This is a genomic window from Paraburkholderia sp. XV (assembly GCF_020177535.1).
GTDB lineage: Bacteria > Pseudomonadota > Gammaproteobacteria > Burkholderiales > Burkholderiaceae > Paraburkholderia > Paraburkholderia caribensis.
In genome coordinates, this window is the sequence record NZ_JAGUUD010000010.1 from 1 (window position 1) to 115,102 (window position 115,102).

General features: G+C 61.4%; 101 protein-coding genes, 1 tRNA gene and 7 pseudogenes (1 of these 109 cut by a window edge). 66 read left to right on the forward strand and 43 right to left on the reverse strand.

Translation table 11 applies throughout. The features are described 5' to 3' along the window. The first annotated feature begins 496 nt into the window (after positions 1-496). The 4 genes from KFO72_RS07920 (at position 497) to KFO72_RS07935 (ending at position 4,889) form a co-directional block, all read left to right on the forward strand. On the forward strand, positions 497-1,906 hold the full coding sequence (locus KFO72_RS07920; protein ID WP_054932819.1) for a circularly permuted type 2 ATP-grasp protein: 1,410 nt from the start codon (positions 497-499) through the stop codon (positions 1,904-1,906). 131 nt (positions 1,907-2,037) lie between these two features. Beyond that, on the forward strand, positions 2,038-2,988 hold the full coding sequence (locus KFO72_RS07925) for an alpha-E domain-containing protein (RefSeq protein WP_036000265.1): 951 nt from the start codon (positions 2,038-2,040) through the stop codon (positions 2,986-2,988). A gap of 13 nt (positions 2,989-3,001) precedes the next feature. After that, positions 3,002-3,808 carry a transglutaminase family protein gene (locus KFO72_RS07930; RefSeq protein WP_054932817.1) on the forward strand — a complete coding sequence of 269 codons (807 nt, stop codon included), beginning with the start codon at positions 3,002-3,004 and terminating at the stop codon, positions 3,806-3,808. 160 nt (positions 3,809-3,968) lie between these two features. Further along, positions 3,969-4,889 carry a proteasome-type protease gene (locus KFO72_RS07935; protein WP_054932816.1) on the forward strand — a complete coding sequence of 307 codons (921 nt, stop codon included), beginning with the start codon at positions 3,969-3,971 and terminating at the stop codon, positions 4,887-4,889. 138 nt (positions 4,890-5,027) lie between these two features. On the opposite strand, the gene KFO72_RS07940 is transcribed toward KFO72_RS07935, so the two are convergent. Further along, positions 5,028-6,215, reverse strand: coding sequence for a porin (locus tag KFO72_RS07940; RefSeq protein WP_054932815.1), 1,188 nt, complete (start codon positions 6,213-6,215; stop codon positions 5,028-5,030). Positions 6,216-6,610: 395 nt separating this feature from the next. Continuing rightward, positions 6,611-7,936, reverse strand: a complete 1,326-nt coding sequence (locus KFO72_RS07945; protein ID WP_107200521.1) for a YihY/virulence factor BrkB family protein — start codon at positions 7,934-7,936, stop codon at positions 6,611-6,613. A 296-nt stretch (positions 7,937-8,232) separates the two neighbouring features. Between KFO72_RS07945 and fdnG the strand changes: the two genes are divergently transcribed. From fdnG to KFO72_RS07980, 7 genes are all read left to right on the forward strand, one after another. Next, a complete protein-coding gene (gene fdnG, locus KFO72_RS07950; RefSeq protein WP_146174342.1) occupies positions 8,233-11,304 on the forward strand; it encodes a formate dehydrogenase-N subunit alpha in 3,072 nt (1,023 codons plus the stop codon). A 10-nt stretch (positions 11,305-11,314) separates the two neighbouring features. Beyond that, entirely contained in the window at positions 11,315-12,253 is a 939-nt protein-coding gene (gene fdxH / locus KFO72_RS07955; protein WP_054932811.1) for a formate dehydrogenase subunit beta, read from the forward strand. After that, positions 12,250-12,885, forward strand: a complete 636-nt coding sequence (locus KFO72_RS07960; protein WP_054932810.1) for a formate dehydrogenase subunit gamma — start codon at positions 12,250-12,252, stop codon at positions 12,883-12,885. The genes fdxH and KFO72_RS07960 overlap by 4 nt, the downstream gene beginning before the upstream one ends. Positions 12,886-12,981: 96 nt before the next feature. Continuing rightward, positions 12,982-13,914 (forward strand): formate dehydrogenase accessory protein FdhE, encoded by a 933-nt coding sequence (gene fdhE / locus KFO72_RS07965; RefSeq protein WP_054932809.1) that lies wholly within the window; start codon positions 12,982-12,984, stop codon positions 13,912-13,914. Positions 13,915-13,950: 36 nt separating this feature from the next. Further along, positions 13,951-15,396, forward strand: coding sequence for an L-seryl-tRNA(Sec) selenium transferase (selA, locus tag KFO72_RS07970; RefSeq protein ID WP_225031834.1), 1,446 nt, complete (start codon positions 13,951-13,953; stop codon positions 15,394-15,396). Further along, positions 15,393-17,333: a selenocysteine-specific translation elongation factor gene (gene selB, locus KFO72_RS07975; RefSeq protein WP_225031835.1), complete on the forward strand. Its 1,941-nt coding sequence runs from the start codon at positions 15,393-15,395 to the stop codon at positions 17,331-17,333. The genes selA and selB overlap by 4 nt, the downstream gene beginning before the upstream one ends. Before the next feature lie 97 nt (positions 17,334-17,430). Then, positions 17,431-17,523: transfer RNA gene (locus tag KFO72_RS07980), tRNA-Sec, on the forward strand. 196 nt (positions 17,524-17,719) lie between these two features. Here KFO72_RS07980 and KFO72_RS07985 read toward each other — a convergent pair. After that, positions 17,720-18,625 carry a LysR substrate-binding domain-containing protein gene (locus KFO72_RS07985; protein WP_225031836.1) on the reverse strand — a complete coding sequence of 302 codons (906 nt, stop codon included), beginning with the start codon at positions 18,623-18,625 and terminating at the stop codon, positions 17,720-17,722. A 97-nt stretch (positions 18,626-18,722) separates the two neighbouring features. Here KFO72_RS07985 and phnA point away from each other — a divergent pair, with 97 nt between their 5' ends. From phnA to KFO72_RS08005, 4 genes are all read left to right on the forward strand, one after another. After that, on the forward strand, positions 18,723-19,955 hold the full coding sequence (phnA, locus tag KFO72_RS07990; RefSeq protein ID WP_225031837.1) for a phosphonoacetate hydrolase: 1,233 nt from the start codon (positions 18,723-18,725) through the stop codon (positions 19,953-19,955). 48 nt (positions 19,956-20,003) lie between these two features. Then, positions 20,004-21,293 (forward strand): MFS transporter, encoded by a 1,290-nt coding sequence (locus KFO72_RS07995; RefSeq protein WP_225031838.1) that lies wholly within the window; start codon positions 20,004-20,006, stop codon positions 21,291-21,293. Between the two features lie 303 nt (positions 21,294-21,596). Next, positions 21,597-21,869: a hypothetical protein gene (locus KFO72_RS08000; protein ID WP_225031839.1), complete on the forward strand. Its 273-nt coding sequence runs from the start codon at positions 21,597-21,599 to the stop codon at positions 21,867-21,869. Between the two features lie 88 nt (positions 21,870-21,957). Then, positions 21,958-22,233: a DUF6881 domain-containing protein gene (locus tag KFO72_RS08005; RefSeq protein WP_225031840.1), complete on the forward strand. Its 276-nt coding sequence runs from the start codon at positions 21,958-21,960 to the stop codon at positions 22,231-22,233. Between the two features lie 721 nt (positions 22,234-22,954). Here the strand turns inward: KFO72_RS08005 and KFO72_RS08010 are convergent. The 4 genes and pseudogenes from KFO72_RS08010 to KFO72_RS08025 all read right to left on the reverse strand — a co-directional run bounded on the left by KFO72_RS08010 (position 22,955) and on the right by KFO72_RS08025 (position 29,193). Next, positions 22,955-23,314: a hypothetical protein gene (locus tag KFO72_RS08010; RefSeq protein WP_060603961.1), complete on the reverse strand. Its 360-nt coding sequence runs from the start codon at positions 23,312-23,314 to the stop codon at positions 22,955-22,957. A 320-nt stretch (positions 23,315-23,634) separates the two neighbouring features. Next, positions 23,635-24,249 carry a hypothetical protein gene (locus KFO72_RS08015; protein WP_148654594.1) on the reverse strand — a complete coding sequence of 205 codons (615 nt, stop codon included), beginning with the start codon at positions 24,247-24,249 and terminating at the stop codon, positions 23,635-23,637. A gap of 20 nt (positions 24,250-24,269) precedes the next feature. Beyond that, a complete protein-coding gene (locus KFO72_RS08020) occupies positions 24,270-26,621 on the reverse strand; it encodes a peptidoglycan DD-metalloendopeptidase family protein (RefSeq protein WP_225031841.1) in 2,352 nt (783 codons plus the stop codon). Positions 26,622-26,661: 40 nt separating this feature from the next. After that, positions 26,662-29,193, reverse strand: a pseudogene (locus tag KFO72_RS08025) (type VI secretion system Vgr family protein). An 879-nt stretch (positions 29,194-30,072) separates the two neighbouring features. On the opposite strand from KFO72_RS08025, the gene KFO72_RS08030 reads away from it, so the two are divergent. Continuing rightward, positions 30,073-30,585 carry an alpha/beta family hydrolase gene (locus tag KFO72_RS08030; RefSeq protein WP_318248432.1) on the forward strand — a complete coding sequence of 171 codons (513 nt, stop codon included), beginning with the start codon at positions 30,073-30,075 and terminating at the stop codon, positions 30,583-30,585. Between the two features lie 625 nt (positions 30,586-31,210). On the opposite strand, the gene KFO72_RS08035 is transcribed toward KFO72_RS08030, so the two are convergent. Continuing rightward, a complete protein-coding gene (locus tag KFO72_RS08035; protein WP_060606953.1) occupies positions 31,211-31,954 on the reverse strand; it encodes an SDR family oxidoreductase in 744 nt (247 codons plus the stop codon). A gap of 147 nt (positions 31,955-32,101) precedes the next feature. Here KFO72_RS08035 and KFO72_RS08040 point away from each other — a divergent pair, with 147 nt between their 5' ends. The 3 genes from KFO72_RS08040 (at position 32,102) to KFO72_RS08050 (ending at position 35,155) form a co-directional block, all read left to right on the forward strand. Beyond that, on the forward strand, positions 32,102-32,986 hold the full coding sequence (locus KFO72_RS08040; RefSeq protein WP_225031842.1) for a LysR family transcriptional regulator: 885 nt from the start codon (positions 32,102-32,104) through the stop codon (positions 32,984-32,986). A gap of 177 nt (positions 32,987-33,163) precedes the next feature. Continuing rightward, the gene (locus KFO72_RS08045; RefSeq protein WP_225031843.1) at positions 33,164-33,943 is read left to right on the forward strand and encodes an MBL fold metallo-hydrolase; all 780 of its coding nucleotides are present in this window, start codon (positions 33,164-33,166) and stop codon (positions 33,941-33,943) included. Between the two features lie 735 nt (positions 33,944-34,678). Next, on the forward strand, positions 34,679-35,155 hold the full coding sequence (locus tag KFO72_RS08050; protein ID WP_082845421.1) for a GNAT family N-acetyltransferase: 477 nt from the start codon (positions 34,679-34,681) through the stop codon (positions 35,153-35,155). A 65-nt stretch (positions 35,156-35,220) separates the two neighbouring features. On the opposite strand, the gene KFO72_RS08055 is transcribed toward KFO72_RS08050, so the two are convergent. Continuing rightward, positions 35,221-35,487: a hypothetical protein gene (locus tag KFO72_RS08055; RefSeq protein ID WP_225031844.1), complete on the reverse strand. Its 267-nt coding sequence runs from the start codon at positions 35,485-35,487 to the stop codon at positions 35,221-35,223. 328 nt (positions 35,488-35,815) lie between these two features. Between KFO72_RS08055 and KFO72_RS08060 the strand changes: the two genes are divergently transcribed. Further along, positions 35,816-36,076, forward strand: a complete 261-nt coding sequence (locus tag KFO72_RS08060; protein WP_062916153.1) for a hypothetical protein — start codon at positions 35,816-35,818, stop codon at positions 36,074-36,076. A gap of 23 nt (positions 36,077-36,099) precedes the next feature. Here KFO72_RS08060 and KFO72_RS08065 read toward each other — a convergent pair whose 3' ends face one another. Continuing rightward, positions 36,100-36,699, reverse strand: a complete 600-nt coding sequence (locus KFO72_RS08065; protein ID WP_062916154.1) for a TetR/AcrR family transcriptional regulator — start codon at positions 36,697-36,699, stop codon at positions 36,100-36,102. A gap of 155 nt (positions 36,700-36,854) precedes the next feature. Here KFO72_RS08065 and KFO72_RS08070 point away from each other — a divergent pair, with 155 nt between their 5' ends. The 6 genes and pseudogenes from KFO72_RS08070 (at position 36,855) to KFO72_RS08095 (ending at position 41,931) form a co-directional block, all read left to right on the forward strand. Then, positions 36,855-37,508, forward strand: coding sequence for a peroxiredoxin-like family protein (locus KFO72_RS08070; protein WP_062916155.1), 654 nt, complete (start codon positions 36,855-36,857; stop codon positions 37,506-37,508). A gap of 3 nt (positions 37,509-37,511) precedes the next feature. Continuing rightward, positions 37,512-38,492, forward strand: coding sequence for a DMT family transporter (locus KFO72_RS08075; RefSeq protein ID WP_225031845.1), 981 nt, complete (start codon positions 37,512-37,514; stop codon positions 38,490-38,492). Between the two features lie 10 nt (positions 38,493-38,502). Next, positions 38,503-39,207, forward strand: coding sequence for a glutathione S-transferase family protein (locus tag KFO72_RS08080; protein ID WP_060603934.1), 705 nt, complete (start codon positions 38,503-38,505; stop codon positions 39,205-39,207). 29 nt (positions 39,208-39,236) lie between these two features. Next, a pseudogene (locus KFO72_RS08085) lies at positions 39,237-39,574 on the forward strand (glutathione-dependent disulfide-bond oxidoreductase); the annotation flags it as partial. Positions 39,575-39,896: 322 nt separating this feature from the next. Beyond that, a complete protein-coding gene (locus KFO72_RS08090; RefSeq protein ID WP_225031846.1) occupies positions 39,897-41,081 on the forward strand; it encodes an FUSC family protein in 1,185 nt (394 codons plus the stop codon). Between the two features lie 292 nt (positions 41,082-41,373). Further along, the gene (locus KFO72_RS08095; RefSeq protein ID WP_054932775.1) at positions 41,374-41,931 is read left to right on the forward strand and encodes a hypothetical protein; all 558 of its coding nucleotides are present in this window, start codon (positions 41,374-41,376) and stop codon (positions 41,929-41,931) included. 54 nt (positions 41,932-41,985) lie between these two features. Here the strand turns inward: KFO72_RS08095 and KFO72_RS08100 are convergent, their stop codons facing one another. Then, the gene (locus KFO72_RS08100) at positions 41,986-42,927 is read right to left on the reverse strand and encodes a LysR family transcriptional regulator (RefSeq protein WP_054932768.1); all 942 of its coding nucleotides are present in this window, start codon (positions 42,925-42,927) and stop codon (positions 41,986-41,988) included. Between the two features lie 388 nt (positions 42,928-43,315). Between KFO72_RS08100 and KFO72_RS08105 the strand changes: the two genes are divergently transcribed. Genes KFO72_RS08105 through KFO72_RS08115 form a run of 3 tightly spaced genes read left to right on the forward strand, consistent with a single transcriptional unit; the run spans position 43,316 to position 46,135 of the window. Next, positions 43,316-44,752 carry an NAD-dependent succinate-semialdehyde dehydrogenase gene (locus KFO72_RS08105; protein ID WP_225031847.1) on the forward strand — a complete coding sequence of 479 codons (1,437 nt, stop codon included), beginning with the start codon at positions 43,316-43,318 and terminating at the stop codon, positions 44,750-44,752. A gap of 13 nt (positions 44,753-44,765) precedes the next feature. Next, positions 44,766-45,143, forward strand: coding sequence for a carboxymuconolactone decarboxylase family protein (locus tag KFO72_RS08110; RefSeq protein ID WP_225031848.1), 378 nt, complete (start codon positions 44,766-44,768; stop codon positions 45,141-45,143). Continuing rightward, entirely contained in the window at positions 45,140-46,135 is a 996-nt protein-coding gene (locus KFO72_RS08115; protein ID WP_060603881.1) for an NAD(P)H-quinone oxidoreductase, read from the forward strand. The genes KFO72_RS08110 and KFO72_RS08115 overlap by 4 nt, the downstream gene beginning before the upstream one ends. A 70-nt stretch (positions 46,136-46,205) precedes the next feature. Here the strand turns inward: KFO72_RS08115 and KFO72_RS08120 are convergent. Further along, positions 46,206-46,415, reverse strand: a pseudogene (locus KFO72_RS08120) (RpiR family transcriptional regulator); the annotation flags it as partial. 168 nt (positions 46,416-46,583) lie between these two features. Between KFO72_RS08120 and KFO72_RS42450 the strand changes: the two are divergent. Then, positions 46,584-46,757, forward strand: a pseudogene (locus tag KFO72_RS42450) (hypothetical protein); the annotation flags it as partial. 47 nt (positions 46,758-46,804) lie between these two features. Here KFO72_RS42450 and KFO72_RS08130 read toward each other — a convergent pair. Continuing rightward, positions 46,805-47,341 (reverse strand): hypothetical protein, encoded by a 537-nt coding sequence (locus tag KFO72_RS08130; protein WP_225031878.1) that lies wholly within the window; start codon positions 47,339-47,341, stop codon positions 46,805-46,807. On the opposite strand from KFO72_RS08130, the gene KFO72_RS42025 reads away from it, so the two are divergent. The 3 genes from KFO72_RS42025 (at position 47,319) to KFO72_RS08140 (ending at position 49,251) form a co-directional block, all read left to right on the forward strand. Next, positions 47,319-47,453, forward strand: coding sequence for a hypothetical protein (locus tag KFO72_RS42025; RefSeq protein WP_263627333.1), 135 nt, complete (start codon positions 47,319-47,321; stop codon positions 47,451-47,453). The two genes, KFO72_RS08130 and KFO72_RS42025, sit on opposite strands and share 23 nt — an antisense overlap. Positions 47,454-47,788: 335 nt before the next feature. Then, positions 47,789-48,544, forward strand: a complete 756-nt coding sequence (locus tag KFO72_RS08135; protein ID WP_054932763.1) for a hypothetical protein — start codon at positions 47,789-47,791, stop codon at positions 48,542-48,544. Positions 48,545-48,780: 236 nt separating this feature from the next. After that, a complete protein-coding gene (locus tag KFO72_RS08140; RefSeq protein ID WP_225031849.1) occupies positions 48,781-49,251 on the forward strand; it encodes a ribonuclease in 471 nt (156 codons plus the stop codon). A 264-nt stretch (positions 49,252-49,515) separates the two neighbouring features. On the opposite strand, the gene KFO72_RS08145 is transcribed toward KFO72_RS08140, so the two are convergent. Further along, positions 49,516-50,085, reverse strand: a complete 570-nt coding sequence (locus KFO72_RS08145) for a hypothetical protein (RefSeq protein WP_225031850.1) — start codon at positions 50,083-50,085, stop codon at positions 49,516-49,518. Between the two features lie 32 nt (positions 50,086-50,117). Here KFO72_RS08145 and KFO72_RS08150 point away from each other — a divergent pair, with 32 nt between their 5' ends. From KFO72_RS08150 to KFO72_RS08165, 4 genes and pseudogenes are all read left to right on the forward strand, one after another. Further along, a complete protein-coding gene (locus KFO72_RS08150; RefSeq protein ID WP_054932761.1) occupies positions 50,118-50,519 on the forward strand; it encodes a hypothetical protein in 402 nt (133 codons plus the stop codon). Between the two features lie 428 nt (positions 50,520-50,947). Further along, the gene (locus KFO72_RS08155; RefSeq protein ID WP_036000361.1) at positions 50,948-51,151 is read left to right on the forward strand and encodes a cold-shock protein; all 204 of its coding nucleotides are present in this window, start codon (positions 50,948-50,950) and stop codon (positions 51,149-51,151) included. 393 nt (positions 51,152-51,544) lie between these two features. After that, a pseudogene (locus KFO72_RS08160) lies at positions 51,545-51,697 on the forward strand (four-carbon acid sugar kinase family protein); the annotation flags it as partial. A gap of 96 nt (positions 51,698-51,793) precedes the next feature. Then, positions 51,794-52,498 carry a transcriptional regulator NanR gene (locus KFO72_RS08165; protein ID WP_225031851.1) on the forward strand — a complete coding sequence of 235 codons (705 nt, stop codon included), beginning with the start codon at positions 51,794-51,796 and terminating at the stop codon, positions 52,496-52,498. A gap of 181 nt (positions 52,499-52,679) precedes the next feature. Here KFO72_RS08165 and KFO72_RS08170 read toward each other — a convergent pair whose 3' ends face one another. The 3 genes from KFO72_RS08170 to KFO72_RS08180 all read right to left on the reverse strand — a co-directional run bounded on the left by KFO72_RS08170 (position 52,680) and on the right by KFO72_RS08180 (position 54,074). Next, positions 52,680-52,817 carry a hypothetical protein gene (locus tag KFO72_RS08170; RefSeq protein WP_156516666.1) on the reverse strand — a complete coding sequence of 46 codons (138 nt, stop codon included), beginning with the start codon at positions 52,815-52,817 and terminating at the stop codon, positions 52,680-52,682. Positions 52,818-52,931: 114 nt separating this feature from the next. Beyond that, positions 52,932-53,216 carry a hypothetical protein gene (locus KFO72_RS08175; RefSeq protein ID WP_176053063.1) on the reverse strand — a complete coding sequence of 95 codons (285 nt, stop codon included), beginning with the start codon at positions 53,214-53,216 and terminating at the stop codon, positions 52,932-52,934. Between the two features lie 300 nt (positions 53,217-53,516). Then, positions 53,517-54,074 carry an RDD family protein gene (locus KFO72_RS08180; RefSeq protein WP_225031852.1) on the reverse strand — a complete coding sequence of 186 codons (558 nt, stop codon included), beginning with the start codon at positions 54,072-54,074 and terminating at the stop codon, positions 53,517-53,519. A gap of 185 nt (positions 54,075-54,259) precedes the next feature. On the opposite strand from KFO72_RS08180, the gene KFO72_RS08185 reads away from it, so the two are divergent. Together KFO72_RS08185 and KFO72_RS08190 are read left to right on the forward strand one after the other, a co-directional pair. Then, entirely contained in the window at positions 54,260-55,195 is a 936-nt protein-coding gene (locus KFO72_RS08185) for a Ku protein (protein ID WP_054932757.1), read from the forward strand. After that, on the forward strand, positions 55,192-56,034 hold the full coding sequence (locus KFO72_RS08190; RefSeq protein WP_060603864.1) for a tetratricopeptide repeat protein: 843 nt from the start codon (positions 55,192-55,194) through the stop codon (positions 56,032-56,034). Before KFO72_RS08185 ends, KFO72_RS08190 begins: the two co-directional genes overlap by 4 nt. 125 nt (positions 56,035-56,159) lie before the next feature. On the opposite strand, the gene KFO72_RS08195 is transcribed toward KFO72_RS08190, so the two are convergent. Continuing rightward, positions 56,160-56,471 carry a hypothetical protein gene (locus KFO72_RS08195; RefSeq protein WP_036000452.1) on the reverse strand — a complete coding sequence of 104 codons (312 nt, stop codon included), beginning with the start codon at positions 56,469-56,471 and terminating at the stop codon, positions 56,160-56,162. A gap of 516 nt (positions 56,472-56,987) precedes the next feature. Between KFO72_RS08195 and KFO72_RS08200 the strand changes: the two are divergent. The 7 genes and pseudogenes from KFO72_RS08200 to KFO72_RS08230 all read left to right on the forward strand — a co-directional run. Beyond that, positions 56,988-57,725, forward strand: a pseudogene (locus KFO72_RS08200) (MetQ/NlpA family ABC transporter substrate-binding protein); the annotation flags it as partial. A gap of 71 nt (positions 57,726-57,796) precedes the next feature. Beyond that, complete coding sequence (locus KFO72_RS08205) at positions 57,797-58,954, forward strand: methionine ABC transporter ATP-binding protein (protein ID WP_107200605.1); 1,158 nt, start codon at positions 57,797-57,799, stop codon at positions 58,952-58,954. Further along, complete coding sequence (locus KFO72_RS08210) at positions 58,947-59,603, forward strand: methionine ABC transporter permease (RefSeq protein WP_054932753.1); 657 nt, start codon at positions 58,947-58,949, stop codon at positions 59,601-59,603. The genes KFO72_RS08205 and KFO72_RS08210 overlap by 8 nt, the downstream gene beginning before the upstream one ends. 338 nt (positions 59,604-59,941) lie before the next feature. Continuing rightward, positions 59,942-61,639, forward strand: a complete 1,698-nt coding sequence (locus KFO72_RS08215) for an ABC transporter substrate-binding protein (RefSeq protein WP_225031853.1) — start codon at positions 59,942-59,944, stop codon at positions 61,637-61,639. Between the two features lies 1 nt (position 61,640). After that, positions 61,641-62,570 (forward strand): ABC transporter permease, encoded by a 930-nt coding sequence (locus KFO72_RS08220; protein ID WP_054932751.1) that lies wholly within the window; start codon positions 61,641-61,643, stop codon positions 62,568-62,570. Beyond that, positions 62,567-63,427: an ABC transporter permease gene (locus KFO72_RS08225; RefSeq protein ID WP_225031854.1), complete on the forward strand. Its 861-nt coding sequence runs from the start codon at positions 62,567-62,569 to the stop codon at positions 63,425-63,427. The genes KFO72_RS08220 and KFO72_RS08225 overlap by 4 nt, the downstream gene beginning before the upstream one ends. Further along, positions 63,424-65,217 carry a dipeptide ABC transporter ATP-binding protein gene (locus KFO72_RS08230; protein WP_225031855.1) on the forward strand — a complete coding sequence of 598 codons (1,794 nt, stop codon included), beginning with the start codon at positions 63,424-63,426 and terminating at the stop codon, positions 65,215-65,217. Before KFO72_RS08225 ends, KFO72_RS08230 begins: the two co-directional genes overlap by 4 nt. Before the next feature lie 520 nt (positions 65,218-65,737). Here the strand turns inward: KFO72_RS08230 and KFO72_RS08235 are convergent. Then, positions 65,738-66,757, reverse strand: coding sequence for a LysR family transcriptional regulator (locus KFO72_RS08235; protein ID WP_062916182.1), 1,020 nt, complete (start codon positions 66,755-66,757; stop codon positions 65,738-65,740). Positions 66,758-66,938: 181 nt separating this feature from the next. Next, entirely contained in the window at positions 66,939-67,139 is a 201-nt protein-coding gene (locus tag KFO72_RS08240) for a hypothetical protein (protein ID WP_225031879.1), read from the reverse strand. Between KFO72_RS08240 and KFO72_RS08245 the strand changes: the two genes are divergently transcribed. From KFO72_RS08245 to KFO72_RS08260, 4 genes are read left to right on the forward strand one after another with little or no spacing between them, the layout of a single operon-like run. Continuing rightward, positions 67,044-67,751 (forward strand): alpha/beta hydrolase, encoded by a 708-nt coding sequence (locus KFO72_RS08245; protein WP_225031876.1) that lies wholly within the window; start codon positions 67,044-67,046, stop codon positions 67,749-67,751. The two genes, KFO72_RS08240 and KFO72_RS08245, sit on opposite strands and share 96 nt — an antisense overlap. A 30-nt stretch (positions 67,752-67,781) precedes the next feature. Then, a complete protein-coding gene (locus tag KFO72_RS08250) occupies positions 67,782-68,957 on the forward strand; it encodes an efflux RND transporter periplasmic adaptor subunit (protein WP_054932743.1) in 1,176 nt (391 codons plus the stop codon). Positions 68,958-69,002: 45 nt separating this feature from the next. Then, a complete protein-coding gene (locus KFO72_RS08255; protein WP_054932742.1) occupies positions 69,003-72,197 on the forward strand; it encodes an efflux RND transporter permease subunit in 3,195 nt (1,064 codons plus the stop codon). Between the two features lie 8 nt (positions 72,198-72,205). Then, entirely contained in the window at positions 72,206-73,741 is a 1,536-nt protein-coding gene (locus KFO72_RS08260) for an efflux transporter outer membrane subunit (protein ID WP_156516667.1), read from the forward strand. 73 nt (positions 73,742-73,814) lie between these two features. On the opposite strand, the gene KFO72_RS08265 is transcribed toward KFO72_RS08260, so the two are convergent. The 5 genes from KFO72_RS08265 to KFO72_RS08285 all read right to left on the reverse strand — a co-directional run bounded on the left by KFO72_RS08265 (position 73,815) and on the right by KFO72_RS08285 (position 78,273). Further along, complete coding sequence (locus KFO72_RS08265) at positions 73,815-74,393, reverse strand: TetR/AcrR family transcriptional regulator (protein ID WP_054932740.1); 579 nt, start codon at positions 74,391-74,393, stop codon at positions 73,815-73,817. A gap of 108 nt (positions 74,394-74,501) precedes the next feature. Next, positions 74,502-75,206, reverse strand: a complete 705-nt coding sequence (locus KFO72_RS08270) for a substrate-binding domain-containing protein (protein WP_225031856.1) — start codon at positions 75,204-75,206, stop codon at positions 74,502-74,504. Between the two features lie 11 nt (positions 75,207-75,217). Next, positions 75,218-75,901, reverse strand: coding sequence for a 4-carboxy-4-hydroxy-2-oxoadipate aldolase/oxaloacetate decarboxylase (ligK, locus tag KFO72_RS08275; protein ID WP_225031857.1), 684 nt, complete (start codon positions 75,899-75,901; stop codon positions 75,218-75,220). Positions 75,902-75,903: 2 nt separating this feature from the next. Further along, positions 75,904-76,929 (reverse strand): amidohydrolase family protein, encoded by a 1,026-nt coding sequence (locus KFO72_RS08280; protein ID WP_225031858.1) that lies wholly within the window; start codon positions 76,927-76,929, stop codon positions 75,904-75,906. A 42-nt stretch (positions 76,930-76,971) separates the two neighbouring features. Further along, positions 76,972-78,273 (reverse strand): gallate dioxygenase, encoded by a 1,302-nt coding sequence (locus tag KFO72_RS08285; protein ID WP_176053052.1) that lies wholly within the window; start codon positions 78,271-78,273, stop codon positions 76,972-76,974. Between the two features lie 767 nt (positions 78,274-79,040). On the opposite strand from KFO72_RS08285, the gene rpsU reads away from it, so the two are divergent. The 3 genes from rpsU (at position 79,041) to KFO72_RS08300 (ending at position 80,176) form a co-directional block, all read left to right on the forward strand. Further along, positions 79,041-79,253, forward strand: a complete 213-nt coding sequence (gene rpsU / locus KFO72_RS08290) for a 30S ribosomal protein S21 (protein ID WP_054932747.1) — start codon at positions 79,041-79,043, stop codon at positions 79,251-79,253. A gap of 305 nt (positions 79,254-79,558) precedes the next feature. Next, positions 79,559-79,762, forward strand: coding sequence for a cold-shock protein (locus tag KFO72_RS08295; protein WP_036000558.1), 204 nt, complete (start codon positions 79,559-79,561; stop codon positions 79,760-79,762). Positions 79,763-79,951: 189 nt separating this feature from the next. Then, positions 79,952-80,176, forward strand: a complete 225-nt coding sequence (locus KFO72_RS08300) for a hypothetical protein (RefSeq protein WP_036000560.1) — start codon at positions 79,952-79,954, stop codon at positions 80,174-80,176. 109 nt (positions 80,177-80,285) lie between these two features. Here KFO72_RS08300 and KFO72_RS08305 read toward each other — a convergent pair whose 3' ends face one another. The 3 genes from KFO72_RS08305 to KFO72_RS42455 form a co-directional block, all read right to left on the reverse strand. Next, positions 80,286-82,529 (reverse strand): SulP family inorganic anion transporter, encoded by a 2,244-nt coding sequence (locus KFO72_RS08305; RefSeq protein ID WP_412101766.1) that lies wholly within the window; start codon positions 82,527-82,529, stop codon positions 80,286-80,288. A gap of 179 nt (positions 82,530-82,708) precedes the next feature. Continuing rightward, on the reverse strand, positions 82,709-84,331 hold the full coding sequence (locus tag KFO72_RS08310; protein ID WP_225031860.1) for an NAD(P)/FAD-dependent oxidoreductase: 1,623 nt from the start codon (positions 84,329-84,331) through the stop codon (positions 82,709-82,711). A 16-nt stretch (positions 84,332-84,347) separates the two neighbouring features. Next, positions 84,348-84,569 (reverse strand): hypothetical protein, encoded by a 222-nt coding sequence (locus tag KFO72_RS42455; RefSeq protein ID WP_412101767.1) that lies wholly within the window; start codon positions 84,567-84,569, stop codon positions 84,348-84,350. Positions 84,570-84,942: 373 nt separating this feature from the next. Between KFO72_RS42455 and KFO72_RS08320 the strand changes: the two genes are divergently transcribed. Beyond that, positions 84,943-85,695: a tetratricopeptide repeat protein gene (locus tag KFO72_RS08320; protein ID WP_176053049.1), complete on the forward strand. Its 753-nt coding sequence runs from the start codon at positions 84,943-84,945 to the stop codon at positions 85,693-85,695. Between the two features lie 115 nt (positions 85,696-85,810). Here the strand turns inward: KFO72_RS08320 and KFO72_RS08325 are convergent, their stop codons facing one another. Further along, positions 85,811-86,962, reverse strand: a complete 1,152-nt coding sequence (locus KFO72_RS08325) for an MFS transporter (protein ID WP_176053048.1) — start codon at positions 86,960-86,962, stop codon at positions 85,811-85,813. Positions 86,963-86,996: 34 nt separating this feature from the next. Beyond that, a complete protein-coding gene (locus KFO72_RS08330) occupies positions 86,997-87,779 on the reverse strand; it encodes a DeoR/GlpR family DNA-binding transcription regulator (RefSeq protein WP_054932730.1) in 783 nt (260 codons plus the stop codon). An 18-nt stretch (positions 87,780-87,797) separates the two neighbouring features. Here KFO72_RS08330 and KFO72_RS08335 point away from each other — a divergent pair, with 18 nt between their 5' ends. Beyond that, the gene (locus KFO72_RS08335) at positions 87,798-88,754 is read left to right on the forward strand and encodes a PhzF family phenazine biosynthesis protein (protein ID WP_225031861.1); all 957 of its coding nucleotides are present in this window, start codon (positions 87,798-87,800) and stop codon (positions 88,752-88,754) included. 60 nt (positions 88,755-88,814) lie between these two features. Here the strand turns inward: KFO72_RS08335 and KFO72_RS08340 are convergent, their stop codons facing one another. The 6 genes from KFO72_RS08340 to KFO72_RS08365 form a co-directional block, all read right to left on the reverse strand. Continuing rightward, positions 88,815-89,114: a hypothetical protein gene (locus KFO72_RS08340; RefSeq protein ID WP_107200622.1), complete on the reverse strand. Its 300-nt coding sequence runs from the start codon at positions 89,112-89,114 to the stop codon at positions 88,815-88,817. Next, positions 89,111-89,485: a phage holin family protein gene (locus KFO72_RS08345; protein ID WP_054932727.1), complete on the reverse strand. Its 375-nt coding sequence runs from the start codon at positions 89,483-89,485 to the stop codon at positions 89,111-89,113. The genes KFO72_RS08340 and KFO72_RS08345 overlap by 4 nt, the downstream gene beginning before the upstream one ends. A gap of 65 nt (positions 89,486-89,550) precedes the next feature. After that, a complete protein-coding gene (locus tag KFO72_RS08350; protein WP_054932726.1) occupies positions 89,551-89,817 on the reverse strand; it encodes a CsbD family protein in 267 nt (88 codons plus the stop codon). Between the two features lie 289 nt (positions 89,818-90,106). After that, a complete protein-coding gene (locus tag KFO72_RS08355; RefSeq protein ID WP_156516668.1) occupies positions 90,107-90,280 on the reverse strand; it encodes a hypothetical protein in 174 nt (57 codons plus the stop codon). A gap of 223 nt (positions 90,281-90,503) precedes the next feature. Then, entirely contained in the window at positions 90,504-90,755 is a 252-nt protein-coding gene (locus KFO72_RS08360; RefSeq protein ID WP_060603825.1) for a hypothetical protein, read from the reverse strand. Positions 90,756-90,839: 84 nt separating this feature from the next. Next, entirely contained in the window at positions 90,840-92,261 is a 1,422-nt protein-coding gene (locus KFO72_RS08365; RefSeq protein WP_054932723.1) for a DHA2 family efflux MFS transporter permease subunit, read from the reverse strand. 178 nt (positions 92,262-92,439) lie between these two features. On the opposite strand from KFO72_RS08365, the pseudogene KFO72_RS08370 reads away from it, so the two are divergent. Then, positions 92,440-92,688 (forward strand): annotated as a pseudogene (locus KFO72_RS08370) (cupin domain-containing protein); the annotation flags it as partial. Between the two features lie 57 nt (positions 92,689-92,745). On the opposite strand, the gene KFO72_RS08375 reads toward KFO72_RS08370, so the two are convergent. The 3 genes from KFO72_RS08375 to KFO72_RS08385 all read right to left on the reverse strand — a co-directional run bounded on the left by KFO72_RS08375 (position 92,746) and on the right by KFO72_RS08385 (position 95,567). After that, on the reverse strand, positions 92,746-93,021 hold the full coding sequence (locus KFO72_RS08375) for a hypothetical protein (protein ID WP_054932722.1): 276 nt from the start codon (positions 93,019-93,021) through the stop codon (positions 92,746-92,748). 143 nt (positions 93,022-93,164) lie between these two features. Beyond that, positions 93,165-94,430, reverse strand: a complete 1,266-nt coding sequence (locus KFO72_RS08380; RefSeq protein WP_225031862.1) for a leucine-rich repeat domain-containing protein — start codon at positions 94,428-94,430, stop codon at positions 93,165-93,167. Between the two features lie 81 nt (positions 94,431-94,511). Further along, entirely contained in the window at positions 94,512-95,567 is a 1,056-nt protein-coding gene (locus KFO72_RS08385; RefSeq protein ID WP_225031863.1) for an NAD(P)/FAD-dependent oxidoreductase, read from the reverse strand. A gap of 542 nt (positions 95,568-96,109) precedes the next feature. On the opposite strand from KFO72_RS08385, the gene KFO72_RS08390 reads away from it, so the two are divergent. From KFO72_RS08390 to KFO72_RS08405, 4 genes are all read left to right on the forward strand, one after another. After that, the gene (locus tag KFO72_RS08390; protein ID WP_225031864.1) at positions 96,110-97,780 is read left to right on the forward strand and encodes a hypothetical protein; all 1,671 of its coding nucleotides are present in this window, start codon (positions 96,110-96,112) and stop codon (positions 97,778-97,780) included. Between the two features lie 286 nt (positions 97,781-98,066). After that, the gene (locus tag KFO72_RS08395) at positions 98,067-99,101 is read left to right on the forward strand and encodes a response regulator receiver protein (protein WP_225031865.1); all 1,035 of its coding nucleotides are present in this window, start codon (positions 98,067-98,069) and stop codon (positions 99,099-99,101) included. Between the two features lie 284 nt (positions 99,102-99,385). After that, positions 99,386-100,216 carry a helix-turn-helix domain-containing protein gene (locus KFO72_RS08400; protein WP_225031866.1) on the forward strand — a complete coding sequence of 277 codons (831 nt, stop codon included), beginning with the start codon at positions 99,386-99,388 and terminating at the stop codon, positions 100,214-100,216. 789 nt (positions 100,217-101,005) lie between these two features. Beyond that, on the forward strand, positions 101,006-102,556 hold the full coding sequence (locus KFO72_RS08405; RefSeq protein ID WP_224101912.1) for a hypothetical protein: 1,551 nt from the start codon (positions 101,006-101,008) through the stop codon (positions 102,554-102,556). A 60-nt stretch (positions 102,557-102,616) separates the two neighbouring features. Here KFO72_RS08405 and KFO72_RS08410 read toward each other — a convergent pair whose 3' ends face one another. Together KFO72_RS08410 and KFO72_RS08415 are read right to left on the reverse strand one after the other, a co-directional pair. Then, a complete protein-coding gene (locus tag KFO72_RS08410) occupies positions 102,617-103,633 on the reverse strand; it encodes an ATP-grasp fold amidoligase family protein (RefSeq protein WP_412101768.1) in 1,017 nt (338 codons plus the stop codon). Between the two features lie 21 nt (positions 103,634-103,654). Continuing rightward, entirely contained in the window at positions 103,655-104,581 is a 927-nt protein-coding gene (locus KFO72_RS08415) for a helix-turn-helix domain-containing protein (protein ID WP_082670459.1), read from the reverse strand. A gap of 978 nt (positions 104,582-105,559) precedes the next feature. On the opposite strand from KFO72_RS08415, the gene KFO72_RS08420 reads away from it, so the two are divergent. The 6 genes from KFO72_RS08420 (at position 105,560) to KFO72_RS08445 (ending at position 114,284) form a co-directional block, all read left to right on the forward strand. Further along, positions 105,560-107,902: a polysaccharide biosynthesis tyrosine autokinase gene (locus KFO72_RS08420; RefSeq protein WP_225031867.1), complete on the forward strand. Its 2,343-nt coding sequence runs from the start codon at positions 105,560-105,562 to the stop codon at positions 107,900-107,902. Positions 107,903-107,961: 59 nt separating this feature from the next. Then, entirely contained in the window at positions 107,962-109,077 is a 1,116-nt protein-coding gene (locus tag KFO72_RS08425; RefSeq protein ID WP_054932713.1) for a glycosyltransferase family 4 protein, read from the forward strand. Positions 109,078-109,096: 19 nt separating this feature from the next. Beyond that, positions 109,097-110,539, forward strand: a complete 1,443-nt coding sequence (locus KFO72_RS08430; RefSeq protein WP_060603800.1) for a hypothetical protein — start codon at positions 109,097-109,099, stop codon at positions 110,537-110,539. 97 nt (positions 110,540-110,636) lie between these two features. Then, on the forward strand, positions 110,637-111,647 hold the full coding sequence (locus KFO72_RS08435) for a glycosyltransferase family 2 protein (protein WP_054932711.1): 1,011 nt from the start codon (positions 110,637-110,639) through the stop codon (positions 111,645-111,647). Positions 111,648-111,679: 32 nt separating this feature from the next. Then, positions 111,680-112,996, forward strand: a complete 1,317-nt coding sequence (locus KFO72_RS08440; RefSeq protein ID WP_225031868.1) for a lipopolysaccharide biosynthesis protein — start codon at positions 111,680-111,682, stop codon at positions 112,994-112,996. 94 nt (positions 112,997-113,090) lie between these two features. Next, positions 113,091-114,284 (forward strand): glycosyltransferase family 4 protein, encoded by a 1,194-nt coding sequence (locus KFO72_RS08445; protein ID WP_054932745.1) that lies wholly within the window; start codon positions 113,091-113,093, stop codon positions 114,282-114,284. A 22-nt stretch (positions 114,285-114,306) separates the two neighbouring features. Here KFO72_RS08445 and KFO72_RS08450 read toward each other — a convergent pair whose 3' ends face one another. Together KFO72_RS08450 and KFO72_RS08455 are read right to left on the reverse strand one after the other, a co-directional pair. After that, entirely contained in the window at positions 114,307-114,930 is a 624-nt protein-coding gene (locus KFO72_RS08450) for a phosphatase PAP2 family protein (RefSeq protein ID WP_225031869.1), read from the reverse strand. Positions 114,931-114,958: 28 nt separating this feature from the next. Then, a protein-coding gene (locus KFO72_RS08455) for an O-antigen ligase family protein (RefSeq protein WP_054932708.1) crosses the window boundary here: on the reverse strand, positions 114,959-115,102 show its 3' portion. 1,161 nt of this gene lie beyond the right edge of the window; only the last 144 of its 1,305 coding nucleotides appear in the window; its start codon lies beyond the right edge, outside the window; its stop codon occupies positions 114,959-114,961.

The following is a 115,102-nucleotide window of genomic DNA, read 5'->3' on the forward strand; positions in this document are numbered from 1 at the left end:
TTCTTTGCGGCGGCAAAGAAAAGTAGGTGCCGCCCCGCACAGGGGCGACGCGTGGGGCACACTAACGAATCGCGGATGCCAGCACACGCACAAGCAAACCAAAACGAACGGCTGCGCCGCGAAGGCGCCAACAGGGCTGCCATAGCAAAGACCAAAACACCAAACGGGCAACGCACAAAGCGGGGGGAGGAGAAAAGCGCGGCAACCAGCGAACGGACAATCCCCCTCGCGCCGCGAGCCGAAACCAGAACCAAACCCAGAACCAAACCAAAACCCCACGCACCGTGTACGCAACAACACGCACCGTAGTAGCGCATCGTCCCCCTCCGCGCTACGATGACATCGACAACCGAGCGCCATCGCAGTGCGCGTTCCCAGTGCATCCACCGCGCGCAGCGCACAAATCCCGAATGGCATAACGCTTGCTTGATCGAGATTGAAAAACCGAATGCGCAGCGCATTCGCCTTCTATCCGACAAAAAGAGTGGGGCGTAACATGCGATGCTATGACGAGATGCGTCAGTTCGATGACGCCGTGCGGCCGCATTATCAGCGGTTCGAACGCTGGCTCGTGCAGCAGGGCAGCGAGGCAATCGAGAGAAAGCGGGCCGAAGCCGATCTGCTGTTTCGCCGCGTCGGTATCACGTTCGCCGTCAATGGCGATCTGTCAGGCACCGAGCGGCTCATCCCGTTCGATCTGATCCCGCGCATCATCCCGCGCGGCGAGTGGCAAACGCTCGAAGCCGGCCTCCGGCAGCGCGTCCAGGCACTCAACCTCTTTATCCACGACGTCTATCACGACCGTAACATCGTCCGCGCCGGCATCGTGCCCGCCGATCAGGTCTACACCAACGCGCAATACCGGCCGGAAATGCAGGGCGTAGACGTGCCGCTCGCCGTCTATGCGCACATCGCAGGCGTCGACGTCGTGCGGGCCGGCGAGAACGGCGAGTTCTACGTGCTCGAAGACAATCTGCGCGTGCCGTCGGGCGTGTCGTACATGCTCGAGAACCGCAAGATGATGATGCGGCTCTTCCCCGAACTGTTCGTGCAGAACCGCATCGCGCCCGTTGCGCACTATCCCGATCTGCTGCTCGACACGTTGCGCTCGGTGGCGCCCGAAGGCGTCGACGATCCCGTCGTCGTCGTGCTGACGCCCGGCATGTACAACTCCGCCTACTTCGAGCACACCTTCCTCGCCCAGCAGATGGGCGTCGAACTAGTGGAAGGCAAGGATCTCTTCGTCGACGACAACTACGTGTTCATGCGCACCACGCAAGGGCCGCGGCGCGTGGACGTCATATATCGGCGGGTCGACGACGACTTTCTCGATCCGCTCGCGTTCCGCCCGGATTCGGCGCTCGGCGTGCCGGGGCTGCTGACGGCTTATCGCGCGGGGCGCGTGGCGCTTGCGAACGCGATGGGCACAGGTATCGCCGACGACAAGTCGATCTATCCGTACGTGCCCGACATGATCGAGTTCTATCTGGGCGAAAAGCCGATCCTCAACAACGTGCCGACCTACCAGTGCCGCAAGCCGGACGACCTCGCCTACACGCTCGCGCATCTGCCCGAACTTGTCGTCAAGGAAGTACATGGCGCAGGCGGTTACGGGATGCTCGTCGGGCCGGCGTCGACGTCCGCGGAAATCGAGGCGTTCCGCCAGCGGCTGATCGAAAAGCCCGCCGGCTACATCGCGCAGCCGACGCTCGCGCTGTCCGCCTGCCCGACCTTCGTCGAAGCGGGTATCGCGCCGCGCCATATCGACCTGCGTCCGTTCGTCCTGTCGGGCAAGACGGTGACGATGTGCGCGGGCGGCCTCACGCGCGTCGCGTTGCAGGAGGGCTCGCTGGTCGTCAACTCGTCGCAGGGAGGCGGTACCAAAGACACCTGGATGGTCGACTGACCACGTCCGACCGATTTTCCGAAGCGCCCGCATCCCGCGATGCGGGCGCACAGCCGACAAACCACGGGCAACCCGGCGCGCTTCGCGTCACACGGCGACGAGAGCGCGTCCAATCAACACGGAAAGCCGACATGCTGAGCCGCACCGCCGATCATCTGTTCTGGATGGCCCGTTATATGGAGCGCGCCGAGAATACCGCGCGCATGCTCGACATCAACCTGAAGGCGCAACTGCTGCCGCAGACGCCCGAGCAGGAGGAGCGCACGCAGCGCTCGGTGTTGCGCATCTCCGAGCTTGAGCACGCGTTCGCGCAGCGCTACGACGAGCCGACCCGCGAGAACGTGCTCGATTTCATGGTGGCCGATCCGACCAACCCGTCGAGCATTCATTCGTGTCTGCAGGCAGCCCGCGAAAACGCGCGTGCGGTGCGCGGCACGTTGACGACGGAATGGTGGGAAACGATCAACGATACCTGGCTCGAATTCAACGAGCGCACCGCGCACGGCGAGGTGGCGAACAACCTGTCGGCGCTGTTCGAATGGGTGAAGTTCCGCTCGCATCTGTCGCGCGGCGTGACGATCGGCACCGCGTTGCAGGACGACGCGTTCTTCTTCACGCAGCTCGGCACCTTTCTCGAACGTGCCGACAACACGGCGCGCATTCTCGACGTGCGCTTCGCCGACGCCGAACCGAACTCGCGCGAGGCTGCCCGGCAACTCGAAGACTTCTATTACTGGACGTCCATTCTGAGTTCGGTGTCGGCGCTGGAGATCTATCGCAAGGTGTATCGCGATGTCGTGACGCCCGCGCGCGTCGTCGAACTGATGATCCTGAATTCGCAGATGCCGCGCTCGCTGCTGGCGTCTCTCGATGGCGTCTGCGAAAACCTCGCGATGCTGCGCACGCAGGGCTCGAATCAATGCGAGCGTTTTGCGGGCAAGCTGCGCGCCGAACTGCTTTACTCGGATATCCGGCAGATTTTCGAAACCGGTCTGCATGCGTGGCTCACGCAGTTTCTCGCCCGCGTGTTCGAACTCGGCAACATGGTCGCGCGCACGTACCTGATGCTGCCCGTTGCCTGATGGAGTGCCCTCAATGTTTCTCACGATCCGCCACGACACCTTCTACCGCTACGAATCGACGGTCCATTACTCGATCCAGCAATTGCGCCTCACGCCGTCGAGCGGCGCTTCACAGATCGTGCGGCGCTGGACGCTCGATGCGCCCGGCAAACTCGATTCGACCTTCGACGCCTATGGCAACGTGCTGCACACGCTCGTGCTCAACAAGCAGCACGACGAGATACGCGTGCACGTGTCGGGCGAAGTCGACACGTTTGCGTTGATCGACGGCCGGCTCGGCGACGATGCGGGCGCGATTCCGCTCGAGCATTTCACCTGCGCGACACGCTTGACCGACTGCGACCCTGCGATTCGCGAACTGGCGGCGTCCGTGCCGTCGCTCGACAAGCCGGCTGCGCTGATTGCGCTGGCGGAGAAGATCATCGACCGGGTGCAGTTCGAGACGGGCGCGACAGGCGTGACGAGCACGGCGTCGCAAGCGCTCGCGCTCGGCAAGGGCGTTTGCCAGGACCACGCGCATCTGATGCTCGCGTGCTGCCGCGCGCGCGGCATTCCGGCGCGCTATGTGAGCGGCTATATCGAACCGGGCGACGTCGAGCATGCGGCGAGTCACGCGTGGGTCGATGTGTGGCTCGCGGGGACCGGCTGGATTTCCGTCGACGTCACGCACGCCGCGTTCGCCAGCGAGATGTATTGCCGGCTCGCGGCGGCGCGCGACTATGAAGCGGCGTCGCCCGTGCGCGGACGGCGCATCGGCGGACTGGAAGAAACGCTCGATGTGTCCGTTGCCGTGAAGGCGCAGGAACAGTCGCCGCAGTAAGAAGCAAGCCGCGAAACCTGGGGTCTGTTTGGGCACATATCGGCTGCAGCGTGCGAGGCGCGCGCATTACAATGGCAGCGTCCCGCGGCGCTGCCCGCGGCCTGTGCCATTTTCCGGCTCGCCCAACCGTTCGTACGGGGCAGCCGTCTGGATTCCTGTCATGACTTACTGTGTGGCGATGTGCGTCGATGAAGGGCTCGTGTTCCTGTCGGATACGCGGACCAATGCGGGCGTCGATCACATCAGCACCGCGCGCAAGATGTCGGTGTTCGAAGAGCCCGGCGAACGCATGCTGGTGCTGCTCGGCGCGGGCAACCTGTCGCTCACGCAGGCCGTGCTGCACGAGTTGTCCGAACCGTCCGGGCCTTCCGGCTCGTCAAAGCCCACGCTCTGGACCGTGCCGACCATGGCCGACGCCGCGCGCGTGGTCGGTCAGGCCGTGCGCGACGTGCACCTGCGCGAGGCGAACGCGCTGCAGGAATTCGGCGTCGACTTCAATTGCAGTTTCATTCTCGGCGGACAGATCCGTGAGAACGCGGAGAACGGCAACGGCGCCGGACAACCGCGGCCGCGTCTGTTCATGATCTACGCGGCGGGCAACTTCATCGAATCGTCGCGCGTGAACCCGTATTTTCAGATCGGCGAGTCGAAGTACGGCAAGCCGATCATCGACCGTGTTCTCGTGCCGTCCACGCCGCTCGACGAGGCCGCCAAGTGCGCGCTGATCTCGATGGACTCGACGCTGCGCTCGAACCTCTCGGTCGGGCTGCCGCTCGATCTGCTCGTCTATGAGAAAGATGCGCTGAAGGTGACGCGCTTCGTGTCGATCGATCAGGACAACGCCTACTATCAGATGATCCATCGCACGTGGGGCGAACGGCTTCGGCAGGTGTTCGGCGAGATTCCCGATCCCGACTGGCAAGTCACGGGCGACGTGCCGCAGAACGGGCATGTCGGCGAGATGGTGCTGTACCGGCCGCCTGGCGAGTTGCATGCGGACGCACAGCGCGGCACGCCGGGTGTCGACGAGCGGCCCGCCCAGACGCTCGCGCAAGCCGACAAGCCTAAAACACGCGGCTGATCACGCCGGCACGGCGCGCCCGCTTCGGGACGCAGCCACTTTTTCCACTGCAGCAATGAAAAAAGCCAGCGTTGGCTTGCGCCGCTGCTGGCTTCAGAGTACGGCTCGACGTCTCGAGCCGTGCGTCATATTGTTCTATTAGAACTTGTGACGGATACCCAGGCTGATGATTTCCTGGTTGCTCGAACCGGCCTGGTAGCCGTACGAACCAACCGATGCGCCTGCGTCGATGATTGCGCCACCGTTGCTCGCATCGCGCTGATGGCCGCTTGCGTGCTGGTATGCGCCAACCAGGTACAGGTCGGTGCGCTTCGACAGGTTGTAGTCGCCGCCCAGCGAAACCTGGTGGTAGTTCGCCGACGTGTCGCCAGCGGCGTGCGTGTAGATGTAGCCGAGGCCGATCAACATGGCCGGCGTGACCTGGTAGCCAGCGTACGCGCCTGCAACGTGGAACTTCTCTTGTTCGGCGAAGCCAGCACCCGAGAACGCATCCGGCTTGTATTGCGCGAAGCTGTAACGGATGTTGAACGTGAACGGACCCGTCACGTATTGCGCGGCTGCCGACGTGATGTCGATTGCCTTAGCCGTCGAGTAGAACTGGTTGACGTTCGAGCCGTCGAACGTGCCGTCCGACGTCACGCCCGTGCCCCACGTACCAGCGCGGCCAGCGATCGTGTTGGCGTTCGACATGTGGAAGTAGCCAGCTGCAACGCTGAACGGACCGCCCGCCCACGTTGCTGCGCCTGCCCACGACTGACCAGCGCCCGTTGCGCCAGCGACGCCGCCCAGAGCGTACATGCCTTCGAACTGGAAGCCGCTCCACACCGGCGAAACGTACTTGATGGCGTTGTTCGTACGCGAGCTGTTGTCGTTGTTGTCAACGTCGCCCGGCGTCGTGAACGTGCTGCCGAAGTAGTTGTCAGCCGTCAGCGGCTGAACCAGGTCGACCAGCGGGTCGTACTGGCGGCCAACCGTGAACGTACCGTATGCGTCGTGCGTCACACCGACATATGCCTGGCGGCCGAACAGCTTCGTGCCCGTGCCGTACGAACCCATCTTGCCGTTGTTCGGGTTGAAGCCGCTTTCCAGTTGGAAGATTGCCTTCAGGCCACCGCCGAGGTCTTCCGTACCCTTCACGCCCCAGCGGCTACCTTGCAGGTTGCCCGCTGCGAGCTGCCACAGGTTGTCGTTCGCCGGATTGGCGTTGTGAACATACTGGATCGAGTCATCGATCAAGCCATAGAGCGTCACGCTGCTTTGTGCATGTGCTGCGCCTGCAGCGCCGAGCAGTGCCAGCGAGAGCGTCGACAGTGCGATTCGTTTCATCCATTTCTCCACGCAGATGATTGGTTATCGTTGTTGCGAAACGGAGAATAGCGCAGTGTCTCGAAGTGTAAGAACTGAAAAAAATTAAGGTGTATCGAAAAACCGACAGCCCGGTAGAAGCCTTGTATCGCAAGCATGTCAACGATTGTTTCTGTTTCAGCAATATTGAATCTTTGATCGAGGATTATTGTTCTTTTTATGACAGTGATCGACGGCATCGGTACGATTTACGCCATCGGGCGCGTGTTTCGTGTAAGAAAGTTGTCTAGTCGGGTGCGGAAATTTCCGCTTCCACATTAAGCGGTCGCAAACGCCGCGAGCGCTCAGCTTGACGGTTCGGGTAGACAGTTTCGGGCGGATGTGATCGCCGCGGGCCGGTGCTTTGAAGCGGACGCTTAACGGCTGGCGTTGCCGGAAGGCGGCGTTTCGGCATCGTTCGAGGCGTTGCGGCGCCGGGCGAATGCGGCCAGGGCCATCGCGGTGCTGGCCGCGATCAGCATCGACTCCCATGGATGCCGCCGGACGTAGCGGTCCGCCGCGACGGCCCTGCGTCTTGCTTCGACGATCGTCACGGCGGCGGCGTGGGTCGCCTGCGTTTCGGCCTTGACGACCGACTTGCCGATCGACACGGCCTTGCCGATGCCCGCGTCATGCTTCGCCAGCAGTGTCGTTGCAAGGGAGGGACGCGGTGCCGGCGGGGTGGCAGAGGCAGACGGCGGCGGGCCGCCTGTTGCGCCGCTTATCGGGCCGCGTCTTGCATCAGTTGCCACCGTCGATGCGGCCAGCACGGACGCCAGCATCGCGCGGCTGCCCGGTGGCGTGGCGGGCGCCAGGCCCCAGGCGCCGCGCGGATCGTGCATGCGGCCGCGCGCGGCGGAGAACTCCGCGCCGAGCAGCAGCACCACCGCCGAGAAGTACAGCCACATCAGCAGCACGGCGAGCGAGCCGGCCGCGCCGAACGAGTTGGCCATGCCGGCATGCGCGAGGTAGAGCGCGAAGAGCTTCTTGCCCGCCGAGAACAGCGCGGCCGCCACCGTCCCGCCGACCAGCGCGTCGCGCCAGCGCACGGGCGCATCGGGAAGAAACTTGAGCAGCGCGGCGAACGCGACCGCGAGCACCATCCAGCCGACGGCCAGTTGCAGCAGATTGCCGATCACCACGTACGGCGAGTCGCCCCAGATCCAGTTGCCGATAAACGTGATCGCCGTGTCGAGCACCAGCGACACGATCAGCAGGAACGCCACGCCGAGCACGAGGCCGAACGAGATCAGCCGCACGCGCACCAGCGCGAACACGCTCGACGCGCGCGGCGTCACCGACGGCCAGACAATATTGAGCGCGCTATTCAACGACGAGAAGGTCGCGGACGCGCCCACCGCCAGCAGCACGAACGAGATGATGGCCGCCACGCCGCCCGCGCCGCCGCTGCGATGCGCGTTCTGTACGATCGTCGTGACGGCGGCAGCGGCGTCGTTGCCGAGCACGCTATGCACCTGTCGGAACAATTCGCCGCGTGCGGCTTCCGCGCCGAAGAACCAGCCGGAGACGGCGATCACCATCACGAGCGTGGGCGCGAGCGAGAACGCCGCGTAGAACGCGATGCTCGCGGCCATGGCCGCGCAGCGGTTTTCGGAGAACTGCCGCAACGCGCCGACAGCCCACGACGCCTGCTTCTTCGCGACCGTTTGCAGCTTGTCGGCTGACAGTGAGTCGAGTTCCATGGCGGTCCTTCATGACGAGGGTTGATACGTCGCACGCACAATGCGCATACACAACGCATGGCATCGCGGATTCATCGCGCGTCGTGACGCGCGCCAGGGGCATGCCGCTGACAATGGTATTACGCAAGCGTCATGCCCATCTCCCTATGCGAGTACAACAGAAGCGGGCAACAAGATTGTGCTACGTCGAGTCATCGAGCATGGATCGTGCTGCGCATCGTGTTTCCTCTGCTTACGAACGTCCGGAAACGACTTATACTTTTTTCACCTCCCCACAAATAGAACCAGAGGCGATCATGTTGCAAATGTCCCGCCGTCAGTTCCTGAAAGTGACGGCAAGCACGCTGGCCGGATCGAGTTTGGCCCTGATGGGCTTCTCACCGGAACCCGCGCTCGCCGAAGTCCGACAGTACAAACTGGCTCGTACCACCGAAACGCGCAACACGTGTCCTTATTGCTCCGTCGGCTGCGGCATCCTGATGTACGGCCTCGGCGACGGCGCGAAGAACGCGACCGCCAGCATCATCCACATTGAAGGCGACCCGGACCACCCGGTCAATCGCGGCACGCTGTGCCCGAAAGGGGCGAGCCTGATCGACTTCATCCATAGCCCGAGCCGTCTGAAGTATCCCGAGTATCGGGCTGCCGGTTCCGATCAGTGGCAACGCATCTCGTGGAACGACGCGCTCGACCGCATCGCGAAGCTGATGAAGGAAGACCGCGACGCGAATTTCGTCGAAAACACGCCCGACGGCAAGAAGGTCAACCGCTGGCTGACCACGGGCATGCTGGCGGCCTCGGCGGGCAGCAACGAGGTCGGCTATCTGACGCACAAGACTGTGCGCAGCATGGGGATGCTCGCGTTCGACAACCAGGCGCGTGTCTGACATGGCCCGACGGTGGCAGGTCTTGCCCCGACGTTTGGCCGTGGAGCGATGACGAACCATTGGGTCGACATCAAGAACGCGGACGTGATTCTGGTGATGGGCGGCAATGCAGCCGAGGCGCACCCGTGCGGTTTCAAATGGGTGACCGAGGCGAAGGCGCACAACAAGGCGAAGCTGATGGTCGTCGATCCGCGCTTTACGCGCACGGCTTCCATCGCGGACTTCTATGCGCCGATCCGCACGGGCACGGACATCGCGTTCCTGGGCGGTGTGATCAACTATCTGCTGACCAATGACAAGATCCAGCACGAGTACGTGAAGAACTACACGGACATGCCGTTTATCGTCCGTGAAGACTTTGCGTTCAACGACGGTATCTTCTCTGGCTACGACGCGAACGCGCACAAGTACGCAGACAAATCGACGTGGGATTACGAGCGCGGCGACGACGGGTTCGTCAAGGTCGACATGACGCTGCAGAATCCGCGCTGCGTGTACAACCTGCTCAAGCAGCACTATTCGCGCTATACGCCCGAGATGGTCGAAAAGACCTGCGGCACGCCGAAAGACAAATTCCTGCACGTCTGCGAGACGCTCGCCACCACGGCGACGCCCGGCCGCGCGGGCACGATTCTCTATGCGCTCGGCTGGACGCATCATTCGATCGGCGCGCAGATGATCCGCACGGGCGCGATGGTGCAACTGCTGCTGGGCAATATCGGCATCGCGGGCGGCGGGATGAACGCATTGCGCGGCCACTCGAACATTCAGGGGTTGACGGACCTGGGCCTGATGTCGAATTTGCTGCCCGGCTACATGACGCTGCCGAACGAGCCGGAACAGGATTTCGACGCCTATATCAAGAAGCGCGCAGCGCAGCCGCTGCGGCCCAACCAGTTGAGCTACTGGAAGAATTACCGCGCCTTCCACGTGAGCATGATGAAGTCCTGGTGGGGCGACGCCGCGACGGCCGACAACAACTGGGGCTTCGACTATTTGCCGAAGCTCGACAAGCCGTACGATCTGCTGCAGACCATCGAGCTGATGTACCAGGGCAAGATGAACGGCTACATCTGCCAGGGCTTCAATCCGCTCGCGGCCGCGCCGAACAAGGCAAAGACGTCGGCGGCCCTGGCGAAGCTGAAGTGGCTCGTCATCATGGACCCGCTGGCAACGGAAACGTCCGAATTCTGGAAGAACCACGGCGAATACAACGACGTCGATGCATCGAAGATCCAGACGGAAGTGTTCCGGCTGCCGACCACCTGCTTCGCCGAAGAACGGGGTTCGCTCGTGAGTTCGAGCCGCGTGCTGCAATGGCACTGGCAGGGCGTGGAAGGCCCGGGCGAGGCGCGCAGCGATCTGGAAATCATGTCGGGCCTCTTCCTGCGCATGCGCCGCGCGTACAAGGAGCAGGGCGGCAAGTATCCCGATCCCATCGTCAACCTGAACTGGACGTATGCGCATCCTGACAGTCCCACGCCCGAAGAGATCGCGATGGAGTTCAGCGGCAAGGCGCTCGCGGACCTGCCCGATCCCAAAGATCCCGCCAAGGTGCTCGTCAAGAAGGGCGACCAGTTGGCCGGTTTCGCGCAACTGAAGGACGACGGCACGACGGCGAGCGGCTGCTGGATCTTCTGTGGCGCGTGGACCCAGAACGGCAACCAGATGGGCCGGCGCGACAACAGCGACCCGACGGGCATTGGCCAGACGCTCGGCTGGGCGTGGGCGTGGCCGGCGAACCGGCGGGTGCTGTACAACCGCGCGTCGTGCGACCTGAACGGCAAGCCGTTCGACCCGAAACGCAAGCTGATCGCGTGGAACGGCACGAGCTGGAGCGGGCCCGACATTCCCGACTACAAAATCGATGAGGCGCCTGAAAACGGCATGGGACCGTTCATCATGAATCCCGAAGGCGTCGCGCGTTTCTTCGCACGCGACGGGATGAACGAAGGGCCTTTCCCCGAGCACTACGAACCGTTCGAAACACCGCTCGGCTACAACACGTTCCATCCGGACAATCCGCTGGCGACGAACAATCCGGCTGCGCGCGTGTTCCCGGACGACCGCAAGGCGTTCGGCAAGGCGGCCAGTTTTCCGCATACGGCGACCACCTATCGTCTGACGGAACACTTCCACTTCTGGACCAAGCATGCGCGCCTGAACGCGATCATCCAGCCGCAGCAGTTCGTCGAAATCGGCGAGGACCTCGCCAGGCAGGTCGGCGTGGTGGCGGGCGACCGCGTGAAGGTGTCGAGCAATCGCGGGTACATCATCGCCGTGGCCGTCGTGACGAAACGGATCAAGCCGCTGATGATCGACGGCAAGAAGGTGCAGACGGTCGGCATTCCGTTGCATTGGGGTTTCAAGGGGCTCACCAAGCCGGGCTACATCACTAACACGTTGACGCCTGTCGTGGCCGACGCGAATTCGCAGACACCGGAATTCAAGTCGTTCCTCGTGAAGGTCGAGAAGGCATAGGGGAGGCGTCATGGCATTTCAATCGCTTGATATCAGACGCATCTCCGCCACGACCGTGCAGCCGACGTCGGTGCGCGAGCCCGTCACCGGGGAAGTCGCGAAGCTGATCGATGTGACCAAGTGCATCGGCTGCAAGGCGTGCCAGACGGCGTGCATGGAGTGGAACGACCTGCGCGACGAGGTCGGCATCACGACGGGCGTCTACGACAATCCGCGCGACCTCACCGAGCATTCATGGACGGTGATGCGCTTCACCGAGTACGAGAACCCGAAAGGCGATCTGGAGTGGCTGATCCGCAAGGACGGCTGCATGCACTGCGAAGATCCCGGTTGCCTGAAGGCGTGTCCGTCACCGGGCGCGATCGTGCAGTACACGAACGGCATCGTGGATTTCCACGAGGAGAACTGCATTGGCTGCGGCTACTGCATTGCCGGCTGCCCGTTCAATATTCCGCGCTTATCGAAGGCCGATCATCGCGTCTACAAGTGCACGCTCTGCTCGGATCGCGTCGGCGTGGGCCAGGAGCCGGCGTGCGTGAAGACGTGCCCGACGGGCGCGATCGTGTTCGGCACCAAGGTCGACATGATCCAGCACGCGGAGGAGCGCATCGTCGACCTGAAGGAGCGCGGCTTCGAGCACGCCGGACTGTATAACCCGGCGGGCGTGGGCGGCACGCACGTGATGTACGTGCTGCATCACGCGGATCAGCCGTCGCTCTATCACGGCCTGCCCGACGATCCGCACATCAGTCCCTTCGTGAAGCTGTGGAAGGGCGTCGCCAAGCCGCTCGCCGTCGCGGTGATGGCGCTGACGGCGCTGGCGGGCTTCTTCCACTACACGCGCGTCGGTCCGAACGAAGTCAGCGACGAAGACGAAGACGCCGCCCGCAACGCCGCGCGCGATATCCGCGAACGGCGCGAGCACAAGCCCGAGGAGCCCGTCAAATGAAACATCATCGGCATGAGAACCCGGACCTGATCGTGCGCTATACGCCTAACGAGCGCACGAATCACTGGATCACGGCAATCACGTTCGTGCTGCTTGCGCTGTCGGGCCTCGCGATGTTTCATCCGTCGATGTTCTGGTTGTCCGCGCTGTTCGGCGGCGGACAATGGACGCGCATCCTGCATCCGTTCATCGGCCTCGTGATGTTCGTGTCGTTCATGATCCTTGCGCTGCGCTTCTGGCATCACAACTACCTCGATGCCGACGACCGGCAGTGGCTGCGCCAGATCGACGACGTGCTCACCAACCGCGAAGACAGGCTGCCCGAAGTCGGCAGATACAACGCTGGTCAGAAGCTGCTGTTCTTTGTGCTGGTGCTGTGCCTGGTGTTGTTGCTGCTAAGCGGCATCGTCATCTGGCGCGCGTATTTCGCGTTCTATTTCCCGATCGACGTGGTGCGCGTCGCGGCCGTGATTCACGCGCTGAGCGCGTTCGTGCTGATCTGCAGCATCATCGTGCATATCTACGCGGCGATATGGGTGAAGGGCTCGATGGGCGCGATGGTGCGCGGCACGGTGACGCTCGGCTGGGCGCGCAAGCATCATCCGAAGTGGTTTCGCGAGAGCATCAAGTGACGTGTGCGCGGCGCGCGCCTGGCCGGTAACGCGCGCTGCGTCTGCATATCTGCTACTGTTGACGCCATCCATGTTTCTGACTAGCAGGAAGCTGAATTGGTGCAACGCATCCTGGACCCCGGCCAGATCGAATCGATCGATCATTCCGCCATTCCGCGCCTGCGCATGCCGGAGCGCGCGACCCTATTCTCGACGCGCGCCGCGCGTCTTCGCCAACTGGCGGGCGCAAGTCCGATCGGCGGCTATATCCGGCTGATGGCGGCGCTAGCCGACGCGCAGCAGCAAACGCTCGCGCCGATCAGTGCGACGCTGCCTTCCGCCGAATCCATCAGCCTCGCGCAGCAGCATTCGATGCCCATCGCGCCCGCGACCACGGCGGAGCGCGATCCGTTGTGGCGCGACGTATTGCAGCGTCTGCTCGATCGCGTCGAAGCGGCGGGGCTGGTGACGCCCATGCTCGCCCGCGTGATCGACGACTTGCGCGTAAAAAGCGCGGAAGAGCTCGACGCACTCGCCGACGCGATCCTCGCCTTGCGCTTCAACGAAGTCGAGCCGGCGTCCGCGCCGTTCGTGATGGCGGCACTGCAGGTGGTGTGGACGGACATCGCGAGCCGTATCGACCCGCGCGCCGTGCCGTATCTGGACACCCCGGGCGCGTGTCCCGTGTGCGGCGTGCCGCCCGTTGCGAGCATCGTGCGCGTCGGCGGGCAGTTCGAGGGCTATCGCTATGTGCAATGCGGCCTGTGCTCGACCGAATGGCATGTGGTGCGCGTCAAGTGTACGAATTGCGACTCGACGAAGGGCATCGCGTATCACGGCATCGACGGCGGCAGCGAAGCGCTGAAGGCCGAATCATGCGACGAGTGCCACACGTATCGCAAGATCGGCTATCAGGAGAAAGACTACGACTTCGAGCCGCTTGCCGACGACCTCTCGAGCCTCACGCTCGATCTGCTGATGAACGAAGCAGGCTACAAGCGCAGCAGTCCGAATCCGCTGTTGTGGCCGGAAGTGCCTTCGGAAGAGTGAACGGTCGTTGTAGCAAACCGCGCGGGGGACGCAAGCGTGAGCGAAGTGTCGGGAAACGAGTTGAACAGGGACATGCGCGCATTGCTCGCGCGAGTGCCCGCCGTCGAACGTGTGCTGTCGTCGGCACAGGTGCAGCCTTTGATCGGGGAATACGGCCGCACGCAGGTCGTCGACGCGATACGCACGGCCGCCGATTCGCTCAGGCGCGACCTTCTCGCGGGCATGTCTTTCGATGAATCGTCCAGCTTCGAAGCGAAGCTGGTCGACGATGCATCGCGCACGCTCGCCGCGCGCGCACGGCCTCATTTACGCGCGGTGTTCAATCTCACGGGCACCGTTTTGCATACGAATCTCGGGCGCGCACTGCTGCCCGACGAAGCCGTGCGCGCCGTAGTCGAAGCGCTCACGCGGCCGATGAACCTCGAGTTCGATCTCGCCACGGGCAGCCGCGGTGATCGCGACGATCTGATCGACGAACTCATCTGCGAACTGACGGGCGCCGAGGCGGCGACGGTCGTCAACAACAACGCGGCGGCCGTGCTGCTGACGTTGTCGGCGCTCGCGTCGAAGAAGGAAGTGGTGGTGTCGCGCGGCGAACTGGTCGAGATCGGCGGCGCGTTCCGCATTCCCGACATCATGTCGCGCGCGGGCGCGAAGCTGCGCGAGATCGGCACGACGAACCGCACGCATCTGAAGGATTACGACGAAGCGATCAATGCACGCACTGCGCTGCTGATGAAGGTTCACTGCAGCAACTATGCGATTGAAGGCTTCACGAAAAGCGTGTCCGTCGATGAAGTCGCGCAACTCGCGCATGCGCGCGGCCTGCCGATGGCCGTCGATCTCGGCAGCGGCACGCTCGTCGATCTCGCGCAGTTCGGTTTGCCGACCGAGCCGACCGTGCGCGAGACGGTCGAAGCGGGCGCCGGTCTCGTGACCTTCAGCGGCGACAAGCTGCTCGGTGGGCCGCAGGCGGGCTTGATCGTGGGGCGCGCCGAGTTGATCCGCAAGATCAAGAAGCATCCGCTCAAGCGGGCGCTGCGCGTCGGCAAGCTGACGCTCGCGGCGCTCGAACCTGTGCTGCAGCTTTATCGCGCGCCCGAGCGGTTGCGCGAGCGGCTGACCACTTTGCGTCTCTTGACGCGTCCCGCCGCCGACATGCAGGAACAGGCGGCGCGCGTGCAGGCCGTGCTGCAACGCGCGCTCGGCGAAACGTACAGCGTGACGGCCGAGCCGATGATGAGTCAGATAGGCAGCGGCGCGTTGCCTGTCGATCAGTTGCCGAGCTTCGGTCTTGCGATACGCAATGCGGCGGGCAAGCGCGGCGGGCGCGCGCTGATGAAGCTCGAAGAAGCGCTGCGCGGATTGCCGCGACCGGTGCTCGGACGGATTGCCGACGACGCGCTGCGCCTCGATCTGCGCTGCCTCGAAGCCGCCGACGAAGCCGCGTTTATCGCGCAATGCGCGGAGTTGCGGATATGATCGTCGGCACGGCGGGCCATATCGACCACGGCAAGACGACGCTGGTGCGCGCGCTGACGGGCGTCGACACCGACCGGCTGAAAGAGGAGAAGGCGCGCGGCATTTCGATCGAACTCGGCTACGCCTACACGCCGCTCGACAACGGCGACGTACTCGGCATGATCGACGTGCCGGGCCACGAAAAGCTCGTGCATACGATGGCGGCGGGCGCGTGCGGCATCGACTATGCGCTGCTCGTGATCGCCGCCGACGACGGCATCATGCCGCAGACGCGCGAGCATCTGGCGATCCTGCAACTGCTTGGCGTCACGCGCGGCGCTCTCGCTCTGACCAAGACCGATCGCGCGGATGCTGCCCGCATCGCGCAGGTGCACGGCGAGATTCGCGCGTGGCTCGCGGCGACGCCGTTCGCCGATGCGCCCATCTTCGATACGAACGCGACCTCATCCGACGATCCCGGCGTGCGCGCGCTGTCGAATCACCTGCGCGATGTAGCCGTTGCATGGCACGCGCGGCGCGACGACGGACTGTTTCGTCTCGCCGTCGACCGTGTGTTCACGCTGGCCGGGCAGGGCACGATCGTGACGGGCACGGTGTTCGCCGGGCGGGTCGCGACGGGCGACACGTTGATGCTCGAACCGGCGCACCGTGCCGTGCGCGTGCGCAGCATTCATGCGCAAAACCGCGCGGCCGATGTCGGACGCGCGGGACAGCGCTGTGCGCTCAATCTTGCCGGTGTCGACAAAGATGCGATTGCGCGCGGCGACTGGATCGTCGACGGGCGGCTTGCGAAACCCGGTGAGCGCTTCGACGTCGAGTTGACGCTGCTCGCGGACGCGGACATCACGTTGCAACACTGGGCGCCGCTGCATGTGCATATCGGTACGCTGCATCGTGTCGCGCATGTGGCGCTGCTCGAAGGCGACACGCTCGCGGCCGGTTGCAGCGCACGCGTGCAACTGGTGTTCGATGCACCCGTCTGCGCGTTACCGGGCGATCGCTTCATCGTGCGCAATGCGCAGGCGACGCGCACGGTCGGCGGCGGGCGCGTGCTCGATCCATTCGGGCCGCCGCGCAAACGCAGGACGGCGGAACGGCGCGCGTGGCTCGATGCGTTGCAGGCGTGGCTCGACGACGGCCGCATCGGCCCGCTGCTCGAAGAGGCGCCGCGCGGCGTCACGCGTTCGATGCTGACGCAACTGACGGGGCTGCCCGCCGACTCACTGCCGCTGGCTGCCGATGCCGACGAGATTGCGCTTCACGGCAAGGACGCGGGCGATGCCGTCGTCGTGTTGCGCACGCACTGGGCGCGGCTGAGATCGAATGTGATCGCGGCGCTCGATCAATATCATGAGCGCTCGCCCGACGAACTGGGACCGGATGCCGCGCGCTTACGGCGCATCGCGGCGCCGCTGGTGCCCGACGCGATGTGGCGCGCGCTGGTCGATTCGCTCGTGGCCGACGGTGTGGTCGCGAGGAGCGGGCCGTGGCTGCATTTGCCAGGTCATTCGATTGCGCTCGATTCGAACGAGCAAGGTCTCGCCGACAGCTTGCTGCCGCTGCTTCTGGAAGGCCGCTTCGATCCGCCATGGGTACGCGATCTCGCGAAGACGACGGGACGGGAAGAAGATGCCGTGCGTCAGGTGTTGCGCAAGCTCGCGCGGCAAGGCGACGTGCATCAGGTGGTTCGCGATCTGTTCTATCACCGCGACGTGGTGCATGAGCTTGCGCGGCTGGTTGCAGGGATTGCGAATGGGCATGGCGGCGCGTTGGGCGCATCGGGGTTTCGCGACGCGACCGGGCTGGGGCGCAAGCGCGCGATACAGATTCTGGAATTCTTCGATCGCATCGGCTATACGCGCTTTCAACGCGACGTTCACTGGCTGAGGCCGGATTCGCAGTTGCACGAGGCAATTGTGTGCGAAGCGGGTGCGTGATGTGGAGCCGCGCGGCTGTGCGCGCCACGGATGTGGTTGTTTTTAGCGCTCGCTATAATCGGTTGCCGAAAGTTTGTGGTTGAGGTGAGGCGTCAACGGAAGGCATTCGTATCTGGTGGTGCGGCTGGGCTTCAAACCCAGTAGGGGGTGTCAGCCACTCTCTGGTCGGTTCGACTCCGGCTGCCTTCCGCCCAAGGGTTGTGGGACTTCAAAATAGGCGGTCGCAACGTCAAACGGGCTGGGGCCAGTTGCCTTGGAGAACGGCGACGAAAAAAATGATGGACCGTATGCGGCCATGTCCAGCCAGTCGCCGCTTGTTGCTTATGGCTGCTGGAGCGTTGGTTCGGCTCTCAACAAAAGCCAGTTGCATGTACACGAACGAAGGCTCATTTTTTTTTGCTGGACTGGTCGTCCTCGCCACTTGATCGTAGCCAATCGACGAAAGCCCTCATATGCACAGGCTTATCGGCATCCAGCGGTACCAACGCAAAGTAAGTCGCTCCCTTCGAAGTCAGATCGGGAAACGGTTTCTGTAGACGCCCTGCAGTGCAATCCGCATCGAGCGTTGGAAATGGTCCGATACCAAAACCGAGGCCGTCGACCACGGCCTGCAAGGTCACAAAAAAGTGATCGAATCTCAAGGTTCGACTGGCCCGAAGCGTCGGTTGACCGACGGCTTGGGTCCATCTCTCCCAATCGCTCGGACGCGATTCCGTGGTGAGCCATGTTTCTGCGGCAAGTTGTTCGACCGACGATATCGTGGTTTGCTCGATCAGCGCCGGGCTCGCGATCACCGTGTTGCGCTCCTCAAATAATGGCCATGCCTGATATTGCCCGTCTGCGGGCACTTCGCGACGAATCGCCAGATCGAAACTGCCGCGCAGTGCGGAATCGGTCGTCAGTGTCGTGGAGACGCGCACATCCACATCCGGGCAGATCGCCGTGAACAAGGGCAGACGAGGAATCAGCCAGCGCATCGCAACCGTCGCCGCCGCGCTGACCCGAATCACTTTACGGTGCCGGCTCTTGCCATAGCGTTCCGCCGCATCCGCGATGTGGTCGAAAGCCGCGCTCACTTCTCGCGCAAAGGCTCGTGCGTGCCCGGATGCGACCATGCTTTGCCCATCGCGCACGAACAGAGGCTGGCCGAGCCAGTCTTCAAGGATGGTGATATGACGGCTCACGGCGCCGTGCGTCAGGTTGAGCTCACGCGCGGCTGCTGAGTAGCTGCCCGCGCGCGCGGCGACTTCGAATACGCGCAGGGCGTTGAGTGGGGGAAGCTTCGAGCGCATGTGTGAGTTTATTTAACGCAATCCGGATAATTTTGTCGATTGTGTGAGTAGATTGATCATCATACGCTGACGTCACTTCATTCAGAAAGGTGTCCCCATGACCCAGCAGATCACCGTCAACTCTCGAACTTATCAATTGCCCTCTGCGCCGACGATCGTGGTGTGTGTCGACGGCTGCGAGCAGGAATACATAAATCAGGCGATCCTGGCCGGCAAAGCGCCGTTTCTGGCGAGCTTGCGTTCGCTCGGCACCGTGCTGGACGGGGACTGCGTCGTGCCGTCGTTCACCAACCCGAACAATCTGTCGATCGTCACGGGCGCGCCGCCGTCGGTACATGGCATTTGCGGCAATTTCTTTTTCGACGAGGAGACGCAGACGGAAGTCCTGATGAACGATGCCAAATACCTGCGCGCGCCCACCATTCTTGCGGAGATGGCTCGCGCGGGTCAGCGCGTCGTGGTCGTTACCGCGAAGGACAAGCTGCGCAGTCTGCTCGGACACCGGCTGGAAGGGATCTGCTTTTCGGCTGAAAAGGCCGACCAGGTGACCCTCGACGAGCACGGTATCGAGAACATCGTGGCGAGAGTCGGCATGCCTGTGCCCTCCGTGTACAGCGCAGAACTTTCGGAGTTCGTGTTTGCCGCCGGGCTTTCCATCTTGTGTGAAGAGCGCCCTGATCTGATGTACCTCTCTACAACGGATTACGTCCAGCATAAGCACGCGCCCGGCACGCCAGAAGCCAACGCTTTCTACGCGATGATGGACGATTATCTGGCGCGCTATCACGCCGAGGGTGCCGTGTTGGCCATCACGGCTGACCATGGCATGAATGCGAAGACCGATGCCATCGGCCGGCCAAATATCGTGTTTCTGCAAGATAGGCTCGATGTGCGATACGGCGCGCACGCGACGCGCGTGCTCCTGCCCATCACTGATCCGTATGTCGTGCATCACGGCGCGCTGGGCTCCTACGCTACGGTGTACCTGCGCGATCGAGGCGAACAGAAACAGTGCGACGTGGCGGCGTTTCTCGAGGCTATCGATGGCGTCGAGGCGGTACTGACCCGTGCACAGGCTAGCGAGCGATTCGAGTTGCCGCCCGACAGGATCGGTGAACTCGTGGTGCTCGGCGAAAGGCTCACGGTGCTCGGCAGCGCGGCCGACAAACATGACCTGTCCGGGCTCACCGTGCCGCTGCGCTCCCACGGCGGCGTGTCCGAACAGAAAGTGCCGCTCATCTTCAATCGCAAGCTCGGTGGCAGCGACGGCAGGCGGCGCTTGCGCAATTTCGATGTCATCGATCTCGCGCTCAATCACCTCGTCCGATAACGAAAAACGGTTAGCGCGGCAAAGACCGCGCGCCCCATGGAGACAGTAATGCCCACAGATACGCCTGATGCGTTGCAATACACGTCCATCAAAAGGAGCACGACGTTCGCGCAATATAAGTGGCGTGCGTTGATCGGCGTGACCTTTTGCTACCTGTTCTACTACACCGGCCGGCAGACGCTGGGTTTTGCCGTTGCCGGTATTCAGCACGACTACGGTCTATCGAAGTACGAGATTGGCTGGATCAGCGCGACCATGCTCTGGTGCTATGCCGGCGGCCAGTTCATCAACGGCAATCTGGGTGACAAGCTGGGTGGCAAGACGATGATGATCGCCGGGGCTGTCCTCTCACTTGCGGCGAACTGGCTATTTAGTTTCGGTCACACATTCCTGTTCTTTCTGGTGGCGTGGGGGCTCAACGGTTATTTTCAGTCGATGGGTTTCGCGCCTGGCAGCCGCCTGCTATCCAACTGGTGGGATCACAAACATCGCGGTTTTGTCTATGGCGTTTATGTGGGCTTCTCCGGATTCTCTTCGGTGCTCGCTTACGTTTTTCCGGTCATCATTCTGGGTACGATGCAACTCGGCTGGGTCTGGATATTCCGTCTCGCGCCGCTTTCCATGCTGCTGGGCGCACTGGTGTTGTTGCTATTTGTTTCTGAACGACCGGAGGCTCTGCATCTGCCGGCTGCTGAAAAATCGGAAGAGGCAACCTCTCTGGCGGAGTCGGAGGATGAGTTGACGAGCTCGCAGCGATACGCGCTTGTGATGAAGAACTGGAGGCTCTACATCACGGGTCTCGCAATCGGTTTCCAGAACGCCGCACGGTACGCGTTGGTGGTCTGGGTGCCGGTCCATTTTCTCGGCATGGACTGGAAGACTTCATCGGCGCTGATCGACCCGAAATGGATCACGGTCGCGTTACCGGTGGGCATGGCGCTCGGCTCGCTGTCGAATAGCTGGATATCCGACGTATTGTTTCAAGGGCGCCGCTATATGGCGATCGTCTGGTACATGGTGCTGGCCTGTGCGACGGCAATCTTCATGATGTTCGTGCCGCACGGTAGTATGTTTGCGATCGTGCTTCTGTTTTTGTGCGGCTTTTTTGTCTTCGGGCCGGCGTCGTCTTTCTGGGCCTTGTGTCCTGATATTTTCGGGCGCCGCGCTGCGGGGACAGCAACAGGTGTGCTAAACACCATGTCGTACATGTTCGCTGGCATCGGCGAACCGGTTATCGGCCACATTATCGATGCCACCGGCCATACGTCGATCATCTTTCCGATTGTCGCAGGGCTTTGCGCAGCAAGCGCAGTGCTTTCGATGCTGATCAAGCGCTGAGGAATCGCGTCGCCCGAACCTGGCTGGACTTCTCGATGCTTTTGCGTTGCTGCGAGTCGATTCGTGGACGGCTGTTCTTTCTCGGGAGCGGCCGTTTGAAGCGTGCTGACTCGAACGGCCGAGTTGGGTCGACTTCTGTCGAACGCAGTCGGGCCGACGGCAGCATCTGTGGTGGGCTCACCGTCGGACCGTATGCGGCCAGGAAGAGCCAATCGACATTACTCTATAGATCGCCGACAATTGCACCGATTAGGATGCTTCGAGTCAGGTCCACTGATGAACAAAGCGGTTTGGCGGCTGCTCATGGCAGCCATCGTCTCGTGGGGTATATGCTTCGTATATCCAACCAATGTTATCCACTTTGGATGGATCGGAACCCTCTTCGTATCGACTGCCGGTTTGATTGCGACGATATCGAGCTATCACACGGAAGATGTGGCCCATACGCGCGGCGGCACCATATACAAAGCAGAATCGCCTATCAAATTCCTGCTGACTTATGTTGCGCTCGGGGTACTACTCGTCGCCTTTTTGCTTATAAGCATTTTCGGCAGCGTGGGTCGATTTGGGGCGTAACGGTCAGGAGCGGCCGTTCGACACCACCACGTGAATCGTCGACAATTGACCGTGGTGAGACCCGTTTCGGCAACCACAGGGAGAAGAGATGGGAGAGGCGTGCCAATCTATATTCATCGATGTTGTTTGGAGGCACGATTTCGAGGCCGAGCCAATTCGACTGGTCTCGCAGCTTGACTATGAGCGCTATGAAGTTCGAAAACTAGAATTTTTCCGCGACGGGCGGGTTGGATATGCCGACGACCACCGGTCGGCGATGGGAACTGAGCTTGGAAAGTTGCCTGTCCCGCAGTTAGCCGAAATCAATTCGGATTTCCAGTTCAGCGCTCGTGTCATTGAATCGATGCTTTTTGAACGTCTGTGATCCCAGCATACATCCGGTACCGCGGGATAGGGCGGCAGTCGGCCAAATTCGACCGGTCGACGGCACCATTAAATCGTCGGCGATCGGACAAAACTATTCCGTCCCGCCTATGTACTGCCCTTACTGCTCCGCACAGCTGGTTGAATCGCGTGGACGCGAACTCCAGTGCCCGGTGACCGGATCATTATTTAGCAATTCCGTTCGAGACCAATTCGAGCAGCTTGCGTTGAACGCCGCGGTTCTGCCGTCGGGGGAAACGCCGTTCAGGCTTGGAAAACGGTTTTGTCCCTGCTGTGGCAAGCAAACTGACGATGGACTTTGCGCAACGTGCGGCCGGGTGATTACAGGTCGGCTTGCGCGCGAGTTATTGGAATTAAATCCGCACCGACGAGGATAAAGCAATACTGACGATGATCCCGCGCTGGCTGATCGACTTTAATCTTCGTGGCAACTCGGCTTTGACCAGACAGTTTCCGCTTCGTAGAAAATTCGCGCGGATGGTGACGGACCTGCCTGTTGCCTTGATTCGCGATATCGACCGACCGCTTTGCAAAGAATCGAGAGACCGCAATGGTTCGGGAGCGCGCATTGACGACCGGCCGGTATCGGGAAGCGAAATACCAATGACCGTTTTGCGGCGATGAGTTCGAAGCACGGATGGACTCAGCCCGACCCGTAGCAGCCAGTCAGCTTCCTCCGAAGCAGCCGCCCGAGGCTAAACCTACGTCCAACTCGTCCAAGCTGAAAGATAGGTTCGTGACCGAATACCGAGAAATGGCTTAATTTGTTCCCAGCACGATAGCTTTACGGAGGCATTAAATAGTCCTTCAAGAAGACCGGTGGCGACCAGCTCCACCTGTCTCACTTCCTCGCTATTCATCGCCTCTTCGATCGCGTCAAAGATTTGCACTTTCTCCGGCGTTGACAATGAAGTGAACTCTCGCGCGAGAGTTCGGCCGAGTCCGCCGTACAACACCGTCGGTGGCACATCTTCGCCGTAATCCACGACCACGTCCGATGCAGCGGCGTAGAGACGTTCTGACCGCGCCAAGACGCCGAGCAAATTTCTCCAATTTTCCATTCTGCGCGCTTCGCACTGTGAGCCAAGGGATACCGGATTGTCGCCAATTTTTCATTCGCGGTCGAACGGCTGATCATGGCCGATCCCGGCAGTTCGAAGCTCGCCGATGATCGAGCGGCGCCGGGCCTTCCCCCGACTTCCGTAGCCGCCCCTCTCCGGCCATGCTCGCTCGAAACGTCAGGACGGCCGCTTTTAAAGGTACAGCGGCCGTCCCCAAAGTCGCGTCAGCATCTTGTGCCTGATTCACTCGTGCGGGTTGCGCTTCACTTCGCCAGCCCCAAGCCCTGAAGCACAATTAAACAAGCCGCCTCACCAGGTTTTCAATTGCCGCTGCTAAAGAGATTCTCGCAGCCGTCGCTTCTGACCACTCGCTTTCCTGTCTGCAGATCCCAAACTCCCGGGTGCGAGTAGATCGCGCATTCCATCGAGCCGTTCGCGCTGACGTATCGGCCGTCCTCAGAGATCCGGCCGGGAGCCGACTCCGAATAACCGAACCCTTCTTCCTGCAGTTTGCTCATACTCTTACCCCGGGTGTACTCGCCCGGAAAATTCCCGATCGGCCGGTTGCTGCCGAGTTTGGAAACGGTCGCTGCGTAGCTGATTGTGCCTGCCGTCACGACGTCGAGCGAAAGATAGAGCTTCTTCCGGAGATTGACGTCCACCACAAAGCCTACGTGTGGGGGAATGCTTGATGGCGACGCCTTTCCGTCTGTGCATTGCTGCACATCGGCAACAGCGACGTAGTCGGTATTGTTCAGCAGAACCACCTGCTGGTTCCAGTTGAACTTCGGATCGACGTCCTTGAGCTTGCGCGCGAGCACGCATTGCCTGCTCGCGCCGTCACTTCGTTTGAGCGCGATCGAGTTATTCGAGGCGTCGTACTGCACGGAAGCGAAATCGTCGGCATGCGCTGCCGTCCCAAGCGTGAGCATCAATGTAACCAGAATCCCTTTTCTCAATTGAGCACCTTCAATGCGTTCATTGTTTCCTCATAGCGTCGGAGTTCGTCGATATGCCCACCATTGATTGCATACGTCACTGCAGAGGATATCTGTTTGGCCGCAGCATTTTGCTCGGGGGTGACGGGCAACTTTCCGCTGCCCGCGTCGATCTCCGGTTTCACATTCGGTCGCTTGAACGTAATGTAGAACCCACCGCTGTCGATACAGTTGTATGGATTCGTAATAATCCGGTCCGGATCGTTGATGGGCGCGGGCCGCAGTTTCATTTGCGCGGGCTGATGCCGCTTATATGCGGGATCGTCCCACCAATGATCGTCGAAATCCGAAGCTTTCAGCCAGCTGCGATAGACCCAATAGCCGGCGTAATTGGAACGTCCCGTCAACTGCTTGAAGCCGCGACCGCGAAACTCCTGCGCATCCGTGTCGCCGACGTTACCGTTGCTCCAGCTATACGAGCCGGCAATGCGTCCACCTTTGCTATTGAACTTTTCTGAACTGTAATAGCTGTCGAATTCTGGCGTTTCGCGTCCGTACCAGTGGCCGAGGTCGGCTTCCGACTGCTGCGACGCCGGGTTGATCTTACCGTTGGCCATGCTCGCTTCCTGCATGTTTGTCAGCGATCCCGACTCTACGGCACCTTGTCCGAAGAAATGAGCCTGCCGGATAGGATTGGTAATCACGTATTTCTGCATTACCTGATTCAATGCGACACGATATCGTTCCCGTGTAGCTTCCGGCGTCCGCTTGTAGATCTTTGCAAGCGTGCTCTTGTCGATCCACGCGCACTTTCTCATCCAGTCGATAAATTCGATGGGATGGAAATGCCACAACGTAGGCGGAAGCGATAGTTTCGCATCGGCCCACCATTGCAGCTTGTTCGCGTGGGCCTTGAACTGCGCGTATTGGTCCTGCGTCATCGCAGTGCGCGGGGTGTGGTCACCCCACGTCCCGTCTTTCAGCAGGAAACCATACGCTGCGTCGAAATTTTCCGCTTCCCATTCGGTCCTGAATTCGCATACCAGTCGCCGCATCTTTTTTCGGACGCCGTCGTCGCGCAAGCGTGATAGAGCCTGTTGATCGGTCATTGAATCATCGACGTTCTCCTTGAGCAACTTGAGAATAGTCTTCGCGTCGCATCGCCCATCTGGCATCGCCGACGTGCCTTTCCCACCTTCATGGACCAGCTTCCATCCAAGGAATTCAGGAAAATCTGCGTCAGACAACTTGACGATTATCTTGTCGTTCAGGTCGATATAGCCCTTCTTGCCGCTATCGAAGGCGATGTACTTCCAGTTGCCCGCCTTCGATGTTTGCAGTGCATCGGGACCGATGACGCGCCCCCACCGCAGAAGTTCATATGCCGCGCTGGCTGAAGCCGGATCGATCAGGTTGGCTATCTGATTCATGTTGTATTCGTAGCGCGCGTCCGGACAATCGGCATGATCGACAACGTCGCCGGTTTCATCGTAAGACGTGGTCCGGCACGCACCCCTTGAAAACGTGACCGTGACGTTGAGCAACCTGTCCGTCGTGCCGATCTTATTGCACGTCATCGAAGGTTCCGAAACGCCATAGGGTTGCGCCTTCGTCGTAGCAGCGTCCACATGCTGATGATGCTGACGTGCCTGCTTGAGCACGTCGGCGATCCGCTTGCGCTCGGCGTGGTCGTGCTTTGCCTTGTCGCTCTCCCACGCCCTGTGTTTGATCTTTGCCATTTCGGGCGATTGATCATAGACATCGATACCGGCTCGAACGATGAAATGGCTGTCGCCCCAGAGGTCGGGATCGCCCGCCTGGACGGTGCTGTCGAATACTTTGTAGGGTTTATCGCCGCGCTTGAACAACGCATCGATGCCCGCCTGATTCGTGAAGATTTCGAAATGGATCGCCTGAAAACCGCTGATCTCGCCGCCTCGTCCGACGACGGTCTTGCGATCGACAGTTTGCCCCTGTTTGACGGACACGGCCGAGAGATGCATATAGACAGACCAGAAGGCCAGACTGGTTTTTTCCCCTGTCTCCGCGTGATGCTCGATGACGACGCACCCATTGTCGGTCCAGTTGGTTGCCTGACCGTCCGCGCTTCCGTAGTTGAGCGGATCTTTGTCGTTCGTGTTCTTCGCTTCGGCTGCCCGCACGAACGCCACTGTTCCGTCTGCGATAGATCGGATGGGCTCCATGCCGTAACGCAGATGCACGCCTCCGTGCCAGCGCATGTTGGCGCTGAGCGGATAGGCGCCGGAGCCAAATGGTGGCTCGGGAAACAGCTGATTCGAATATGCAATGTCGCGGGTTAGATCGCCGATGTCAGCGTCGGCGGTAATGATGGGGTAGCTGATGAGCATGCGCGTACGATTGAAAAAGGGGTGTTCCGCGAAGCAGAGATCATTGCGAAAAGACAAACTTCCCCGGTAAGGTCAGATCGCCCCTTGGCAGCATCGGTAGCGGATAGTTCGTCGATTCGGGACCGGCAAAACTATGCTGCGCTCCTTTAATATCGATTTTCCCGGGGGCATGAATTTCGATGTTCCCATCTTTGATCCGCACATATGCGCCACCGGACGTGAGCAGGATCCCCTGTTTCGCCGCCGCCTCGATGTTCTCCGTTGCCGACAGCAGATTCAGGACGTTCTGTGCGGTTACTTCCACGTTATCCGAATGCGCCCGAATCTCGACTTTGCCTTTCGCCGCAAAGAGCTTCATCCCGGCGTTCTGCACGAAAAGACTAAGTTTCTCGCCGACGCTCGCGATCAGCGATTTGCCTGCGGCGAGATGCGTACCTTGCCCACTGACGAAGTTGACCTGCTCTTCAGCCGACAAGTGTAACGACTGCTGCGTCGCCATACCGATGCCCGAGGGGCTCGTGAACAGCATCACAGGCTCCCTGAATGCGTTTGCAGTCCCGGTGCCGCCGCCCGCAGTCAACCCACTCATAGACGATCCTGAGATGTCTCTTTGCGTCGCATCGGCGAACGACTGCAAGGCATCCTGACCTGCCTTCAGACCCTCAGCCTGATGCGTTTCGCTTGCAGACGACATTGCATCGATCACGCTTTGCGCGTTCGCGAGTTGCTTCTGCGCGTCGCGCGCATCCATTTGATGATCGCCGACGCTCTTCGCGTACGTCGTTATGAGCAGACCTCTCGCCGCACGGACGGCACCGTAATCATCCGTGGCGAGATCGAATCCACTGCCCAGATAGGCGCCGCGGGTGTTGCCGCTCTGCGCGATCAGACAGCCCAGGTGCAGACTCGAATTTGCGCTCGTGCTGTAAAGCTATACGCGATTCTGCCCTGTCGCGTCGTCCATCACCATCTGGTTGTAGCCGCTGCCGCCGAACTCCTTCGATCGGTAACCCGAGAGCAGACCGTTCGAATGCCATTGAGGCAATCTTGCACCGTTATAGACGCGTCCAACCACGATCGGCCGGTCGCAATCACCATCCAAATAGTCGATCAGCACTTCTTCGCCGACGCGCGGCAGATGCACGCCACCGTATCCACCGCCCGCGTCCGATTGCGCCACACGCACCCAGCACGAAGCCCGCTCATCGCTGCCATTGAGCCGCTCCCAGATGAAGCGCACCTTGATCCGGTTCAGTTCGTCGGTGTAGACCTCTTCGTTCTGCGGGCCAACGACAATCGCCGACTCGAGCTGCACGTCCGGCTTCTCATGTTCGAACGGGCTGCGATAAGGCACATTCGTGCGCTGAGCCTCGACGTCGACACGATAGAACCCTTCCGAGCCATCGGCGCACATCACCTTGCACGTGCGCTCACCGTCGTAGGTCGCACGAACGGCCAATACCGCGTCTTGGAGGCTATGCGGAAACATCTGTCCGTCGCCGTCGACGGGCAGATTGTTCTCGATCGTCCACGTCGCCTCGATCACGGCGAATTCGCGCTGATTCGCCAGATCACGATCGTGGTCAGGATGACCGCTCAGAGTGAAACGCCGCCCCGCGTCGACATCTCGCATGCCACCGATGCCGTGAAACCGCTTGGCGCGCGACTCCCACTCTTCGATGCGGATGCGTGAAAGCGCGTCTCCGCGGTCCTGACCGCCGTATGTGTATGCGCCCGTGTGTTCGTAGACTTCGGCCTGCGCTGGCAAGGTGCCCTGCGCGGGTATCGTCGGTGTGCTCGTGCCCTTGGGGTTGTATGCGGTAGACGGGCTCTTGTAGTCGAAGGTGCGCGTGGTCAACAGCGTGCTTTGCAGCGTTCGCGTGCCCGACCATTGGATGAGCGCATCTGTTTCACTGTTCGTTCCGGCGCGAGAGAACTGCACGTTCTGTGGCGACATCGCATCGAGAGCCGAGAGGTTGTCGGTGATCACCAGCGTATGCGATTTGCCGTCGCTTTCCTGCTGCCAGAAACCAAACAGACCTTCTGATTCGAGCAGCCGATGCACGAAGTTCCAATCGTATTCGTTCTGGCGGCAGTAGGAACGCGAAGGCAGTGGCTTCATAAGCGCGAACCGGAAGCGTCCCTGCGCCTGTGGATGCGCATTGAAGACGTCAGTGATGATCTCGTCCACGCTAGCATCCTGCCAGATGCGCTGATCACGCCGGAACCTGAGGAAGTGCATCCACGACGCGAAACCGATCTGATAACTCGAGAGCGCGCCGTCGGATCCGAGGCGGCGCGCCGTGTGCACGTAGCCGTTATGGGGCAAATAGGATTTGTCAGATTGCTGGATCCACAGCGTGACCGGCTGCGCGATCAGCCTCTTGAGTTCGATGCTAGATGACGTCGAAATCATATCGACCGTGAACTCGAAATGCCTTCCGATGCGCGAATGGCCAATCACCCGTTGCGGTAGCAAAACGTTGCTACCAAGCGGCGTCTCCAGCCTCAATACCCGGTCTTGGTGTGCGAGCCCATTCGTCATGGCCGCGGAAATGTCCTGCGCCCCCATAACGCCTCTTCCTGTTTAATTCATGGCCCTCGAATTCTACAAAAAACAGATGAATAGACCATTATCAGATTTAAAGAGTGAAATCGATTTTCAAAATTTCAATTATGCGATTTGCATTTAACATTGAAACGCATGCTTTGCCGATAAATTGCGACGCGAATTACATTAAATCGCAGGCGACATTCTCGATCAGGCGTCGCATTCTGGTATGAATGCGTTCCTGATGTGCGACGTTGTGCGATTACGGCCGCGCGATTGTTAAATTGCAAAGGCAGAACTATCAATCGCTAGCCATTTTTTTGCCGCGAACGTCTCTTGTCGCGATCCGAACCGACGCTCAAGCGTCGGTGAACAGCAGCCGAGGAGTGATCGAAACTGGCCGGACCCAGAATCTTTTGCAGCCGGACATGCTCTTCCAGAGAGCCAGATAAATGAACTGCCCTTCGAGCATTTCCTTTGACGCTGATTGCAGTGTCGTAACAGCTCGCTGACAATGATGCAGGCGTGCCAATGCGCAGTTGTCTCCAAGCGCGGATCACATTGCGACCAGCAAATCGGGCTTGTGATCGTCAACCGACACATCGCGACCGCGGCGCCGTTCACGGTGGGCGCACGCTCCATGGATCGGTCTGCAAACTGCACCTGCCCCTTGCGGAAGGTCACCACAAACGCTCCCCGAGTCCTCATTGATGCAGAATTGGCGCAAAGGCCACAACGACACGAGCTGAATACGATGGACGACCCAGAATCGCTTTCCCTGGCACTGCCCGATGGCACTAAGGTCTCCGCGCTCCTCCGAGTGCCGGAGGACGCGCGAGCCCTGTATGTCTTCGCGCACGGTGCCGGCGCGGGCATGCGGCACGCCGGCATGTCGCCACATTGCGCTACCAGTTTCCGTACATGGAGCGGGGCTCCAGGCGGGTGGACTCGCCGGCCGTGGCACATGCTACCGTGCAGGCAGCCGTCGCAGAGGCCCGCCGGCGGCTGCCAGCCCTGCCGCTCTTCGCGGGCGGCAGGTCGTTCGGCGGCCGCATGACGTCCCAGGCCCAAGCCATCTCGCCGCTCGACGGCGTGCGTGGCCTCGCTTTCGTCGCGTTCCCGCTGCACCCGGCGGGCGCGCCCGGCGTGGAGCGGGCACACCACCTGGCGGACGTCACGGTGCCGATTCTTTTCCTGCAGGGCACGCGCGACAAGCTGGCCGAGCTTAACCTTCTGAGGTCGGTCGTCGAGACGCTGGGGACACGCACCACGCTGCATGTAGTAGACGACGCAGATCATTCGTTCCACGTGCGCGCGTCCTCCGGCCGGACCGACGCGGAGGTCGTGCTTGAGCTGGCGCGGACGATGTCGGCGTGGTTCTTCGCCGAAGGAGAGTTCGTGCGCGTCACCTGAGCAAGCGCAGGAATGCTTGTAGTAGAGTCGGGACGGCGAGCCGGCGACCTCGCCGTGCTGGACTTGCCCGCTCAATCCCTTCGCTATCCGCAGATGGTCTGTCGCATAGCCACCATAAGCGACGCCTGTCGCGTCGGCGACGTTTTCCCAGTGCCGAGTGAGTGAATCTGTCAGATCTGCTTGCGGCGACCCGCCCCCGGCATCGCGGAGGGCATCTGCTTTGATTTGGCCGGCGCCGATCCGTGAGTGACAGTCCAGGGATGCGGCCGGAACCAGACTGGCGGAGCGTCGAACAACGTGCATTGGCCGGTCACTGCCCGACGCGGTCGCCCGAAACCGACCCAACTCGGTCGCACGGATTCATCGTGCTAAACGTCCGCTTTCGATTACATTCGGCCAAAGCTCCCGAGCCGAGGCAAATACGATGGGCTCACCAATCCGACCGTGCATGGCGTTACGCCAACCGATGACTTTTCCACCTTTGCTTGGTCCTCCGGAGCAAAAGCAAGTCTTCGCCAACGAGCGCTGCCGATGGCTATTATCAAAGAGTCGCCGTTGCAACTATCCGCATCTCGAACCAAGCGATGAAAGGCTCAAACCTCATTGCTTGATGGGCGATACTGAATCACAGTAATTGAGCGGTAGGACGTACGACGATTTCGTTGATGTCGACTTCAATCGGTTGCTCGATGGCGAAGGTAATGGCGCGCGCGACGGCAGTTGGAGAAATCGCTTTTGTGTAGATTTCCAGAATGCGCGCGCTGTCGGTGCCGGTGGTTTTGTTCTGAATACCACTGTTCACCGCACCGGGCGTGATCGAGGTCACACGGATCGAATGGCTGGCCATCTCGGCGCGCAGGCCTTCCGAAAGCGCCCGAATCGCAAACTTGGATGCGGAATGCACGGCGCCACCCGGTGAGAACACCTTTAGTCCATGCACCGAGCCCAGGTTGATCACATGGCCAAAGCCTTGCCGCAAGAACACCGGCAGCGCAGCGGCGATCCCCCATAGGGTCCCCTTCAAGTTCAGATCGATCGTGGTTTCCCATTCCTCCGTGTTCACCTCGGCCATCGGACGGATCAACATGACACCCGCGCTGTTGATCAGTACGTCGAGCTTCCCAAAATCAGCGACGATGGTACTCACGACCATCTCCATGTCTTTCTTTCGCGTGACGTCAACGTCGTATCGCTTGGCTTCGCCGCCCTCGGCACGAATGTGTTGGACCAACAAATCCGCTTTGTTTTGATCTATGTCCGCAACCGCGACGATCGCGCCGTCCGCGGCTAATGCTTTCGCCGCGGCCGAGCCTATCCCGCCCGCGCCTCCTGCGATTAGAACGACCTTTCCTTTGATCCCTTCACGCATGACGTATCCTTTCACCTTTGAGGCGCTTTAAGCCGCTTTCGTTGAGCAAATGTCAAAGCTGCCGGCCGTGCATCGACGGACGCTTTTTAATCCAGGGGTTCATGCTAATCGGCATGTCGTCGTTGAACCATTCGCTAATATCCGACAATGGCTGATCAAATTCGCACATCGTTCGATTGGGAAGACATCCGCATTTTCGTGTCTCTGGCGCGTTATGGCAGCCTTTCAGCTACGGCCAGGGCGCTATCGCTTTCGCACGCGACCATTTCTCGGCGCATTCAGACGCTCGAGAAAGCGCTAGGTGAGAAATTGGTGGAGCGTCGCCCCGATGGTTATGTGCTAACCACGGCTGGCGTGCGCGCGCTTTCGCCAGCCAGCGAGATGGAAGTGGCGGCCGCACGACTCGGACGCGGCGGTCAGCCGCAGGAGCCGAGCGGGCTTGTGCGCGTCAATGCGCCGCCAAGTCTGGCGCAATGTCTTCTTGTCGAGAAACTGGCCGGTTTGACTGCAGCGTATCCGACATTGGATGTGGATCTTGCCACCGACTTTCGAGCGGTCAGCCTCGAGCGACGTGAAGCCGACGTTGCGCTGCGGTTCGGGCGGCCAACAGACGGTGAAGTCATCGCGAAGCGGGCGGCAACGCCAGGTTTTGGTTTTTATGCCGTGGACGAATGGCGGCGACGTTTGGCAGCCGGCGAAAGCCCGACCTTCGTCGGCTTCGACGATGCGAACGCTCACTTGCCGGAAGCCAGTTGGCTTCGCGAAACCTATCCACGCGCCCGCGTTGCGTTCAAAAGCAATAGTCAGGTGATGCAGGCGGCAGCGGCCCGTGCCGGCGCAGGCATCGCCCTGTTGCCTCACTTTGTCGGGCGCGGTGAAGCAACCTTGGTGCATTGCGAGATGAAGGAAGCGCCGCCATCCAGGGAACTTTGGCTATTGATTCGGCGCGATGGCGTCACCAACCTCGCAATCAAAACGGTGGTCGATTTTCTGATGAACCTCCTTTCCAGCGAGCGTGCACTGATCGAATAGGTCTTGCTGCGCCACCGCGCGCATCTCCGTTGCCTGCAACTCTTTCACGCGCATGCCCGTTCTGTCCTGAATGTACTTGTGCGAAATCGAGCATCCGCTGAACAAATGTGGGGAATGCCGCGCGGAAACCCAGACCGCCATAATCGCCGCATTCCCACTTCGACATTGGACGCTGTGATGACTGGTGCAACTATTACACTGATTGGCGGGCCAACCGCTTTGATAGAGGTAGGTGGCTTTCGGCTTTTAACCGATCCGACCTTTGATCCGCCAGGTACTTACCAGCCATATCCCGGCAAGCCCGTGACGTTTCATAAGACCACCGGTCCCGCGCTCACGATCGCGGAAATCGGCCCATTGGACGCCGTATTGCTAAGCCACGACCATCACTTCGATAACCTTGACACAACGGGGCGCTCGATATTGCCGTCCGTGAAATCAACCTATACGACGCTCTCCGGGCAGGCCCGCTTGGGCGGTAATGCCTTGGGCCTGACACCCTTCGAAACAAAAACGTTCGAAGGTCCAGGCTCTAGACGTTTGCTGATTACCGGTACGCCTGCGCGACATGGCCCAGTGGGAATCGAGCCGTATTCGGGCGACGTCATCGGTTTTCTGCTGGGAGAAGAAGAAGAGGGCGACGCGGTCTATGTGACCGGCGACACAGTTTGGTATGAGGGCACTGCCGAGGTCGCCCGTCGGTATTCTCCAAAGGTGGTGATCGTCTTCGCCGGCGCGGCCGAGCCGCGTGGGCGCTTCCAGATGACGATGGACGGCAACGACGCACTGGCTGCCGCCCATGCTTTCCCCAATGCGAAGATCCTGGCGGTGCACAACGAAGGCTGGGAGCACAACACGGAAAGCGCTGACGAGCTGGCTTCGGCCTTTACCGCGCTTGGCGTCGGCGATCGCTTGTTGCGCCTGCTGCGCGGCGAGCCATTGAAGATCGAGTGGTGAGTAGTATCCCGGCGAATTGCGTTGAACGTCTAAGACGGTCCGTTAACCGAGCGGAGCAGACGTTCAATTGTTTTGTTAATTCGATGTCGAACGGCCGAAGATGGCCGGCTTGCGGCAGTGCCGGCGGCAATTAGCTTACCGAACAACGGCCATTGGGCCAGGGTGGACGAGGGCTCCGCTAGCCGAATTGGATGACGACCTCAACAGGCCGGTCACGGCCGATTGGGTGAGGTCGCCAGCGGCCGCATAGTGGCACTCCAGATAGCGACCTGAATTTTGCTGACTGATCGGTTTAAAGAAAGTTGTCTGAGCGGAGTGGGTCGACCAGGGAAGTTCGGCGATCAGTCCGGGCGGCCCGTTCGTCGTCAGCCCATGGATTTCCGGGTTCGGCCATTTCGAGGCATTCTCGTCGACCGCTTACATTGGTGACAATCGTCGGTCCCCGTTGACTGTAATCTCTTAGAGAGGCAATATGTCTGCATGAACTCCGACACTTTCAAATCCATGATGTGCACCATGACTGCCGACGGCGAGTCGTGGGAATCGTGACGTTTATACATCACATATAGACTTCCTCAACGGCCCCGCCAGTCATGACGGGGCCGAGTCTTTTTTAGTCGCTCCTAATTGCATTGGCGCAGATAGGAGTGGTTGCATGCATTACAAGAAACGTCTTGCCGTCTATCGGGGCTCTGCCCGTGTGTCGACTTGTTTGTTCGAGCCGGGGAGCGCGGCATGGTGACGATACGAAAAGCGAATCGCCATGACATCTTCGACGCTTGGGATATCCGCAAAACCTCGGTGCATGCCGCGTGCGCCGAGTATTATCCCGAGGCGGCCCTTTCTGAATGGGTCGATGGAACGCTGACCGATAAATGGGCCAGCGTTGTCGAAAACGACTTTTACGTTGCCGTCGACGAAGAACTAGTCGTTGGCACGGGAATGCTTACGGTCGCAAACGGGCAAATCGACGCAATCTTTGTGCGGCCATCTCATATGGGACTGGGCATTGGACGCAAGATGCTGCAATTTCTCGAGGCGTTGGCCGGCGTGCATGGCGTTGCCGCAATGCGTCTCGATGCAACGCTAAACGCGGCAGCGTTCTATCGCCGTTGTGGTTGGGCGGGAGACTCGGTATCGACCTACCGTAGCTCGCGTGGACTGGAATTGGCTTGCGTACCAATGACAAAGCATCTGACCGTCGGAGCGTAGGTCGCTACGCTCCGACGATTGCCAGCCCCATTCGGATCGTCCGTGGGTTGAGCCGAAGCTCCCTTTCAAGTGCATGCGGTGCGAATGCAATCCGGAATCGTGACCGCTTTGAGGTTTCGATCGGCTTGTTTGATGCGCAACGCTCGAATCGCGCGAAATTCGCAGACCGCCGTCTCTCCACGGGTTATGCGATGGCGCTGAATGAAGACCTTGTCGCGCCATTCTTGCGTGGATTTAGGAACTTCGAGCGATTCGCCGTAAGTGGCCGATGTATGGAAGCGGCTGTGGACTTCTAGAAGTGGCGTGCCTACGCAACCAGGCAGCGACGCCATTTCCCGCCACGGTCGTAACGCCCTTCAACGCAAGGGTTTCGGTCACCGATTGACAATCGAGTGAGGGCAATTCAGGTTGTTCTGCAGCGGGCTGCAGAAGTCGAGACCAGGCATGCCAGTCAGCGGAAGATGACGGCTATCCCTCACGAAACTCGGCGTCAGACGGTATACCGCGAGCGGTGCGCGCGGTTGCCGGCAATAGCGGAAATCTGCTGCGGGATTCGCCGGCCATGCATGGGTGCCGGGCCCACCCAGCGCAGCGAGTTGCCTGGGAGTGCACCGCTTAGGTAGCTCACTACGGTACGTAGCGCAATGCCCCGCTCCCCGTTTGCAATCTCATCTGCACTCGACGGCGCAACGGCACACCGAGATCGCGTCGGCCGGCATTCTGGACGTCACAGTGTTCCATTCAGGTGCGGATGAATTGCGGCCCTTCGTTGCGGAGTTGCCGTTTGCTGTTGTTGCCGATCCGGGCAAAAAGGTCTACGCAGAAATCGGTGTGGAAGCCTCGCCACGCGCATTGCTGAACTCGGGCGCCTGGTCTCACATCGTGCGTGGCGTGGACTGCCTGCCCGAAGTACCTGCCTGAAAGCACTCATCTTTCATGGTACGTCAGTTCGGCGCATCCTCGGGCGGTACAAGCTGGGCGAGCGCTGGCGCAATCACCCCTTCCAGCAGCGCTTTTTCCGGACGAACGCGCGCCAGGACGCGAACACCCATCAGAACGCCAAGCAGGTGCCGGGCGAGGACTGCGGCCGGCTGTGATTGCGTAATGGTCCCGTCGGCCTGACCTGTTCTGATGCACCCGAGAAAAAAGCCTTCGATACGGGTAAGAACGCCGGCGATGATCTTCTGGAACTCAGCATCGTGCGGTGCCATCTCCAGGGCCGAGTTCACGAGCATGCAACCCTTATGCTGGCGATCGTTCAACGAGCGGCGCAGGATCTCGTCGAAGAACGAGTGGATCGCCTCAAGGGGAGGGAGCGCTTCGCACCGCCGTATGCGGTTGCCTATGCTTTCGCTTACGTAGCGATCGAGCGCTGCCCGGAACAGGCCGCGCTTGTCTCCGTACGCGTTGTAAAGGCTTGCGGCGGTGAGACCTGTTTTCCCGGTGAGATCTTTCACCGACGTCGCCTCGTAGCCGTGCCTCCAGAAGCACTGGACCGTTGCGTCCAGCACTGCCTCTTCGTCAAATTCCCTTGGTCTCGCCATCTCTGTCACCTGGATCCATCATGGCGCAGCGAGCTTGCCAACTTCGCTGCGATGAGCGATTATAGAATGCGCGTTCTAAAACGAAAAGGGCGCGACCTGAATATGGCGGTGGGTGCATGGTGCCCCATGGAGGCATCGCGTGGAGGAGAAGAGTCATGGGACTGCAGGCGCAACTGGACAGCTTCAGGGCGGAGTTCGCGCGCATTGCGCCATCCGGGCGCGTCGCGCTCTACGAGGCCAGGATCGACGAACTGCGTGCCACGTTCGCGCTGGACCAGGCAGTCGGAACTGGCGATGAAGCGCCGGACTTTTCGCTACCGGACGTACATGGCAATCGGATCTCGCTTTCGGCACTGTTGCAGCACGGACCCGTCGTGCTTACGTTTTATCGCGGCGGATGGTGTCCCTACTGCAATATCCAGTTGCGGGCGTATCAGGCGATCCTTCCTGAGATGGCCGCGCTGGGCGCCCGGCTGGTCGCGATCTCGCCGCAGCTGCCCGACGGTTCGCTGACCACTGCGCAGACAAACGCGCTAACCTTCGATATCCTGAGCGATGCAGGTAATTCCGTCGCGCGCCGCTTCGGACTCGTTTATGCACTGCCCGAGGATCTGCGTGAGGCACTGCGCTCGAACAACAAGGCGTTGCCCGCGATCAATGGCGACGGGAGCTGGGAATTGCCGGTTCCCGCCACCTATGTGATTGCTCCGGATGGGCGCATTGTGCTCGCCGGTATCGAGGTCGATTACCGCAAGCGGCTCGAACCGGATGCGATTCTCGCTGCCGTGAAAGCGCTTCTACCGGCCTGATCGATGACAAGCGGCAAGGTATCGGTTGCGGCGGCCGTCGACCCTGAGCAGGCGCAGCGAAAAGCCTCACGCATACGACTGTCGGGATTCGCCTGGGCAGCGCTCACGGTCATGATCTTCTCGGGCTGGTTTGTCGTGACACGGCTCGGTGTCACCCGCGAGCTTCGCATCTGGGACATTGCCGCGCTTAGGTTCGGCATTGGCGCCATGCTTCTCGCGCCGACTGTCGTGCGCCGGGGCTCCCGCCTGTCTGCCGCCGCCTGGGGCGAGGGTTTGATATTTGCGGTGTTGTGGGGCGTGCCTTTCGTACTGCTCGTCGCGCTCGGGTTGAAGCTGACTTCGGCGGCTCAGGCCGCGTCTGTCGCACCGACGTTGATGCCAGTCTTCGCCGGCGTGTTCGGTTGGGGTTTCCTGCGTGAGCGGCAGGGAAGGTCACGCTGGATCGGCTATGCGGCGATCATTACAGGGCTCGTTTGCCTGGTGGGTGCCGGTGTAGCAGCCCATGGCAAACCCAATCCTTTTGGCATGTTCGCACTGACGGCCGCTGCCGCGATGTGGGCCATCTATACGCTGCTGTTTCGACGCAGCGGCCTGACACCGATTCAGTCCGCTGCGCTGATCTGCCTCTGGTCGATGGCGCTTTATCTTCCAGTCTATCTGTTCCTCGGCCTCAGCCGGTTCAGCCTTGCCTCCCCGGGCGAGATCGCCTTGCAGGGGCTTTATCAAGGCGTGCTGATGAGTGGCGTCGCGCTCATCACCTATAACCGGGCCGTTTCCCTGCTCGGCTCTTCGGCTGCCACCGCTGTCATTGCGCTGCTTCCTGCTGTTGCCTCGGTTCTCGCCATACCCGTTCTTGGCGAAACGCCGTCGCTGGCCGAAGGTGTGTCGATCGTCATCATCGTTTTCGGTGTACTGCTCGCTTCCAGGCCCGCGCCCGCGCGCATTGCAGCAGTGCGGCGTGCATCAACCCATTCTCAAACCTGAAGGTACCGCCATGATCCGCTTTTACTTCCACCCCACGCCAAATCCGGCCAAGATTGCCCTGTTTCTCGAGGAGACGGGTCTTCCCTACGAGATGGTCCCCATCGATACGAGCAAGGGCGAGCAGCACACGCCGCAATTCCGCGCGATCAACCCCAACGGCAAGGTGCCTGCCATCGTCGATACAGACGGGCCGGGCGGCAAGGAAGCGCGCGTGTTCGACTCCACGGCGATCCTGCTCTATCTGGCGGAGAAGACCGGCAAATTGCAGGGCGCACCGGAGGACAGACCCGAGCTGCTTTCGTGGCTCCTGTTTCTGGCATCCGGTCTGGGGCCATTCTCGGGCCAGGCAGTGCACTTCCAGTTCGCCGCGCCCGAAGGGCTCGACTATGCGGTGAACCGTTATCGACGTGAAGCCGAGCGCCACTACCAGGTTCTGAACGACCATCTGGAAGGGCGGACGTACATCGTTGGTGAAACGTACACAATCGCGGATATATCGGCATGGGGATGGCTCGATCGCGCTTCGCGTGTACTAAAGGGGGCCGACGATCCGCTGGGGTCGTTTCCCAACCTCAAGCGGCTGTTCGAAACAGTCGATGCACGCCCAGCGGCGGCCCGCGCCAGAGCAGTCGGCAAGGACTACGAGTTCAAGAAGGTCAACGACGAGGAGACCCGTCGCGCGCTGTTCCCGTCCAACTATCCGCTGGTTGCCTGAATCGGCACTGAGCCGTTTCGGAGAACTGCATGGCTGATTCTCTCGACGATATTCCCCCGAAGGTCTGACCTGGAACAAACGCAGCGGCGGCATCTTTGCGAACATCAACCGACCGGTTGCCGGGCCGACGCATGAAAAGGTGCTGCCTGTCGGGCGTCATCCGCTGCAGCTTTATTCGCTGAGCACGCCCAATGGCGTAAAGGTCACGATCCTGCTGTACGAACTGCTCGCAGCCGGCTATTCGGGGGCCGAGTATGACGCCTGGCTGATCAGGATCGGCGAGGGTGAGCAGTTCGGCAGCGGCTTCGTGGGCATCAGTCCGAACTCGAAGATCCCCGCGTTGCTGGGTCGCAGCGGACCGAAGCCGTGTTATCGACGAAGTGGAGCGAGCAGCGCGGGCCGTGCGTGAATCGGCCGAGGGCCTGACAGGCCGGTCGATCCGTGGAAGTATGGGTACGATTATGGGTATCTGACGGTTCGTCGCGGCGGGAGTCATACCTGGCGGGGTTTCCCGGGCGGGAGTTGTAGTCGGCTGCCTTCCGCCCAAGGGTCGTGGACTTGGTGGCTTCAGAAAATTGTGGAGTTCATCAATCAATGTCGTTTGCGACACGACAGCGACCGCGAGTGCCGCCGCCTCCCATCAAGGTAGTTGTGGCTTTGGCGGATACGGACGCGGCCGAGGCAGTACTATGCATGAGCCGTCACTTGTGGACGGCGCGCGTCCCGCCAGTGCATCCGCCGACACAATGTTCGACACGTTCCTGCTCGCGTTGCGCAATACGCTCGCCGCGTTCCGTGCGGAGCTGTCTTCGCGCACCTTCCTGGCGCGACTGCGCCGTTGCACGGAAGCGGTGCTTGCGACGCTCCTTGCCATCTATGCAAGCCGATCATTCGGGCTGCCCGAAATCTGGTGGGCCGCGATCTGCGCGTTTTCGCTGACGGGCCTCACGCTCGGCGCCGCGCTCGATCTCGGCGTGCAGCAGATCGCCGGCACGTTCGGCGGGACGGTCGCCGGGGTGCTGCTGTCGCGCTTCTGCGCGAACGACGTCGCACAGTTCGTGCTGCTCATGGCGTGCCTGTCGGCCGCCGGGTTGTATCTGGCGACGAAGCGCTCAGCGGGCTACATGTGGATTCTGTCAACAGCGCTCGCACTCTACGTCGTGGCGACGACTCATGCGCAACCCGCTGCGGACCTGCGCAGCGTCGCGCAGGCGTTGTGGCTCAATGCGCTGGTCGGCACGACGGCTTACCTGGGCGTAACGCTGCCTGGTGCGGCGGTGATGTCGGTGCTCGATGCGCGCGACCCCGAAGCCGGCGCCGTCCGTCCCGCCGTCGCGCACGCGTTCACGGACCGGACCCTCGGTCGCGTGCCGCATACAATGATCGGTGCGATCACGCTGTCGGTGCTGGCGTATCTCGCGTGGCGTTATCCCACCGACGGCTTCGCTCAGGCAATGACGACAGCCATCGTCGTGCTGATGGTTCCCGTCGATGCACAGGGCACGTGGTCGCTTTACCGCGTCGTACAGCGGATGTGCCACCGGCTGCTCGGCTGCGCGCTAGGCTGCGCCGTCGTGTTCGGCGTGCTGCCACTGACGGCGGGTAGCGTCGCGTACTGTCTGCTCGCCGTCAGCGTGTTCGTGTGGCTTTCATGCTATCTGCGCTTCGGGCACTCGGACATCAGCTATGCGGGCACGCAGTTCGGCGCGGTGGTCATCCTTGCGTTCGTGCATGACCGCTTGTGGCTCAGCGACGATGTCGGGCTCGCCTACCAGCGGCTGATGGGCATCGCAGCAGGCAACGTCGCGCTGGCCGTCGTACTGCTACTGGTGACGGCGGCCTGCGCCGTGTGGGCGAGCAGGCGTGCGTCATAGCGCATTACACGTTGCCCCATGAGCCGGACCGTTCTTCGCTGTCCGTCGTTACGCGTGGACATCAACGGAAAAGCAGCGATCTGCTCACGCTCAATAACAAGGCGAGCCGTTGCGGTTCGCCTTGTGCAGCGCCTGTTCATTGAGAATGTGAGCGCTACATGTAGAAGGTGCCCCGACACTGCGAATCGTGCGTATGCAACCTTTTCGTTCATGTGCGAAGAAGGCGAAGTGTGCCGCACGGGACAATCTTTTCGCGGTTCTTTCCTTCCCTCTCGATTTCATGGAGTATGCAATGACCTCGATTCGCGCAGACCTCGTCCTTTCGCAAAGTGCATTCAGCCATGTCGTTGACGTCCCGTTTGATGCGATAGATATCGCAAGCTGGCTCTTCGCACTTCCGGACGCGGAATATCAGCGCTGTGCTCCTCCCGATCATATTGCAGCTGGCGCCACGTGGACGGACGACGGTCGGCGCATGTCGATCAATGTCGAGCAGATTGGCACCGGCCTCGTTGTACAGCACTACGTCGGCGAAATCACGGAAAAGAACTACTGCCGGATGGTCTCGCTTTCGGACGTTTTCACGCCACACGGTCGCACAAAGGTCCAGGTAATCTGGGAGCTGAGTGCGAAGCAATTGGCAGATGGTAAGACGGAGTATACGAACAGCGTTATTTCGCATCCGACCGACGATTTCCTCGCCTTTATCGAGAAAATGGGTGTTTCTTTCGAACAGGCCGCGCGCGATCGCCAGAGCGCGTCGGGCGATCATAACCGGCGAGAGACCCCCCTCTTTGCTGAGAGCATTGCCCGCGCAGCACGTGCGAGGTTGGCTGCAAACAATCGCTGATTGTCGGCAAGCGGGAGAGCGCTCAATGCAGTGAGCCGCTCTCCACCGACGCGGTCATACCTGTTCAATACCGATGCCGAGTTCCGCCGCGTAGGCATTCAGTTCGCCGCCGACATCCGCCTTCAGTACGTCGATGAAGCGCTTGATCTTGGCATCGACGAATCGACGCGATGAATATACCGCGTACACATTGCGCTCATACGTGTGATATTGCGGCAGAACTCGCACGAGTGAGCCATTACGCAGATCGTCGATTGCCGAGAAGGCAGCGATCAGCCCGATTCCTGCGCCGTCTTTAAGTGTGGTCGACATTGCATCCATGTCATTCACGCCGAAGTGCGGCCCGGTCGGGCGGTGGACGACGCGACCCCCCGCGCTTTCCAGGCACCACTCGTCGGGCGAGTAATCGACTGTGCCAAGAAGTACGCATGTGTGTTCCGCCAGATCTTCCGGACCTTCGGGCGCAGGATGCTGTGCAAGATAAGCGGGCGACGCTGCGAGAATGCAATGGCTGACGCCGATCTTCTGGCTCACATACGCCGAATCTGGCAGCGTACGAGCAATCACAACCGCGACGTCAAGCTGCTCTTCGAGCAGGTTGGGCATTCTCTGCGACAGGAGAAGATCGACCGATACGTCGGGATAGGCACGCCGATACGCGAGCGCGGCACGCGCAACGAGGCGGCGTCCTATACCCGGAACCGTATGGACGCGCAGTTTGCCGCGTGGCTCCAGCTGGGCGTCACGCGCCTCGGCCTCCGCCTGCTCTATGTCCGCGAGGATCGCGATACTGCGTTCATAAAAGCGTCGTCCCGCGTCGGTTATCAGAAGTCGCCGTGTGGAACGCTGAAGCAACCTCGTATCGAGGTTCTGTTCGAGTACCGACACCGCACGTGAAATGTTACCTACCGTCGTGTCGAGGTGGTTGGCGACAGCCGTGAAGCTGCCCATTTCGACCACCTTCGCGAAAATCGACATGTTGTAAACCTTGTCCATTGCACGTCCTCGTTTTCGATTGTTCTCGTCGAATCGCCGCGTTTCCGCTCGCGCCGGCTGGCGATGATAGTGCAGACTCCCGTTTCCCGCAGACACGGGCCCGGTCGGCTACGCACGAGCGTTCGCCTCCAGTCGCCCTCGCGAGCGACGGGAATTTTCTCTCTACAGACAAGATTGATTCTTTCTGACTCCACTAAATCATCCTCCGTGTTGCGCCTAGACTTGGTTCCGGCGTCAGGAACTTGTCATACGGAATTGGCGACTTGACCGCGACCTGAGACGGCGACGCACTGTACAGACAGCATCAATAGATATCGCCAGTCGGATCAGTGATGAACGCTATTTACTTCGGTATCCGAATCGTAACTTCACCTGGGAGCTTGTTGAAATGGGCATCACCTACGGAGCACTGCATCTTTTTATCGACGGAGAATGGATCGACGCAAGCGAGCGCGAAACGGCACCCGTCAACAATCCGGCAACGCGACGCGAGCTGGGCCGCGTGCCGCTCGCGACGGCGGCCGATCTGGACCATGCGCTGAAAGTTGCGCAACGTTCCTTCGACGTTTGGCGCAATACGGTGCCGGCCGAACGCGCCCGCATCCTGAAACGCAGCGCGGAGCTGATGCGTGAGCGCGCCGAACACATCGCCACCCTGATGACGCTCGAAGAGGGCAAGCCGCTGACCGAGAGCCGCGACGAAGTCCTGCGTGCCGCCGAGTATTTCGAATGGTTCGCGGAAGAGGCACGCCGCATAGATGGCCGTGTGGTGCCGTCCAATCGTCCCGGCGTGCAACAACTCGTGAAGAAGCAGGCGATCGGCCCCGTTGCTGCCTTTACACCATGGAATTTCCCCGCGATCACGCCGGCGCGCAAGCTCTCCGCGGCACTCGCTGCAGGTTGCAGCGTCATCATCAAACCGGGTGAGGAGAGTCCCGCGACGGCGCTCGCGCTGGCGCGCGCACTGGACGACGCCGGGTTGCCCAAGGGCGTGCTGCAGGTCGTATTCGGCGTGCCCGATGAAGTATCGAAGCATCTGATCGCTTCTCCTGTCATCCGCAAGGTGACCTTCACGGGCTCGGTGCCGATCGGCCGCCTGCTGTCGGCGCGCGCGGCCGAGGGCGTCAAGCCGATCACGCTCGAACTCGGCGGCCACGGGCCCGTCCTCGTCTTCAACGATGCGGATGTCGAAAAGGCCGCTATCGAAGGCGCGGCGAACCGTTTTCGCGGTACCGGCCAGATCTGCATCTCGTCGACACGCTTTCTGATCCAGCGTGACGTCTACGACGAGTTTGTCGCGCATTTCGTCGGCGCTACCAAAGCGCTCAAGGTCGGCGACGGCATGGACCCGAGCACGCAGGTCGGCCCGCTGGCGAATCCGCGCCAGCTTGCCAAGATGGAAGAGCTCGTCGCCGATGCCGTGGCGCGCGGCGCGAAGGTGCTGGCCGGCGGGAAGCGGATCGAGGGCGACGGCTATTTCTTCGAACCCACCGTGCTCGCGGACGTGCCGATGGACGCACGCGTGATGCACGAGGAACCCTTCGGGCCGATCGCCGTGTTGATGCGCTTTAACGCGCTCGCCGATGGACTTGCCGAGGCCAACAGGCTGCCGTATGGCCTTTCCGCGTACGCGTTCACGAACAACGCGCGTACGGCCATCGACGTGGCCGATGGTCTGGAAACCGGCATGATCGGCATCAACCAGTACCGCATTGTTTCGACCGAACTGCCGTTCGGCGGCGTGAAGGAAAGCGGCCACGGTTCGGAAGGGGGAGCCGAGGGCATCGAGTATTACCTGACGCGCAAATTCATCAGCCAGGCTTAACAGGAGCACCGATATGTCTCGAGCAGATTTCAGCAGCCCGCGCGAAGCCGCGCGCGCCTTCACGCCGGCGCTCTCGGCGTTCGTCGACGACACGCTCTACCCGCGCATCTGGAACGACCCGGCACTTTCGCCACGAGACCGAAGCCTCGTGACCGTCGCCGCGCTGATCACGGGCGGGCATCTCGACGAGTTGCCGTCGCACTTGCGTCGTGCCGTGACGAACGGTGTCACGCGGGAGGAACTGTCGGCGGTAATCACGCACCTGGCGTTCTACGCAGGGTTCCCGGCAGCCATCTCGGCGTCGGCAGTTGCGCAGGCAGCGCTCGGCGCGAATGTTCAAACGGCGGATAGTGCCGCCGGTTCATCAGCCACGCAGGAGGGTTTGAAATGAAAGCCATCACATTCGAGGAGTTCGGCGCGGCCGAGGTTCTCCAGCTCGCCGATGTTCCGGCGCCCGAAGTCCGCCCCGACGATCTGCTGGTGCGCGTTCACGCTGCAGGCGTCAACCGCGCGGATCTCACGCATCGTCGTGGAGGTTACGGCCGGCCCAACTTCGGCGACTCCACGATCATGGGGCTCGAAATTGCTGGCGAAGTGATCGAAACGGGCGGTGCCGTGCAGGGCTACAAGGTCGGCGATCGCGTCATGGGTGTGGTCGGAGGCGGTGCGTATGCAGAGGTGGCGCGTATCGACTGGAGAATGGCAATGCCGATTCCAGCCGCCCTCGACTACGTTCATGCCGCTGCGATACCGGAGGTTTTCGTGACTGCGCACGAGGCGCTGATACATCTCGGACGCCTGCAGCGCGGCGATTCGGTGCTCATTCACGCAGCCGCGGGAGGCGTGGGCTCGGCGGCGGTGCAACTCGCTTATGCAACGGGTGCAACGGTGTTTGCGACTGCGGAAGGCTCGAAGCTCGAACGCGTCGTACAGCTCGGCGCGGACCATGCGATCGACTACAAGACGCAGGACTTCGCGGAAGTCGTCGCCGGCAAAACAGATAAACGCGGTGTGGATGTGGTTATCGACTTCGTCGGCGCACCGTATTTCGCGCGGAACGTAGCGTCGCTCGCAAACGGAGGGCGGCTGGTGCAGGTCGGCATTCTGGGCGGAGGCGGTGACGTGAGCGTCGGCCTCGAACAGATCCTGTACCGTCATCTGCAGATCATCGGCACGGTGATGAAGTCGCGCGCGCAGACCGAGAAACATGCAATGGTGCGGCGCTTTCGCGAGCATTGGCTCGAACGCTTCGCCGGCGGTGCAAGCCTGGAACCCGTCGTCGACAGCACGTTTGCGCTGGAAAACGCGGCTGATGCGCATCGCCGGATGGAATCGGCGGCGAACGTAGGGAAGATCATCCTGACGATGCGCGAGCGTACCTGAGGTTCGAGCTTGTGACTGAGGGAGCACCCATCTGGAGGTTTGAGGCGTTAGTCGACGTCCGCGAAACGCCTTATGTTTCGATACCCAGCGCCGTAATCAGCCGTTCACGCCTTTCGAGCGCCTGCAGTGAGCGCTTGCCGAGATGCGTGGCCACCAGGTTGAGCAGGCCTTCGCAGAACACCAGGTATGCGCCCATGCTGTTGCTGAAGAAACTGCTTTCGTGTGGGATCAAAAATGCGTGGGTCGCAGGCGGCACAAGCGGCGAGGCGAGCGTGTCCGTCGCGACCGATTTTCACCACGAGTTCGCGCAAGCCGTCGACGGTGCGCGGCGGCGACGCTGAAGGTGGCGTGCCGCCGTGACCAGTCCTGCTTTGCGGTGTCTGCTTGCTTGTGGCCATCGCGTTCTGAGGAGCGCGCCATGCAGACCGCATTCCCGGACGCTGGCGCCATGGGCTCGTTCTTCGGTGGCCGCCTCGCGCTGGCCGGTCATGTGGTGAGTCTGCTCGATATCGACGAGGCTCATATCGCATCGATTCGCAACATCCTGATGCGCTTCTTCACCGTGCCGAATGCGAAGGACGCGCGCAAGTCCGTGTTCTGGGCAACGACATGCCTGGATTTTCAACAGTCGACACATCTTTCACAATCGCTTAAGGCGTTGATCGGGCATTACGCCTGCACGTCGATGAGCACGCCAAGCGGCCGCCACTGGACTCCCTTCGTCTCGTCGGATAATCCGTCGAGTACCGCAGCCAGCGAGACTTTCGCGTTTGCACTCTGCGCGAGCGTCACGACATGATCGTTTAATGCCTGATTCAATTGTCCAATTGCGGATGTCATCGGGTCGTCCGGCTGTGTGTTAGCGCTGGAAAAGTTTTCGGAATCGTCGATATCGAAATCCCATTCGTCCGTAGACGTATCGTCGATGCTTGCCACGTTAGTGGACATCTTCGCCAGATCGGCAATCTGAGCGCCGAGATCTCGATAACCATTGACTGCCGAACTGGATGGCTGGATATCGGTCACGACGGAAAGCGCGTCGTTCGAGTCTTTGCTCGATATGCTCGCGCCATTGGCCAAGGCAATTGACTGTTGCAATTCGAGTGCCTGATACAGCGCCGCGATCAGTGATGCGCTCGACGCACTCACGCGCCTCGGTAACGACAAGGCGTCGGCGTTGTCGTTGAAACTGTCGCTGGTGGTCAAGCCCGTCGATGCATCGATGCCGAGTCGCGTCAACGTACGCTTTAGCGCTGCCATCAGTGCATCGTTGCTGCGGTCGGCCGTGCTGGCCGTCGACGATGCATCCTTTGATTGAGGAGGCTCGGGCGGTGGCGGTGTGGTGACAGACGAGTTCATGTTGATCGGATCAGGCGACATGGGACAGACGCTTCCTTTATCAGCGCTTGGAGAGACGGTCGAAAATCGAATGCACGGTAGCGACGTACAATCGGGTTATCGGGACCGTCGCGCGAGACTTGATGCTTTGTAATTGCACGAAAGGAAACCTGCCGTATGCGTGATCGGGTGGGTCGGCCGCGAACGGCCGATGTCGTTTCTCCTCTGTTGGCTAGTTGGTAACATTCGGCATCGTGACGTGAATCGCGTCGATAGTCCGTAGACGTCATGTCAGGCGACAACTGAAAATAACCGATGAAACGCAAACGAAACTTCTCTCGCACGATCTCATTCGTGATTTTGCTCATCGCTTCATCTGCCCATGCCGGGTGGTATGAGATCAGAAACTATGCGGGCACGATTGGCAGCCTTCCTGTTCATGTGTCATTGCAGACCTACGATGACATCAGCCGCAATGAGCCTGGTCAGTGGCGCGTAGATGGCAGTTACTACTACGATGCCCATCGCATTCCCATTCCATTGCAAGGTAAGCGCCAACCCAATGGAGAGATGCAGTTATGCGAAGCAGTAGAGCCTGTTTCGTTTGGCGATTCGCCAGCGGTGCCTGCCGCTTCGCCCACGCACCCTGTTACTTGTCCTATTGCGCTGAAAGTGAGTGATACGAACGCATCGGGGGAATGGCGGGTTGGAACAAGAGTCCTGCCGATCTCGCTGCATCAAGTCGGCAGTCTCAACGACACCGGTCCTGAAACACCTCGGGTGTCCGGTATTGTCGAAATACCGATGTGGCATCACACGAAGAACCATCTGTTGCTCGGTGTGTACCAGTCTTCGGCGGATTGTTCGTTGTCGATGGTGCGGCTGCGTCTTATCAATATCAAAAGTGGACAAGTCGACAAGGATCTGAAATTCGACTGCGGTGCGGGCGTCGTGGCGACTCCCATCTATGCCAACGTCTATCGTGCAGACAACCCGCGCCACGTGACGGTCATATTTCAGGGTGGATATCACGGCATGGGCGACGACCGGGATGTACCCGTTGAGCCATGAGTTTTTCGGAAAACATAAGCTGTCGACGTCATTGGCTCTGCTTGCGCGATCATCCCTGGAACCTTAAGCGCCTCGTTTCATTGGACGGCTTCTCGAACGCCATGAAGCGCGCATCAGCCTGGTCGCCGGGTAAAAAACGCCTATTTCCGGCCGAACATTGCTTCACTTTGCCATTAGCGATACCCTGAAATCGTTCATGAACGTCGAATGCCAGTCAACGCGGAGACAATCATTTCGTGAAGCGAGCATGGGCTTTCCCCTGCATCCTCGGCTTGAGCGTGATCCTGGGCGGATGCGGCAAGGGCGGATCGGGAAATGGTACTCAGGAACCGGGCACATCCGCGAGTGAGGCGCAGGTTCAGCCTGGGCGAGCCGCGAGCGGCTCAAGCGCCGCATCGGGCGCGCAGGCGCCGAGCGCGCCTGCCGTCGTCACCAAGGCGCAGTTGCCGGCCGAAGCAGGCGAAACCCTGCGTTTGATCAAAGCGGGCGGCCCTTTCCCTTTTGGCGAGGACGGTGTTCTGTTCCGCAACAGCGCGGCATTGCTGCCGCAGCATCCACGCGGCTATTACCACGCATACACAGTTCGCACGCCTGGCTCAGCGGATCGCGGACTACGCCGTATCGTATGTGGTGGACCGCGCAAGCAGATCAGTGACTGCTACTATACCGACGACTACTACGCCAGTTTCAAACGCATTGCAGATTAGCGTGCGCCAATTGATTACGCCCCGAGCCTCTTATAAGGCAGGCTCGGGGCGTTATGTTTTCAGAGACCGTGCCGAAACGGCCTGATCAGTAGCAGGAGTAGTCGAGACACGACCCGTCACAGACCAGCCTGAACATAGCGGCGCATCTTCCGTGAACGCCGATACGCGCCTGCGCTGGGCTGCACTGATTTCCGTCTGACGAGGTTCATAGTCGAGGGCCTCTGCCGAGGCCTTCGACTACATTGCACCCGTCACTGCCGACAGCTAGTGCCCGTGTGCTTGCCGCAATTCGGCGGCTGTTTTCATTCGTTGACTGGCTGGGCCGACGTGAAACCCTGCGGCGATGACAAAGAGAACTCCAGCGACAGGCCAGACATAGATGGCAGTGGCGACGCCAAGCCAACATGCTTCGTGAGCTGGGTAGGCGTGGAGAGCCCAGAAAAAGAAGGCAACTGGCAACATCAGCAGGAACAGAGCCGACCGATTAAGAAAAGCTCCGACTGCCGCTTTCTTGTGTTTCTCAGATTGCATGCCTGTCTCCATGAGGAATGGCACTGAGGCATAGCGTCGCACAGCAGTGATTTCGCGAATACTTGGTGAAATCCCTACCGTATGCCAATTCGCCAGGCAGCCTGTCAGCGTGCAGCGCAACAATACGTCCACCGGTTCACGCGGACTGGGCACCAAATCGCCGCTTCGTTTTGCTTCATTTTCGTCGAGATGATATGGAGTACGGATGAATACGATGGGCACCGGTAAACGGAGAAAATCCAGTCGCGATGTATTATTCCACCGTGGATACGCTGCTCCCTGGATGATGATTTCCTCGGGCACGTGTTCCGAGCATCCATGACGGGGAGTACATCATGGCAAGTGAATGGAAACGCCGGATGAGCTTGTTTGCCCAGCGTTTCTGGCAGCCCACCAGCGCCTGTATGACCTGCATGCCGGGGAGCTGGGGCAACATCTTGAGCCTTGTACATTGGGCGATTGCAGTCCAGACCGGACTGCTCACCGGAATTCTCGCGGTGCTGTTGACCTTCACGCCAGCCGCGAAACTCTACTCACATCGATATGGGAATGCGCTGATCGTCGGCTGTCTGACGACTTTGGGCGACGCATACTCGCATACCAGTCACTACCGCCTTCCCTTTGTCGAGCACGTGGCGACGGGCGTCGTGTCCGGTCTGTTCGCGCTGGCCGCCTCATATCTTCTTGAAGACCGGGGGCGGCGAATCCGGGCCGCCTGGGCACGGGTTTTCGGATAGCTTGCGTCGACTGTCGGAGCCGTCCAGGTCCAGCCACCTTCGCAAGGATCGCGCTCCCGTCGGGACGAGGCGGGCAACCGGATAAATACGGGCGTTCGCTGAAAACTGACGACGCGGGTGACAAAATCCCCGATCGGACCCGTACCTCTGGCGTCGAACGGCCGCTTTGGGTAAATCTGAGGATCTGTTCACGATTGCCCTGCATCTGACGGTCCGGCCCGCCTCGGTACACGGCATGAAGGGTCTCCGGACGGGAGCCGACGCCCTTTTATGCGTTCGAGATGACGCGCCGCGAGCAAGTTTCCAGTGTGAAAGCCCGCTCAGGCGCAAATGCTGATTGTGAGGAACCACGACTCCATGTTAAAAAGTGCATCGCACGGCTGGCGCGGCGCCAGCGACGCGCAACATCAATTTTGGGAATCTAGCAAATGGCAACAGGTACGGTGAAGTGGTTCAACGATGCAAAGGGTTTTGGTTTCATCACGCCGGACGGCGGTGGTGAAGACCTGTTCGCACATTTTTCGGAAATCCAGTCGAGCGGCTTCAAATCGCTCCAGGAAAACCAGAAAGTGACGTTTGAAGTGAAGCAAGGCCCGAAGGGCAAGCAAGCAGCGAACATCCAGCCGCAGTAAGGCGTTTCCGGCATCAGAAAATGACCCTTCGGGGTCATTTTTTTTGTCCTTGCGAAGCCAGAGTCCGGACGAAGCAGCCGCCGGAACGCCAATCTCGTTCCCGCCAACGCGCTGAACCGGCGACACGAACGCTCGCCCCACCGAAGCCTGTTCAATCTGATCCCACCTGCGCGACACCAGGCGAAAACCCTGGCTCGATTCTCCTTATCGACCGCAATGCTACTGGTGTGATGACAACACAAGTGACGAGTACACTGTCACAAACAGTGCGAGCGACAACGCAAACTGCCCCGCACGCCGAACAGGCAAGCCCGAGCGAACTGGAGCGCTCGACCATCCGCAAGGTGTCGCTGCGGCTCGTGCCGTTTGTGGCGCTGATGTTCTTCATCAACTTCCTCGATCGCCGGTCTCGCGCCCGGCGCGCCCTTGTGCCGCGCATGGTCGAAGTCGGCACAGCGCGATGGGCTGGAGATCGTGCTGAAGGGCGGGCAGATTGGTGGCGCGTCGTTCTTCGGATCGGTCAAGGCGGGCCGCGACGTCGAGTGAACGCCACGAGGCCAGCCGATACAGCGAGCGGTTCTTCGCAAGAACCCACGGGTATATGGTATTGTCATTACACCAGAAGCTTGTCGCTGAAATGTAATGGGCGAGATCATCCCGCGTCGGAAGCTGTACCAGGAAGTGGTGGACCGTCTGATGGAGCGCATCCGCTCGGGCGAAATAGCGCCCGACGCGCAACTGCCGTCAGAGCGCGAACTGATGGAAATCTATGGCGTCGGCCGGCCTGCCGTGCGCGAGGCGCTGCAGACGCTCGAACGCTCCGGCATCGTCGAGATCGTGCATGGGGAGCGCGCGCGCGTCGTCGTGCCGACGGCCGACCGGCTGATCGGGCAAATTGCCAGCGGCGCGATGCATTTGCTGCGCACCGACCCGCAGATGCTCGAGCATCTCAAGCACGCGCGCCTCTTTCTCGAAACGGGCACGGCGCGCATGGCCGCCGAGCGCGCGACCGAAGAAGACGTGGCGCGACTGCAATTGAGCGTCGCGCAACACCGGGCGTCGATGGTCAATCTGGAAGAGTTTATCGAGCGCGACATGGCGTTTCACCGCGAGATCGCGAGGATCAGCGGCAATCCGATTTTCCCGTCGATCGTCGAGTCGCTGTTCCGCTGGGCGGGCGAATATTATCGGCCGCTCGTGCGGGCGCCCGGCGCGGAAGAACTGACCTTGGCGGAGCATCAGCGCATCGTCGACGCCATCGCGGCGCATGACGGCGATGCCGCTGCCGAAGCCATGCACGCGCATCTGTCGCGCGCCAACCATCTGTACCGCAAATTGAGCCAATAACGCCGGTACGGCCTGCAGCGAGGCAGTCAGACAAGGCGCGGGTATGCGGCTGCCGCGCGAATGGTTCGCGCAGTCGATGTGCCACTGAGCCGTTTCAGCCCTTGCCCGCCGTGTACAACGGCTCTCACTTCGTTCGCAAGCGCCGCCTAGACGGGGCGCCCGCAAAACCGTCGCGATAGTCTCAGTGCGGGCGACGATGCGATTCGGCCATGATCTCGCACACTTCCAGATGGGTGCGCCATGCGTCGACGAAAAATTCGCGCACACGGGCGAAGAAACCGCCTTTCGCAGGCGTCGAGGTAGCAGTCGCGTAGCTCATTGCAAACTCCATTCAGGGTTATTGCCTAGGTATTAACCCTATAGTACACCCTCTATGGTGCATTGCAAAATAAAAATGCACGCGTACTGACACCACTTTGCGACGCAACTGCGACTATTGATGGGGCGTTGCGCCGTCGGCACCTTCACCGGGTGTCATGCCGGGCATATCGGCTGTGCTCCCGGTCGCCTTTCGCGGCGTATCGCCGGGAGTCCGGTTCCATGGGCTCGTCACCGGCTCGCCGTGATACGTCATCCCGGCCGTCGCTGCGCCGTGAGCGCCGCCGCTGCCGTTTCCGCCGTTGCCGTTCCCGCCGGCGTGCGCGAACGTTGCCGCGCATCCGCACAGCGCGGCGACGCACGCTTGTACCACCATGACTTTCCGCGTTGCTTTTCTCATCACATGACTCCTGGGCGTGCCAGCGAACATTTGCATGTCGCCGGATTCAATGTGCCGCTGAACAGGATGCCTGCCTGGCGGCGACGTGCAAGCGCTCGGCGCTTTTCGCTTTCGATGCCCGTTGTGTGCCGCAGGCGCCCGACCACCGCCCGGCCGCGCCTTGGTCCCGTCGCGGGCGTCGTTCTGATCTCGTATACGACGACCGGAATGCAATGGATGCAAAACGACTGCCCATCCCGGCAAGGGAAATTGACGTGAAGATGGGATTCCGCCTCGTTACGCTCCGAGGATGAGAGTGGCTCAAGTCGCGGCGTGGTCGCGCGTTTCGTCCTCGACCACAGTCGTATTGGCTATCCGGTCATGCAACGCTTGCTTCCGCTCGTTGAACAGCACCCATAGAAATCCGGCGCCGCACGTCGCGAAGCTCAGGAGATATCCGAACGTGCGCAGGCCGGCTTGTCGCACGGTCATCGCGCGTCCGGTATCGGCGTCCACGATTCGAAGGCGCAACGCGCGTTTGCCTGGTGACGTGCCCCATACGGCCCACATCACGCCCGTCAACAGGATGGGAAGGCATTGCCCGATTGCCAGCCAGAACACGATGCTTCTAGCGTACGACTCGGGTGCCGCCAGGATGTCCTCTGTCGAAGGTCCGAGCGGGACGAACAGCACGACGGCTGTCCACCAGATTGAATCGATAGTCAGCGCGGCCGCGCGCCGCGAGTACGAGGCATATCGCATCGGAAGGAGGTGTGGGGGCGAACTCGGGCTCGATATGCGAAGGCTGTCGAGATTGTCCAGGCTATTCGCCAGTATGCCGGAGTCCGCGATACCGCCACCGTCGGACCCATGGCTCATGCGGGGCCGCGCCATTGAATGGCGATGGGCTGGTTGGTCGTAGAATAGGCACATCAAGTGCTCAACTGCTCGACGACCGGGCGCGGCACGATATCCGGTCAAGGCCGCGTCCACCCGCCCGGGCCGACAAGCCGGATATTCGTAGCATCCGTGCGACCGCATCCGGTGGCCACAAGGAGGATGTCATGGCAGCGCGTTCAATCGCATCTCTCACGCTTTCCTTCGGCCTCGTCTCCATTCCCGTGAAGCTGTATTCGGCGACCGAGACTGCGTCAGGAATCGGCTTCAATCTGCTGACGCCAGAGGGCGATCGCGTGAAGCAACAGTATATTTCCGAGGCCACGGGCGAAGTCGTGGCGCGGGTGGATATGAAGAAGGGCTACGAGTTCGAGAAGGGCCAGTTCGTCGTCTTCGCACCCGAAGAGCTCAAAGCCCTGGAAGAAGGTGCCTCGCACGTTGTAGAGATTGTCTCGTTCGTCCCGGAAAAATCAGTCGACCCGCTCTACTACGACAAGGCCTACTTCATCGCGCCCGACAAGCGCGGCGGCAAGCCATACTGCCTCCTGCAGCAGGCCATGCGAGAAAGCGAGCGCTGCGCCTTGGCCAAATGGTCGTACAAGGGCAAGACCCGTATCGTTCAGATCCGCCCGGCCGATGAAGGCATGGTGTTCCAGCAGTTATTGTTCGCAGACGAAGTGCGCGCACTGGCCGACTTGCACATCGAGCAGATCGCCGTGACGGATGCCGAGTTGCAACTCGCGCTGCAGATAATCGACCAGGTTTCAGAAGATGCCTATGATCCTTCGGCATACGAAGACGAGGAAAAGAAGCGGATTCTGGAAGCCATAGACCGCAAGATCGCCGGTAAGCAGATCGTCTCGCCAGAGGCGTCTGCCGAAGACACGGGCGCGCAGGTAATCGATCTCATGGAGGCGCTGCGCGCGAGCCTCAGCGCCAACAAGACGAAGAAAGCCGGGCAAGCGAAGACGCCTGCGTCGAAGAAAGTTGCGCCTGTCGATGTCGCGGTGCTGGCGAGCAAGCCCCGTCGGCCCGCCAGGCGAGCCGCATCCGCGCCTGAAGTCAAAGAAGCGCCGCCGGCAAAGGTTCGAGCTCGAAAGTGAGCAGGCGCAATCAATCACACGACTACTCGCTGCGCAGCCTTCAATCTTTGCTGGGCGTTTCGCGACGCGTGCTTTCCGGGCTAATCGAAGCCGGATTCGTCGAGCCTTCTCGCGGTCCGCGCAACGAGTTGCGATTTACGTTTCAGGACGTCGTGGTGTTGCGCACAGCATTTCAGTTGCAAGCAGCAAAAATCACATCGCGCAAGATTTTGCGCGCGCTTGCCAGGCTGAAGGCCGAACTTCCTGACGAGCTTCCTCTTTCCGGCATTCGTATCACGGCCGTCGGTGACACCATTGCGGTCAAGACGGGGCAATCTCAATGGGACGCGGCCTCAGGGCAGCATCTGCTCGATTTCGAGGTCGCCCCGCTCGGGGGCGAGGTTGCCTTTCTTGACGCCGCGCCCCGCACACTGCGAAGCAAAGAGCAGCAGGCCGAGGAATGGTTCGCGCTGGCCGAGCAGCTTGCCAGCTCAGATGTCGTCGGCGCCGAGCAGGCGTACCGCAAGGTGCTCGAACTGGCCGACGCACCGCACTACCACGCCTACACCAATCTTGGCGTGCTGCTTTGCGAGACCGAAACGCGCTGCGAAGAAGCGCTGGCCGTGTTCGAGCGCGGGCTAGCGCATTTTCCGGACGATGCGCTGCTGCATTTCAACCGCGCTGTCGCGCTGGAGGAACTCAAACGCTACGCGCCGGCGATGGAAGCCTATGAGCGATGCCTCCAGCTCGACCCCGCCCATGCCGACGCGCATTTCAATCTTGCCCGCCTGAGTGAGATACGCGGCGACAGACAGGGACTCTTGCGGCATCTCAGCGCGTATCGCAGGCTCATCGGTTGATGGTGACTGCCATGCTCCGTCGCGCTTGTCCGAATGGTTACAGCTTGCTGGACTGTTCCTCTACCGCATCGCGCGTCGCGTCCCGGTAATGCTGGTGGACGGACGCACAATGCGGGGCTGCCAAATCAGCTCCGCTTTCCTTTGAGCGTGAAGGGCGCCAACAGCGACTCGATGTCGAGTCGATGCCCTTGAAGAAGCAGCAATCGCGCATGGAGCACGGTATTTTCAAGCACGAGCTTTGCGGTGCTCAGCAGATACAACGCATGAATATCGGAGACGGACATGCCCGTCTCCACGTTGTGGTGACGTTCAACGAGCGAACTGACAATCAGGCGGCGGAGTTCTTGCTCTCCAAACGGCAGGTCTGCGTAGTCGATGGGATCTTCTGCTTCAACTTCTCTAAGCATGTCGACAAGCGTTTCGGTGCTCACTTCCATGAGTCCTCCCCGGGACGAAGATCAAAGCTGGCGTGGTCATCAAACGTCATCCTGCGCCCACAGATTACTCATTCCATTAAAGGTAGTCCAGCGGCGGCGTCGACGGTTGATTGTCGAATAGAGAACTCATATATCGCGTTTCGCGATTTCCATTTGCCAATCGCTTGGTAGACCGCTTTTTTGCGCCCCTCTATGATCGTTTGACCTCATCTGGAGAGAGGCGATGATGTACCCCAACACCCGTCCCTTTTCCCACTGTCGGCGCTGATCCCGCGCGGCGGCCGTCCGCGCGCGGCGCTCAGCGCCAGCGGACACACAGTCTATCCGTGCATCGCGATTCCATCGAAGCGTGACCCGACACGCCCGTATTCGCACGTGCCCGGAACCGGAACATCCCCTTGTCGAGAGTAGAGCATGAGTCAATTTTTGTCTGCATTAAAGCGTGTCTTCCTTGCGCGGAACAGGCTGGCGATCCACGCCATCCTCGTTGCGTTCGCGTTCAATGGCGCTGGCGTTTTTGCTGCCGACACGCCGACCCTGAAGATCGGCACGGCAACCAGCCCGCAAATCGAAGCCTTGAAGATCGCGGCTCAGGAGGCCCGACAGCAAGGCCTCGACGTCAAGATCATCGAATTCACGGATTGGAACACGCCGAATGCGGCACTCGCCAACAAGGACATCGACGTCAACTACTTCCAGCACATTCCGTTCCTCGAAAACGCGAAGAAGCAGGGCGGCTACGACTTCGTGCCGATCGCACCCGGCACCATCATGAAGATCGGTTTGTATTCGAAGAAGGTCAAGCGCTTCGAAGATCTCAAGGACGGTGCGACGGTTGCGATTGCGAACGACCCCGTCAACGGCGGTCGCGGACTGTTGCTGCTGCAACGCGCCGGACTCATCAAGCTGAAACCGGGCGTCGACTATCGCGCGACCACGCTGGATATCGTCGATAACCCGAAGCATCTGAAGATCGTTGCGCTCGAAGCGTCACAGTTGGCGCGCTCGCTCGACGACGTCGATCTCGCGCAGGGCTATCCGAGCTTCATCAAACTCGCGGGCACGACCGACCCGAATAGCGCATTGCTCTTCGACGGCCTCGAAAACAAGAACTTCGCCATTCAATGGGTGGTGCGTCCGGAAAGTGTCAATGACCCACGCATCCGCAAGTTCATTTCGATCTATCAGCATTCGCCTGCCGTGCGCGCCGCGCTCGACAAGGCGTTCGGCAATCTGTACGCCGTTGCCTGGTGATGCGACGTTCAATGCGGGCCGTATGCGCGCTGCGCTCGCATGAACCAGCCGCCTGAAAAGGAACCGACGACATGACCCATCTGCTCGACGTAGCGGGTTTCATCGAAGAAAGCCCGGCGCTTGCCGTCAAGCCGGCGCCGCAGGACGACACCGCGCCCGCCGTCGTCTTCGACGATGCAGGCAAGGTATTTTCCACGCCACACGGCGAGCATGCAGTCGCGTTGGCGAAGGTGCGACTGGATGTCCGCCGTGGCGAAATATTCGGCATTATCGGCCGCAGCGGCGCGGGTAAATCGACATTGCTGCGTCTCGTCAATGGACTCGAAAAGCCGACCTCGGGCGCGGTGCGCGTGAACGGCGTGAGCGTCGGCGAACTCGACGAGCGCGGGCTCGTTGCGTTGCGGCGGCGCATCGGCATGGTTTTCCAGCACTTCAATCTGTTGTCGGCGAAAACCGTGTACGACAACATCGCGTTGCCGCTCAGGATCGCGGGCGTGCCCAAGGCGGGCATCGAGAGCAAGGTCTCGGCCCTGCTCGAACTCGTCGGCCTGTCGGCCAAACGCAATGCGTATCCGGCGAGTCTTTCGGGCGGGCAGAAGCAACGCGTCGGCATTGCACGCGCGCTGGTGCACGATCCCGACATTCTGCTGTGCGACGAAGCGACCTCCGCGCTCGACCCGGAAACGACGCAGTCCATTCTCGCGCTGCTGCGCGATATCAACCGGCGTCTCGGCCTCACGGTCATCCTCATCACGCACGAGATGGCCGTGATACGCGAGGTGTGCGATACCGTTGCCGTGATCGAACAGGGTGCCGTCGTCGAAACGGGGGCCGTGTGGCGCGTGTTCGGCGCGCCGCAACACGACGCGACGCGCGCGCTGTTGCGCACGCTGGTGCACGATCTTCCCGACGATCTCGCCGCACGCCTCAAGCCCGCGAGCGCCGATGCATTGCCGCGCGACGCCACCGATATTCTGCTCGACGTGCGCTACACGGGCGCCAACGGTCACGATCCGGACCTCGCGGCGCTGAGCGCGGCGTTGACCGTGGACGGCGGCCGCGTCAGCTTCCTGCACGGCGGCATCGATCGCATTCAGGGTCATGCACAGGGACGGCTCGTGGTGGCGGCGCAATTGGCCGGTCCCGGGCCGTTCGCGAGCCACATCGCCGCGTTGATCGAACGTGCGCGGCGACACGCGGATCACGTGGAGGTACTCGGCTATGTCTGAACTCTGGCTTTCGGAACTGACGGGCGCGATTCGCGACACGGTGCTGATGGTCGGCATTTCGGCCGTCGTCGCGCTGATCGTCGGCATTCCGCTCGCGCTGGTGCTGGTCACGACCACGCGCGGCGGCATCTATGAACGGCGCGCGGTGAATTCGACGCTCGGCGCGCTGGTCAATGCATTTCGCTCGACGCCCTTCATCATTCTGCTCGTCGCGCTGTTGCCGCTCACGCGCGTGCTGGTCGGCACGACGATCGGCGTATGGGCCGCGATCGTGCCGCTTTCCATCGCGGCGATTCCGTTCTTTGCGCGCGTCGCGGAAGTGAGCCTGCGCGAGGTGGATCGCGGTCTCATCGAAGCGGCCCAGGCGATGGGCGCGCAGCGCCGCCACATCATCTGGCATGTGTTGCTGCCGGAAGCACTGCCGGGCATTCTGGGCGGCTTCACGATCACGGTTGTCGCGATGATCGGCTCGTCGGCGATGGCGGGCGCCGTCGGCGCGGGCGGGCTCGGCGATCTGGCGATCCGCTACGGCTACCAGCGTTTCGACACGACTGTGATGGTGACGGTCATTGTGTTGCTGATCGCGATCGTCACGGCCGTACAGTTTGCCGGCGACCGCCTGGTCCGCCGGCTTGCGCAACGCACATGAAGACGACGACTCAACGGATCTGAGCGTCTGTGCGGTCAGGCAGTTCGACGCGGCTACGTTGGTGGCCATTCGCAGTGCCGCGTTGGACGCTTTCACCCGCAGCGTGCCGGTTAGGATATCTCGCGCTTTGCAATTGAGTGGCGCTGCTAAGCGAATGGCTATTCTCATCAAATAGAGAACATCGCGGACAGGGTCGGCGCGATATTGGCGTAAATCAACACCCAAGCGAGCGCGCGTTGCTCCTTGCTTGCGTGCCAGCTATCGATAGCAAGATTGATTCGTTGGAGAACGCGAAAGTCTTTACTTACGCTGTGGGATTACTCTCCCAACTCCGACCGATGATTCACGACGCTTCCACCCGCACACGCACGTTCGACCTGAAGAAAACCGCTTTCGCCTTACTCGGCACCCTGGCCGCCAGCGCTTTACTCGCGATCGGCGGCTGCAGCAAATCGGACGCCGACACGACAACACAACGCGCCCAATCATTGAAGCCTGTCACGGGCGGCACGCTGACATGGGGCGTGACGACCGAGCCGGCGTGTTTCGATCCGCATCGCGCGTCACAGCAGAACGCCTTCTGGGTCATCCGCAACTACATCGATTCGCTGATCAGCAAGAAGACGGACGGCACCTACGCGCCCTGGCTCGCAAAATCGTGGACCGTGGCCGACGACGGCAAGAGCTACACGTTCAACTTGCGCGACGACGTGCATTTCATCGACGGCACGCCGTTCGATGCGAACGCCGTGAAAGCCAACTTCGATTACATCCTGAAGAACGTCAGTACGACGTCGGCATCGGCTTCGTTGCTGGTGCACTTCGATCATGTCGAAGTGGTGTCGCCGTATGTCGCGCGTCTCGTGATGAAACAGCCGGATTCCACCACGCTGGAATCGCTGTCGAGCGTGAAGCTCGGCTTCATCTCGCCCAAGGCGCTCGCGGAAAACAAGGATCTGTGCGGCGGCGGTCCCGGCATCGTCGGCACGGGGCCGTTCGTGTTCAGTGCCTACCAGCGCGGACAATCGGCGACCTTCACGCGCAACGCCGACTACAAATGGGCGCCAGGGAACGCGCAGCATCAAGGGCAAGCCTGGCTCGAACAGGTGACGTACCGCTTTCTTCCCGAGGCTGCCGTGCGCACGGGCGCGCTCAGTTCGGGTCAGGTCGATCTGATCGAAGGTGTGCAGCCGACGGACGCCGCCGTATTCGACAAGGTGGATGGCTTCCAGTACCTGACGGGTCCGTCCGCGACGACCTCCTTCACGCTGAACATCAACTACACGGTCGCGCCCGCGAGCGATGTCAACGTGCGTCGTGCGCTGCGCGACGGCTTCGATCTCGATGCGATCGTCAAGAGCGTCTATCTCGGCACGGTGCAGCGCGCATGGTCGAACATCGGGCCCGACAATCCCGACTACAACGCCGAGCTCAAGCATTCGTGGGGCAACGACATCAAGCAGGCCAACCGTCTGCTGGACGAAGCAGGGTGGACGACGCGCGACAGCGAGGGCTTTCGCACGAAGGACGGCAAGCGGCTGTCGATCGAAGTCGGCTACCCGCAGCCCTATGTGCGCGATAGCCGCGACGTGCTGATCCGCGCCATCCAGTCGGCGCTGCGGCAAAACATCGGCCTCGATCTCGGGCTGCGCATCACCACGGCGGGCGACTTCGCGAACCAGAAGGCGACGGGCAACTGGACCATCTACCCGAACACCGACAATCCGTCGGATGTCGCGATGGAACTGTGGGACATGCTCGGCGACCAGGGCTTCCTCTATAACGCGATCAAAACGCCCGACGCGACCATCGTCGATACGATCAACCGGGCGCGGCTGCTGCCCATCGGCGACGAGCGGCGCAAGCTGCTCGCGTTCGTGCAGAAGCGTGCGGTCGACGAAGCGTTCATCGTGCCGCTGTTCGCGCCCGCTTACCATCTCGCGGCGAAGTCGACGGTCCACGGCGTGGGCTTCGAGCCGCAGCTCGACGGACCGGCGAGTGCGTACGACATCTGGGTCGACAGGCAGGGAGGCTGACGTGCTGAAGCAGATCGTCACGCGCGTGTTGACGGGCGTACTGGTGATGTGGCTTGCGGCGACCACGGCCTTCCTCGCGATCCATGCGCTGCCGGGCCGGATCGAGGACGTGCTGGCGGGCGACCTCGCGTATCCGGGCCTGCGCGAGGCGATCGCCGCGCAGTGGGGCCTCGATCACAGTCTGCCGTGGCAATACGGAGAGTTCCTGCTGCGTCTCGCGCGCGGCGATCTCGGCACGTCGTTCGTCATGCAGCAGCCGGTGCTCGCCGTGCTCGGCAGCCAGTTGTGGCCGACCATCCAGCTCGCGTGCGCGGCGGGCGTGCTCGCCATCGTGCTTGCGCTGGTCGTCGCGACCTCGACGGCGGGTGTCGCGGCGGGACGCGGCGCGTGGGCAAGCCGCCTCGCGTCGGCGCTGGAACTGCTGTTCACGTCGTCGCCCGTGTTCTGGCTCGGGCTGTTGCTGCTGATCGCGTTCTCGTTTCACTGGCGGCTGTTTCCGGTGTCGGGCGCGGCCGGCTGGCGCTCGCTCGTGCTGCCCGCCGTCACGCTCGCGCTGCCGACGGCAGGCGTGCTGTCGCAGGTCATGCGCGAGGCACTGGAGTCCGTCTTCGAACGGCCCTTCGTGACGACGGTGCGAGCGCGAGGCGTATCCGGGTTCGCGCTGCGCACGCGGCATGTGTTGCGGCATGCGTTGTTGCCCGTCGTCACGCTGGGCGGCTGGCTGATCGGCGGGCTGCTGGGCGGCGCCGTGATCACCGAGAAGATGTTCGGCCGTCCCGGCGTAGGCAGCGTGACGCTGACGGCGGTGACGTCGCAGGACGTGCCCGTCGTGCTCGCCGTCGTGCTGCTGGCCGCCTTCGTGCATGTCGCGATCTCGACGCTGCTCGACGTGCTGTATCTGTTCATCGATCCGAGGCTGCGCACATCATGAGCGATCTCTCATCTGTCGCCGTCGCATTGCAGCGGCGGTCACGGCTTGCGGCGCGGCTGCCGGCAGCCGTGCTGGTGTCGGCGGCGTTTCTCGTCGCGCTCGCTTTGGCGATGGCCTTTCCGCACGTCGTCACGCCTTACGATCCGCTCGTCAGCGATGTCGCGCACGCGATGCAGGCGCCCAGCCTCGATCACTGGTTCGGGACCGACCGCATCGGCCGCGACGTGTTTGCGCGCGTCGTGTATGGCGCCCGCTATTCACTGCTGATCGGGCTCGCCAGCATGGTCGTCAGTCTGCTGATCGGTCTCGTGGTCGGCATGACGGCGGGGCTCGGGCGGCGCGCCGTCGACGAGAGCGCGTCGCGCGTGTTCGACGTGCTGTCGGCCTTTCCTCCCGTTCTGCTGTCGCTGTTCGTCGTGACCTTTCTCGGCCAGGGCATCGTCAACATCGCGGTGGCCGTCGGCATTGCGGGCATTCCGAAGTTCGGCCGCGTGCTGCGTGCGCAGACCCTGGTGGTGCGCCGCGCCGATTACGTGACGCATGCCGTCGTGTGGGGCATGTCGCGCCGCCAGGTGTTTCTGCGCCACATCCTGCCGAACGTGCTGGCGGCCGTGCCCGTCATCGCGACCATCGATATCGGCAGCGCGATCATCGCCGTCTCCGGTCTCAGCTTCCTCGGTCTCGGCCCGCAGCCGCCGACGCCCGAATGGGGCGTGATGCTCGCCGAAGGCCGCGACGTGCTGCGCGTCGCGTGGTGGCCGAGCGTGTTTCCCGGCATGGCGATCACGCTGACGGTGGTGGCGTTTTCCGTGATCGGCAAACATCTGTCCCGCGTCTATGGAGTCAAAGCGCGATGAAGCACGATTTCTCCACCGCGCGCACGCTCGTCGACGTGCGCGGACTCGAGATCGGTTTTGCCGATGCGAACGACGGCCAGCCGCTGGTGCGCGGCGTCGATCTGACGATTCGCGCGGGCGAATGCGTGGCGCTGGTCGGCGAGTCGGGCTCGGGGAAGAGCTTGACGGCACGCAGCCTGATCGGCCTTGCCGGCCACGGCGCGCGAATCGCCGCGCGGCAGTTCGTGATCGACGGACGACACGCATTGCAGTTCCGCGAACGCGACTGGCGCGGCGTGCGCGGCGGCTTCGCGGGCCTCGTGATGCAAGATGCGCTGGTGTCGCTCGATCCGTTGCGCACGGTCGGCGCCGAGATCGAAGAGACGCTTGCCTTGCACTCGCCGTCCGGCTCGCGCAAGGCACGCCGGGCGCGCGTGCACGAGACGATGCGCGACGTCGGCATGCCCGAACCGGAGCGCCGCGCCCAGCAGTATGCGCACGAGCTGTCGGGTGGCTTGCGGCAACGGGCGTTGATCGCGTCGGCGATCGTTGCGGGCCCCGCACTGGTGATCGCCGACGAGCCGACCACCGCGCTCGACGTGACCGTGCAGGCCCAGATTCTCGACGTGCTCGCCGCGCGCCTGCGCGAGGGCGTCGGCATGTTGCTGGTCTCGCACGATCTGGCCGTCGTGGCGGAGGTGGCGGACCGCGTGCTGGTCATGCATCGCGGCGAGGTCGTCGAAAGCGGCGCGACGCACGACGTGTTGACGAATCCCGCGCATGCCTACACGCGCCGGCTGATCGCCGCGCAGCCGTCCGCGCATTCGCGCGGGCAGCGGCTGACGTCGGCGCGTTTCGACGCGGGCGCGCACAGCGCGTCGCAGGGGCGTGCCGATGCTGCGTCGCTGATCGTGCGCGACCCGTTGCCGCCACGGCAAAGCACGGCGCGCGAGACGCTGTTGCAGGTCGAAGCGCTGGGCAAGCGCTATGGGCGGCGCGGTGCGCGCTACGCGACAGCGGGCAGTGCAGCGGACGCGGGCGATTTCGTCGCGCTCGACGACGTGTCGTTCGACGTGCAGCGCGGCGAAGTGGTCGGCATCGTCGGCGAATCGGGTTCGGGCAAGAGCACCTGCGCGAAGCTCGTGTTGGGACTCGCGACGCCGTCGGCGGGCCAGGTGCGCTTTCTCGGCGCGCACTGGAACGGCGAGGGCGCGCGCGAACCGGCGCGCCGCGCGCTGCGCCCGAAGCTGCAGTACATTCCGCAAGACCCGCTCAGTTCGTTCGATCCACGCTACTGCGTGCGGCAACTGCTGGAGGAAGCGCTGTCGACGGCGGGCCTGGGCGCGCAGCAAGTGCGGGATCGCACTGTCGAACTGCTGGAGCAGGTCGGGCTGGATGCGCGTTATCTCGAACGGCGGCCGCTCTCGCTGTCGGGCGGACAGCGGCAGCGCGTGGCGATTGCTCGCGCGCTTGCTTCGCAGCCGGCGCTGATCGTTTGCGACGAGCCCGTGTCGGCGCTCGATGTGTACGTGCAGGCGCAGGTGCTCGATCTGCTCGGCACGTTGCAGGCGGAACTGGGCTTGTCCCTGCTGTTCATTTCGCACGATCTCGACGTGATCCGGCATGTCAGCGATCGTGTGCTCGTGTTCAAGGACGGACGCGTTGTCGAAGCGGGTGATGCACAACGGCTCTTCGTCGCGCCACGTCATGCGTACACGCGGCTGCTGATGTCGTCCGCGCCCTCGCTGCGGCGCGCGAAGGAGGAGGGCAGTGCCGGGCGCGCGCGCGAGGTTGAACCGCTGGCGGGATAAGCGCTGCGCCGCAAACGCCGGGCGGCAGACAGTCACGCGGTTTCCGGAGAGCGCGCGACTCTCGCGCGCACCTCGGGCGAGGCCTAACGCACGATACGAATGGGCGGCGAATAGGAGCTAACCGTTGTATCGCCACTCCCACCCGTTTGCGACGTGCCGTTCGGGTCTCCGCCGAAGCCCGCTTCGTCCACGGCTGCTGAATGACCCGGCATGCGAAGGCTCAGTGGCGAGGGGCTGCCCTGGTCCGTAACGACTGGCGCCGTGCGTACCGGCGATTGATCGAGCGGTTGACTCGCCTGCGCAAATGTGGACAGCGGGGTGGCGAAGATTGCCGCGATGGCGAGCGCTTGAACTGTCGATTTCATCGTGAAGTAGTGAGGTTGGAAATGGACGGGCACCATTGCCCACAGCGTGAGCGCAAGTGTATGAAGCGACACGCGAGCGAAGAAGATGCGCGTGCCGACATCTGGGTTCGGATGAAGTGAAAAGTCGTCGCGATTGAGTTCATGGATTGCGGCGATCAGGTGCTGACTGCCATGTCCATTTCATCGGAATCGACCGTGTCGGCGAGGCGCGGCGATTGGCTTGCGACCACACGGACGTCACGGGTCCCGTCAACCGGCGGACGGTTACGCGCGAATGCAAGCGGGGACTGGGCACAGATTTCCGCCACCCATTCGACGAACACCCGGACCTTCGGAGCGAGATGCCGGTTGTGCGGATAGACGGCAGACAACGGCATGGAGCGGACTTTCCACGGCGCGAGTATTTCCTTGAGCTCCCCCGCTTCGATGTGCGATGCAAGCATGAACGAGGGCGCCTGAATGATGCCCGCGCCGTTGACGCCGCACATCACGTAAGCGTCCGCATCGTTGACGGCGAGGCCGCCATTCATTTTCATATCGCGGCTTTCGCCATTCACATCGAAGTTCAAGCCGAGGGTTCGACCCGTACGGCTGGAAAAATAGTGCACCGCGACGTGTTGCTCCAGTTCTTCGAGTGAGCGAGGCTCGCCGTAGCGGGCGAGATAGGCCGGACTGGCGGCAGTGATGGTCGACAAGGCGCCGAGCCGCCGTGCAACCAGCGTCGAATCGTCCAGATTGCCGACGCGCAGCGCACAGTCGACTCCTTCCTGAATCAGGTCCACGTGCCGGTCGCCGAAACCCAGCATCAGCTCGACGTGCGGATACCGCTCGCGAAATTCTTCAAGGCGTGGCATCACGATCAGGCGTCCCAGCGAGCCGGGCATGTCCACTCTGAGTTTGCCCCGAGGACCTTTGACGACGTTGGCGAGACTGTCCTCGATCTCGTCGATGTCGGCGAGCACCCGCACGCAGCGTTCGTAGTATCCCGCGCCTTCTGGCGTCAGATTCAGGCGGCGCGTGGTTCGCTGCATCAGGCGCGTGTGCAGATTCGCTTCCAGATTCTTGATGATGGTGGTGGCCGACGCACGCGGAATGTCCAGAGCGTCCGCTGCGCGGGCGAAGCTGTTCATCTCGACGACCTTGGTGAAGACCTTCATCGCCAGGAGCTTGTCCATATTCCCTTACCTCACACAAATCAGCTGCAACTTGCTTTCGGACGCGGCAGGGCTGCGGATAGCTGTGATTCTTCGGCTGCCGTGAACAGTGTTCTGGATTATAACCATTTATCTGTTTTTCGTCTTCGGACAGAATGGCATGCATCGAAACATCCCGGAAGGCGCAGGCCTGCAGGCTATGTCAATCAATGTCGAACAGGCGATCGAAATTCAGAACGTGGATCTGGAAGGCCACGCACAGGCCATCCGGTTGCGTACCTATCGTCCTCCAGGCAGGCGCGACGCGTTGCCTGTCATATTTTTCTTTCACGGCGGCGGATTCGTTAAAGGAACGCCCGAGCAGTCCGATCCGACGTGCTCGCAGATTGCGCGTCAGGCGCATGCACTGGTCGTTTCAGTGGGTTATTCGCTGGCGCCGGCCTTTCCGTTTCCCACTGCGCTCCATGACGGATTCCTCGCTGCACAGTGGCTCGTCACCCATGCGCGCGCACTTCATGCCGACGCGAAGCGAATGGCTGTTGCCGGGCACGACGCGGGCGGCAATCTGGCGACAGGTCTCGCGGCAATGGTCCGCGACCGGGCCTCTTTCCGTTTTTGCGCCCAGGCGCTGGTTGCGCCGCTGCTCGATCCGAGCATGACGCGCTTTCCTGATCTGGATGATGAAATAACACTAGATATGTGCGCAGAGGAATGCGCGTCCGGATATCGGGCCTATCTGCCGTTGGCGTCTCTGAGGCTTCATCCCTACGCAGCGCCGATCGAATCGCTGCGTCTGGCGGGGCTGCCTGCTGCATTCATCGCAAGCGCAGCGAACGACCTGATGCACGTGGAGGCCGAGCGGTACGCCGCCGGGCTGATCGCAGCGGGCGTGCCCACCACGGTGACACGTTACCGCGGCGTCGCGCACTACGAACTGGCGTCACGACAGGAAGTCATCGCTGACGTTGCCGCCTTCTTCAGTAAAGAACTTGGCACTGCGCCGAAGCGTTCCTGATTCATGTAACCAGAAAAATGGAGTTTGAAAATGCCGTCAAAGCGTAGGCTGGTTGCCGCCAGCGCGGTCTTGCTGGTCATCGTCGCGGGCACTGCGGCGACATATCACGTGCGCGGCAGCGCGCCCCTGAGCGACGCTGCCGCCGCTGCGGCGCCGCCGGCTGCGGACGTGGATGTCGCGCCCGTGGTCTCGCAGACCATCACCGACTATCAGGCCTACTCTGGCCGCATCGAGGCCATCAACAACGTGGAGATCCGGCCGCTCGTGTCCGGAACGATCGTCGCCGTCCACTTCCACGACGGCGCGACGGTCAAAAAGGGCGACCTGCTCGTTACGATCGACCCGCGCCCGTATCAGGCGGAGGTCGACCGCGCGGCCGCGCAACTCGCTTCGGCGGAGTCGCGCAATGGTTATGCGGCGGCCGATTGGGCTCGCGCGCAAAGGCTGCTCACGGACAACGCCATTGCCAAACGCGACTACGACCAGGCGCAGAACGCAAATCGGGAAGCCCTGGCCGCTGTGAAGGCGGCCAGGGCCGCGCTCGAAGCGGCGCAGATCAATCTCGGCTACACCGCCATCACGGCGCCCGTGTCGGGACGCGTATCCCGTGCGGAATTGACGGTAGGCAACATCGTTTCGCCGGGGGCCAATGCGCCCGTGCTGACCACGCTGGTGTCGACGTCGCCCATCTATGCGTCATTCGATGTCGACGAGCAGACGTACCTGCGCTTTCTCAGTCGCGACTCGAAAGTGACGGTGCCTGTCTCCGTGGGTCTCGCTAACGAGACGGGCTATTCGCGGCAGGGCGTGATCGATTCCGTGGACAACCGGCTCGACACCAGCTCCGGGACGATTCGCGTGCGCGCGCGTTTCGGCAACGAGGATGGCGTGCTGGTCCCCGGCCTTTACGTGCGGGCCCGCGTTGGCGGCGGTGTGCCGCATCAGGCAGTGCTGGTCAGCGACGCAGCCATTCAGACCGACCAGGACAAGAAGTTCGTGCTGCTGGTGGACGCGGAGAACCGGGTCCGATACCGCGAAGTCAAGCTGGGCGACCAGCACCAGGGTTTGCGCGTCATCACGGGCGGCCTGCAGCCGGGAGACCGTGTCGTCGTGAACGGCATACAACGCGTTCGCCCGGGCGATCCCGTCAAGCCCAACCCGGTGCAAATGTCGGGCGACACCGCCTCCACGACAAGGGCTTCCTGAGTGCGCGCATTGCGCATGGCCCTTCATGCCTAGCCAGAGAATGTCATGAACCTCTCCAAGTTTTTTATCGAACGCCCGATATTTGCGGCGGTGCTGTCAGCCATGATCTTGCTGGCGGGGCTGATCTCGATGGTGAATCTGCCCATCTCCGAATATCCAGGCGTAGTGCCTCCGTCCGTCGTGGTGACGGCGCAATATCCCGGCGCCAATCCGAAGGTGATTGCCGAAACGGTTGCGTCGCCGCTCGAAGAACAGATCAACGGTGTCGAAAACATGCTGTACATGCAGTCGCAGGCGAATAGCGACGGCACGCTCACCTTGACGATCACGTTCAAGCTCGGCACGAATCCCGACCTCGCGCAGCAGCAGGTGGAAACGCGTGTGAACCAGGCGCTGCCGCGCTTGCCCGAGGACGTGCAACGCCTCGGGGTCACGACGATCAAGTCGTCGCCGACGCTCACGATGGTTGTCCACCTTGTTTCGCCGAGCGAGAAATACAACAGCACGTATCTGCGCAACTATGCGCTGATCAACGTTCGCGACCGGCTCGAACGTATTCCCGGCGTCGGCCAGGTGACGTTGTGGGGCTCCGGCGACTATTCGATGCGCGTGTGGCTCGATCCGCAGAAAGTAGCCGAGCACAACATGACCGCCAACGATGTCGTAACGGCGATCCGCGACCAGAACCTTCAGGTGGCGGCCGGCCAGGTGGGTGCGTCTCCGTCGACGCCCGATGCACCGCTGCAACTGAATGTGAATGCGCAGGGCAGACTCGAGACCGAAGACGAATTCCGCGACATCGTCCTGAAGACATCGGCCGATGGCGCAGTGACGCGGCTCAAGGACGTCGCGCGAGTGGAAATGGGCGCGTCCGAATATGCGCGCCGCTCGCTGCTGAATAACAAGTCGGCGGTCGCGATGGCGATCTTCGAGCTGCCGAATGCGAACTCGCTGGACATTTCGGAGCATGTTCGCGATGCGATGAAGCAACTCCAGGCCGACATGCCGGAAGGCGTGAAGTACGACATCGTCTATGACCCGACGCAGTTCGTGCGTTCGAGTATCCACGCGGTGATTCATACGCTGCTGGAAGCCGTCGCACTCGTCGTGCTGGTCGTCATCGTGTTCCTGCAAACGTGGCGGGCGTCGATCATCCCGCTGCTCGCCGTTCCCGTTTCGATTGTCGGCACGTTCTCGCTGTTGCTTGCATTCGGCTTCTCGATCAATGCGCTGTCGCTGTTCGGCATGGTGCTGGCAATCGGCATCGTGGTCGACGACGCGATCGTGGTGGTCGAGAACGTCGAACGCAATATCGCTACGGGCCTGACGCCGAAGGAGGCGACCCATCAGGCGATGCAGGAGGTGAGCGGGCCGATTATCGCCATTGCCCTGACGCTGATTGCCGTGTTCGTGCCGCTCGCTTTCATGAACGGCCTGACGGGCCAGTTCTACAAGCAGTTCGCGATGACCATTGCGATCTCGACGGTCATTTCCGCATTCAACTCGCTGACGCTCTCGCCCGCGCTTTCCGCGCTGTTGCTCAAAGGGCATCACGACCCGAAGGACTGGCTCACGCGCGCGATGGATCGGGTGTTCGGTCCGTTCTTCAACGCGTTCAACAAGGTCTTTCATCGCGGCTCCGAGTCGTATAGCCACGGTGTGTCGAAGGTCGTCAACCGCAAGGTCGTCATTCTCGCGATCTATGCCGTGTTGCTGGGGCTGACCGTGCTGATGAGCAAGGTCGTGCCGGGTGGATTCGTTCCCGTTCAGGACAAGCAGTACCTGGTCGCTATCGTGCAGTTGCCCAACGGCGCGTCGCTCGACCGCACGGAAGATGTGGTGCGCGAAGTCGGGGAAATCGCGTTGAAGACGCCCGGCGTCGAATCGGCCGTGCAGTTCCCAGGCTTGTCGATCAACGGCTTCACCAACTCGTCGAGTTCGGCTGTCATCTTCTTCGGGGAAACGCCATTCGAAGAGCGTAAGGGCAAGTCGATGAACGGACTGAGCATTGCCGCCGAACTGAACAAGCGGCTGTCCGGCATCAAGGGTGCGTTCGTCGCGGTGTTTCCGCCGCCGCCCGTTCTCGGTCTTGGCACGCTGGGCGGCTTCAAGCTTCAGATCGAAGACCAGCAGGCGCAGGGCTATACCGCGCTCAACAACGCGACCCAGTCGTTCCTCAAAGAGGCCGCGAAGACGCCTGAACTCGGCCCGGCGTTCTCGACGTACCAGATCAATGTGCCGCAAGTGAATGTCGCTGTGGACCGCGTGAAGGCCAAGCAATTGGGCATCTCCGTGAACGACATTTTCAGCACGATGCAGGTGTATCTCGGTTCGTTCTATGTGAATGACTTCAACCGGTTCGGCCGCGTCTATCAGGTGCGCGTGCAGGCGGATGCGCCATTCCGCGCGCACATGGACGACATCGGATTGCTGAAGACGCGTAACGACAAGGGAGAGATGGTGCCGTTGTCCACCCTCGTGAAAGTCACGCCAACCTACGGTCCTGACTCGGTGGTCCGATACAACGGCTATACGGCGGCGGATATCAACGGCGGTCCCGCGCCGGGTTATTCGTCGGGGCAGGCCCAGGCCGCCATCGAAAAGGTCGCGGCGAAGACGTTGCCGCGAGGCATGAAGTTCGAGTGGACCGATCTGACGTATCAGCAGATTCTTGCGGGCAATGCGGCGCTCTGGGTGTTCCCGATCAGCGTTCTGCTCGTCTACATGGTGCTGGCCGCGATGTATGAAAGCCTCACGTTGCCGCTCGCCATTCTGATGATCGTACCGATGAGCGTGCTGTCCGCACTGCTCGGCGTCTGGTTGACTCACGGCGACAACAACATCTTCACGCAGATCGGCCTCATGGTGCTGGTCGGGTTGTCCGCGAAGAACGCGATCCTGATTGTCGAATTTGCCCGGGAACTGGAGATGGAAGGGCGCTCGATCGTGCAGGCCGCGATCGAAGCCAGCCGGCTGCGTTTGCGGCCGATCCTGATGACGTCGTTCGCGTTCATCATGGGTGTGGTGCCGCTGGTCGTGTCGAGCGGCGCGGGTTCGGAGATGCGTCACGCGATCGGTATTGCGGTGTTCTTCGGGATGCTGGGCGTCACCCTGTTCGGCTTGCTGCTGACACCCGTCTTCTATGTCGTTCTGCGAAAGCTCGACAGGAAAGAGCACATCGTGGACAAGCACGGACATCACCCGCACGTTCGCGGTGTCGATGCTTCCGTCGAAGCGTGAGGATCATCATGTCGAACAATAGAATGAAGGCTGTCCTCTGGAGCTCGTTGACGCTGTTGAGCGCGGCCCTTCTGACGGCCGGTTGCTCGCTGGCGCCGGAGTACAAGGTGCCGGCTTCGGCTGCCTCCGCGGCTTTCAAGGAAACGCCCGTCACGACGGCAACGGCCGCAACGCAAGGGCAGGCGGGGGCGTGGAAAATCGCGCAACCGTCGGACCAGATTCCGCGCGGGAAGTGGTGGGTGATTTTCGATGATCCCGCTCTCGACGATCTGGAAGAACAGGCGCTCGCCGCCAACCAGAATCTGGCTGCGGCTGCGGCGCGCCTCCAGGAAGCGCGCGCGCTCCAGCAGGCGACCCGCGCTGGCCTGTTTCCGACTATCGACGCAGGCTTTGGACCCACCCGGGAAAAGGTTTCGCCCGCTTCGCAGTTACAGCCGGACGGTGGAAACATTCCGGCACAGACCTTGTGGCGCGCTCAGGCGACGGCGAGTTATGAAGTGGACCTGTTCGGACGGGTATCCGACGCGGTGCGGGCGAGCCGCGCGGAGAGCGAACAATCGGCGGCGCTGCTGCGCTCGGTTCAGCTCTCGTTGCAGGCGGATGTCGCTGCGAACTACTTCAAGGTCCGCGAGCTGGACGCGGAACTGCAGGTCTACGCGCAGAACGTGTCGCTTCGCGAGCAGGCGCTGAAACTCGTGCAGTCGAAGTTCGGTGCAGGCGACATCGCCGAACTCGATGTCGCCCGCGCCAAAGCCGAACTGGCAACGGCACGTTCCGACGCGATGACGGCAGAACGACAACGGGCGACGGCCGAGCACAGTCTCGCGGTTCTTCTGGGCAAGGCGCCGTCCGAATTCTCGATGGCATCGAACCCGTTGCGGCCCGTGCAGATTCGCATTCCGCCAGGCTTGCCGTCCGCGCTGCTGGAGCGGCGGCCCGATATTGCAGCTGCCGAACGGGCCATGGCAGCGGCAAACGCGCGAGTCGGCGTGGCGAAGGCGGCGTATTTCCCGGCGCTGTCGATAACGGGCGCAGCGGGATTCGAGTCCGCGACGCTGGCAGACCTGTTCAAATGGTCCAGCCGGGCGTTCATTCTCGGACCGCTGGCGGGCACCGCGCTGACCGTGCCGATTTTCGACGGAGGCCGTCGCGCGGGGAATCTCGCGAACGCGCGGGCCGTGTTCGACGAGGACGTGGCGAAGTATCGTCAGCAGGTGCTGCAGGCTTTTCAGGAGGTCGAAGACAACCTGTCGGACTTGCGGATACTCGAACAGCAGGTTCAGACGCAGGATGAGGCCGTGCAGGCGTCGTCGCGGGCTGCAACGATCTCGCGCACGCAGTATCGGGAAGGCGCCGTCAACTATCTCGATGTGATCGACGCCGAGCGCACCGTGCTTCAGTCGCAAACCACGGCCGTGCAACTCACCGGTCTTCAGGCGGCGGCGACCGTCAATCTGGTTCGCGCGCTCGGTGGCGGATGGGGCGATGACGTGATCGTCGGCTCCATCGATACGACGCGGGCGGAGTCGACCGGGCGGCAGTGAAGCGCGGGCGATCAGCATGAGAAAAGCGGCGAGCGCGCCTTTGCGCGATGCTCGCCGCTTCTTCAGATCTCCGCTATTTTGCGGCGCGTTTCGGCGACAGCAGTTCGAGTATCTGGCTTAACACGCCGTCGAGAATCTGCTTCGAAAGCTTGGGGTCCGTTACGGCGCGCGACAGTGCAACTGCGCCGACACACGCGCTCAGGACGAAATGCGCTTCGGCGCGCTTGTCCGCGCTGTCTTCGGTCGGGATGGCTTTTGCGATCAGCTCGGCCATGCGCTTGACACGGTTCGTATAGGCCGCGCGCGCGTCGTCCGTGCTGCGGCTCATATCGTTCACGAGCGTTGAAACGGGACAACTATTCGACACCTCGTCACGATGCGCATCGGAGAGGTACATGCGCATCGCTTGCCGGGGCGAGGTGACCATCGCCGCTTCCCAGGGCTCGACGTCGCGCAGGGCGTGCTCGAACGCCTCGGCGATGAGCTCGTCGCGGGAAGCAAAATGCCGGTAAAAACCGCCTACAGTGAGGCCCGCGTCTTTCATCAGGTCAGCGATGCTGATGCCGTCCAACCCCTGTTCGCGGAAGCGTTTGGCAGCGGCATCGACGATACGTTGATGGGTGGCAATCTTGTCAGCTTGCGAATGTCCCATGTCTTCGGCTCCCACGGATCAAGAGGATTATTATAATCCTGATCGGGTTGCGTCGGGGCTGCGGCTGGTCCCGGTCGAATCGGCGTCGTCCGATGTTCGCCATGACAGTCAGACAGGCGCCATTCCGTGCGCGATTTTCACTTCATTGCCGCCCGCCGAAACGAGATGGTTCAGCAAAGCTTTAGCGGCTTCCTGCCGTTCCGACGATGCGCAAATAGCCGCTGAAAACACCGTGACAGCCTGGATGGCGGCTGGAAGCATGCCGATTATGTCGATGCCGGGTTCGTGGACAAGTTCGCTGAGCTGCTGGAAACCGAGTTCGACCGTTCCTTGTGCAACGAGACTGCCGACGGGCACGCCGGGCCGCGCCTCGACGATACGATCCGCGATGACGTCGGCAATACCCCATTGACGAAGCAGATTGACCATATGCGTCCCGCTCGGTCCCGTCGAATACCCGATGGTCCGGGCGCGCAGCACGGCATCGCGCACAGCGGATTCTGAACTGAGGTCCCGACGCGGCTCCCCGTGTTTGACGGCGACGGCCACCTCCGAACGCGCGACGCCGACGCGGCTCGCAGCGATGATGTGACCATTGCGCTCCAGCCGGTCGAGCGCATCGCATGCGAGAACGACCACATCGAAACGCTCGCCTTCCTGAATGCGGCGGGCCGCTTCAACCCCGCCTACCGATACGATCGAAACGCGCTGCCCGGACGCAGCCTCGTACGCTTGCGCCAGCTGCGTCAAAACATGACGCGTCGCCATCGACGATATGACGGTCAATGAATCACGCGAAGTATCAGTCGGCATGCCCGTCTCGATCAGTCGATATAACGCAGGCCCGCCTGCTTCAGCGGTTCTCGCATGTTGTACATGTCGAGCCCCAGAACGCCGGAAGCGAGCCTGGCGCGCTTTTCCGCTTCCAGTGCTTCGCGCGCACTCGCCTTGTCGAGCACCGCGGCGGCGGCAGAAGCGGGAACCGCGACCACTCCGTCGAAGTCCGCGACGATCACATCGCCGGGCGCAACGAGTGCGCCCGCGCAGATCACGGGGATATTGACCGAGCCCACCGTTGCCTTGATGGTGCCTTTCGAGGAAATCGCCTTGCTCCAGACGGGGAAACCCATTTCCTCGAGCACTCTGACGTCGCGCACGCCTGCATCGATGATGAGACCCGTGGCGCCGCGCGCCTTGAAGCTGGTCGCCAGCAGATCGCCAAAGTAGCCATCCGTGCAGTCCGCCGTGATGGCTGCCACGACGATGTCGCCGGGTTGAATCTGTTCAGCGGCGACGTGCATCATCCAGTTGTCGCCGGGATGCAGCAGAACCGTGATGGCTGTGCCGCTCGCCTGGGCGTGCGGATAGATCGGGCGCATGTACGGCTTGAGCAGACCCGTACGGCCCATGGCCTCGTGAACAGTAGCGGAACCCAAGGCGCCAAGCTTGCTCGCGACTTCCTTGTCCGCGCGTTTGATGTTGCGGTAGACAACGCCCATTTCATACATAGTCAGACTCCCTTTGCCTTGAGGGCTGCGTCCAGACGCGGATAGACGCGCCGCGCGTTGCCTTCGTAGATCTTGTAACGGTCTTCCGCGTCGATGGCGGCTGCCTCGACATAGCGCTTCGTGTCGTCGTAATTGAAGCCAGTTTCAGGGTCGATGCCCCGTACGGCGCCAATCATCTCGCTCGCGAAGAGAATGTTCTCGACGGGGATCACGCGCGTCAGCAGGTCGATGCCCGGCTGGTGATAGACGCAGGTGTCGAAGAACACGTTGTTCAGCAGATGGTCTTTCAGCAGGGGCTTCTTCAGTTCCTGCGCAAGCCCGCGGAAACGCCCCCAGTGATAAGGCGCCGCACCGCCGCCGTGTGGGATGACAAAGCGCAGCGTCGGGAAATCCTGGAACAGATCCGACGTGAGGCATTGCATGAACGCGGTGGTATCCGCGTTCAGATAGTGCGCGCCGGTAGTGTGAAAGCACGCGTTGCAACTCGTGCTGACGTGAATCATCGCCGGGATGTCGTATTCGACCATCTTCTCGTAGATGGGATACCAGTACCGGTCCGACAGCGGCGGGCTGGTCCAGTGACCACCCGATGGGTCCGGGTTCAGGTTGACGGCGACATTGCCATACTGCTCGACGCACTTCACCAGCTCAGGGATGCATGTGCTGACATCGACGCCCGGACTTTGCGGCAGCATCGCCGCCGGGATGAAGTGGTCGGGGAACAGCTTGCTCACGCGAAAGCACAGTTCATTGCAGATGGCCGCCCACGTGCTGGAGACCTCGAAGTCGCCAATGTGATGCGCCATGAAGCTCGCGCGCGGACTGAAAATGGTCAGATCGAGGCCTCGCTCACGCATCAGCCGAAGCTGGTTGCTTTCGATGGACTCGCGCAATTCATCGTCGCTAATGTGCAGTTCGGACGCGTGCGGCATCTCGGCGGGATGCTTGATGCCCGCGATCTGGCGGTTGCGCCAGGTTTCGAGCGCTTTCGGCGCAGTGGTGTAGTGACCGTGAATGTCGATGATCATCGTTGCGTCTCTGTCAGTGCAATGGCCAGGCGTGCGTGCGGTCTACTGCTTGGGCGACCCGGACTTGTCCCACGAAAGGCTTTGGCTACCCTTGCCGGCTACCGAATAAAGCGCACCGGGCGCGTTGCGGGTCTTCTGAAATGCTTCGAGTGTTTCGCCACGCATCGCGGCGTAGATGTGCAGGTTCGACACGCCGGTGACGGCGCCGAGCTTTTCCAGCATGAAGAAGATGACGCCGTAGTGGAGCATTCCGCGCCAGTCGCGCCGGCGGATCAGATCGCGCTCCTGTTCGGTCAGGCCTGCCGCCTCGAAGCTGGCTTCTTCGTCGCGCTTGAACGCTTCGCGATGCTCGGGCTCGACCATGCGATGCAGGTAGTCGTTGATGCGGTACGCGCGCACGGCCATCTCGATCGAGAACGGATACGTGCCGTCCAGCTTCTCGACGTTGGTGAGTTCGACCGCCATCTTCTGACGATGCCGCTCGACGATGGCGGGATTGGGCTCGCTGTCTTCGCCTTCATAAATCGCCGTCGCAATGCCCGCCATGGATGGCAGGTAGTAGCTGCGGTGCTTGCAGACCACGTTCGACGACAGCGCGCCGCGCATGGTGAGCCACATGACGACTTCCGCGCCTTCGTAGCCGCCGAGTTCCGCATATTCGGCAATGGTCATGTTCGCGAGTTGCTCGGGGTCGCGCTCGAACAGGTCGAGGAAGCGCTGGTCCCATTCGGTGTTATTGAAGCCGGCGCGTTCGCCATGCACCTGATGGGAGAGGCCGCCCGTCGCGAGAATCGCGACCTTCAGGTCTTCCGGATAGCTTTCGATTGCGCGGCGCAGCGCCTGACCGAGCTTGTAGAAGCGCCGCGCGCTCGGCACGGGCAGTTGCAGAACGCCCATCTGCAGAGGAACGAGTTTGACGGGCCAGTCGGGCTTGTGCGTGCACAGCATCGACAGGGGCGAGAAGCAGCCGTGATCGAGCGCCTTGTTCTGAAAGAAGGACATGTCGAACTCGTCCGTCATCAGCGACTTGCCGATGTGCGCAGCGAATTGCGGATGGCCCTTGATGGCGGGCAGATCGCGTGCGCCGCCGCCTTCGTCCGCGACCTGCCACTGCTCGCCGACGCCTAGCGCGAACGCCGAATAGTGATCGAAGAAGAACGAGGTGACGTGATCGTTATAGATCGTGACCAGCACGTCGGGGCGCTTCTCCGCGAGCCAGTCGGCCAGCGGCGCGAAATTCTCGAAGATAGGCGCCCAGACCGGGTCGTCGCGCTTGTTCTTGTCGAACGCGAAGCCGATCGTCGGAGTGTGTGATGCGGCAAGCCCGCCGATGATTTTTGCCATAGCCGTAAGTCCCGTGACACGCGTCGCTTCGGAAGACGGTCTGCCGACGAAGCAAATCCCGCATTGAATAAACGCATGAGATAACAGCGGTCGCGGACGCGTCAACCGTGGTTCCACGGCTAGTTATGGGGACTTCAGGCGGGGCAACAGGCGCGAAGCACGCTCGGCAAAGCGCTAGGCCGACCATCGAAAATTTATGGCCGATAAATATTTTAGATACAAAACCCGCGTAAAAGCAACGAGTACGGATTCATTCATCCGGAGATAATTAAATTCGGCATCCGAAATAATGCGTTGCGATCCGGGAGACACCATGAAATACGGCAGGGTTGGCATTCGCAGCCGGGCTTTCAGTGCGCCCGCGTTTGCGCAAAGCCGCGTAGCGCTTTGTGGCGTGCGGGACACGGGCATCGATTATGTTTCCCGTTCCAGTGCCGCAGGCGATCATGTCATCCGTATGCGGGGCATCACGGGCGAACTGCCTTGACGCTGGGGGATGCGCGGCGCCGACGCTCTTGGCGACGGACTCAAGGCCGCATTCAGTTTCAAAAGCCGTTGTATGGGTTACGTTCGGCGCATCGGAATTCACGGCGGCCGGTCCACGCGACAGGGCTTCCGTAGTCTCGCTCCCGGCGAAGACCGTGCAAATTACCAGACGGTCGCGAGATTTCGCGTGTACAGTAAAGTGTCCTCTGCTATCTGCATCGGATGACGCGCGAGCTATGCGCGGCCATTTCATCAATCGAATCAAGACTTCAAGGAACGATCTGACTACCGTCATCCCCAAACCCAATGAGCCCGTCGAAGTTGCGCTTCGACGTTTCCGCCGTGCCATTCAGAACAATGGACTGATCGCGGAGTTGCGTGCGCGCACGGCGTATGAAAAGCCCACCACGGAGCGCAAACGCAAGAAAGCGGCCGCCGTGGCCCGCTTGCGCAAGCAGATTCGTCGCGCAATGCCGCCAAGGAAACTGTATTGACCCCGCGTCGTCAGTCTCCGTGTGGCTTCCCTGAGGCGCTTGTCCGGCGGGTGGCGGCTCAGCGGAGCGGCTCGTTTCGATGAGGTCGACTGGCGCCGGGCGAAAATAACCCGGGCCAGTTCATTGATATCTTGCAATTGCGGCGCACAGGTGTTACTGTGCCTTCCAGTTCAAGAAGTTCGATTGCTGTTCATCAATAGTTCCGTTGTCCCTCGGCGGTATTCGTTGTCCTCTCCCTCCTTGATCCTTTGGCTCCACGCTCTGGGGCGATAATCTCTTCATTTTTTCTCTTTCAAGGATTCGTAATGGATACCGGTACTGTCAAATGGTTCAACGACGCAAAGGGCTTCGGCTTCATCTCCCCGGATAACGGCGGCGACGACCTGTTCGCGCACTTCTCCGAAATCCGCGGCGAAGGCTTCAAGAGCCTCGCTGAAGGCCAGAAGGTCAGCTTCGAAACGAAGCGCGGCCCGAAGGGCGTGCAAGCTGCAAACATCACGCCGGTTTAAGGCGTAGCAGTGCGGGGCCGAATGCGGCCCCGATTCGTTTTTCCCCGAAGTTCACGCTCCACGTCTCTCGCACTGGCGTTTGCCAGTCGCATCTCAAACGGCGCGAAGCCGCCTCTGTCATGCTGGTTGCCGTCTCAGCGGCACATGCTTTCGATGCGTGACTAATACAATTCAAAACATCAAAGACACATGCAAAATTCAACAACCCAGCAATACGGGGGTTATACCGTACGTCCGTCCGCACATTGCCTGCCCGATGGTCTCTTTTCCGCGAATCTGCTGCTCGAGCGCAATGGCGCGCGACGCTCGCCGAATCAATACGAATTCTTTTCGCTCGACTATTTCGTCGACGAGGCCGACGCGGTCGATTACGCGCGAAGCTGGGCCTGTCACTGGATCGACACGCGCGGCTGATGTGAGTCGGCAGCAAGCGCACCGACGTTTTATCGAGCATTCCTGGGCATCGCCAACGGCGATCATGAAGGTTGACGTCTGACCCACATGCCCTGAACGGCTGACGCAATCAATACGCCGCCCGCAACGCTTCATTGGCGACAGCGAGCCGCGACGCAATCGTCTTGATCAGAAAGCGGTGAAACTGCTGTGCGGTGACGGGGTCCTCGCGTTCGAGCGCGAGCAGCGTGGGCACCGACAGACGGTGAACACGCGTCGATGCTTCGGCGATCACATCGGCGCTTCGCGTGGTCTGTGTGTACACGGCCATTTCGCCGACGACCGTGCCGGGGCCGAACGAGCGCAGCCGCACGAGCCGGCCGTCGGGCAGCGGCAGCGAAACGGCGACGCGTCCGCGCTCGACGATATACAGCGCATCGCCCGGCTCGCCGCGTGAAAACAGATGCTGACCTGCGTCGAGATCGCGTACTTCCAGACACTCACACAGCCTTTCCAGCGCGGGCGGCGTGAAATGCGGAGCGAGTGTCGCACGGAAATTCGGTTCTCCCGATGGTTGCATGGTGGAGCCCGATCCGAGCAGCATGTCTTCAATCCATTGAAGACCGGCATCGAGCGTGGTGAACTCGTGTATCCGCAGGTTCAGCGTACCCGTTCTCACGAGCAGACTGCGTGAGCGCGCGGGCAACGCGGTGAGCACGAGGTCCGCGCCCGATGACGCGCACAGTTGCCGCAGCTTCACGAAGGCGATCGATACCGACGCATCCATGCCGTTGGTGGCCGCGAAGTCGAGCACGATATAGCGTACAGGTACGGCATCTTTTGCTTCGAGCCGTTCGCGCACGCGTTGCAGAATCGAGTTCGCGGTGCCGAAGAACAGAAAGCCCTGCAGGCACATTCCGCATAGCTGCGTGCCGTGTTCGCGCAAACGCGCGGCGTCCTCGATGCTGCGCTCGACGGTCGAGGTGCGCGTGGTTGCATCGAATGCCATGCGCACGCAGCTCACGCGTCCGTACAGCAGCGTGAACATCACACACGCGGCAATCACGCCCGCGATCACGCCCGCCACGACGCCATAGAACGCCACGACGGCGAGCATGCCGGGCACGAGCGCGTACTCGTACCAGTTGAGCCTTGCATAGGCACCGACCAGCCATTGCATCAACAGCCGCAGCCCCATGAATAGCTGTAGCCCGACCAGCACGGGTACGGGAAAGAGCGCCACCAGATCGGGCGATGCCATCAGCGCAACCAGGCACGCGAGCGCTGCGAATACGCCCGCCATGCGGCTCGTCGCGCCGGCACGCGCATTGAGCATCGAGCGGTTGTACGACTGATAGCCGACCATCCCGCCCAGCAGCCCGCTCGCGATGTTGGCGAGGCCCGCCGCGCGCATTTCGCGGTTCAGGTCGACGTCCTCGCCTGTTGCTGCGCCGATGGCCGTCGAGTTCATCAGGATCGTGATTGCCGACGCAGATGTCACGACGAGCGTCTCCGGCAGATGCGCCGCGATCGCGGCCCAGTCGATCGCGCCATTCGCGAGCGGCGCGGGCATGTGCATATCCGGGAAAAAGTGCAGCTTCACATGCGGCAGCAGCAGGCCCATGTTGCGCGCATCGTCGATCGAGAGTCCGGCGAAGTGCAGTGACAGATAGAACAGCGCGATCCCGCACGCGAGCACGAACGGCAGCGCGGCGATGTGCTGCCGCCCGCGCGTGAGAACGGTGGTGAGCACGCCGATGAACAGCGCGGGCATCCACGCGAGCCAGTGCAGATGCGTGAGCAGGGGCAGCGTGCGCCACTGCGGCGACTCGCCCGTCAGCACGCGGAATGCGCCCGCCAGCAGCAGGTAACCGGTGCCCGCCAGAAATCCGCCGACCACGGGATACGGCAGAAACTGCAATGAACGGCTGCGCCTGGATGAACCGATCGCGTACAGCACGATCCCCGTCACCACCGAACATAGGGCGATGGCGATCAGTACAGTCAGAAGAATGGTTTGCGTCGAGCCGCCGTCGGCCCGCACGCTGCTCGCGACGCCTGCCGCCACGCCCGCGAGAAATGCCGTCGCATTGCTGTCCGGCCCGGCGATATTCAGGCGCATCGAACTGGTCAGCGCGATCACCAGCGCCGTGACGATGCAACTGATCAGCGCGGTGGGCACGCCGAGTTCGGCGTAACGGGCGAGGTCCGCGCTGAAGATCAGCGTGCCCAGGCTCATTGCGTAGCAGAGCATGACGAGCGTCGAGACGGCGCCCGCCGTCAGGTCGCCGAGCAGGCCGACGGTCGTCATGCGCGATGCGGCAGCGCTGTCGGACGCAGACTCGGACGCGGAACCTGTGGCAGCTGGCTTCACGGCGCTCCCCCGGAACGCGGCGCCGGGCACGAGCGGGCGACCGCGCGACCCAGTATCCGCCGCCCGTCTCGCGCCTGTCAAACCGCCGGCACGCGGGCAGCGGCCCGAGTTTTCACGAGGATTCGTCCACCGGGTTCACCATGCTGACGAACCTCGGTGGGCCGATCCTGTCCGACCCATCAGGGCGTGTGCGCCGACGTCAGATTGAGTGCCAGCGCTTGCGCGACTTCGATACCGTCGATGGCCGCCGAATAGATCCCGCCCGCATACCCCGCGCCTTCGCCAGCCGGATACAGACCTTCGACGTTCATACTCTGGAAATTGTCTTTGCGTCGAATTCGCAGCGGTGACGACGTGCGCGTCTCCACGCCCGTCAGCACGGCATCGTGCATCGCGAAGCCCGCGATCTTCTTTTCCATCTGCGGAAGTGCTTCGCGGATGGCTTCGATCACGTAGTCCGGCAGCGCAGTGCTGAGATCGGTCGGGCGCACGCCCGGCTTGTACGACGGCACCACGGAGCCCAGCGACGTCGACGGCCGGCCGGCGATGAAATCGCCGACCAGTTGACCCGGCGCGTGGTAGTCGCCGCCGCCGAGTTCGAATGCGCGCTCTTCCCATTTGCGCTGGAACGCGATGCCGGCCAGCGGACCGCCGGGATAGTCTTCCGGCGTGATGCCGACGACGATACCCGCATTCGCGTTGCGCTCGGCCCGGGAATACTGGCTCATGCCGTTGGTGACCACACGGCCAGGCTCGGAGGTCGCCGCGACCACCGTGCCGCCAGGGCACATGCAAAAGCTGTAGACCGCCCGTCCGTTACTGCAGTGATGGACCACCTTGTAGTCGGCCGCGCCGAGTTGCTTGTGGCCCGCAAACTTGCCGAAGCGGCTGCGATCGATCACCCCCTGCGGATGCTCGATGCGAAACCCCAGTGAAAAGGGCTTGGCTTCCATATAAACGCCGCGATCGTGCAGCATCTGGAAGGTGTCGCGCGCGCTGTGGCCCACGGCCAGCACCACGTGATCGCAGCGCAGCGTTTCGCCGTTCGACAGCTTCAGCGCGCGCACCTTGCCCTGATCGATTTCGATGTCCTCGACGCGGGTTTCGAAGCGCACTTCGCCGCCCAGTTCCTCGATATTGGCGCGCATCTTTTCCACCATGCTGACGAGGCGGAAGGTGCCGATGTGCGGCCGGCTCAGATAAAGGATGTCGTCCGGTGCGCCCGCCTTGACGAACTCCTCCAGCACCTTGCGGCCGTAGTGGTTCGGGTCCTTGATCTGGCTGTACAGCTTGCCGTCGGAAAACGTTCCAGCCCCGCCTTCGCCGAACTGCACATTGGATTCCGGGTTCAGTACGGACTTGCGCCACAGGCCGAAGGTGTCCTTGGTGCGCTCGCGCACGGCTTTGCCGCGTTCGAGGATGATCGGGCGGAACCCCATCTGCGCGAGGATCAGCCCGGCGAACAGGCCGCACGGCCCCATGCCGATCACGACCGGGCGCAAGGAATCCGTGTGCCCGGGCGCCTTCGCGACGAAGCGGTACGCCATGTCCGGGGTCGGTCCGCAATGCGGCTTGCCCGCCATCCGCTTGAGCGCGGCCGCTTCGTCCTTGACTTCGACATCGACGATATAGGTCAGCTTGATGTCGGAGCGCTTGCGTGCGTCGTGCGCACGGCGGAACACGGTGTAACGGATGAGCCCGTCTGCCGGCACGCCGAGATCCGCGAGGCGCGCGCGAATCGCGGCTTCGAGATCGCTCTCGGGATGGTCGAGCGGGAGTTTGACTTCGCTTAGACGTAGCATGAGTACTGAAATATGATCACCACGGAATCGTGGCGGTGTTGAAACAGGTGGAGACCGGCATGCTGGCGACCGTGTTGTTCGCTACGTGGGCATCCCGGTGCAGACCTTCCATGGGCGGAAAATGCTGTATGCGGGGCTGCAAACGGATCAGGCCGGACAACTCAAGCAACTGCACGATGAGAAACTGAAGCGGGCACGGTGGGGAAGGTTGCTCCGCTCCGAAGTCATCATCAGGCACGCGACCGGGTCGTGCGATCAGCTCGGGCACATGAAAGGGGCGAGCCTGGACGCCGAAACCGCGTACCTCATGGACGCCGCCGCGCTAACCCTGCCCGGTGCCTGGCAAATTCCGTGGAAATTCGACCGGCGATCTGCCGTTCCAGCTGTTTATCGCCACCGAGGCCACCGCCTCTCCAGCCCTCCATTATAGCGGTGCAAGCGAGCGGCCTGTGCGACGCCATGCCATGTGGGCGTGGCCGCGCGCGTCGAGGTGTGGCGCGGGAAGGAGGCCGCCGGGCGATGCGGCATGGCAGCGCGCTTCTGTCACAATAACGCTCGGCCATTTTGCTGGCGTACCGTCGGCAACGCCTCACAACCGAGCTTCCCGTCAAATGCGCATCTTCGGAATCAGCCTTTACGTCATCATCGCCTTGTTCTTTGCGGTGCATGCCGTGCGCACCCAGCAGAACATGTACTGGCTGCTGATCCTGTTTCTGTTCCCTGGCTTGGGCAGCGTGGTCTACTTCTTTGTCATTTACTTGCCCTCCCTGCGCCAGTCGCGTGGGGCAAGGGCGGCAACGAGGGCCATTTCGCAGTTCGTCGATCCCAACCGGGCAGTGCGCGAGGCGCGCACGGATTTCGATCGCGCGCCGACCGTTGCGCATCGCATGCGGCTGGCTGCAGCGCTGCTCGACGCAGGCAATGCCGCCGAAGCGTTGGAGCATTACCAGACAGCGGCCAGCGGGCCGTTCTCATCGGATCCGGCTCTACTCCTGGGGCTGGCGCGCGCGCAGTTTGCCAACGGCAATGTTGCCGCCGCGCAGGATGCGCTCGAAAAACTCTTCGCCGCCGATCCTCTCGCGCGCCGGCAGCCGGAGCCGGCCTTGCTGTACGCGCGGACTCTGGCCGCGATCGGCGCGCCGGGGGCCCGCGCCGCGTTCGAGATTGCGCTCGCGAGCGCAAGCGACGCCGCTCCGCGTTGCCTGTACGCCGATTGGCTGGCGGCGCAGCCCGACGAGGCAGATCGCCAGCGTGCGCGCGAACTTTACGCCGAGATCGTGCACGATGCGAGGCATTGGCCGCGCCACGCCCGCGAACATAACAGCGAGTGGCTGCAACGGGCTCAGACCGCCCTGAGCCGGTAATCCACGGGCGAGCTTCACAAGCGACTGGATGTGGGCGTTCGGGCGTCAGTCCGCCCGAACGCGCTGCGCACGACAACCCGGGCAGACCGTCTCAGGACCTTACCGTAACTGAAGTTCACGACACTTCCACTTGCGACCGTTTCGCCGTAACGAGACGGGCACAACACGGCACGAGACAGAGCAGTGCCGCCAGCATCCAGAACGCCCCCGGCAGTCCCACTCCATTGGCAACAAACCCCACACCCGCCGGGCCGACGAGATTGCCCGCATAGCCGGTCGTCGTGATCGCGACGACGGCGAGCGCCGATGGCATCGCGCGTTGCGCGCCCGCCTGACGAAACAGCACCGGCACCACGTTCGATGCGCCAAGACCGATCAACAGAAAGCCTGCCATCGCAATCGCCGTGCTCGGGGCCGTCAGCAGGACCACAAAGCCGCCCATCGCAACCCATCCACCCCAGAACACCATTGCGCGGTCCCCGACGCGGGCGGTCACCGCGTCGCCGCCAAGGCGCCCGGCTGTCATCGCAACCGAGAAGATCATGTAGCCGACTCCGCCTTGCGCGGCAGCCACCAGTCCAGCGCCCGTGATCAGCAGCGCGCTCCAGTCGAGCAGTGCGCCTTCGACAAGAAACGTGATTGCCGTGAGGCCGGCCAGCACCAGCACGATGCCGCGCGGCGCGGCGAACAGCGGACCTTCTTTCGCGTGAGCCGTCTGGATCAGGCGCGACCGTGCGACGGCGATCGCGCCGAGCATCGGTACGGCGCATAGCAGGGTGCTTTCGAGCGGGGCGATGTGCATCGAAAGAAGAAAGGTCATCAGCATCGATCCCGCAAAGCCGCCGATGCTGAACAGCGCATGAAACCCCGACATCAAAGGCCGGCCCTCCATGCGTTCGACATCGACGGCGTGGATATTCATCGCGACGTCGAGCGAACCGAGCGACGCGCCGAACGCGAGCAGGACGATACCCAGTGTGAGCGGCGTGCTGACAATGGTCAGAAACGGGAGGATCACGGCCAGGCCGAATCCGGCCGCGACGATGATCGGCTTGCTGCCGTATCGCGCGCTGAGCGCGCCGGTGATCACCATCGCGATAACCGATCCGAGGCCGAGGCAAAGCAGCAACAGGCCAAGCACGCCGTCATCGACGCCGAGCCGCTGCTTGGCGAAGGGCACGAGCGGCGCCCAGCACGCGACACCGAAGCCGGCCACGAGGAAAGCAAGGCGCGTTGCGAGTCGGGCTGCGGGTTGGTCGAACGTCATTGTCACGGGTGTCCTGAGTGAGTTGGCCACGCGCTCACAGGCTGGCGGGCGGCTCGGCCTTCACCACCGATGGGCCGGATTTCGACAAGGCCGAACGCTCCGCGCGCGCCAGGTCGTGTTCGACGATCACGCATTCGATCGCCTTGAGCGCGGCGACGCGATGCGGCGCGCGCGCATTGAACTTGTCGGTGAGCGCGAGCACCACGCTGTGCTCGCTGGCCGCGAGAACCGCGCGTTTGAACGTCGCGTCGGCGAGTCCGAATGCGCTGATCCCGCTCTTCGGCGATATCGCACACGAGCCGATGAAGCATCGATCGATATTCAATTCGGCGACGGCCTCCACCGCGTTCGCATCGACGCATCCGCCCACGGCCGGATCGACCGATCCGCCGATCATGATGAGATGCAGATCGGACCGGCGCAGCACGGCGGCCGCGATGTCGATAGAATTGGTCGCCACGGTGAGTTCGCTTTCCTCCGGCAACACGTCGACGAGGGCGAGGTTGGTGCTGCCGCTGTCGAGGAACAGCAGCTCGCCTGATTGAATCAGCGGCACGGCTGAACGAGCCAGTGCCGACTTGCGCTCCCGCGCCAGGTCCATGCGGGCCGTCATCGGTGCGGACGCGGGCGTGATCGGCAAGGCGCCGCCGTAGACCCGGCGGCAACGGCCTTCCGTTGCGAGCGCGCGCAGGTCGCGACGGATCGCGTCTTCGGAAATATTGAATTCGGCAGCGAGCGCGGCCGCGACGACGGCCTGGCCTTGAGCGAGCCGGTTTGCGATCTCGTCGCGCCGTGCGAGGGGGATGTCGTCATTCATGTTTGAATCATATCGTGCATGAACAAGAATGTAAACGTGCACAAACGTGCACGTGTCCGCTCAAGGCTCCGCGCTGAAAAAGGCCCGCAGCGAACGGTTCGTCGCGACCCAACCCGCTGTGTGCGAAAAGTGGAATGCGCGATAATTTCCGCTCCGTGCAATTCGACAGCGACACGACCGACGATGAATATCCAACGCATGCTTTGCTTCGGCCGCAATGACGAGAGTGGCAACGCGGCGATCGTCGTCGAGAACGCTGCTTTGGCTGGACCAGAACGGCTGAAGTTTGCGCAGCGGCAAGACGCAAGCGCTACGGTGTTCGTGGAAGCCGATGCCGCCGGCGACATGCAGCTCGACTACTACTACCCGCATGCCCGCAGCCCCCTTTGCCTGCATGCGACGCTTGCGGCGAGCGCGGTTTTCTTCGAGCGGCATCCCGACATCGGGCGGACCCGGTTCATCACGAGCATGCATCGGCAGACGCTTGAGATCGAGCGCGTTGGCGAGGGAATCTTCGTCGGCGTGAAGGCGCAGCCTTGCGCGGCGGTGGCCATTCATGTCGCCGAGACGGCGCGGCTGCTGCGCGTCGAACCGGCGCACGTGATTGGTACACCTCGACTCGCATCGGTGGGAAGCGCAAAGCTGCTGGTGGAGGTGGCGGAGCCATCCGTGCTGGCCGCCTTGCGCCCGGATCTGCCAGGCATTGCTGAATGGAGCCGCAAACACGGCGTGTCGGGCATGTACGTGTACTGCCGCCTTCACGATGCTATCTACGCGGGGCGGAACTTCAATCATCTCAAGCCGCGTTTCGAAGATGCTGCGACGGGCGTGGCGGCGGGTGCGCTGGCCCTGTCGCTGGAGCGAAGCATTACGCTGCTACAGGGCGATGCGCTCGGCCAGCCGTGTACGCTCATGGCGCGATACGCGGACGGGTCCGTGCAGATTGGCGGGCGGGCGGCCAAAAGCGCAATCTGACACGTCCCGCCGTCGCGCTGGGACGGACAGTTGCGCCTTCCCGAGGGTGAAGCGCGACGCTCAGTTCCCCGCGATCCGCCGCACCGTCTTCGCAATCCATGCAAGGAGCCCATTGCGCACGACGACGCCCGCGATCCTGCGCGGCCCGATCACCAGCGATCCGACGAGCACTGCCGCGAGCAGCGTGACGTTCGGCGCGACGGACACCAGCTCTCGCGCGCGCATCGGCAATGAAGGTCTGCTGGCGGCGGGACGCAGGCGCGCAGCTTCCTGCGCGGCAACCAGGTGGGCGCGCGATAGGGCCATTCGTTCCCGCACATCGGATTCAGCGGCGGCAAGCGCCGCCAATCGAGAAGTCATTTCAACGCCTCCTTGACTGCCTGCAGGTCGTGGTGAATTTCATCCTGGACCACGCGGAAAGAGCGCACAGGCCTTTGTGCACGAACGACGATGAAGGAAATCACGCACAACAGCAGCCACGCCGCCGCGATTGCCCACGCCACCTGAACGAAGTATGGCGTGGACAATGCCGTCGCGATGATGGCGATGCAGAAGAACGACAGCGCAAACAATCCCGCGACCGCCAGCGCCACCAGCGCAATCACTTCGCGAGCGAGCTGGGCTCGCGCCTGCGCCAGTTCGATGGAAATGAGTTCGCCGTAGTCTGCCATCCGGTCCATGCAGAACCGGCTTACGGTGCTCCACTGGTCCACTTTGGATCGGATCGACATTTCACGGCTTCCTCAAAGAAGGGGACTGTGCGGCTTCTCGTCTTATGCTCGCCTGCCTGCGGGACCTAGTCGCTCGTGTCGCGCCCCGACGACCACAGCGCGCCAATCACGAAGCCGATTGCAGTCGCGCCGGCCAGCACGGCAAGCGGGCGCGTTGACATGGCGTCGCGCGCGAGAGCGGTGGCGTCGGCGCAGAGTTGTTGCGCCTTGCCCTGCAATTCATTCGCTTTACCCTCGATCTGCATCCCGACGTCGCCTGCGAGCGAGCCGATCGTTTCCTTCACGTTGCCCGCTGCTTCGCGAAGGGTACCTTCCGTCTTGGTCGTTTCCATTTGTCACTCCAGTTGAGCACGATCTGATAAACCGCCATGTCGACGGCGGGACAGTGCAGCGTCGGCGCACCGCCTGCGATGAGTTCTGAGCAAACACCGAACCCGACGCGTACGTCGGGCTATAGAACGCTCTCGAATGACGGGAGTTTGACGCGCGGTGACGGGCGCGTGCCGTAAGCAGCGACGCCAGGCGGGTCTGGCGGCACGGCGGCGAACGCGACAGACGATGCGCCGCTGGAAGTCCGTCCGGACGTCTGACGGAAGATGACCTGCAATACGGGATAGGGCGCTAGAACTTCTTGTCCTGGCTGCCTTTTTTGTTGGGTTTGTATAGCCAGACCAGTAGCGCGCAAATGGCGAGCAACACTATCTTCGCGAAGAATGTCGGTGCCAATGCCGCCAGCACCAGAAAGCACAAGAGCCAGACGATCTCGGCCGTCAGCGAGGCCAACCTTTTCTTCACGCCATCTCCTTGGTCTGCCAGCCGGCAACGCGTAGAACGTCGCTGGACGGGGGGAGAGGAATCCCAGATTATTCGCCGGGGCCCGGCTGCGCGCAGTGCGCGACCTCTGCGAAGTATACTGGCACCATTAATGCATGGCGCGGAATTGAATTTTCTGCCTCGGACAAAGATCGACGCGGGGCACATCAGGCGCCGCTGAGGTTCGACACCTGTCAGCAAACGCTCAGCCCGTTGCTCCGGCGCTGAAGCCCTCGTCCTGTTCGCCTTCCGCGTCCGGGTCGCCGCCTAACGCCCGGATGCAGTCGTCGAGAAACTCCATCGTGACGACTTCGTATTCGAGTGTGCCGGGCGTGCAGTCTTCCGGGTTCAATTTTCCGCGGGCCTTGCGAATGGTGCGGACACCCCCTTCGACAGCCTGCGCAACACGCCACATCGGGTCGTCCGGGACGTGCTCGTCGAGTTCATTTGCTTTCATGCACCGGATATCGGCCCTTGCAATTCAATCTTGAGCATAGAAATCCGCTTTATGCTCGATGTGTGCTGAAATCGAGGGATATCTCTAACGCGACGCGGCGCTCAGCCTGTGCCCCGCATCGCGGGCAAGCCTGACATAGCCGTACACCGATGCGATCGTCAACGCGCCCGCGCACAGGAACGCGAAGCGGAAGTCGTCGAGCGTGAACGCCTGTCCTTGACCGCCGCCCGAGCCGTTGACGGCCGCTGCCGCGCGCAGCGCCAGCGCGCCGAAGGCGATCCCGAGACCGATGCTCATCTGCGCCGCCGCGTTCCACAGCGTATTGGCCGCGCTCGTCTGTTCGGCGGGCACGTCCGCGTAGGCGAGCGTGGCCAGCGTGGAAAACTGCAGCGAACGCGCGAGCCCGTAGATGAACACGACCACCAGCACCCACGCGAGCGGCGACGCGGGCGTCAGCACGCCGCACGCGATGGTGAACACGCCGCATACCGCGCTGCCCGCTATCGCAACGCGCCTGAAGCCGTAGCGCCGCAGGATTCGCGTCGTGAGCGCTTTCATGCCGAGATTGCCGGTTGCGCTGACGAGCAGCAGCAATCCCGATTTGAACGCCGACAATCCAAAGCCGATCTGGAACAGCAAGGGCATCAGGTACGGCACCGCGCCGATGCCGATGCGCGTCAGCGTGCCTGTGACGACCGTGACGGAGAAGGTCGGGATCTTCAGCGTGGTGACGTCGATCAACGGATGTGGCTGGCGGCGCGCCTGATAGAACGCGACAGTGCCGGTTGCGAGCCCGACGGCGATGATGCCGAGTCCGACGAGAGGATTCGTGTCCGGCTGGCTGGCCATATCGGCGCCGTACAGAATGGCTGTCAACGCTGCGCCGCTCAGCACGAGTCCAAGTGCGTCGAAGGGGCGGCGTTCGTCGCTGCGCAGATTCGGCACCCACTTGAGCACGGCGACGAGCACGACGAGACAGACGGGCAGGTTGAGCAGGAAGATCCAGCGCCACGACGCATAGGTGGTGATGAAACCGCCTACGGGCGGCCCGATCACGGGCGCGACGATGCCCGGCCAGGTGATCGTTGAAATTGCCTGCATCAGTTGCTTGCGGTCGATGCTGCGCACCACGGTCAGCCGCCCCACGGGCACCATCAGCGCGCCGCCGACGCCCTGCAGCACGCGTGCAGCGGTAAATTCGACCACGTTCTGCGAAATGCCGCACAGCAGCGAAGCGAGCGTGAACGTGACGATGGCCGAGAAGAACACGCTGCGAGAGCCGAAGCGGTCGGCGACCCAGCCGCTTGCCGGAATGAAGATCGCGAGCGCGATCATATAGGCGCTCATGCCGAGGCTGAGCGCGTTAGGACTCGTGCCGAACGAGCGCGCCATCTCCGGCAGCGCCGTGGCGATGATCGTCGTATCGAGATATTCCATGAAGAAGGTCGCGGCTACGACATAAGGCAGCGGCCCGAGTGAACCTGAGCGTGATGACGAGTCTTTCATGAGTCGGGTGGGAAGTGCGTACGCAGCGGTAGGCGATCGTACGATGACTGCGCCTGTTCTGCAAAAGAAGGCTTACGCCCTGCAGGGCTGAGAGCGAACAATGCCACAACGAATCGGGAATCGTGTATGAATGCGCTGTTCGCCTGGATTGACGGAGTCTTGCATGCCCAAGATCGACATTGCCGAGGGCGAGTTGACGCTGATCGAAGACGGCGGCGAAACGTTATTGCGCGCGGGGGATTGCGCGGCCTTTCCGAAGAACGCCGGAAATGGCCATCATATGATTAACCGATCGAACGTTACGGCCCATTACCTCGAAATCGGTTCGCGTTCGGCCGCGGATGTCATCACCTGTCCCGACATCGACATGATGAGCCCCAGCAGCGACGGCCGTTTTCTGCACAAGGACGGCACGCCGTATGTCTGACGCTCGTCATGCGAATGACGGCGGCGCGCGCAGCGCCGCGACCGCGTGGGCCAGCTGCTATTGCGCGGCTGTGAGCTTCAGGCTTGGCCGTGAACTGTCGAGAGCGACTTCCTGCGGGATTTTGCGGCGGTCCGACACCAGCTCGATGCCCGCTTTTGCAACCTGTTCGCAGAACGCGATGCGGGATCGGTAATAATCGGCTTGCAATTGCGCGTCCAGAACCCGTTGCTCGGCCTGGAAGAGGCCCATTCGAAGCTCGCTCAAGGCCCGCTCGGCCTGCTTTTCTGGAGTCGGGGCGTGGTGGGAAATCAGGTTTGCAAGCCAGTTAAGCATGAGCGTACCCTCCGGTACTCAAACACCTGGTCGAATTTCTCTGCCAGCGCATTTAAACGTCACACGCGCTGTCGGATAAAGACTATCAAAAACCAGGCTGCTGCTGTGTGACCTTGCGCACCTGTTGCGAAAATGTCGAATGCTCACCACACGATGCGCGTTTTCGGCAGCGCCGCCTTGAGATCATCGACGTTTCGCGCCTTGGTGCCGTAGAGAACGAGTTCCCGCAATCCCGTCAGCCCCTTCAGCACGTCGATATCTTCGACAGGGGTGTTAGCCAGATACAGTTCCTGCAAATTCGTCAAACTTTTCAGTGCATCGATATTGCGAACTCTCGTGCGGAAAAGGTTGAGCATCTGCAGGTTCTTCAGGTCTTTCAGCGCGTCGATGTTCTCGATGCGAGTGTCGGCGAGATTCAGCCTTTGCAGCGCGGTCAGTTCCTTCAACGCTTCGATGCTGGTGATTTGCGTACGCGCGAGCACGAGCGTATCCAGTTGGCGCAGGCCGCGCATCGCATCGATATCGTCGACTTTGGAGCCGTCCAGCACGAGCGTTTTCAGCGACGGCATGCCTTTTATCACGTCGATGTCGCGCAGCGGCGTGTTCGCGAGGTAAAGCGCCTGCATGTCGTGCAACTTCTTCAACGCAGCGATGCTGTCGATCTGCGTCTCGTTGAGGTCGAGTGATTTGAGGGCGGTCAGCTGGCCGAGCGCGTCGATGTCGCGTACATTTCGCGCGCCGCCGAGTTTCAGTGTTTCCAGATGAGGCAGGTCTTCGAGGGGATCGAGATCTCGAACCTGGGTGTCACGCAGGTCGAGTTGCCGAAGGTCGGTCAGATTCTTTAGCGCATCGAGATTCGAGACGCGCGTATCCCAGAGGGTGAGCGATTGCAGACCGGTCAGTCCTTTAAGCGCCGCAATGTTCTCTACATCTGTGCGATGCAGGACGAGCCGCTTGAGCGAATGCATGTCCTTGAGTGCATCGAGGTTCCACACGGGCGTGCCCGTCAGGTCGAGCGAATCCAGCGTGTCCAGTTCTTTCAGTGGATCGAGGTTCTCGATTTGCGTATTGGCGAGGTTCAGTTCGATCTTGCGGTCCGAGTCCTTCAGGTGCGGAATCGCGGCCGCGACTTCGGATGCCGTCAACGTCGGCTTTGCCCGCAAGGCGAGGCAGGCGGAGTCGGGTGGCGCGGCTGAACCGTCGCTGTTGCTGCAGGTGGCCTTGATGAATCCCAGTTCGCCCAGCGCCCGCTCGTCCGGGCTTCTGCGCGACGTGCCAAACGCGACGAGCAGGATGATGAGCAGCAGGACGACCGCGGCGCCGATGGCCCACGGTGTGGCGCGGCGCCACGTGGGTGAAGGCAGGTCTTCGGTGTTTGGGTTGGTGCTTGACGGCGGCGTGTCGGACACGGAGCGCTCCGTTGGTTCTGGCTGCCTCCTTTATACACGAAGCGCGACGCGCATCCCGTCGCGGCCAAGGCGATCGGTCTGCTACGCGTGAGACGCGGCGACGCGCTCTGCCAGCTTCGCGTCATAGCTCGAATGGATGTGCACGCGTTTCTTGTCGGGAAACGCGTAGTTGTACGCCTTTCGAAGGGCGAGCGAAGCTTCGTGAAATCCCGAAAGAATCAGCTTCTGTTTGTTCGGATAGCCCGCGATATCGCCCGCCGCGAAGATGCCGGGACACGTGCTTTCGTAGTTCGATGTATCGACTGTGATGCGTCCGCCTTGTACTTCGATGCCCCACTTCGCTATCGGACCGAGATCGGCCACGAGACCGAACAACACCAGCAAATGATCGGCTTCGAGATGCGCAGAGCCCTCGGCCTGCCGGATTTCGACTGATTGGAGTTGCCCATTAGGTGCGCTCAGGCTCGCGATCGTACCGACCGCAAAATCCATCTCGCGCGCTTCGACAGCGCGGCGCATATTGGCGACGCTGGAGTCCGTCGCGCTGAAACCATTGCGACGATGCACGAGCGTGACGTGCTGTGCCACCGTGCGCAGCGCCAATGCCCAGTCGAGTGCGGAGTCGCCGCCGCCCGCCACGATCACTTTCTTGCCCGCGAAGTCGTCGAGTTTGGTAACGCTGTAGTGAACGTGACGGCCTTCGAGCGGCACGGCCTCTTCGAGCAGCAAACGCTGCGGGACGAACGACCCGTTGCCGCCCGCGATCAGGATGGCGGCTGCTTCGAATGTCAGTCCTTTATCGGTGCGGGCAAGCCAGCGTCCGTTATCGAGCCGCTCCACCGTCTCCACGCGATGTCCGAGATGCAGCGGCGGCGCGAAGGGCCGGCATTGCTCGACGAGCCGGTCGACCAGTTCGCGCGCGGTGCAGACGGGCACGGCCGGAATGTCATAGATCGGCTTGTCCGGATACAGCTCGATGCATTGCCCGCCCACGCGCTCGATGTTGTCGACGATCTGCGTCGACAGGCCGATCACGCCTGCCTCGAACGCGGCGAACAGCCCCACGGGTCCCGCGCCGATGATCAGCACGTCGGTGCTGACGGGTGAAGCGGGCGGCGTGTCTGGCGCAGTGCTCATGAGGTCCTCGCGGGTCGATGGATGACGCGTGTGCCAATGCACGATCTCACGATACAGACGCGGGCATGGGTCGGCAACGAAGGCACCATGGCGGGCAGGGGTAAGCCGCGGGTGTCAATGGGCCATCGAATAAAAGGAATAAAGGGGAATTAACAAGGAATTTATTCTTTTTCTGCTGCGTATTGATTTCTCGCGCATTCGTATCGTTATCGGGGATTTAACGCATGCGAGCCGGCCGATTCGGTAAAAATGGCATCGACCGCTGAAGGCAAATCTTTTCCCGAGACTGATTAGTGTCGAAATAAACCTGTTATTTCATTCATCCCCTGCGCCAACAGGCCATTGCTGCCGACAACCATTCACTAGCTGCGCGATACGGACTAAAGGCGGGAATATTTACCGCCATCCAATAGCGCTCAATGTGAAGTGATAAGGATCGCGAATCGAATGCGAAAGGCTGGACGCCTTTTGCCAACCCGCTCGCCGCCATTCCCTATCGAAGTGTTTTCCTCGGGCGTGGCCCGGCAGTGGATTGAATGGTCATGGTAAAGCGTCGTCAATTTCTTGGTTGGGCTACCGCTATGGGCGGAAGCTATGTGCTGACCGCCTGTGGCGGCGGGGGCGGCGGCGCAGGCGGCAACCAGAGCGCTATATCCGGCGCAGGCACAACGACCAGCAGTGCGGCATCCGGTTCGACTGCGGCAACCGTCGTGAACGGCGCACCGTCAGCGGCTTCGAATGGCGCGGCATCAGGCTCGTCGAACCAGATGGATACGGGCTCATCGAACAGTGGCACGCCGGCTTCGGCGAACGGCACGGCTATTCCGCCCGCTGCTTCCATCACTGACAATCAGGGCGCGCTCTGGACACTCGTGAACGGCTCGGTCTACCGCAGCGGCGTCATGGCGGGTAATACCTATAACGTGACGCTGCTGCTGTGGTACGCCAACGTGATGTATCACCAGGGCACGGGCGGACAGTTTTATGGATGGAACGGCACGACCTGGCTCGCCTGCAACGATCCGCGCCTTGGCGGCACGTCTGCCGACGGCACGACCATCCCGTCGGCGTCGTACATCATCGACAAAGCGGGCGCCTTGTGGACGGTTGCCAATGGCAGGGTCCTGCGCAACAACGCTTATGTTGGCTCGGCCTTAAACGTGTCGCTGCTGCTGTGGTATGGCGGGAAGATCTGGTACCGGTCGACGGGCGGGCAGTTCTACGTGTGCACCGACCTCGATCAATGGTTGCCGTGCGGCGACCCGCGTATCGTCGCCGCCGCGCCGCGCGGTTCTTTCCACGGCATCAACGGCCACTACGACTATCGCTATACGGCCGCTCAGGTCGTGCAGATCATGATGAACATGGGCTGCTCGACGTATCGCGTCGGCTGCACGGATGATCCCGCGCAACTCAACGCCGTCACCGGGCTCGCACAGGCTTTTCAGGCAGCGGGATTGACGCTGTTCGTGCTCGTCAATATCGGCGTGCGCGATCTGAACGGCGTGCTGTTTGCAAGTGAAACCGTCGCCTACGATCGCGGGCGCTCATGTGGCGCGACGGTCGCGGCGGCGCTCGCTCCGTATGGTGTCGTCATGTATGAGTGCGGAAACGAACTGACACGCGATAACGCAATCATTCTCGACTCGACCAACGCCGGCACCAAGGCGGCCGACTTCAGCAACGCGAACTGGCCCATCATGCGTGGCGCGATGCGCGGAATGATCGACGGCGTGAAGTCGGCTCAGCCGGCTGCGAAATGCGGCATCAACTTCTGTGTGGCCGATATCGGCGCTGCCGACGCGTTGTGGGACGGCAAGCAACCCGACGGTACGAGCGGGTATCCAACCGTGCGGTGGGACCTGACGACGTGGCATAACTACGAGGTGTACGGCGACATCTTCGACATCGGCACGGACGGCGCAGGCCCCGGGTTCGATCTCCCCATTTACTGCAACGCGCGCTATGGCGTGCCGTTTCTGCTCACCGAGTGGAACACCGGCCCGGAGAAGAGCCAGGCGTATCGCGCGAATTACATCAGCTCCCGCTACGCGAGCTACTATCAGGCGAGAAAGACGAAGAACATTCAGTCGGCCATGTACTACGTGCTCGACAGCGGTGACGCAACATATGGCGTGATGATCGACGGCGTCACGTTGAATCTTCCCTATAACGCGCTGGTGAGCTTTGTCGCGAGTCACCCGGACAATTGAGAAAGACTTGCGGGCAATTGCAATGCTCTCTCATTCAATGAAAAACTTGCCGACCTGAAAAAATTCGCCTCCGCGAATTTGCACACACTACAAGACAAATTTTCAAAGCGCTGTCTACGTAAGTCTCAACACCTTCGATTCCGTGCCATTTATTCAGGTGGCATGGATGCTGCTATTTCAATGCGCCACGCATTGAATATCCGTCGAATAGGGTGGTCATCAGCACTTCCCATTCAATCAGCCGAGGGCAACATGCCTCACTACAACAGCTAGCCCGGAGGAGACGATGTTCGACGCAGCGCTCCTGCGCGACGGCCTCGTGCCAACCATCAGACAGATAGACCATCCCGCGTCGGGCTATGTCCACGCGGGCGCCAGTGTCGTGCCGTGCGCGCTCGTGTACCTGGAAACCGATAGCGCAGGAAGTCCGAATTGCAAAAGTGCTGATCCGTTCTGTTATCTCGAGCAGGCGATCACGCTCAATCGCAGTCTCGAAGCAGTCGGTTTGCCGAGGTTGACCGTGGCGACGAACGTTGCTGATGAGGTCACGCGCTACCTCGAGAAAGTCGACGGCGATTCACGTCCCAACGTGTTGCAACTGACGCCGTCGGGATTGACGCTGCCGAGGAATACGCGCTTCTACAGCGCGCATTTCAAGCTCGACATGATCGAGCAGTTGGGTGCGATGCTACGCGAAGGCGAACTGCTGATGGTGCTCGACACCGACATGCTCGCACTTCGAACGGTGAACAAGGAACTCTTGCAGCGCTGTCAAGCGACAGGTGTGGGCGCATTTGACATTTCCGACCAGGAGTTCTCGGCGTATGGCGACGCTCGCGTCATCGACGATCTTGAAACAGTGGCGGGCGTGCGCCTTCACAATCCGCGATGGTTCGGCGGCGAAGTGCTGCTCGCGTCCGGTGAATTCATCAAGGAACTGGTGCCTTGCGCGCATGCATGCTTTGAGCGATACCGGCGCGTCATCAACGAGTTGAATCACAACGGCGACGAGGCATTCATTTCCGCCGCGCTCAATCTGCTTTCCGACGCCGGCCATCAGATCATCGATCTCGGTGCGAATCGCGTGGTCGGACGTCACTGGTCAGGCAATACGCACCGTGACCTTCGCTGGTTCAAAGGATGTTCGTTGCTGCATCTGCCCGGATGCAAGCGTCTACTGGAGCGTCAGGCGCGTCGTCCCGTGTTCAGCGCAGCACATGTGTGGCGGAGTCTGGTGGTGAGGCACGAACTCAATCGAACGGTTTGGCCGCTCAGGCGCTGGGTGCGCTCGTGGGTGCGACCTTCGAGCGGGCGTCGGTAGGCAGCAGTCTATTTTCGATTCGCGTTTAAGCGAACGCCTTGAACAATCGTCTTAGAAGTCATTGCATGCGCAGGCATGCCAATCAAAAGCACGCGGGAGAGACCATGTTTGTCGGGAACAACTTGCAATGGGTAACACACCAGCAGATCGGCGCAATTTCAGGCACGCAACGCATCGCTTTCGTACTCACGGAATCGTGCGACCTGCTCGGGATAGGCGCTATCGCCGAGGCGCTTGAATGTGCGTGTTCGCTAGCGACAGGCGAGTCTTCGAAAAGGTACGAGATGCGATTTCTGTCCGAAGGCGGTGGACATGTCAAATGCGATCGCTCGCTGTTCGTTTCGACAGACGATTTACCGAAGTCGGGCGACGAGCGATTTGCCCATGTGTTCGTCGCTGGCGGGATGCATTCGAGAGCGGCCTGCGACACACCGGCACTGAGCGGCTGGCTGCAACGGATGAGGGCCAATGGCGCGCGCGTCAAACTCTTCGCGGCGGGCTTCGAAGCATCGAATGGGACCTACGACAAAGGCGCGGTCAACGGATACGAACAGGCGCGTCGCCGCAGGGCGCAATTAGGCAGTGCTGTTAAAGCGGCCTTCGAAGTTATCCGCGCGGATTTCGGCGAATCGGTCGCGCACGAAGCACTGCGCCGTACATCGTTCGTCGATTCGAGCGAATGGCTGTCGTCATCCATGGACGCAGCCAATACGTCGGGAGACCGAATCCGCGCTGCGGCGCGGTGGCTGCAGGATAACTGTCATCGCGCCGTCACCGTGAACGACGCAGCGGAAGCCTGCGCGATGAGCCAACGCACGCTGTTGCGCAACTTTCAAACGCACATCGGCGCATCGCCCTCCGAGTATTTGCAGCGAGTCAGGATCGAGCGTGCGTGCCAGTTGCTCGCGGAGACTTCGCTGCCCGCCGACAAAGTGGCGCGACGCGTCGGACTGACCAACGGCGATCGACTTGGCAAGCTGTTTCGCCGTTGCGTGGGCAAGTCTCCCATCGAGTACCGTGCGTGGACGCGTGGCAACGCAGATGCGAAAGGATCGAATGGCGAGACGACGTGCAGTGTTCATCAACAGCCGACGCTCGCGACATGTGACGAATAACGCGCGTGCCGTTAGTGCTAGCCGACTCAAAATGGCAGCGCGTGCCTCGGGGTGTCGCGCTGCCGCATTTTCTACAGATCGGACGGATGGTGAAACGGGTGTCAATAAGCCCGCCAATCCCATTTTGTCGAATGCATCCAGGGTCGATACCGAAATAAAATTCTCAGCGTGACGAAAATTGCGCCATTCACCGCACATTTTTCTGTCGGTAATTGTGTCTCCTCGGTAAAAGCGACGTCCCCATTCTTCCGCTTATCGATTTCCAATGCGGCAATACCCGCAATGCGCAGAACAATAAGGATCACAAAAATACCTCATAGGGTCATATTGGCCCGCCCTCCTGCGCGAAATCCACTCAAAGAGAATCGAAAGGGCGAATTTCCTTTCCAGAAAGATATAGTCGGAAGAATTCTGCTAATTGTCCGATGAAGTTATTTTTCGGTGTGATTTACCGCATGTATTGGGTATTATTTACGCCGATCGAAAGGATATGTGCGAACAAATTGCCGGGCGTCATTCACACCCGAAAAAGGTGGGACGGTTGCGCAGTGCACAAGGACAGTTGGCATTAGTGGCAGTACATTAGGGGAAACATCGGAACCCGCCGGGCAGCATGCGGTGTCCGTTCACTCACTTTCTCCCTGTTTATCAATCGGGCGACGAAACGTCATTGCCAGTAAGGATTACTGAGCAATGCGGAGTCGCTCGCGCCGCCATCCTGGTCCGAAATCCAGTAGTCACCTCTTTGGACTTTTTTTCGAGAACTTTCTCGACAGGGATGCGCTTGCCATGAACAAACGACGTCAATTTCTAGGCCGCCTGACGGCTCTCGGTGGCAGCTATGTTCTCACCGCGTGCGGCGGAGGGACGGGCAGTGTCAGCGATGTTTCCGGTGACGCGGTGGCGAAAGCCACGGCCCGCGCAGCGGCATCGGCCAGCGGCACGACGATTCCGTCGGCCACGTCGATCGTCGACAACTCTGGTGCCACATGGACCTTGTCGGGCGGCTCCGTCTACCGGAACGGCGTGAAAGCCGGCAACAACTATAACGTGGCGCTCGTGCTGTTTTATGGCGGCGTGATCTATCACCAGGGGACGGGCGGCCAGTTCTATTCGTGGAATGGATCGACGTGGATTGCCTGTAACGACCCACGCCTCGGCGGGACGTCCGCGGATGGCACGGCGATTCCCCCCGCGTCGTACATCATCGACAAGACGGGCGCGATGTGGACCGTCGTGAGCGGTGTCGTCTACAAGAACGGCAAGACGGTCGGCAACACCTATAACGTGTCGCTGTTGCTGTGGTATGGCGGAAAGATCTGGCACAAGGGAACAGGCGGACAGTTCTATGTCTGCACGGATGCTGGCGGCTGGCTGCCCTGCAGCGATCCTCGCATCGCGACAGCGGCTACGGCAGGGACGTTCTACGGCGTCAACGGCCACTACGACTACAGCTACACGCCAGCGCAGCTCGTGTCGATCCTGAAAGGCATGGGCTGCACGAGTTACCGCGTGGGTTGCACCGACGACCCGAAGCAGTTGAATGCAGTCACGAAGCTCGCGCAAGCCTTCCAGTCGGCGGGGATCTCGCTGCTCGTGCTGATCAACCAGGGCGTGTACGACGCCAACGGCAACGTCTTCACTAGCGAGTCAGCCGCATACAATCGCGGCTTGCAGGCTGCAATGGCAGTCGCGAATGCACTCAAGGCGTACGGCGTAACCCTGTACGAGTGCGGAAACGAGCTGACCCGGCAGAACGCCACGGTTCTGGACTTTACCAACGCAGGCACCAAAGCGGTCGACTTCAACAACGCGAACTGGCCCGCCATGCGCGGCGTGATGCGCGGCATGATCGACGGCGTGAAGTCGGTTCAACCGTCGGCAAAGTGCGGCATCAACTTCTGTGTCGCGGATATCGGCGCAGCGGACGCCCTGTGGGACGGCATGCAGCCGGACGGATCGGGCGGTCATCCGAAGGTGCGCTGGGACATCACGACGTGGCATAACTACGAGGTGTACGGCGACATCTTCAACATCGGTATCGACGGCTCGGGGCCCGGCTTTGATCTGCCGACGTACTGCAAGGCCCGTTACGGCGTGCCGTTCATCATCACGGAATGGAACACGGGGCCCGAGAAGACGCAGGCGTATCGAGCCAGCTATATCACCAGCACGCTCGGCAAGTTCTATCAGGCGCGTAAGACGCACAATATCCAGTCCGTCATGTATTACGTGCTCGATAGCGGCAACAACACTTACGGCGTTATGACCAACGGTGTCACGCTGAACCCGCCGTATAGCGCGTTTACGAGTTTCGTGTCGGGCAACGCGGACGCCTGATCCGCTGCGCGCCACGCACGCCGCGAATGCTTCCCCGACTGCGAACGGGGAAGCGCGGCCTCACAGATCAGCACTGGCTTCCAGCAGTTGCCCCCATTCATAATCGACGTGGTCGGGCGTGAAGGGCAATACGCCAGCCCCCGGCGTGAATGTCAATTCACCGAAATAGACGCGGTTATCGGGGGCATAGAGATCGACGCGAACATAGTCGAAATCTTTGGCCAGGACCGTCGCGGCTTTCAGCACCGCTTCGAGGTTGTCAGGCCGCGGCGGCGGCACGGCGCTGCGTGTGTAAGGGCCGATCATCACATCCATATGGCGCCATTGCGTGTCGAACACGTCGCCATGCGTGTTATTGCCGAAGCGGTCCGTGATCAGAAGAATGTACATGAGCGGACGTCCAGCGTTTCCGCCGAAGCAATGCACCTTGAAATCAGCCGGAACGCGCCCGTGATGGTCCAGAAGAAGTTGCTCGAAGAAGATTCGCGGCCGGATCTTCCTATAATGCCGTTCGCGTGCGACCCAATAGAACGACGTCGATAGCCACCGTTCCGACAGTTCCTGCAGCCTTTCAAACGTGGTCTCCGACTTGTTCCGCACAATTTCGACGAACGTGCTGCCGTGATTCGCCTTCATCACGAATGCATCGGGCAGACTGTCGAAGACCGCACGCGTGAATACCTCAGGCGCGGCGATAAGCGGAACGAGATGCGCTTCGCCGAGTTTGGCGGCAACATATTCCCGGACTTCGAGCTTATCGGTCAATGGTACATAGCGCGGGTCCGGCCGAAGATTGCGTTGCAGGATCTTCTCGTTGAACGTTGCTGGACGCGCGAGCCGTGGATATCGCCCGATGCATTTCCGGTGCAACAGGCTAAGGAACAGCGTGTCGGGCAACATCGACTTTGCCTTCTCTTTCATTCTGCGGATTGCCGACTGCGAAGGAATCGGATCTCCTGAACCATAGTCATGCAGCTGCGGGCGCGCCCCGACCTCTCCGGACGATGCGGCCTTCTCGTTTCTGGTGCCAGACGCGTCCTTCTCTTCACGGGCCTGCGCATATTCGGTTATTGGCATTGTTAGCGCTCCCTGCGCCCGCTAGAAAACGGGTTTCATTTGCGAATCGACCGCTGCGGCAGTTTCGACGACATGGTCAGCTGGCGACGGCGTCGGTGTGTGATTGCTGGTGCCGAGATGGCGCAACGCGCGAAAAGCGGTTGGCGACATGCCGTATCGCACCTTGAAGATGCGCCCCAGCCGGTTGCCGTCGCCCATGCCGCAACGCCTTGCAATCTTGTCGATGGGAAGCTCGGTTTCCATCAGCATCGAGCAGACGACCTCGAAGCGCGTGCGCAACAGGTATTCAAGTGGGGTCAGCCCAAACTCGACCTTGAAACGCCGCTGATAGTTGCGTTTGCTCATCGCCGCGGACTCGGCCGCCCGACTCACGGAAATCGCCTTGCTATAGTTTTCCCGGATCCAACGCGCCGACTCGCGGATTTTCTCGGCCGTGGTCGCGATAGCCGGATCATCCGCGCCAGGCCGCATGCGCTGACGCACTTGCGGCTGCAGCGTATGCGCGATCCGGCGCGCCGTTTCCGCGTCGAGGTCGCGACCAATCTGCACGAGGGCCATTTCAGTCGGCGTCGCCCCGGCGGGCCGCATCTCTGACAGACCATCATCCAGCACGAACACAGGCACAGCCGGTTGCACCGCCCCGCTCGACAGATCGCTCTTCTGCCGCATGCAGGGCGGCGCGCTCGATCCCTGGCGCGACAGCCAGGAGACGAGTTGCTCGCTCGATTCATTCATCGGGTCGCCGCTGCAAGCAACGAAGAATGCATGAAAGTCGGCCAGCCGAAACCGTTCGAGCTTCTGCGTCCAGATCGGAAAGCTGGAGCCGCCCGTAACGAATCCGCCCGTCTCCGACAACACCGAGAAGCGGTACGGGGGCTCCTCGCCGACCTCCAGCCCGAGCTTGTTGGCAAGGCAAAAGGCGTCGCCGATCGCGCCCGCAGCGGCCATCGAACAATGCGGGGCAATGAGCAGGCCGATATGCTTCTCAACCTCCGGTTTCTCGAGCCGGTCATCGACACACAAGGGATGTGATTGATAAATCCCATTCACTGTTAGCTCTCCCAATTAATGCGCAACAATTCAACGCCAATCAGAATACATTAGAGAAAAGAGCCATGCGACGCCTGTCCGATTGGCGCGAACGATGTGGCGAAATCGTTCGGACGTGGGAATTCTTACTTAAATGCAGACTCGGCGTTTCAGGCTATTTTTCCTAATGACGGAAAGATTTTCTGGGAGAAAATGTCCGATTGTGTTGACCCGAAGCCGCGTCATGAACCGCGAGAGCTCGCCATAGAAGGGCCGCAGAGCGAGCAAGGACTTTGTAAGCGAATGGCGCTAATGGCGTACTGTCACTACCGTTTCGTGACGCGATTGCTCGCGTTGCGTATCACTCTGTTACACGAATTTCAGATCGCAACAACTCTTTCTTCGATGCCCGGCCGATGTAACGTGTTCCACGATATCGGCCATTAGTACCCGAATTTATGCCGGGTTTGTACTAATTCAAATTCGGTGCGTCTATCCTTCAACGCAACATCAATCGAAGGGCGACGTCGTGGATCGAAGACCGATTCCTGAAGTCTGCCTAAGCTCTTTTCATAGGCTCCCGTCGAGAGCGTGCGTGACTTGCCAATCGTCCCATTCGTTGTGTGGCTCGACGCCTGTCACTGTGAACGCTAAAGGGTTCGCATCAATGCGGACACGACGGGTGTTTTGCCATTGCCAGTGAAGTTCTGACACATCGGGGCGCTGCGGCTATTTCACTCCCCGTGAGTCGCTATTGCCATCCGTTCCTGTAACTCATCATCAGCCCGAGCACGGCTGATCGAGCTTTCTGTTGCATTCCGTCCGGCGGCTTCAGGTCGCCGTCTGGCCGTGTACTCGTGTGCTTCGCAGCCTGCTCGACCAACCGCATTTCAAAGGATGATTCCCGTGGATTATTACCCCTCGAACTCGCTTCCTGTTGCCCCTGAGGTTGAGCGCGGGCAACTCACCGCTCGAGAAATGCTCAACCTGATGCGGGACCACATCTGGGAAATCGTGGCGGCCACCGTCGCGGTGTTTCTGCTCGCGGTCGCGTACCAGCTGATTGCCACGCCCGTCTATTCGGCGGATGTGCTCGTGCGCGTCGATCCGCCCGAGCCCAACGCGCTCGGTCTCGCGCTACAGACTCAGGAGGCGCTTCCGCCGCCCGCGCCGTCACCCAGCACGGAAATGGGCGTGATGCGCAGCCGTTCGGTGCTCGACCCCGTGATCGACCGATATCGCTTCGATGTCTCGGTGAAGCCTCGGCGCATCCCGATCCTCGGCGACATTGCAGACAGGTTCTCGACGCCAGGCGAGCCGAATGGCGCATGGCTCGGCCTGAAGTCGTTCGCGTGGGGCGGCGAGGTCGTCAAGGTCGGTTACCTGAATGTTCCGCAGAATCTCGAAGAAGAGAAGCTGAGTCTCGTTGCGCTAGGCGACGGCGCATATGAACTGTTAGGTCCGTCGGGCGAATTTCTGATCAAGGGCACGGTCGGCAAGCCCGCCGAAGGCAACGGCATTTCGGTGCTGATCAACCAGCTTGCCGCGCGGGCAGGCACGCACTTCGAGGTGATCCGCTGGAACGCGGTGGATGCGACCAAGCGCTTCATGGACGTCGTGAAGATCACGGACAAGGTGAAGGACTCCGGCCTCATCCAGATCGAATACGCGGACAAGAGTCCTTCAAAGGCGGCTGAAGTCGCGAACGCGCTGGGGCAACAGTACCTCGTGGCAGCGATTGCCGGTCGTCAATTGAACGACACGCAGACACTGAGTTTCATCAAGGGCGAATTGCCGCGCCTGCTTGCGGACCTGCGCAAATCGGAAGAAGCACTCAAGAGCTTCCGCGCGAAGTCCAATTCGATGCAGCCGACCACGGAAGCGCAATCCTATCTGCAAGGCGGCCTCGATCTCGATCGGCAGATTGCCAGTCTGGAACTGCAACGCACGCAACTGCTGGACAAGTACGCGCCGGGAAGCCGCTGGATTCAAAGCATCGATACTCAGCTTGCGCAACTGAAGAAGACGAAATCCGAGTTCGACGGACGCTTTCAGGGCATGCCTGCGTCCGAGCGTGAGAGCGTCGACCTGATTCGTGCGCAGAAGGTCGCTGAAACGGTCTACATGGGCATGGTGCAGAAGGCCGAGCAATTGACGGTGCGTCGTGCGAGCACCACGGGTGGCGCGCACATTCTCGATTCGGCCGTGCGGCCGCATCGCCCCGTCAAGCCCGATCCGCTGATCGTGCTCCCGGGTGGCTTCGTGCTCGGTCTCGTGGCGGGCGTGTTTATCGTCTTCATGCGCCGTCACGTGCTGGTCGGCGTAACGGACCCGCGCTATGTCGAGCGCCGTCTGAGTGTGCCTGTCGTCGGCGAAGTGCTGTTCAGTCATCAGCAATCGCTGCTCGATCGTGGCCTGCCGGCGGCCGCGCGCAAGCCATTGCCGGGCGCAGGCGGGCGCGGTGCACTGCCGATGCAGCGCGGCGCGGAGGGAGGCGAGTCGGCAACGGGCGAAAAGATCGACCCGTCGTTCGGTACCTCGGGCAACAAGATTCTTGCCGAACGCTTCCCGCATGACGCATCGGTTGAAGCGTTACGCGAAGTCCGCACCGCAATGGCGCGAGATCTTGCGCATACGCGCAACAACATCGTGATGGTGACGGGACCGACCACATCGGCGGGCAAGAGCTTCGTCGCTGCGAACCTCGCGACACTGCATGCGGAGGCAGGGTCGCGGGTCGCGCTGATCGACGGCGACATGCGCCGTGGCCATCTCGCGGCATTCTTCGGCCAGAACAATCGCGGCGGTCTTTCCGAAGTACTCGCCGAACGGATGCCGCTGCGCGACGCGTTGCGGCAAGTCGGGATTGAAGGCGTGACCTTCATGTCGTGCGGGGCGCGCCCGGAGAATCCTGCGGCATTGCTCACGCGGCCGCGCTTCAGGGAAATATTGCAGCGGCTCGGCAATCACTTCGACATGGTGATCGTCGACACACCGCCGTTCCTCGCCGTGACGGACGCGTCCATCATCGCGAACGAAACCGGCGCGTCGCTGCTCGTGCTGCGTTCGGGCATGCAGACCGAGGAGGAGATTGCCGACACGATCAAGAAGATCGAGCGCGCGGGCGGACGTGTTGCCGGCGCTGTCTTCAACGGCATTCCGCTGCGTCGTAGCACGCGCAATTACGGCTACGCGACGAACTATGCGAGCGACTTCGGCGAGGTCGAGGCAACCGCCTGATGGCAGGTTGTCCCTACGCAACCCCTGAAAACGGCACAACTTCGTAAGGCGAAGAATCGATGGCATTCGCGATTAATGGAAAGTTCACATCGCAGCCTGTAACAGGCGTGCAACGGGTCGCATATGAACTCACGAGAGCGATGCAACTGCGTGAGGAACCGGGCAACGAACTGGAGATATTCGTGCCGCACAACGCGATGGAGCCCGGTGCGTCGCTCAGGCGGCAGCGGCGCTTTCCGTGGCTGCGCGGCACGCTGTGGGAACAGATCACGCTGCCGCTGGCAGCGAGGGGCCGAACGCTCGTCAATCTGTGCAACACGAATCCGATCCTCAAGCGCAGGCAAGTGGTGATGGTGCACGACATGGCCGTCTATGACGCGCCGAATGGTTTTTCGAAGAAGTTCTTGCTGTGGTATCGGCTGTGTTTCTCGATCCTGCCAAGAATGGAACCATTCGTGCTCACGGTATCGGCATTTTCGAAGCGGCGTATCAGCCATCACCTGAAGATCGACGAGTCGCGTATTGCCGTGATCCAGCCGGGTGCGGATCATCTCGATCGCGTCGTGCCGGATTACGGCGTCATCGATCGCCTGCAGCTCAGGGAAGACTCGTACTGCGTGATCGTCGGGAGCCTCGATCCGCGCAAGAATTTGCAGTGCGTGCTCGAAGCGATCTCGGGCTTGAGCCATTTACGCGACGTGAGATTCGTGATTGTCGGCGGAAAGAACTCGCGCATTTTTGCCAGTGAAGGCATCGAGGCGATGTCGCGCTCAAAGCAGGTGATATGGGCGGGCTTCGTATCGGACGGCGAGTTGAAGGCGCTCTATCAACGTGCCGGTTGCCTGGTTTTTCCGTCGCTATATGAAGGCTTTGGATTGCCGCCGCTCGAGGCCATGTATTGCGGATGCCCCGTGGTCGCTTCGTCGCGCACCTCGATTCCCGAAGCGTGCGGAGACGCCGCGATGTATTGCGATGCGACGTCGGCGCAAGACGTTGCCGAAAAGATCTCGCTGATGATGAGCGACGGCGCCATCAGGCAACAGTACCGGGTGAAAGGTATGGCGCATGCGCGCGAATACCGTTGGGACCGCTCGGCAAAGAGGCTGCTCGACGTGTTGTACGGCAAGGAGAGCGAGCCGCTTTCGGAACTTGCAGCACGTGTGTCGGCTGGGTGAGCAACGGACGAGGCAGCCCATGGATCGAATGAATTACCGGCCATCCAGACGACGTGTGCTCGCGGCGTTTGCTGCGCTCGCGTGTGCGGGCTTGCGACCCATGCATGCGATGGCAGCGGCCGCAGCCGGTCCGGTCGGCAATCGCGCAGCTCGCAGGATTACCGACATGATCGGAACGAATGGGTGGCCGGGCTCGGCGGCCGACATCGAGATGTGGCGCAAGATGGGCATTAGCTGGGGGCGTGGGTCAGTCGGGCCCGGTCAGCCGGATGCGCCGACCCAACCGATGCGCGTCGACAAGACAGGCAATCGCTATGACAGCGATCTGCCCTCCGTCATATTGCGCAATAACCAGAATGGCATCCGGTCCTTGTTGTTTCTCGGCTATACGCCAAAGTGGAATGCGAGTCTTCCCGGCGACACGAAGTCAGCACCGGAAGATGTCGACGCGTGGGAACGTTATGTGGATGCGGTGGTTCGCAAGTACTCTGGACCGCCGTATGGCGTGCGCCATTTCCAGATATGGAATGAAGCGGCGGGACGTTTGTCGGGCGGATTGCCGCAAGCCACTTTCTGGCACGGCCCGAACTTCAGCAAGAACGAGCACCAGTCCGGACCTTATGACCGCGCATTGCAGGACTATGTGGAGCGAATTCATATTCCGGCCGCCCGCATTATTCGACGCTATGGCGGCTACGTCGTCTATGGCGGTTGGCCCGATCAGGGCGGTCTCGACAATCTCGACAAATGGCTCGATTACCGGAGCCCGCGTTTGAACGAGCGAATGGCCGACTGGGTGGATTACCTCGACACACACTACCTGCCCGTGGCAGACCTGGACCGCCTGTATGAACGATACGTCAAGCAGGGGCCGGCGCGCGGATTGTGGCAAACGGAGATTGGCGACAGATACATGCTCGACGAGCACTACTTGCCCCGCTACTTTTTCGAGTTTGCGGTATGGGCGCTGGCGCGAAATTGGGACGATCCGGACAAGTATCTGTCGATGGTCTATCACTGGGACGGCTATGAACCGTTCCGGCTCACGCATCGCGGCCCGCCCGTGCGCACTTTCAATGTCTCAGGGCAAAGCCTGATCGTGCTCAACCAGACGATTCCCGGCACGCTTGCGCCGCTTTCGAAGCCGCTTCGATTCGGCCCGGAAGTCACGGGGTCCGGTTTGCTGTCCGACAGGGACATGGTGATTCAGGTGAGCGCGCCATCCGGCTGGCGCACCGTGGAGGCAGCGGGTGTCGCACCGCCGTCGGGTGGCGCGCAAGTGCTCTTGATCGATGCGCTGACGGGTGCCGCTGCTTCCAGAGAAGACGCCGCGCTGAACTGGAATAGCGACGTCATGAACATACGGTTTCGCGTGCCGGACAACGTCAATGGTGCCGACAGAAAGCCGCCCAGACATCTTGCCTATCTCGTCGTGCGGGCGAACCAGGGGAAAACAGCTTGAGAGAGACGGGTTCTTTTTGCATTCAACAGGCGACTGCACCCATTTCCACAAAGCGGATTCGATTGCCCGCTGATTCAATTTATCGTATCGAGGCTCTATGAAACAGATCGCCATCGTCATATGCAACTACAACTATGAACGCTTTCTCGCCGAGACGATCGATTCTTCGTTGGCGCAGGACTATCCCGGAACGCGCGTGATCGTCATCGACGATGGATCGACGGATGATTCGCGCGCCGTGATAGAGCAATACGGTACCCGTATCTCTGCGGTTTTCAAGGAAAACGGCGGGCAGGTGTCCGCATACAACCTCGGCGTCGAACTCGCCGGCACCGACTATGTGATCTTCCTCGATTCCGACGATGTGCTGTATCCGCACGCGGTGTCGGAGGTCATGCGCAAGTTCGAAGAAGAGCCTCTGGCGAAAGTGCAGTTTCGTCTCGATGTGATCGACGAAGCGGGCAAGCAGACGGGCGCTTACGTACCGCATTCGGAGCCGCCCGCCGACTGCGGCCGTTTGCTCAGAGAAGGCTGGCTCTATCCGTCGCCGCCGGCGTCGGGCAATGCATATAGCGTCAGTGCGCTGAAAGCGGTCTTCCCTGTGCCGGAAGGCGGCACCAACCGCTACGGGGCGGACTTCTATGCGATCTACGGAGCGGCGCTGATGGGTGCCGTTGCGACGATACCGCAATCGCTCGGAGCGTACCGGGTCCATCATTCTGCTGCGCCGAGCGTGTCGTTCGCGAACTCGGAGCAGATCAAGAAGGCACCGAAGGCGTTCAAGGAGCGTTGGGTCACGCTGCGTGAAATCGCGAAGCAGAGGATGAATCTCGATCTACCGCCTGCATTTCACGATTTCGCCCATGAAAAAGCGTACTTCGGATCGAGTCTCTATCATGCGTCGCTCGGCGCGCGGTGGCGCTGGATGCTGAACGATTCGCGCGCCTATATGCACACGATCGTCGCCAACCCGTTCTGGAGCCTGAAAAAGAAGGCTGGCACGCTGTTCTTGTCGAGCCTTTGTCTGTTGCCTTACTCACCTCTTTCAGACTTCGTGGTCCGATACATCACCAACCCCCTTGCGCGCCGCAGCACGGTCGAGCAATAGCATGCGGCGTCGCCAATACAGGAGAGGTGGGAATGGATGGTAAGAAGAGCGCTAACGTCATAGCGTTTGTCTATGGTGGATATCTGATGAGGTACGTGTACCTCATCATCGTCGTGCCATTCTATGGACGCGTGCTCGGCGTCGCCGAATACGGACGTGTTCTGGCGGCGATGTCGCTGATGAACGTCATCTGGATGCTCGCGAGCTACGGCTTCACATTCGTCGGCATGCGCGAGATATCGAAGGCTCGGAACAACAGCGAATGCAACGCCATTTACTCGTTGCATACGAGCGCGCGCCTTGTATTGTGCGTGCTGGGCGCGTGCATCGGCGTCATTGCGACCTTCTGTTCGCCGACATTGTCGGAGCGCCCGCTCATCGGCCTGCTGGCAACCACGCTGGGCGTCGTGTCGGCATTGAATCTGGGCTGGCTCTATCAAGGGCGTCATCATTTCCGCACGCCGATCATGATCGAGGTATTCGGCTTTGCGGTGAGTCTGGTGCTGGTGCTGTGCCTCGTGAAAGGACCGGCGGACTCGGTTTGGGTAGTCGGTAGTCTGTTGACGGCGGGCGTGCTGTCTCTGGCCATTTCCTATGCGCTGGCGACGTATCAGCTGGGGCGGCCCCATCTCTCGTTTTCGGGTATCGCGTCGCTCGTAAAGGGCTCGACGATGCTGTTCTGCTATTCGTCGGGTTCGGTCGTGCTGACGGCATCGTCGACGTATCTGCTGACGCTGCTCTCCACGCCGGCCCAAGTGGGCTATTTCGGCGCGGCGGAGCGGTTTGCGACGATTGGGCTGAGCCTGATGGGGCCCGCATCGCAAGTCTTCATTCCGACCATTTCCCGCCAGCTTGCACAGGGCGACAAGGCGGGCGCTCACGCGACCACGCGGCGCGGCGCGACGCTGATGCTCGGTTACGGCATGCTGGTTTTTTGCGGTGCTTTGACGTTGTCGCCCATCGTTCTGCCGTTGATTCTCGGGGAAGCGTTTACGCCGAGCGGCCATGTGTTGCAGTGCTTTGCCTGGATGTTTCCGTTTGCGGCGTTCAACGAATTCGCTGCGTTCTATGTATTCGTTCCGCGGAAAAAAGATCGCTTGCTGGCTATTGCGGGTGCCGCGTCCGGTGTCGCGAACCTTCTCGCGGCGCTCTACCTTGCGCCGCGATACGGGGCGCAGGGTATGGCATTCGCTCGCGTCATCGGCGAACTTTCGCTGTCGGCGATGCTGCTGACCGTCATGGTTCGGCTGGAATTGATTACCTTGGTGCCCGGGGCCGGGCGCGCGATCGCAATGGCGCGAGTCGCGTGGGGAACACGCGGTCAGGCTGGCGCGCGCGAGGAGGATTGACAGATTCCTTGTTGGCGGGCGGAGCAGATTGTCGGATCAGGTTCAAATGGACCGGAAAAGTATTAACGTACTCGACGAGTACAGGGAGGTCGCGTTGAAAGTTGCCATTGTTCATGACTGGTTGGTGGTATCGGGCGGTGCCGAAAAGGTACTGCAGAACATTATCGAATGCTTCCCGGACGCGGACCTGTTTTCGCTGGTCGATTTCATGGAGGACCGCGCCTGCATCAAGGACAAGCCGGTCAGGACATCGTTCATCCAGCGCTTGCCGTTCGCGCGCAAACGCTACAGGGCGTATCTGCCCTTGATGCCGATCGCAATCGAACAGCTCGATCTGTCCTCCTACGACCTCGTCATTTCCAGTTCGCATGCCGTGGCGAAAGGCGTGCTGACGGGACCGAACCAGTTGCACATAAGCTACGTGCATTCGCCCATACGCTACGCGTGGGATCTTCAACATCAGTACCTGAGAGAGTCGCGTCTGACGGCGGGCGTCAAATCGGCGATGGCCCGTGTGCTGCTTCACTATATTCGGGGATGGGATTCGCGTTCCGCGAATGGCGTCGATCATCTGCTCGCCAATTCGAAGTTCATTGCGCGCCGGATCAGGAAGGCCTATCGGCGCGATGCGACGGTCATTTACCCGCCCGTCGATCTTAGCCATATGCCGATTCGTGAGGGCAAGGAGAACTTCTACGTCACTGCGTCCCGCATGGTGCCCTACAAGCGCATCGATCTGATCGTCAAGGCGTTTTCACAAACACCGGAGCGCAAACTGGTCGTCATCGGCGATGGGCCGGATATGAAGAAGGTCAAAGCCGCCGCGGGTGAAAACGTCACGATTCTCGGCCATCAGCCGTTCGACGTGCTGGTCGATCATCTGCAGCGCGCGCGTGCCTTCGTGTTTGCGGCGGAAGAAGATTTCGGCATTTCGGTCGTCGAAGCGCAGGCGTGCGGGACACCCGTGGTCGCGTTTGGGCGGGGCGGAGCGTTGGAGTCGGTGCTAGGCTTGCCGCGCGAGCGGCCCACGGGCGTGTTTTTCCAGGAGCAGACGGCTGAGTCGCTGCTGGAAGCCGTGGACAGGTTCGAAAAGTACTCCCGTCTTTTCGATGCGCGTCAGTGCCGCAAGAACGCGGAGCGCTTTTCGTCGGAGCGGTTCAAGACAGCGTTGACGTCATTCATCGAAGACCGGCTGCCGGATAGTCTCACCGATCCTTCGTATGTGGAGGCCGCAGACGATGAAGTGTCGTTAAAGGACGAAGCGCCCGAGCGGCATCTGCTGGTCTGAACGGCTTCGCTCGCGCGGACGCTTATCCGTGTTGCCGCGGGCGCGCGTGTGACAGCGCGCAGACGAGCGCCGGCGTATTCTCTCTAAGCGCCGCCGAGTTGTCCTTGATGAGATCCTGGAACGGCGCCGTATGCCCATAGGTCAAGGTCGACACGGCGAGCAGGCAAATCGTCGACCCGATAGGCCATAACCGTCGGAATTCGGCGCGTAGCGCCGTCCGCAGAAACGCTGCAGCGACGGTGGCGCCGATCACCCAACCCACACAGACTTCGGCGATCGAGTGCGAATGTCCGTGCACACGCGAAGCCCCTGTCAGTGCGCCCAAAAGCAGTCCAGCGGCGACGCCTGCGAGGATGCCTGAACGGGGCAGCCGCCACCATCTCAATTGCAGCGCGAGCGCGACGGTCCACACGGCTGTCGATAGCATCGTATGACCGCTAATGACGCGAAAGTGCATCAATGGCGGCACCACGCCCCACGTGTAATACAAGATCTTGCTCACGCCGACCAGCAGCATGCCGCAGCTCAACGCGAGCGCCCAGCGCAACGCGAGCCGCACATCACTCATTGCAATCCAGATTGCACACACGATGGCGATGGGCAGCGTGACAGCAGCATCGCCGACGTTGGAAAGGACTGTCCACATATCGGCCTGTTCGTTCGGTTTCGTCGGCTCAAGAGCGCGGGATACTGCGCCCGGTTGCCGTTGGATAAGCTTGTCCGCCTTGTCGATATGGCGGCTGCGGGTCGGGAACACGGACCCGTCCGTATGCAGGATTCGACACGCGCACCGGTCGCGACGCGAGCAGCAGTGAAAT

What these genes read in the sequence shown, in the direction of transcription:
- KFO72_RS07920 (WP_054932819.1), top strand. Translation starts at nt 497, where the DNA reads ATGCGATGCTATGACGAGATGCGTCAGTTCGATGACGCCGTGCGGCCG.
- KFO72_RS08280 (WP_225031858.1), bottom strand. Translation starts at nt 76,929, where the DNA reads ATGATCATCGACATTCACGGTCACTACACCACTGCGCCGAAAGCGCTC.
- KFO72_RS08195 (WP_036000452.1), bottom strand. Translation starts at nt 56,471, where the DNA reads ATGGAAGTGAGCACCGAAACGCTTGTCGACATGCTTAGAGAAGTTGAA.
- KFO72_RS07960 (WP_054932810.1), top strand. Translation starts at nt 12,250, where the DNA reads ATGAAACATCATCGGCATGAGAACCCGGACCTGATCGTGCGCTATACG.
- KFO72_RS08420 (WP_225031867.1), top strand. Translation starts at nt 105,560, where the DNA reads ATGATTCCCGTGGATTATTACCCCTCGAACTCGCTTCCTGTTGCCCCT.
- KFO72_RS08050 (WP_082845421.1), top strand. Translation starts at nt 34,679, where the DNA reads ATGGTGACGATACGAAAAGCGAATCGCCATGACATCTTCGACGCTTGG.
- KFO72_RS08035 (WP_060606953.1), bottom strand. Translation starts at nt 31,954, where the DNA reads ATGCGTGAAGGGATCAAAGGAAAGGTCGTTCTAATCGCAGGAGGCGCG.
- KFO72_RS08135 (WP_054932763.1), top strand. Translation starts at nt 47,789, where the DNA reads ATGAAACGCAAACGAAACTTCTCTCGCACGATCTCATTCGTGATTTTG.
- KFO72_RS08365 (WP_054932723.1), bottom strand. Translation starts at nt 92,261, where the DNA reads ATGAAAGACTCGTCATCACGCTCAGGTTCACTCGGGCCGCTGCCTTAT.
- KFO72_RS08005 (WP_225031840.1), top strand. Translation starts at nt 21,958, where the DNA reads ATGGGAGAGGCGTGCCAATCTATATTCATCGATGTTGTTTGGAGGCAC.
- KFO72_RS07930 (WP_054932817.1), top strand. Translation starts at nt 3,002, where the DNA reads ATGTTTCTCACGATCCGCCACGACACCTTCTACCGCTACGAATCGACG.
- KFO72_RS08225 (WP_225031854.1), top strand. Translation starts at nt 62,567, where the DNA reads ATGAGCGATCTCTCATCTGTCGCCGTCGCATTGCAGCGGCGGTCACGG.
- KFO72_RS08045 (WP_225031843.1), top strand. Translation starts at nt 33,164, where the DNA reads ATGACTGGTGCAACTATTACACTGATTGGCGGGCCAACCGCTTTGATA.
- KFO72_RS07935 (WP_054932816.1), top strand. Translation starts at nt 3,969, where the DNA reads ATGACTTACTGTGTGGCGATGTGCGTCGATGAAGGGCTCGTGTTCCTG.
- KFO72_RS08340 (WP_107200622.1), bottom strand. Translation starts at nt 89,114, where the DNA reads ATGACTTCTCGATTGGCGGCGCTTGCCGCCGCTGAATCCGATGTGCGG.
- KFO72_RS08095 (WP_054932775.1), top strand. Translation starts at nt 41,374, where the DNA reads ATGACCTCGATTCGCGCAGACCTCGTCCTTTCGCAAAGTGCATTCAGC.
- KFO72_RS08215 (WP_225031853.1), top strand. Translation starts at nt 59,942, where the DNA reads ATGATTCACGACGCTTCCACCCGCACACGCACGTTCGACCTGAAGAAA.
- KFO72_RS08320 (WP_176053049.1), top strand. Translation starts at nt 84,943, where the DNA reads ATGCGCATCTTCGGAATCAGCCTTTACGTCATCATCGCCTTGTTCTTT.
- KFO72_RS08325 (WP_176053048.1), bottom strand. Translation starts at nt 86,962, where the DNA reads ATGACGTTCGACCAACCCGCAGCCCGACTCGCAACGCGCCTTGCTTTC.
- KFO72_RS08150 (WP_054932761.1), top strand. Translation starts at nt 50,118, where the DNA reads ATGGCAAGTGAATGGAAACGCCGGATGAGCTTGTTTGCCCAGCGTTTC.
- KFO72_RS07985 (WP_225031836.1), bottom strand. Translation starts at nt 18,625, where the DNA reads ATGCGCTCGAAGCTTCCCCCACTCAACGCCCTGCGCGTATTCGAAGTC.
- KFO72_RS08070 (WP_062916155.1), top strand. Translation starts at nt 36,855, where the DNA reads ATGGGACTGCAGGCGCAACTGGACAGCTTCAGGGCGGAGTTCGCGCGC.
- KFO72_RS08075 (WP_225031845.1), top strand. Translation starts at nt 37,512, where the DNA reads ATGACAAGCGGCAAGGTATCGGTTGCGGCGGCCGTCGACCCTGAGCAG.
- KFO72_RS08285 (WP_176053052.1), bottom strand. Translation starts at nt 78,273, where the DNA reads ATGGCAAAAATCATCGGCGGGCTTGCCGCATCACACACTCCGACGATC.
- KFO72_RS08350 (WP_054932726.1), bottom strand. Translation starts at nt 89,817, where the DNA reads ATGGAAACGACCAAGACGGAAGGTACCCTTCGCGAAGCAGCGGGCAAC.
- KFO72_RS08020 (WP_225031841.1), bottom strand. Translation starts at nt 26,621, where the DNA reads ATGCTCATCAGCTACCCCATCATTACCGCCGACGCTGACATCGGCGAT.
- KFO72_RS08425 (WP_054932713.1), top strand. Translation starts at nt 107,962, where the DNA reads ATGGCATTCGCGATTAATGGAAAGTTCACATCGCAGCCTGTAACAGGC.
- KFO72_RS08385 (WP_225031863.1), bottom strand. Translation starts at nt 95,567, where the DNA reads ATGAGCACTGCGCCAGACACGCCGCCCGCTTCACCCGTCAGCACCGAC.
- KFO72_RS08345 (WP_054932727.1), bottom strand. Translation starts at nt 89,485, where the DNA reads ATGTCGATCCGATCCAAAGTGGACCAGTGGAGCACCGTAAGCCGGTTC.
- KFO72_RS08235 (WP_062916182.1), bottom strand. Translation starts at nt 66,757, where the DNA reads ATGGACAAGCTCCTGGCGATGAAGGTCTTCACCAAGGTCGTCGAGATG.
- KFO72_RS08390 (WP_225031864.1), top strand. Translation starts at nt 96,110, where the DNA reads ATGGTAAAGCGTCGTCAATTTCTTGGTTGGGCTACCGCTATGGGCGGA.
- KFO72_RS08185 (WP_054932757.1), top strand. Translation starts at nt 54,260, where the DNA reads ATGGCAGCGCGTTCAATCGCATCTCTCACGCTTTCCTTCGGCCTCGTC.
- KFO72_RS08210 (WP_054932753.1), top strand. Translation starts at nt 58,947, where the DNA reads ATGTCTGAACTCTGGCTTTCGGAACTGACGGGCGCGATTCGCGACACG.
- KFO72_RS08240 (WP_225031879.1), bottom strand. Translation starts at nt 67,139, where the DNA reads ATGCGCCTGACGCGCAATCTGCGAGCACGTCGGATCGGACTGCTCGGG.
- KFO72_RS08375 (WP_054932722.1), bottom strand. Translation starts at nt 93,021, where the DNA reads ATGCTTAACTGGCTTGCAAACCTGATTTCCCACCACGCCCCGACTCCA.
- KFO72_RS08000 (WP_225031839.1), top strand. Translation starts at nt 21,597, where the DNA reads ATGGCAGCCATCGTCTCGTGGGGTATATGCTTCGTATATCCAACCAAT.
- KFO72_RS08360 (WP_060603825.1), bottom strand. Translation starts at nt 90,755, where the DNA reads ATGAAAGCAAATGAACTCGACGAGCACGTCCCGGACGACCCGATGTGG.
- KFO72_RS08335 (WP_225031861.1), top strand. Translation starts at nt 87,798, where the DNA reads ATGAACAAGAATGTAAACGTGCACAAACGTGCACGTGTCCGCTCAAGG.
- ligK (WP_225031857.1), bottom strand. Translation starts at nt 75,901, where the DNA reads ATGTATGAAATGGGCGTTGTCTACCGCAACATCAAACGCGCGGACAAG.
- KFO72_RS08175 (WP_176053063.1), bottom strand. Translation starts at nt 53,216, where the DNA reads ATGAGAAAAGCAACGCGGAAAGTCATGGTGGTACAAGCGTGCGTCGCC.
- selB (WP_225031835.1), top strand. Translation starts at nt 15,393, where the DNA reads ATGATCGTCGGCACGGCGGGCCATATCGACCACGGCAAGACGACGCTG.
- KFO72_RS08310 (WP_225031860.1), bottom strand. Translation starts at nt 84,331, where the DNA reads ATGCTACGTCTAAGCGAAGTCAAACTCCCGCTCGACCATCCCGAGAGC.
- KFO72_RS08010 (WP_060603961.1), bottom strand. Translation starts at nt 23,314, where the DNA reads ATGGAAAATTGGAGAAATTTGCTCGGCGTCTTGGCGCGGTCAGAACGT.
- KFO72_RS08065 (WP_062916154.1), bottom strand. Translation starts at nt 36,699, where the DNA reads ATGGCGAGACCAAGGGAATTTGACGAAGAGGCAGTGCTGGACGCAACG.
- KFO72_RS08255 (WP_054932742.1), top strand. Translation starts at nt 69,003, where the DNA reads ATGAACCTCTCCAAGTTTTTTATCGAACGCCCGATATTTGCGGCGGTG.
- KFO72_RS08395 (WP_225031865.1), top strand. Translation starts at nt 98,067, where the DNA reads ATGTTCGACGCAGCGCTCCTGCGCGACGGCCTCGTGCCAACCATCAGA.
- KFO72_RS08330 (WP_054932730.1), bottom strand. Translation starts at nt 87,779, where the DNA reads ATGAATGACGACATCCCCCTCGCACGGCGCGACGAGATCGCAAACCGG.
- KFO72_RS08110 (WP_225031848.1), top strand. Translation starts at nt 44,766, where the DNA reads ATGTCTCGAGCAGATTTCAGCAGCCCGCGCGAAGCCGCGCGCGCCTTC.
- KFO72_RS08440 (WP_225031868.1), top strand. Translation starts at nt 111,680, where the DNA reads ATGGATGGTAAGAAGAGCGCTAACGTCATAGCGTTTGTCTATGGTGGA.
- KFO72_RS08450 (WP_225031869.1), bottom strand. Translation starts at nt 114,930, where the DNA reads ATGTGGACAGTCCTTTCCAACGTCGGCGATGCTGCTGTCACGCTGCCC.
- KFO72_RS08055 (WP_225031844.1), bottom strand. Translation starts at nt 35,487, where the DNA reads ATGGCGTCGCTGCCTGGTTGCGTAGGCACGCCACTTCTAGAAGTCCAC.
- KFO72_RS08295 (WP_036000558.1), top strand. Translation starts at nt 79,559, where the DNA reads ATGGATACCGGTACTGTCAAATGGTTCAACGACGCAAAGGGCTTCGGC.
- KFO72_RS08080 (WP_060603934.1), top strand. Translation starts at nt 38,503, where the DNA reads ATGATCCGCTTTTACTTCCACCCCACGCCAAATCCGGCCAAGATTGCC.
- KFO72_RS08260 (WP_156516667.1), top strand. Translation starts at nt 72,206, where the DNA reads ATGTCGAACAATAGAATGAAGGCTGTCCTCTGGAGCTCGTTGACGCTG.
- KFO72_RS08180 (WP_225031852.1), bottom strand. Translation starts at nt 54,074, where the DNA reads ATGAGCCATGGGTCCGACGGTGGCGGTATCGCGGACTCCGGCATACTG.
- KFO72_RS08300 (WP_036000560.1), top strand. Translation starts at nt 79,952, where the DNA reads ATGCAAAATTCAACAACCCAGCAATACGGGGGTTATACCGTACGTCCG.
- KFO72_RS08205 (WP_107200605.1), top strand. Translation starts at nt 57,797, where the DNA reads ATGACCCATCTGCTCGACGTAGCGGGTTTCATCGAAGAAAGCCCGGCG.
- KFO72_RS08155 (WP_036000361.1), top strand. Translation starts at nt 50,948, where the DNA reads ATGGCAACAGGTACGGTGAAGTGGTTCAACGATGCAAAGGGTTTTGGT.
- KFO72_RS08430 (WP_060603800.1), top strand. Translation starts at nt 109,097, where the DNA reads ATGGATCGAATGAATTACCGGCCATCCAGACGACGTGTGCTCGCGGCG.
- KFO72_RS08250 (WP_054932743.1), top strand. Translation starts at nt 67,782, where the DNA reads ATGCCGTCAAAGCGTAGGCTGGTTGCCGCCAGCGCGGTCTTGCTGGTC.
- KFO72_RS08270 (WP_225031856.1), bottom strand. Translation starts at nt 75,206, where the DNA reads ATGCCGACTGATACTTCGCGTGATTCATTGACCGTCATATCGTCGATG.
- KFO72_RS08400 (WP_225031866.1), top strand. Translation starts at nt 99,386, where the DNA reads ATGCGATTTCTGTCCGAAGGCGGTGGACATGTCAAATGCGATCGCTCG.
- KFO72_RS08115 (WP_060603881.1), top strand. Translation starts at nt 45,140, where the DNA reads ATGAAAGCCATCACATTCGAGGAGTTCGGCGCGGCCGAGGTTCTCCAG.
- KFO72_RS08435 (WP_054932711.1), top strand. Translation starts at nt 110,637, where the DNA reads ATGAAACAGATCGCCATCGTCATATGCAACTACAACTATGAACGCTTT.
- KFO72_RS08105 (WP_225031847.1), top strand. Translation starts at nt 43,316, where the DNA reads ATGGGCATCACCTACGGAGCACTGCATCTTTTTATCGACGGAGAATGG.
- KFO72_RS08405 (WP_224101912.1), top strand. Translation starts at nt 101,006, where the DNA reads ATGAACAAACGACGTCAATTTCTAGGCCGCCTGACGGCTCTCGGTGGC.
- KFO72_RS08165 (WP_225031851.1), top strand. Translation starts at nt 51,794, where the DNA reads ATGGGCGAGATCATCCCGCGTCGGAAGCTGTACCAGGAAGTGGTGGAC.
- fdxH (WP_054932811.1), top strand. Translation starts at nt 11,315, where the DNA reads ATGGCATTTCAATCGCTTGATATCAGACGCATCTCCGCCACGACCGTG.
- KFO72_RS08040 (WP_225031842.1), top strand. Translation starts at nt 32,102, where the DNA reads ATGGCTGATCAAATTCGCACATCGTTCGATTGGGAAGACATCCGCATT.
- KFO72_RS07940 (WP_054932815.1), bottom strand. Translation starts at nt 6,215, where the DNA reads ATGAAACGAATCGCACTGTCGACGCTCTCGCTGGCACTGCTCGGCGCT.
- KFO72_RS08170 (WP_156516666.1), bottom strand. Translation starts at nt 52,817, where the DNA reads ATGAGCTACGCGACTGCTACCTCGACGCCTGCGAAAGGCGGTTTCTTC.
- phnA (WP_225031837.1), top strand. Translation starts at nt 18,723, where the DNA reads ATGACCCAGCAGATCACCGTCAACTCTCGAACTTATCAATTGCCCTCT.
- KFO72_RS08230 (WP_225031855.1), top strand. Translation starts at nt 63,424, where the DNA reads ATGAAGCACGATTTCTCCACCGCGCGCACGCTCGTCGACGTGCGCGGA.
- KFO72_RS08415 (WP_082670459.1), bottom strand. Translation starts at nt 104,581, where the DNA reads ATGGCCGCTGCGGGCGCGATCGGCGACGCCTTTTGCCTTGCCAACAAG.
- KFO72_RS07995 (WP_225031838.1), top strand. Translation starts at nt 20,004, where the DNA reads ATGCCCACAGATACGCCTGATGCGTTGCAATACACGTCCATCAAAAGG.
- KFO72_RS08090 (WP_225031846.1), top strand. Translation starts at nt 39,897, where the DNA reads ATGCATGAGCCGTCACTTGTGGACGGCGCGCGTCCCGCCAGTGCATCC.
- KFO72_RS08410 (WP_412101768.1), bottom strand. Translation starts at nt 103,633, where the DNA reads ATGCCAATAACCGAATATGCGCAGGCCCGTGAAGAGAAGGACGCGTCT.
- KFO72_RS07945 (WP_107200521.1), bottom strand. Translation starts at nt 7,936, where the DNA reads ATGGAACTCGACTCACTGTCAGCCGACAAGCTGCAAACGGTCGCGAAG.
- KFO72_RS08265 (WP_054932740.1), bottom strand. Translation starts at nt 74,393, where the DNA reads ATGGGACATTCGCAAGCTGACAAGATTGCCACCCATCAACGTATCGTC.
- KFO72_RS07925 (WP_036000265.1), top strand. Translation starts at nt 2,038, where the DNA reads ATGCTGAGCCGCACCGCCGATCATCTGTTCTGGATGGCCCGTTATATG.
- KFO72_RS08100 (WP_054932768.1), bottom strand. Translation starts at nt 42,927, where the DNA reads ATGGACAAGGTTTACAACATGTCGATTTTCGCGAAGGTGGTCGAAATG.